Consider the following 115,343-nt stretch of genomic DNA (forward strand, 5'->3'; position numbering starts at 1 on the left):
TTGCTGGTTTAAAAGCGCTGCAAAGCCTAGATACCAATGATGAACAAGCAGTTGAAGAGTTTAAGTCAAAGTACTATCTGGACGATGCTGATATCGAGGCAATGCAAACCATCGATATGCCTAGCGAGCGTTCTATCCAAGATTATCGTTCTACTTACAACGATACCCGTGACTGGTTACGACGCGATAAAGAAGGCCAGGACAAAGATAAGTCAACGGTAGACTGGGACGATGTGGTATTTGAAATTGATTTGCTTAAATCTCAAGAAATCAACCTCGACTACATTCTAGAACTGATTTTTGACCACAATAAGAAGAACAAGAGCAAAGGTGGCTTGATTGAAGAAGTCCGCCGTATGATTCGCGGTAGCCTTGGAAATAGAGCTAAAGAGAGCTTAGTAGTTGATTTTATTAACCAGACAAACCTTGATGAGATCAATGACAAAGCCAGCATCATCGACGCCTTCTTCAAGTTTGCTCAGGCGGAGCAGAAGCGCGAAGCCGATACCATTATCGCCTCTGAAAAGCTAAATGAAGAAGCTGCCAAACGCTACATTGCCTCATCACTTAAGCGAGAGTATGCCTCTGAAAATGGCACTGCACTTAATGAAGCGCTACCAAAGCTTAGCCCATTGAATCCACAGTACCGAACCCAGAAGCAAACAGTTTTTCAGAAAATCGCCGCTTTTGTTGAGAAGTTTAAAGGTGTGGGTGGGCAGCTCTAGGGGTGTAGCGGAAATGTTTACAGGATTGCACAACATAAACCTGAGGTCGTAGTTAGGCCGCAGTGGTACTACTGAGGTTAAGATGATTACTTATCAAACAGGCAATATATTACATGATCAAGCTGATGCTATTATCAATACAGTTAACACTGTAGGGGTAATGGGTAAAGGGCTTGCTTTGCAGTTTAAAAAGGCCTTTCCTGATAACTTTAAGATATACAAAAAAGCCTGTGATGATAAAGAGCTAATAACAGGTGAGGTGTTAACAGTTGAGCTTAACTCTATTAATGCACCATTTTATATTATTAACTTCCCCACTAAAGCGCATTGGAAAGGTAGTTCTAAGCTTGAATATATAGAGCAAGGGCTTAACAGCTTAAAAGCTGAGGTAAAACGATTAGGTCTTAAATCAGTTGCTTTACCAGCACTGGGAAGTGGCTTAGGTGGCTTAGATTGGAATGCTGTCGATTCACTAATACAGCGTTCTTTAAATGAATTGCCAGACGTTGAGTGGCATGTATATCCACCACAAAATGCACCAACTGCCCAGGCGATGCCTAATAAAACTAAAAGACCCGATATGACACTCGGTAGAGCTGCCGTTTTAGGTTTGATAGAACGTTATACCTCTACAGGGTTTGGTTATCGCTTATCGCTACTAGAAGTGCAAAAGCTGGTTTATTTTTTAACAGCGGCGGGTGAGCCTTTAAATAAAGTGGTATTTCAAAAGCATCATTATGGTCCTAATGCTGATGTACTTCGCCATGTGTTAGATAAAATGGAAGGCCACTTTATTACCGGCTATGCAGATGGCATAAACAAGCCAGATACGCCAATTGAGCTTAAAGATGATGCGGCTATCGAAGCAATTAACTATTTGCAAGCATGCCCTGAAACAAAGCAACGATTTGATAAAGTCGCCAGGCTAATAGAAGGTTTTGAGTCGCAAAACGGTATGGAGTTACTTTCAACTGTGCATTGGGTTGCAACGAATGAGCTAGAGGGCAATAACATTACTGATGAAGAGCTTATTAATACAGTACATAGCTGGAATGCTAGAAAGTCGCAAATGAAGCCCACCCATATCCTTGCTGCTTGGAACAAGCTCAAACAAGAAGACTGGCTAAATTTAAAAGCACAAACAGCTTAAAACGAATCTAAAGGGAAGCTTGGGGTTTCCTTTTTATGCCGTATTTTTGCTTCAGGTAATCCTCGTTAATATAATTGTGATTAAAACGTTTACCTATCGCATCTACCTGCTTGTTTTTATAAAAGCCGATCACAATTAAATAAGTATAAAGCATTGTTTTCATAATAAAATCTAGTAATCCTATCCTATTTTGGTAAACTGAAATTCTACAAACATGGATGTATAAGTTGTTAATACTCCAAACTTAAAATTAATGGACTTAAAATGAACGAAGAAAATAATTCAGTAGTAGAATCAAATACAGTAGAACCTAAAGCGATTGACCCTAAAGAATCCCCGTTTAAATTTATTCAAGAGCACCCAGATCGCTTTTTGTGGGCATTATGTGTAGTTCCTATTTTAGGCCTAGTAATTGAGTTGGCCTTATCTATACCGTTAATGTATAGCTTTTTCATTTATTTAGGTCTCAATGTTGGTTTCTCTATTCTCGATGAAAAAGAATTAAAAAAGACTGACCGAATCGCCCCTGCACATTGGATGGTTCTAGTTGTGCCAATATATATTTGGCAGAGAGTTAAGCTCAACAAACAAGACAAGAAAGCATTTTTCGCTTGGGTTATTGCATTTATATTTTCAACATTTATAACAGAAATGATTAATGATAACGCAATAGAAGAGCAAGCCTGTCAGTTAGTGACCGAAATCTATCAAGAGCAGTTTTACCAAAAATCAAGCGAATGTATAGCTGTAACGCTAGATGAAGAAGTTAAAAGTGGCTTCTATAAAGGTACTGCTGTTATGAATAATGGAGTGGATGTGTATATTACAGTAGATATACGCAAGGATGATGAAATATATGTCCAGATACCAAACCAATAAATCCTATAAATAAGAAAGGCGCCACTAGGCGCCTTTCTTATTTATAGGGAATAATGTCATATTCCGTGCCTAATTTATTTTAAGAAGAATTAAAGTACCATTGTGTAGTAAACTTACTCTCATTACGAAAAGTACAAAAGCATAGTTTTACTTTTAGTACCCACATTAGTACCCATAGGCTGCGGTCTTTAATTAAAGGTCATATAAATCAAATGAGTAGAGCAGGAATACAGTGGTTCCCTGGGCACATGAATAAAGCCCGCAACGAAATTAAAGAAATAATGCCGCAAATGGATGTGATTATTGAGGTGCTTGATGCGCGCATTCCTTATAGTAGCGAAAACCCTATGGTGGCGACGCTGCGTGAAGGTAAACCGGTAATTAAAATTTTGAATAAAGCCGATTTAGCCGATCCAAAAATGACTCAAATATGGAAAGATTACTTTGAGCAAGAAAACGGCGTAAAAGCAATTGCTTTTGGTAATGATAAAGCGGCTGAAGTACACCGTATTAATGAGCTGTGTAAAAAGTTAGTGCCTCACAAGGTGGGTGCCGATAAGCAAATTAAAGCCATGATTATGGGTATTCCTAACGTGGGGAAATCTACGTTAATTAATGTGTTAGCTGGGCGTATAGTTGCTAAAACAGGTAACGAACCTGCGGTAACTAAAGCGCAGCAACGTATTAAGCTTGAAGACGGCATTATGCTTTACGATACGCCGGGTATGCTATGGCCAAAAGTTGAAAATGAAAACTCGGGTTACCGCTTAGGCGCAACTGGCGCAATACGCGATACAGCACTTGAGTATGAAGAAGTGGCGAGCTACACAGCTGAGTATTTAATAAAGGCGTACCCTGAGCTACTAAAAACACGCTACAAAATAGATGAACTACCAGAGAGTGACTGGGAGTTTGTTGAATTAGCGGGTAAAAAGCGTGGTTGTATTCGTGGTGGTAACCAAATAGACACTTACAAAATGTCGGAAATTTTAATTAACGAACTACGCGATGGCATTATTGGCCGCATTACTATGGAAACCCCACAAATGCGTGAGGAGGAAGAGATAATGGTTGCTGGTTTACGTGCGGCTGCGGCGGCTAAAAAGCAAGCCAAAGAAGACGAAAAGTTACAACGCCGAGCGCGAGCGCGTAAAAATCGTCGTTAATAATTAACCTGAATTTAGATAACTGAAAGTAATTTAATAGCTAAATTACAGACATAAAAAAAGCCCGTAAGGGCTTTTTTAGTTTCATATCTACCGTCACCGATATGAGCAATGTAGCAAGTAAAATAGTAGGGCGGTTACTCGTTATCAACATCAAGGGGCGTTGTGTTGAATTTACAAGTAACCATAGCAGTTAACGTGCGCTACACGTTGTTCCAGGGTCGAGAAACAAATCAGTTTATTTCGTAACAAGTTAGGATGTACTTCCTTCTTGTTGATAGTGATTATCAATTAGATTTAGGTGTGTGTCAACACTCAAATGCAAATAGTTCTTATTTATTTTTATCGAGTATGTTTTGAATTGTTAGCACTAAAGTGGGTGCTGCTTTTTTCTGCAAAAACACATATGCTAGTTAAATAATTATAAAAATAATTAAAAGAATAAAACTATGTTTTCTATTTGGTCGATTAGCTTAATTGCCGTGGTGTATTTAGGCATATTGTTTGCTGTTGCAGGGTGGGCCGATAAGCGTAAGGTTTTACCTTTTAAAGGCTTAACTTATGGTTTGTCGTTAGGGGTTTATTGTACCTCGTGGGCTTTTTTTGGCACTACCGCACAGGCTGCAAGTAATGGCTGGTGGCTCGCCCCTACTTATGCGGGCACTATTATATTATTTATTTTTGGTTGGCAGCTATATTGCCGCATTGCGCATATTTGTCGGCAACAAAAACTTACCTCAATGGCCGACTTTATAGCCACTCGGTATGGACAATCATCGAGTTTGTCGGGTTTGGTGTCGCTTATTTCGGTGATTGCAATTGTGCCGTATATTTCTTTGCAGCTTAGTGCTACGGCGCAAAGTATTAACTTGCTTACCGACCGAGCACCCACGCAAAGTAATGCAGTGTGGGCCGACAGTACTTTTTATATCACCTTGCTTTTAGCTTTATTTGCTATTTTATTTGGTGCTAGGCGGTTACGCCCAAGCGAGCATAACCCAGGGCTTATCGCCAGTATTGCGTTTGAGTCGGTGGTAAAGTTACTGGCATTTATTACAGTGGGTTTATATGTTTGCTTTGCACTATTTGATAACCCAGTCGCCTTATACGAAAAAGCCTATGAGCTTAAACTACCCACCCAAGTTACCGCTACGCAAAGCCCTGTTTATGTATATGTTGCGCACACCTTACTAGGGCTTTTAGCTACGTTATGTTTGCCGCGTCAGTTTCATATGAGCTTTATTGAAAACAATAACGACAATGAACTGGCCAAAGCGCGGTGGATATTTCCACTTTATTTGCTACTAATTAATTTATTTATTTTACCTATAGCTTACGCCGGCTTGGTTTACTTTAATGGCAATGATATTGGCCACGATTCTTTTGTATTAGCATTGCCTATGGCGGCAAACAATACCCTGGTAACGTTATTGGCATTTTTAGGTGGGTTTTCGGCAGCAACCAGCATGGTGATTGTATCGTCGATTGTATTATCGGTAATGATCACTAATGATTTTATTAATCAGTTTATTTTACGTCGCTCGCAGCTTACCTCAAGTAGCCGTGGGTTAGATAAAAACAACTTATTACATGCGCGCAAAATTGTTATTGTACTCATTTTACTACTTAGTTACTTTACTCACCGAGTACTTGGAGAAACCAGCACTTTAGCCACAGTGGGCTTAATGTCGTTTACTTTAGTGGCGCAGTTTGCACCTGCCATGATAATTGGTTTGTGGTGGCGACATGCCTCTTGCAGAGGCGCGCAACTGGGTATTTTAACCGGCTTTGTTATTTGGGGTTATACCTTACTATTACCAAACTTGGCCAGTGGCCTGGGGAGCCAAAGTAGTTGGCTAACAGAAGGGCCATGGCAAATAGCTTGGCTGGCGCCTACCGATTTATTGTCGCTTGGTTTGGAGAGTATTAGCCAAGCGTTATTGCTATCTTTAGGTGCAAATTGCTTAGTGTATTTATTAATGCCCTTTTTTAGCCAAGCCACTCTTGCTGAGCGATTACAAAGTAATAAATTTATTGCACAACCCCATGATTCGCGCCTAGACACTACATTGCATCCGTTGAGTTATCATGACCTGGGGGCTTTATTGCAGCGTTTTGCTGAAAAAGAGGCCAGCCAATCGTTAGTTAATCATTATTTTCCAGATGATAAAAGCCAATGGAAAAGCCCGGCTAAAGCCGAGTTAGAGTTATTGGTAGAGCGTGAAATGTCGGCAGTAATAGGCGGTGCATCGGCACGGCTTATTTTAGACGTAGCTAAAAATGAGCAACGCCAACCATTAGAGCAAGTGGCCGAATTTGTAGATGAGGCCAGCCAAGTACTTAAATTTAACCGCGATCTTTTACAATCTACAATTGAAAACATTCAACAAGGTATAAGTGTGGTAGATAGTGAATTGCGTTTAGTGGCGTGGAATAAAGGCTATAAACGTATGTTTACTTACCCAGACGATGCTTTATATATTGGCCGCCCAGTAGCCGATATTATTCGCTTTAATGCGCTGCGAGGGTTATTTAATAGCGGTAATATTGCCATTGAAATAGATAAGCGCTTAGCGTATTTAAAGCAAGGCAGTGCTTATAAGTTTCAGCGTTCGCACAGCGATGGCCGAGTGTTCGAAATGCAAGGCAACCCACTGCCCGGTGGTGGCTTTGTAACTACTTATACCGATATTACCGAGTTTGTAAAACAACAAAAAGCACTAACGCTAGCCAATGTAAGCCTAGAGGAAAAAGTAGCAACTCGTACCGCAGCATTAACGCAAGCTAACCAAGAGTTATCGCAGGCAAAACAAGTAGCCGAGCAAGCTACTGTGAGCAAAACCCGCTTTTTTGCGGCGGCCAGCCATGACTTATTGCAACCATTTAATGCCGCCAGCTTGTTTTGTTCTTTAATGAACGAAAAAGCACAAAGCTCTGAGCTAAAAGCGCTAGCACTCAATATTAAAAACTCATTAGGCAGTGCAGAAGAACTGCTTAGCAGTATTTTAGAATTAACCAAGTTAGATTCTGGCTCATTTAAAGTGCAGGCCAGCGAGTTTGATGTTAGTAGTTTAATTGAGCCGCTACGCAACGATTATTCGGCATTAGCAGCAGAAAAAGGCCTTAAATTTATTGTAAAGCAATGCGATGTACGCATACATACAGATAAAGCACTGTTGCGGCGGGTATTACGTAATTTACTTAGTAATGCCATACGCTATACCGAGCGCGGCGAGGTACGCTTAAAAGTGTTGCTTGAAGATGACAGCCATGTGTCGTTTGTTATTGAAGATACCGGTGTGGGGATTGCCGCAAGCGATCAGCAAAGTATTTATCAAGAGTTTAAGCAGCTGGGCGAAAAGCCCAATGCCGAAGGCCTAGGGTTAGGATTGTCGATCACTAAGCGTATTTGCGACTTACTGCAAATACCTTTGGTTATGGGTTCTGAGCTAGGTAAAGGAACGCAATTTACGCTCACCATGGCATGCACAGTAAGTAAAGCGGTACAACCTACTCAGCGGGTAATGCTTAACCCCGATACCGAACTAGGTCGCTTGCGTATTTGGCTGCTTGATAACGATAAAAATGTGCTTGATGCACTTAAGCAACTACTGCAAAACTGGGGCTGCGAAATAGCCACGGCAACTAATTTAGCTGAGCTTGAGCAATTAAAAGCAAGCGCTGCATTACCACAACTACTTATTATTGATTATCAGCTCGATGATGGTGTAACCGGGCTTGAGGTGCTTAATAAGGCGCTGCTTACTAACTTGCCGGTAATTGTAAATACAGCAAATCATGATGAAAGCATACGTGAGCAAGTGCTTGATGCAGGTTATCCGCTATTGTATAAACCGCTAAAAGCACCGGCATTAAAGCGTATGATTAAGCGACTAACCAAGTAAGTTAACGTGTAGTGTTTGTGGGCTAGTTTACTTCTAACTTACCGACTTGCGATAGCTGGTTAAATAAAATGCCAGCTTGGGTGCGGTTATAAACGTTGAGTTTGCGTAAAATAGCAGAAACATGCTGCTTAATAGTGGTTTCTTGAATCGACATTTCAAAAGCTATTTGCTTATTCAGTAAACCGTCGGCAATCATGGCAAGTACGCGGTATTGTTGCGGGGTAAGCTTTTCGAGATTTAGGGCAAAGCTGCTTTGCTCGTCATTAACAACTACGTCGGTTAAATCAATATCTGCGGGCAGCCAAGTGTCGCCATTGAGTACATGGCCAATAGCTTCGCCTATTATATCGAGCGATGATGATTTAGGAATATAACCTGCGGCACCTAAGCTCATAGCTTGTTTTATAATGCTGGGAGTTTCGTTGGCAGAAACCATAATTACTAAAATGTCGGGGTAATGATTACGTAGTTGCGATAGCGCTTGTAGGCCATTAGCACCGGGAATGGTTAAATCTAAAAATATAAGTTCTATTTCTGGGTGTATTTTGAGTAAGGCAAACAGTCCGTCTATGTCGCTGGTTTCTTGTATATGTTCTTCAGGAACGCAGGTTGCGGCTGCTTGGCGTAATGCACTTCTAAACAACGGGTGGTCGTCGGCAATTATGGTATTCACAGCAAAAGACATTCCAAATATTCTCCAATACATTTAGTTATAAGTGATTTTGCACAGTGAAACAAGGTTTGTCTGTTGGGGATAACACAGACAAACCTTTCACATAATAAAGACTAGAAGCGGTAGCCAACAGTTAACGACACAGTACGTGGGTCGCCAAAGTAGCCAATTAAGGTATTATCACCACCTAAACCAGGCTGGTATTTGCTTACATTCGTTGGATCACTCGGATCGGGTGCTACAAACTGGTAACCGCCAATCATGTATTCTTCATTGGTGAGGTTTTTACCATATACACCAGCGGTCCAATGGCCGTCGGCGCTGTACCAAGTAACGCCTAGATTAAGCAGTCCGTACGCGTCTTGAGTTAGTAGGCTGTCTTCTTCAAATAAGGCGTAATCACCACGGTGGTAGTAATTACCATTAACTACAAAGTCGCCCATATCTGTGTACATGCGGTACGTAGCGCCTAAGTTAAAGGTTAAGTCTGGCGTGTTTGATACGCTAAAGCGATCAGATTTATCAAAGGCTGCGCCGGTATTTGGGTCAAAATCAATTACGTTATCAAAGCTACTGTCTATATAACCAATTGAGGCATTAAAGCTTAGTGACTCAGTAGCAACATAGTTAAGCTCTATTTCTACGCCATCTGATGTTGATTCACCAATATTACCTAAACGTTGGTTTAGGTCAGATCCGCTGTCGCCTGGGAGTACCGAAATATACTGGCGGTCTTTATGATCAAGGGTAAACAAGGTTATGTTTGCGCGTAAGTTATTATTCCATTCGCTTTTCATACCAAATTCAAATGAATCAACAACTTCTGGCTTTGCTGCTGGTTCAGGCGTGGTGGCTCTTGGGTTAAATGTACCCGACTTAAAGCCTTGGGCGTAACTGGCAAAAAACATAATATCGTTACTGTATTGGTACTCAACGCCCGCTCTTGGGGTAAAGCGCGACCAATCTTCGCTATCATCTAGTACGGTAGGTACTAGTTGTCCTTCTGGGCGAACATAACCTGGGATCCAGCCCGACTCAGGGTAAACAGTGTCGAATATGAGGCCATTATTTACAATCGCTTCTTTGCTGTCTTTGGTATAACGCGCGCCTAGGGTCATTGACCATTTGTTATCAAAGTCGTAAGAGCCTTGAATATAAGCGGCTTTACTTGTTGAGTTACTACAACCACTTACTTCACGAGTTAAACCTGGTAAGTTTAAAGATTTACCAAATTCTTCGAGTATGGCTTCAAACTGGCCACACGACTCGCCATCGTAGTAATACAAGCCCGACACTAATTTATAGTTATCGCCTTGATGATTTAGTTGTATTTCGTGAGTGGTTTGCTCATCTTCATATATAGCGGGTACATCAAAAATACGCTTTGAGGTGTTATCAAAGTCGATATTGGTTGGCGAGTAACCATCTCGGCTGGCGCCAACATATTTAATGCTTGTGCTGTCACTCATATCCCAACGTGCGGTAAAACTATAACCTTCAAGCTCTACTTCGTTCCAGGTAGGTAAGCTGGTGTAAGAGTCGTATACGCTGTCGGGTACTGGAGCGTCAGTGAGTATACTAGGTAGTAAACGATAGCCGCCTTTTGAGTTTGAGGTGTCTTTGGTTTTATCCCAAGCAAGTTTAAAAAACAAGTCATCTGTTGGCGTGTATTCTAGGGTAACGCGGGCTGCGGTTACGTCTTTGTTGTAGTTTTCACGATCTTGATTGGTTAAATCTGAGGTTAAAAACTCACCAAAACCATCGCGGTTTAAAGTAGCAAAACCAAAGCCAACATAGAGCTTTTCATCAATAAGCGGTAGTTGCCCGGTAACTTTTAGATCTTTTTGACCATAACTACCTACCGTGCCTTTAATGTTAAGGGTTGCATCGCCATCCATTTCTTTGGTGACGTATTTAATTGCGCCGCCAATAGTGTTTTTACCATATAGCGTGCCTTGCGGGCCGCGTAGTACTTCAATTTGTTGCACGTCGAGCAGGTCAAGTACCGCGCCTTGTGGACGCGCTATGTATACGTCATCTATATAAATACCTACACCGGCTTCGTATCCCCATAGCGGATCTTGTTGGCCTACACCCCTAATAAATGCAGTAATAGTTGAGTTAGTACCACGGCTAGATTGCAGTGTAGTGTTAGGCGAAAATTGTTGTACTTCGGTCATTACACTAATACCGTTTTCAGCCAGCTCTTGTGCGCCAATAGAGGTTACTGCTACCGGTACTTCTTGTAAGTTTTCTACCGTTTTACGCGCCGTTACTTCAATGCGCTCTAGCTCGCCTTTGTTAACTTGGTTAGTTTGTTGTTCTGCTGCATAACTATTTGCACCGATCAGCGCCAATGACACAGCGAGTGTAACGGGTGCGACTTTTTTATTGAGCTTTATCATGTTGATTACCTTTTATTGTTGTGATTAATGCCAACGGAATAAATACCAGCTATTTATTTGCCTATACCTAAGTGCCGTTGTTTAAGCCTCGCCATCGCTAACGACTAAGATTGCTGCAGACCTTTACTCATTGCTCATGTCACCTGTTAACTACTTTAGAAGATTGTTACAAAAAATGAATTAGTACCATAGTGCTATACCTAGGTTAAACCCATATATAACAATGCCTGCAAGCCTAAATATAACTATGTAGTACCATAGTGCTATGTATTTAATTACAAATAAGCAACAATATAATTAACATTACTGCGATGTCACCTCATCTTTGTAATAACAATAACTTTAGGAAAGCTTATGCTGAGCATGATAGGGCTAGTAGGTGGTTTAATACTGCTGATTATTTTAACTTTGCGCGGGGTAAATTTATTTATAGCCGCACCGCTATGCGCGTTACTTGTAGCACTGAGTAGCGACATGGCAATTTTTCCTGTCACGGCCGATATTAATTTTATAAATGCTTATATGGATGGTTTTGCTAGTTTTTTAAGTGCATGGTTTTTTATGTTCTTGCTGGGATCACTATTTGGTAAGTTTATGGAAGACACCGGCGCTGCCGATAGTGTGGCCAGTTATATAGTTGGCAAATTAGGTATGAAACATGCTGTTTTAGCAATAGTGATAGCGTGTGCGGTATTAACCTATGGTGGTGTTAGTTTATTTGTGGTGGCTTTTTCGGTGTACCCGATGGCGCTTAGCTTATTTAAAGACGCAAACCTGCCACGGCGCTTTATTCCGGCCACGCTGGCTTTTGGTTCGGTTACTTTTACTATGACCTCGGCAGGATCGCCCGAAATTCAAAATTGGATCCCAATAAAATATTTAGGCACCTCCCCCTATGCCGCATGGGAAGTAAGCCTAGTGGTGGCTATTTTTATGGCGACATTTGGCTATTATTGGCTCAATAAAATGATAAAAAAAGCGCTTGCCAATGGTGAGCATTTTGAAGAGCGCGATGACGATCCAAGCGTGGTTGATCGTAAAAGGCCACACCCTATTACTGGGCTTATTCCGCTATTAGTGGTGCTGCTATTGTCATTCACTTTACATGATACATTACAACAAACCGCGCTTATTATTGCCCTACTAGGTGGCGTGCTGAGTATTATGGTAATTAACTTTAAGTACTTTCATGATCTGGCTGGCGCTGTAAATGTAGGAACAACCGGGGCATTAGTGGCAATAGGAAATACAGCCGCGGTGGTTGGGTTTGGTGCAGTTGCCAAAGTGTCACCAGCATTTACTGCCGCGGTTGAAGTAATGACCCATATGCCAGGTAATGAGCTAGTAGGCGCGGCCGTAGCGGTAAGTGTAATAGCGGGGCTAACGGGTTCTGCCTCAGGAGGGCAAGTTATTGCATTACCACTGGTTGCTCCAGGATATATAGATATGGGGGTTAACCCAGAGCAACTACACCGCGTGGTAGCTATTAGTTCAGGTGCGCTAGATACCTTGCCGCACAATGGTTATGTAGTTACTTTGATCCGCGCTATTTGTAAAGAAACACATCAGCGTGCTTATTGGTCTATGGCTGCGTTAACAACCGTAGTACCGCTAATTGGGGTTGCATTAGCAATTGGCTTATTTATTTTCTTTTAAGGGATAACAATGAAAACTAAATTAATAATGAGTGTACTGCTGTTAATAGTAAGCACAGTTGCTTATAGCAATGATAAAACAGCGCCTATGTTGGTTGAAAAACAACATTTTACCACTAAAAATTTTACTACTGTGTCGGGAGTTACGCTTAGCCAAGTAGACGTAGGCTGGGAGAGCTACGGTACTTTAAATAAAGCTAAAGATAATGTGGTACTAATTACGCATTATTTTTCGGGCACGTCGCATGCAGCTGGTAAATATAAAGCCGATGATGCCTTGGCGGGTTATTGGGATGCGTTAATTGGTCCAGGTAAAGCAATCGACACTAATAAATACTTTGTAATTAGCTCAGACACTTTAGTTAATGCCAATTGGCACGATCCTAATGTAATTACGACTGGCCCTGCATCAACTAATCCGGCAACAGGTAAACCGTATGGCCTTGATTTTCCGGTAGTGACCATTACTGATTTTGTTGAAGTGCAAAAACGCTTACTCGATAGTTTAGGTATTAACAAACTGCATGCCGTAATAGGTGCCTCAATGGGATCGTTTCAGGCACTGGAGTGGGCGGTACGTTATCCAGAGCAAGTAGAGCGCTTAGTACATGTAATTGGTGCGGCAACCATGGATGCATGGACTGTGTCGGCACTAGAAAAGTGGGCTATGCCAATTCGTTTAGATAAAAACTGGCAGCAAGGTAATTACTATAATAAAGAGCGCCCGCTTGCAGGGCTTACCGCTACGCTACTAAACATTACCCAAGATGCTATGCATCCGCTTATTTATAACGCTAGTTTCCCAAATTTTGAGGTGCTAGATGACGACGCACTGCAAGATATTCGTACTCTACCAAAAGTAAACCAGGTTTTAGAGGCTAGAGCATTAGCTAAAGCTAAGCTACAAGATGCAAACCATGTGTTGTACTTAGTGCGAGCATCGCAGTTATTTACCGCAGGTAGATCAGCCAATTTAACTGATGCCCTAAAAAAGGTGCAGGCAAAAACCTTATTGCTACCTGCCACTAACGATTTATTACTACGTCCCGAAAATGTCCGCAAAATGCACTCAATAATGGATGAACTAGGTAAGGAGGTTACTATTTCTGAAATTGCGGGAGGCTGGGGTCATTTAGATGGGCTATTTTCGATTACGCCTAAAGCGCAGCAAATTAGTGAGTTTTTAGCCAACTAGGAGGCCTGCATGAGCAAAACAATTTTAATAACCGGTGCAGCCAGCGGTATTGGCTTATATATAGCACAGCAATTAGCCGCAGCGGGTCATCATATTATAGTAACCGACCTAAATGCAGCGCACGCAAAAGAAGCGGCAGAAGATATTGTTACTAATGGCGGGAAAGCCCAAGGTTATGCATTAAATGTGGCCGACAGCGAGGCAATTACCGTTTTTTTTAAGCAGTTACCGCAAGCTGTTGATGTACTTATAAATAATGCCGGCATTCAGCACGTAGCAAAGCTTGAAGAATTTCCGGCTGATAAATGGCAATTTTTGCAGCAAGTAATGCTCGTTGGGCCCGCAATGATGACCCAAGCGGTATTGCCTAAAATGCGCGAACAAAATTTTGGCCGAATTATTAATATTGGCTCTATTCATGCCATGGTGGCCTCTAAATATAAGTCGGCCTATGTGGCCGCCAAACATGGCTTAATTGGCTTTAGTAAAACCATAGCGCTTGAAACAGGAGATGCCAATATAACCATTAATACCGTGTGCCCCGCGTATGTGAAAACTCCGCTAGTAGAGCAGCAAATTGCCGCACAAGCCAAAGAGCATGGTTTATCTGAGCAACAAGTTATCGATACTATTATGCTAGCACCCATGCCTAAAAAAGCCTTTATTGGTTTAGATGAAATACACCATACGGTAACCTTTTTAATGGCTGATGCGGCGCGAAACATTACCGCACAAGCTATAGCAATAGATGGCGGCTGGACCGCACAATAGGAGCTAACAATGGCAGGATTCGATAAAGTAGTAAGCAGTTACAGCGAAGCAATGGCAGGGCTTGAGGATGGCATGACAGTGATTGCCGGTGGTTTTGGCTTGTGCGGTATACCGGAGGGACTTATTGGCCAAATTAAACGCCAAGGTATTCGTAACTTAACTGTGGTGTCTAATAACTGTGGCGTAGATGGTTTTGGTTTAGGCGTGTTACTAGAGGATAAACAAATACGCAAAATGGTGGCCTCGTATGTGGGCGAAAATGCCTTATTTGAGCAGCAACTACTTAGTGGTGAGCTAGATGTAGAGCTTACTCCACAAGGTACACTGGCTGAAAAAATGCGCGCTGGTGGTGCAGGTATTCCTGCTTTTTATACCGCCACTGGAGTAGGCACGCCAGTGGCTGAGGGCAAAGAAACGCGCAATATTAATGGTCGAGACTACTTGTTAGAACACAGTATTACCGGTGACTTTGCCATTGTAAAAGCCTGGAAAGCGGATCGCTTTGGTAATTGTATTTATCGCCATACCGCGATGAACTTTAATCCTATGGCCGCCACCGCAGGTAAAATAACTGTACTCGAAGTAGAAGAAATTGTAGAGCCTGGGGAGTTAGAGCCAAGCCAAATACACACTCCCGGTATTTATATCGATCGGGTTATAAAAGGGGTGTTTGAAAAACGCATAGAAAAAGTGACCACCCAAGCAGCAAAGCAATAAGGAGTAAGCTAATGGCATTAACACGTGAACAAATCGCCAAGCGAGTCGCGATGGAATTACAAGATGGCTATTACGTTAATTTAGGCATTGGTATTCCTACCTTAGTAGCTAACTATGTCCCCGATAATATTGCAGTAATGCTGCAATCAGAAAATGGCCTACTGGGTATGGGGCAGTATCCTGCTGCCGATGCGCTCGATGCTGATATGATAAACGCCGGTAAAGAAACCGTTACTGCCGCCACTGGCGCAGCAATTTTTAACTCAGCCGAAAGCTTTGCGATGATCCGCGGCGGTCATGTTGACTTAACCGTATTGGGTGCCTTTGAGGTTGACCAAAACGGCAATATTGCTAGCTGGATGATCCCCAATAAGTTAATAAAAGGTATGGGCGGTGCGATGGATTTAGTAGCTGGTGCAAAAAACATTATTTGTACCATGACCCACGCTAACAAGCATGGTGAGTCAAAATTACTCAGTGAGTGCAGCTTACCGCTCACCGGTGTGGGGTGTATTAATAAAGTAATTACCGACTTGGCCTTACTGGAAATTAAAGATGGTGCATTTCATTTATTAGAGCGCGCCCCCGGAGTGAGCGTAGAAGAAATTCAAGCGAAAACACAGGGGCGTTTAATTATCCCTAAAAACACACCCGAAATGACATTTTAATAATAGCTTATTAATTAAGCCCGCATTGTTGCGGGTTTTTTTATAACTTAAAAAGCTACCAATTTGAATCCGCGTTATAAAACCACTTTAAATATAAAGGCACTATAAATCAAAGAGTAATGCGCGGCTAGTTTTGTCCTTTTTGCGCATGGTTTTTATGCACAAAAAGCGCGTAAAGATCATCAATGCACCTTACCGTCTAAATATTTAGTTAATTTCACGTTAACAATAAGCTGCGCTTTAGATAGCAGTTTGTAGTCGCTTATCTACCTGACAATAAATACACCAACACAGCGTGGAGACAACAATGAAAGCAAGTAACACACAACTCGCTTTGGCAGTAGCTGCCGCATTAGCGAGCACATCAGTTTTAGCCGATAACGATACCGATAAATTACAACAGCAATTAGATGCATTACAAAAAGAAGTCAGTGCATTAAAAAAATCGAGTGGTTTTAATTTAGAGTTTGGTGGACGCGTACAGCTTGACTACAACTATTTTGATGGCGCTTACAATGCAGATAATGGCGGCTCTGGCGGCAGTGATTTTTTTCCGCGACGTATTCGTACTTACGTTGCTAGCGAGCATGGTAATTGGGATCACAAGTTATTACTCGAATTTGGCGAAGGCACAGCTGAAATTGTTATGGCACGTGTACGTTATGCGTTTGATAACGGGCTTAAAATTAAAGCAGGTAAAATTCGCGAAGATATATCGCTTAATGCATTAACCAGCTCAAAACATATCAACACTATTGAGCGTAGTAGTTTAGCAAATACCTTCTCGCCATTTTTTCGTTGGGGTGCATCGGCTTACCAATACTTTAAAGATTCGGGATTTCGCTACGCAGTGGGTGTTTATAAAAATGATGCCTTTGGCGCAACGGGTAATGATGAAAACGACAGGCTAACTTTGGCTGCAACAGGGCGCGTAACGTGGTCAAGTGCTGCACCGGGTGATGTGATTCATTTAGGGGCGTGGCATTCATATCGTGATATGGGCGGCAATGAATTAGGTGCGCGTTTTGCTCGTGGAGAAGTTCGCGAAGCTAATACTAGGCTTGTTGATTATGCCGCTGGTGGCGTAACCGCAGCACTTGATAGCTTATCGCAAAGCGGACTTGAATTTGCTTACCAAGCAGATTCTTTAACCCTTGAAGCTGAATATGCAAGCCGCTCGTTAAACGCAGTTAATAGCGCAGACTTGCTAGATGGCGAGCGCTTTGATGGTTTTCATGTATCGGCAAGTTACTTTTTAGGTGGCGAGCAGCGCCAATACAAAGCAAGTTCAGCATTATTTGTACAACCTAAAAACATTAAAAATGCATGGGAGTTAGTTGCGCGTGTTTCACAAATGGATGCAACTAGCAGCTTACAAGGGACGCAAGCAACTACTTATACATTAGGCACATCTTATTACATCAGTAGCGATATTAAGTTTATGGGCAACCTTATTTACAGTGATGTGACAGGCCCTGGTACTACAGCTTTGGTAGGCGATGAAGACTCTGGTATGGGCTTTAGTGCGCGTATGCAGTATTTATTTTAAGGAATCATACAATGAAATTATTTAAGTCACTTAAATCACTAAAAACCACAGTACTTGCAGCATCGCTGGTACTTAGCAGCCCATTTGTAATGGCCGACATTCACTTTTTAGTACCTGGCGGCCCTGGTGGCGGTTGGGATACAACAGCACGTGGTGTAGGCGAAGGTTTAGTTAAGTCAGGTATTGAAGATAATGCGTCTTTTCAAAATATGTCGGGTGGCGGCGGCGGTCGTGCTATTGCTTACTTAATTGAGTCGGGCACTAAAAAGGGCGATATTTTAATGGTTAACTCAACACCTATCGTATTGCGTGCATTAACTGGTCGCATTCCTTATAGCTACCGCGATTTAACTCCTGTTGCCAGCATGATTGCCGATTATGGCGCATTTGTGGTGCGTAACGATTCGCCATTTAAAACGTGGCAAGATGTTGTTAAATCAATCAAAGAAGATCCAAGCTCAGTAAAGGTAGCGGGCGGTTCTGCGCGTGGCAGTATGGATCATTTAGTTGCAGCGCAAGCAGTTAAAGCGGCGGGTATTGATGGTCGACGTTTACGTTATATTCCTTACGACGCCGGTGGTAAAGCAAAAGCTGGATTACTATCAGGCGAAGTTAACTTACTTTCTACCGGCTTAAGTGAAGCACTAGAAGTAGCTAATGGTGGTCAAGCACGCATTTTAGCGGTTACCTCAGGTGGGCCGTTACCGGATTACCCAGAAATACCTACCCTTAAATCTCTTGGTTACGATATGGAATTTGTAAACTGGCGTGGTTTTTTTGCAGCGCCGAACTTACCTGCTGAAAAATTGGCAGAGTACACCAAAAAACTGCGCAAATTACAAAGTACTCCTGAGTGGGAAGTTGTCCGTGCACGTAACGGTTGGTTAAATTTATTCCAAGAAAAAGAGCAGTTTATTAAGTCATTAGAAGCGCAAGAAGCGCAGCTTAAAGTAGTGATGGAAGAGCTTGGCTTTATCCGTACATTGCAATAATCGAGGTTTAAAATGATGAATCGCGAATTACTAGGGCCAAGTTTATTCTTGGCGCTATTTACCCTGTACGCCGTTGTTGCATGGCAAATTCCACTTTTACCGTTTGAAGAATACGAAACGGTGACTTCTGCAACTCTACCTAAAGTATATGCCGCGTTTGGTATTGTGGTGTGTTTACTTGCTATTGCTACAACATTACTTAAACCAAGCGAAAAAGAAGCTACCGATGAAAACCTCGAAAAATCACATGTACTGCGTACTATTAGCTTATTAGTGCTAATGGTGATTTATAGCGCCATGTTAGAGCCGGTTGGGTTTTTAATTTCGACCAGTACATTTTTGTTAGCAGGCTTTTTTGTAATGGGTGAAAGGCGCAAAGGTATTTTATTATTTGCATCGATTCCGGTTGCTGTGGTGTTTTGGTTTTTAATGACTCAAGTGCTAGGTATTTACTTAGTTCCGGGCGATTTGTGGAGTTAAATTATGTTTGATGGAATTATGCTTGGTTTGTCGACCGTGCTCGACTTTAATAATTTAATGTATGTGATTGCTGGCTGCCTAGTGGGCACTTTTATTGGTATGTTACCGGGGTTAGGGCCAATTACTGCGATTGCATTAATGATCCCGATTACTTATAGCATAGGTGCCGACTCAGGCATGATTTTAATGGCAGGTGTTTATTATGGTGCCATTTTTGGTGGTTCTACTTCATCTATTTTAATTAACGCACCAGGGGTTGCGGGTACGGTGGCATCCTCCTTTGATGGCTACCCACTGGCAAAACAAGGCCATGCAGGTAAAGCATTGGCAATTGCTGCCTACTCCTCCTTTATAGGGGGCACTATCGGCGCTATATTGTTAATGGTTGCCGCACCTTTATTAGCTAAAGTATCGCTGAGTTTTCAATCACCAGATTATGTAGTGCTGATGTTTTTAGGCTTAACCGCAATTGCAGCGTTTTCTAATAAAGGACAATTTTTAAAAGCGATGATGATGACGGTATTTGGGCTAATGCTTGCTACTGTTGGCATCGATCCTTCATCGGGCACCGACCGATTTACTTTTGGCCAAGCGGACTTACTTGATGGTATTAGCTTTTTATTAGTGGCTATGGCAACCTTTGCATTAGCAGAAGCGTTAGTTAACGTAGTAAAACCAGAGAAAAAAGACGCCAAAAATATTAACGATTCAGATACGCCGCAAATAGGTTCAACTAAGTTAACTAAAAGCGAGATTAAAGAAATAGCGCCAGTGATTGGTCGCTCGTCTATTTTGGGCTTTATTGTCGGTGTGTTACCGGGCGCAGGCGCAACTATTGCAAGTTTTATGGCTTATGCAACCGAGCGCAACTTAGCACCGAAAGGCTTAAAAGAAAAATTTGGTAAAGGCTCATTACGTGGTTTAGCTGCACCCGAATCGGCTAATAATGCGGCATGTACTGGCTCATTTGTACCTTTGTTAACGCTAGGTATTCCGGGCTCAGGTACTACGGCTATTATGCTAGGGGCATTAATTGCCTATGGTATACAACCAGGGCCAATGCTTATGCAAGAAAACCCCAGTGTTTTTTGGTCTGTTATTGTTAGTATGTACTTTGGTAATATAGTGCTGCTTATTTTAAACTTACCGCTTATTCCTTACTTTGCAAAAGTATTAGCTATGCCCAAATCGGTACTCACAGTAATGATTTTGTTCTTTAGCTTAATTGGTGTGTATTTGGTGTCTTTTAATACCTTTGACTTATTTATGATGGTGGGATTTGCCTTAGTGGCGTTGGTATTACGATTATTAGCTTTTCCTATGGCACCTTTATTACTCGGTTTTATTTTGGGTGATATGATAGAACGTAATTTCCGTCGCTCTATGATGATTTCTGATGGTTCATTGAGCTTTTTATGGGATCGCCCACTTACATTGAGTATATTTGTTATTTCAATTTTAGTGCTTTTATTTCCGTTAAAAGATTACTTAATGCAGCGCCGTGCAGATAAAGCTGCGCTTCAAGAGCAGGCTTAACAGAGTCATAAAATGAAAAACACCAACCCGCTAAGCCCATTGCAACATATGGTTAAAAAACCTAAACGCCTAGAAACTCGGCTAATTATTTGGGTAACCGGTTTATGTGTATTACAAGCATTGTTGTTTGGCGCGTTGGTGTATCAGCTTACGGCGCAAAGCTTACATAGTCACATTGGCGACAAAGCATTGGCCGTTGCCAGCAGTATAGCCTCACGCGTTGATGTTATAAAAGCACTGCAAAATCCAAAAGATTTATTGGCTATTAACGAGGAAGTAGAAGAAATAAGGCAACTCACTGGAGCCGACTTTATTGTTATTGGCGATGAAAATGCATTGCGTATTGTGCATCCTGATGAAAAGAAAATTGGCAAGCGTATGGTGGGTGGCGATAGCCAAGCTGCATTAAAGGGTGAGCGCTATATTTCGCTTGCCCGTGGCAGTTTAGGAGAGTCAATTCGCGGTAAGGTGCCTGTTTATTCGAATAATAACCAAATAATAGGCTTGGTATCGGTCGGGTTTTTAGTGCAGTCAATTGACCCTCTTATACGTTCTCGCAGTATTGAGATTTTAATTTGGGGCTTAGTGGTGGTGGGCTTAAGTATTGTGGTGGCTATTTATATTGGTCAGCGGGTGCGAAATGCTATTTTTGGTTTACAGCCAGATGAGATTGCGCGGTTGTTTTCAGAACAAAATGCTATTTTAAATACGGTGCGTAACGGTATAATTGCGCTCGACCCCGAGGGGAATGTACGTAAGTTGAATCAACGTGCTTGCGAAATTTTAGATAAACCTCTTGCTTATACTCACCAACCCCTCACGCTTGCTGATTTACTTCCTGAGCATGCTGAATTTTTGCTGCGTAACCAGTCACGCGAAATAGTAGGGTTTGAACTATTTGCCGCCGATAAACGAATAATATTATCGCGCTTTGCTTTGCAGGTACAAGGCCAAGCCGATGGCATTTTACTTAGTATGCGCCCCTCTGATGAACTCGAATATTTAAGCCAACAACTTACTAAAGTGCAAGCGTTTGCGGAGCTGTTAAGAGTGCAAACTCATGACTATTCAAATAAGCTCAATTTAATTGGGGCGTTAGTGCAAATGGGCAAAAATGAGCAAGCGATTGAAATTATAGGTCAAGAAAGCCAAGGATCGCAGGCGCAAATACATAACTTGTTAGAGCGAATACAAGATCCTGTGCTTGCAGGTTTGTTAGTTGGTAAATACCATAAAGCAAGAGAGTTAAATGTGGTGTTAACGCTTAACCCTGATAGCTTGCTTGGTGAAATAACTCGCAAAGATATTTTAGAGCGGGTGGTATCTATTTTAGGTAACCTAATCGACAACGCGATTGATGCGGCCATTCGAGCATCAGATACTCGTGCTGCTAAAGTGCGGGTAACGGTTGATGAAACCAGCAAAACGCTACTTTTTGATGTAGAAGATAGCGGTTTTGGTTTAGGACCTGATCATAATGTGATATTTACCCCACAATACAGCTCTAAGTCGGGGGCGGAACATGGAATTGGTTTGTATTTAGTTAAAACTAATTTAGATTCGTGCGGTGGGAGTTTAGAAATAGGTGAATCAGATCTACTGGGTGCGCGCCTCAGTGTTTATATCCCCAAATAATAAGAGTAATAAAACATGACGTACTCAGTAGTGATAGTGGAAGATGAAGTAGAGGTTGCGCAGTTATTAGCACAATATTTACTGCTACCCAATGGTGTTGCAGGAAACAACACACCCAAGCAAAGTCTCAGGCAAGGGCAGTATCAGGTAGTGGGCATTGCCGGTAACTTAGCTACGGCAAAGGCTTTGTTGCAGGCAGTTAATCCAGATTTAGTGTTACTTGATATTCATTTGCCCGACGGTAACGGCTTAGACTTATTGAGTGATTTGCGCCGCTTAAACATAAAAAGCGAAGTGATGTTGCTCACAGCGGCAAAAGAAGTGGAAATACTCGAAAAAGCAATGCAGTTAGGCGCCAGTGACTTTTTAGTAAAACCACTCATGTTAAGTAGGTTAGATCAAGCTCTGGCACGTTTTGAAGCTCGGCAACAATGCTTTTCGGCTGCTGTTGAGGTGACGCAGTCTATGGTTGATACCCTATTTGGTTCAAAAGAGCGTGTTAGTACCACAACACGCTTACCCAAAGGAGTCGACTCGCTTACCTTAAAAAAAATAATAACTGCATTTAATGAACATAAAGAAACAGCATTTACAGCTCAGCAAATGGGTGATTTAGTGGGTGTAAGCCGATCGACTGCTCGCCGATATCTAGAATACATGCTTGAAGCAGAGCAGGTTAGAGCTGATCAAAGCTATGGTAGTATTGGTCGTCCAGAGCGTTGCTATAAAATATGCCAATAAAATAAAGAGTACAGAGTAAGGTAAGGCCTCATTAGGTAAATAGATCGCTCGCTCGCACTACAAAAAATAGCTATTTCAAAGGATGGATCATTTTTTTTATATAATTGGCTGCATTTTAAGCGACTTCTATGGTGATGTTCGCTTTAAGTGATGTTATACTCTGGCCGAATAATTTTTCGACTTTATTAAGAGTAAACTAATGGCAGATTTATCGAAGTACAGAAACATTGGTATTTTCGCGCACGTTGATGCGGGTAAAACTACCACCACTGAGCGTATACTAAAGCTTACTGGTCAAATCCACAAAAGTGGTGACACGCACGATGGCACATCAGTTACAGATTTCATGGATCAAGAGTCTGAGCGCGGTATTACTATTCAGTCTGCGGCTGTAAGCTGTTTCTGGAAAGATCACCGTTTTAACGTTATCGATACTCCTGGACACGTTGACTTCACTGTTGAAGTTTACCGTTCACTTAAAGTATTAGATGGCGGCATCGGTGTATTCTGTGGCTCTGGTGGTGTTGAACCACAATCAGAAACTAACTGGCGTTATGCGAATGAGTCAGGTGTAGCACGTGTTATTTTCGTAAACAAATTAGACCGTATGGGTGCTGATTTCTTCCGTGTAACTAATCAAGTACAAAAAGTACTTGGTGCAACTCCATTAATCATGACTTTACCAATCGGTAGAGAAGATGAGTTTGTTGGTGTTGTTGACGTTCTAACCAAGCAAGCATATGTTTGGGATGCGACTGGTCTTCCAGAGAACTACACTATTGAAGACGTTCCTGCAGACATGGTTGACCAAGTTGAGGAATACCATGAGTTACTTATCGAAACTGCTGTTGAGCAAGACGATGAGCTACTAGAAACGTACATGGAAGGTGTAATCCCTTCAATTGAAGATGTGAAGCGTTGTATTCGTAAAGGTACTCGTGACCTTGCTTTCTTCCCAACATACTGTGGCTCAGCATACAAAAACAAAGGTATGCAGCTTATTCTTGACGCAGTTGTTGATTACTTACCATCTCCTACAGAAGTTGATCCTCAACCTCTTATGGATGAAGAAGGTAATGAAAACGGCGAATTCGCTATCGTATCTACAGACCTACCATTTAAAGCGTTAGCATTCAAAATAATGGATGACCGTTTTGGTGCGTTAACATTCGTACGTATTTACTCAGGTAAACTAAACAAGGGTGACACTATCCTTAATGCGTTTACTGGTAAAACTGAGCGTGTTGGCCGTATGGTTGAGATGCAAGCAGATGACCGTAATGAATTAGCTAGCGCACAAGCTGGTGACATCATTGCTATCGTAGGCATGAAAAACGTGCAAACTGGTCACACATTATGTGATCCTAAGCACCCAGTAACACTTGAGCCAATGGTATTCCCAACTCCAGTAATCTCGATTGCTGTACAGCCTAAAGATAAAGGCGGTAATGAGAAAATGGGTGTTGCTATCGGTAAAATGGTTGCAGAAGATCCATCTTTCCAAGTTGAGACTGATGAAGATTCAGGCGAAACTATTCTTAAAGGAATGGGCGAGCTTCACTTAGATATCAAAGTAGATATCCTTAAGCGTACTTACGGTGTAGACCTTATTGTTGGTCAACCACAGGTTGCTTACCGTGAAACTATCACTAAAGAAATTGAAGATAGCTACACGCATAAGAAACAGTCTGGTGGTTCTGGTCAGTTCGGTAAAATTGATTACCGTATTAAGCCAGGCGAAGTTGCTTCTGGTTTCACGTTTAAATCATCTGTTGTTGGTGGTAACGTACCTAAAGAATTCTGGCCTGCAGTTGAGAAAGGCTTTAAGTCAATGATGGGCACTGGTGTTCTAGCTGGCTTCCCAGTACTTGACGTTGAAGTTGAGCTTTTTGATGGTGGCTTCCACGCAGTGGATTCATCAGCAATCGCGTTCGAAATCGCTGCTAAAGGTGCTTTCCGTCAATCTATCCCTAAAGCGGGTGCACAACTTCTTGAGCCAATCATGAAAGTTGACGTGTTCACGCCGGAAGATCATGTAGGTGACGTAATCGGTGACCTTAACCGTCGTCGTGGTATGATGAAAGACCAAGAGCCTGGTTTAACTGGCGTTCGCATTAAAGTAGACGTACCGTTATCAGAAATGTTCGGTTACATCGGTTCATTACGTACAATGACATCAGGTCGTGGTCAGTTCTCTATGGAGTTCTCACATTACGCACCATGTCCTAATAACGTTGCTGAAGCTGTAATCGCTGCAGAAAAAGAGAAAAAAGCTGCTAAGTAATTAGCACCTTAACTCTTTAAAAACCCGCACATGTTGCGGGTTTTTTATTGCCCATAATAAAATTGATATATTAGGGTGTGCTTATCTTTCGAGGTTAAATTTACAGCATTGCGTTTCCTTTTAAGGTTAGGTAATAACGGCGCATAAATGCCCAGCATGCGCTAATTTGGCGTTAAATATAACGGCTACAGTGAGCTAAATGAGTTGTTAACTTAGCTGTGCGTATGCAAGTGTGAGGAGTATTACGATGATGCGCTATACACCATGATATTATTGTTGAGTGGTATACCTTTGCCTATAAACGCTACTAATTTAATACAATTAATAAAAAAGGTGTAAACAGCTAATTGCCGATAATAAAAAAGGAGCTATTTGTAGCTCCTTTTTTATTTTAAAGTGTGGCGCTAGCTAAGCTTTTTAATTAGCTTTTCTTTTAGCGCTTTCATCTTTGGCGAGCGTGACTTATTAAAGCTTTGTATTGGCATGGTAACCAAGTGCTCTTTTGGCAATGCGGGTATAGTTAAAGGGTATTGCCCTGCGGTGGGTACCGAAATCTCTTTAAGGTGCACTTTAAGTGCCTCTAGCATGGTATCGTTATCTACTTCACTAGGGCAGATAAATATACCTAGCTTTCTGAGTTTAACCCCCAGTTTTATACTGCTTGAATAACGCACTATAGGTGCAGCTAGTACTAAACCTAGTAATATAGGTGATAGCCACAAAAAAAATACCGGCGTGAAGTAATACGCTGTGCTACCCCAAGCAATAGCGACCAAAGTAGAAAATAACGTATAACTAAACGCTTCTTTCCATGGCACCATACGGCCTTCTCGTGGTTGAGCATCCCACTTAACTTTTTTGCCTAAAAACACACAAACAACAAAATAAGCATGAAACACCATCATTAATGGAGCCATGACAATAGCAAAAACTGTTTCTATAATTGCGCCTAACGTAAGCTTAATAGCACCACCGAAGCGGTTTTTTCTGTGCACCAAGGTTACGATTATACCCATTAGTTTTGGTAGCAATAAAATAACAATAGTAAGATAGAGCAGAGCATCAATTAAATCGGTTTTAGCTATTTGCCAAGTAGGGAACAATTGATAAGCGCGGTTAAAATAAACGTCGCTATTTAAAGCACGTGTTACGGCATCAACCGTACTTAACGCGAGCATAAGTAACCATATTAATGACGAAATATAAGCGGTAGCGCCAAGTAAAAAGTGAAATTTGCTCATCAGCTTTAACTTTGGTGACGGGAGTAATCCAATGTGTTGAATATTACCCTGTACCCAACGTCTGTCGCGCACGGCATAATCTAAAATATTACTTGGGACTTCTTCATAGCTGCCTTCAATATCTGCAAGTAGTAATACTTCCCAATTTGCACTGTGTAGTAATGATGCTTCTACAAAGTCATGGCTGAGTATTTCACCACCAAAAGGAGCATTGCCTTTAAGTGTGGGTAAACCACAGCAGTCAATAAATGCGCTTACTCTAATTATGGCATTATGGCCCCAGTAGTTTGCTTTATCGGTTTGCCAAAATGCCGATCCTGTTGCCAGCATAGGGCTATAAAGTACCGAAGCAAACTGTAAAAAACGACCAAAAAAGGTATCTTGGCGTACCGGAATAGGAATGGTTTGAATAAGTCCTACTTGCGGGTTGTTAATCATGCTTGCCGTTAGCTCTAGCATGCATTTACCTGTCATAACGCTGTCGGCATCAAGGACAATCATATGATCGTACTGGCTTCCCCAGCGCTCACAAAAGTCGGTTAAATTACCTACTTTACGGTGTTTATTATCTTCGCGGCGACGATAAAACAACTGCTTTGATGTCTCGCCTAGGCGCTCACACAAAGCATGCCAAGCACTTAGTTCATTTTTAGCTATTGTTGGATCTTGTGTATCACTGAGTAAATAAAAATCAAAGTTGGCTAATTCCCCAGTCTCTTTTAATGACTGTAAGCTCACTTCAAAGCCTGCAATAACACGGTGTGTATCTTCGTTATAAATAGGCATTACTATGGCAGTTTTTTGCTGAGAAAATGCCTGACTATCAAGCTTTATAGGTTTTATGCGCCTAAGGGTAAGCGGATCAATACGCAGTAACTGCAGTACAAACCCTATAGTACCACTACAAAATGCGGTAACAATCCATGCAAAGGTAATTGAAAATAATGCCAGCAAAGCATATTCAAGTGGTGTCATACCATTTGAGTTTAAAATTTCAAACATAATAGAGATGCCATACGCAGATATACCAATTGCGGCAATGGCAAATAACCAAATACGAAGTGCCTTAAAGGGCATAGATATTTTGGTGGTTTGTTTACTTGATGTCATTTGGATACCAAACATAACTCCATACCTCGCTAATTTCTTTATCATGCAGCTTTAACGATAAGCGCATGTCTACAGGTTTGCCATTTTGTGGAGCTATTTTAAAAGCAACTCGCCAGCCTAATGAATCAGGTAATTTTTGCACAGTTACATCTCTAACCTCACCCGTTGTTAATTGGATGTCGGCATTTAAATTTAACTTTTCTGAAAGCTTATTTATATCAGGCCCAGCAAAATCAACCGTAAATTGGCGATGGCTTTTAGGTGGCGGATTATCTTCACCCGGTAATGCCGCGCTACCAATGCGAGTGCGAACTGCGCGTGCCTTATCATGCTGAGTTAAGTAAGCATTAAAGGTGGTCATTTTATAGCTTAGCTTTAACGAATCGCCTGCTTTAAATGGTTTTTCAGGTACCCAGTAGCTCACTATGTTGTCGTTTGTTTCTGTATCTGTCGGTATTTCTACCAGCTCTACTCGACCATTTCCCCAGTCACCTTCAGGCTCTATCCACAGGCTAGGGCGGTTGTGATAATGCGCTTCAATATCAAAGTAATTATTAAATTCACGATCACGTTGCGCTAAGCCAAATCCCTTAGGGTTCTCGTATGAAAAAGAGGTTACGCTAAGTTGCGACGGATTATTAAGCGGACGCCAAATCCAGTTGTTATCCTGAGATTGGGTTAACAGTCCGTCTGAGTCATGCACTTCTGGGCGGTAATCGTCAAAAAACTTAGTGCTGTTTTCGCCGTGATAAAACATGCTTGTTAGTGGTGCTACGCCTAATTTTTTCACGTCTTTACGGGCAAAAATTTGCATATCTACTTTAACGCTGGTGTTGGTGGTAGGGTCAATACTAAACTTATAAGCGCCGGCAACCGATGGGCTATCAAGCAGTGCAAAAATGATAATGTTAGTTTGTTCTGGCTGTGGTTTTACTAGCCAAAACTCTTTAAACACAGGAAACTCCTCACCAGACGCTTCAGCAGTATCAATTGCTAACCCTCGCGCCGATAGGCCATACACTTGATTAGGCCCAACAACTCTAAAATAAGAAGCACCTTGAAACACCATTACTTCATCTTTGTACTCAGTGGTATTAATTGGGTAATGCAGCCTAAATCCAGCATGGCCTAATTGTTTATTGGCAATACTCTTGGCTATTTCATCTTTTAAAGGTGCTGCAGTACCATCGTACTGATAAAAGTCAGTACTAAACGGCAAACGGCTAAGTTTAGAATCGCTATCAACTGTATTAATTGTTACTGGTGTTTTATATAAAAAGCCGGGGTGAAACAACTGTAGCTCGTAAAGACCTTCATCTTTCCACATTGACTTGTCTTGTTTAAAACGAATAGAGCGATAATCTTGATATTCAATATTATTTAGCGCATCTAGCTCGATGTTTTTAGGGGCAATATACTCCTCACTCGCTAATTTTTGAGCGCGGGCGCTGATCACATCAAATAAACTGTCTTGCGGGATGGCAACGTCAAGCGTAGCGGAAAATGCTTGCTGAGCTGAAAAAACAAGAAACAAGCTAAGTAATGGTACTGAGGCTTTTTTCCATGTTGATATTAGGTGAATTGGTGCTTTCATTTTCGTTCCTTTATAAAAACATGACTTATTTTTACAGTTAAGATTAATATCGATTTATTAATTTGTTTCATTGGTACTTTTAATAATAAACGTATAAAAAGGCTCAAGTATGCTTTGTTGTTTACAGGCTAAATACGAGAGTGAGTAGATTTAGTACGGATAGTACACAAAGTTTACTGAAGCTTGTCTGAATTACATTTGTATATATTAGGTTTTAATTGGTACAAAATTAATCCCAATTAAATAAAGCAAAGAGGAGGGCTAATACTGGTTATATAGGTAGCAGTTTTTGTTGAGTTATAGCAGCGTAAAAATGATGTAGCACTATTTAAGTTTGTAATTAAAAATAAAGTAAGGCGGGCTTGTTGCCCGCCTTGTAAGGCTTACTTTTTAGCTAAGTATTGTGCAGCTTGCTTAGCAAAATAGGTAAGAATACCGTCGGCGCCAGCACGTTTAAATGCCAGTAGCGACTCCATAATAGTGGCCTCTTCAGCTAACCAGCCGTTATCAATTGCAGCTTTGTGCATGGCGTATTCCCCACTTACTTGATAAGCGAAGGTTGGCACGCCAAACTCATCTTTAACTCGGCGTACAACATCCAAATATGGCATGCCAGGTTTAACCATTACCATGTCGGCGCCTTCTTGCAAATCAAGCGCGACCTCGCGAATGGCTTCGTCAGAATTAGCTGGATCCATTTGATAGGTTTTTTTATCTGCACCCTTTAAGTTACCGGCAGAGCCTACCGCGTCTCTAAATGGGCCATAATAGCTTGAGGCGTATTTAGCTGAGTAAGCCATAATGCGAGTGTGAATGTAGCCATCGGCTTCAAGTGCCTCGCGAATAGCGGCAATTCTGCCATCCATCATGTCCGAAGGGGCAATAACGTCAGCACCTGCTCGGGCGTGCGACAGTGCTTGCTTAACTAGTATGTCAGTTGTGATGTCGTTAATTACATAGCCACTTTCATCAATAATGCCGTCTTGTCCGTGGGTGGTAAACGGGTCTAGCGCGGCATCAGTAATTACACCTAACTCAGGGAATGCTTCTTTTAATGCACGTACTGTACGTTGTGCTAAACCATCATCGCTATACGCTTCTTCAGCATGTAATGACTTTTTGTCGGCCGGTGTTACCGGGAAAATAGCAATGGCGGGCACACCGAGCTCAACCAGTTCTTTGGCTTCTATAAGCAGTAAGTCAATTGATAAGCGCTCGATACCGGGCATTGATTCAATTGCTTCACGACGGTTTTTACCTTCGAGTACAAATACCGGATAAATAAGATCATTAACGCTAAGCTGGTTTTCAGCCATAAGACGGCGTGAAAAATCATCGCGGCGCATTCTGCGCATGCGAGTATATGGGAAAAGATCTAGACCAGATTGGGCCATATTTATACGCTCCTACTTTGGGATTGTGGGATTGGAAAATTAATCACTTGGTTACGACCATGCTGCTTGGCAAAATACAGTGCTTTGTCGGCACGTTCGGTAAAAATTTCAGGATTATTTATATCTTCAGCAACGCTAGTATACACTCCCGCGCTGATTGTAAATGAAATAGTAGTGCCAGCCACATGCACATTATTAGTAGCAATAGCGTGGCGAATTTTTTCAGCAATGGCTATCGCGCCATCATTTTGGGTGTTGGGCAATAGCACCACAAATTCTTCGCCGCCGTAACGTGCTACTTCATCAAGCGGGCGTTGTAATTGCTTTTTAATAGTATCAGCAGCAGTACGAATAACCTGATCGCCAGTTAGGTGGCCATAGGTATCGTTTATTACCTTAAATTTGTCTATATCAAGCATAATAACACTTAATGGTGTTTGTTCGCGACGCGAGCGGCGCAACTCCATCACTAATTTTTTATCAAAAAAGCGTCGGTTTTTAATACCAGTTAAGGGATCTTCCATGTTTAGCTGTTCAAGCTCACGGTTTTTTTCTTCTAGTTCTCTTAGTGTTACTTGTAACTCAAAAGTACGCTCATCTACTTGTGTTTCGAGCTCTTGACGCACGCTTTCTTGTAAAGATAGCCGCTCATGTAATAAGGCATCTTGGGCAGCACTTTTGGCTATTAAGGTTTGTTGAGTAGTTACTTGTTCATCGCGCTGTAAAATAAAGAGTTTCATCACCGCATATCCAAGGGAGAAAGCGCAGCTAAGAGAGCAAATAAACACAAAAGCCACTCTACTGTTTGTAAATATATAAAGCCCTGAAACAGTAATAATAAAATAAACAATTGCGGCTAAAAAGCTGCATAAAGCTAGCAAAAGTGCTTTTTGGGGTTCTGATGGGTTTTGGCGAATACAAAGTAAGGTTGTTACAACATAGTAGCCTAAAACAATGGGAGTGGTAATAAGGCAAAATAAGGTGACAACAAGTGTGGGAAAAAGCCAAATAAACGCAATAAGCAGTGCATATATAGCTATTATAATTTTTTGCACTTTAAACCATGTAACGGTTTTAGGCTGGCATACCTGTTGCTGTAGAGGTAAAAAAAGTACCGTTATCAGCATCACCAACATGGGGATCATAAGTTGTACTGTGCCCGCAGAACGTGTGTGGATGAAACTAAAGCCACAAATAAAATATAATAAGATGCTGAGCATTAATGTTATAGCGCCCGTATAAGCAAAGTATTGCTTACGCGAAAAAGCATATAAAATAAGACAGCTAATCGCTAAAGAAAAAACAAAGCCAATTAATAATCCGTAAAGCAAATTAAGCTTACTTTTATATGTAAAGAGCGCATCTGCCTGCCATAAGGTTAAAGGCACGCGTAATCCTGAGCTATTGCTCACTTTAACGATAACAGTGGTATTACTGTGAGCAGGAAGCGTTAATTTTACCAGCAAAGGTTCGTTTTTTATTTGTTGTTGTGGCAGTAAAGGAGGGGCATTAATATTTATTGAGGAGGATCGTCGCTTATCGAGTAAGTGATATACCTGTACTTCATTTAATAGCGGATTATCGATAGAGAGTATTGGCGTTACGCGTGTATTGAGCGTGTTTTTAATTGTAAATTGGATCCAAACAGGGCGTTGTTCAACGCCTAAATTAAGAGGTTTGTTGGTTAACGTTTGCCACTGTTTAAGATCGCTCTGCTGGGCGGTTGTTATAGATGTAGGCGCAAAAGAATAATAAATAGAGTTTATTTTTTCAGATGTAAACTGCTCATCTATCTCTATCGTATTAGCGGCTGCTAAACCAGCAAAAAGGATAGTTAATAGACTTAATAACACCCCAATAACTTTCATTACTTAGCTTTTAAATCAAAAATATTATAAAAATTTAGAGTCGTTTGCTGCGCTATTGCCTCAGGAGTAAGGTTATATAATTGGGCAATTGTTTCGCACACATAAGTTAATAAGGCAGGTTCATTACGGCGAGATTTAGGCTTTGGGTTAACGGTGCGCGGAATCAAAAAAGGCGCATCAGTTTCTATTAGCAGTTTATTAAGAGGGATACTGGGGATTAATTGTTGTAGTTCTTTTCCACGGCGTTCATCGCAAACCCAGCCGGTAATGCCTATATAAAGCCCTAACGCTAAGTAGCTTTTTAATGCCTGAGCGTTACCTGTAAAGCAATGTAATACGCCGCGTACATTAAATTCTTTTAAAATACTGAGCATGTCTTCGCTGGCATCACGTTCATGCAAATATACAGGTAAGTTTAGCTGTTCAGCTAGGGCAAGCTGGCGTCTAAGTACACTTCGTTGTACATCGCGAGGCGAAAAATCACGGTTATAATCAAGGCCGCACTCCCCAATGGCTATAACTTGTTTATGGCTTGCAAGTTGAGTGAGTTGCGTCTCAAGCTCATCAGAAGCCGATTTAGCATCGTGAGGATGTACGCCTGCTGTAGAAAATTGCTGATGCGCTATAGCCAGCTCAAGCGACTGCTCACTGGCTGCTACATCGCAGCCTATAATCAGCATATGCTTTACTCCCGCAGCATTAGCGCGGGCAATAATATCTTGATGCTGTTTATCAAACTGATGGTTAGTTAAATTAACCCCAGCATCAATTAAGCTGTATGGCATTATTGAGTACGTTTAACGCGTATAGAGCGGTTTTGACCTTCTTTTTTTAATAAAAAAGAATTAAATACACCACGACTAATAACCACGTTGTCATCTTCTTTTAGCGTTATGCCGTCAGATCCAATTTGGCGCCATTGTTGGCCGTTTTCTAGAGTAATAATTAACTCACCATAAGCTGCTTCTTTAATGGCTGATACAGTTGAGCTAATAGAGCTGTCATTTTCTTTCGCAATATTTTTATGCTCTAAACCAAACTCTTCTGCTTGTGTTACCGCTACAGCAACAGGTGCGGTGGCTTCTGTATTTGTTGGTGAGAGTGTTTTATTTACAGTAGGCTTGCTCAGCGGTTTACCGGCAACCGTATTATCGTAACAAAGCAGGCGGTTAAAGTCGTTTTCAATAAAGCTACATGCTTGCAGTGCTTGCTCGTTAATAGCTGTGGCTGCAAAAGTCGGTGCGCTTAACAAAACTAATAGTGAGAGTAGTTTTTTGTTCATGTTATTCCTCAGATTCTTGTTGTGGTTTAGCGGTATAAAATTTAGCTAAAATTAGGCCTAGCTCAAACAAAATAAGCATAGGTAGCGCTAATAAAGTTTGTGACAATACATCGGGCGGTGTTAAAAACATCGCTACTACAAAAACACCCACTACAATATAGGGACGTTTTTCTTTTAAGCTTTGCGTTGTTGTAGCGCCGCTCCAGCACAGCAGCATAATGGCTACTGGAATTTCGAAAGCGACACCAAAGGCAAAAAATAGTTTTAGTACAAACCCTAAGTAGCTACTAATATCCGGTGCTAAGGTGAGCATTGCAGGACCCGCACTGGTAAAAAAGCCTAAAATAATTGGCAGTACTACAAAGTAGCAAAAGGCAATACCACCATAAAACAAAAAGATGCTTGAGGCGAGTATTGGCATTAACATGCGTTTTTCGTGCTTATACAATCCCGGAGCTATAAAACCCCAAACCTGGTGTAATATCCACGGAATAGAGGCAAATAATGCGACAAATAACGTTAGTTTAAAAGGGGCAAAAAATGGCGCTGTGACATCAGTTGCTATCATGGTTGCAGTGCTTGGCAAATGTGAAATTAATGGCGCTGCAACAAATGTATAAATGTCGTTTGCAAAATACACTATTGCAATAAAAATAACTAAAATGCTTAATAGTGATTTAATCAGCCGATCGCGTAATTCAATTAAATGCGCGACAAACCCCGATTTTACTTCCTCAGCCATTATTTTTTATACCATTTAGTAAGTTGACCACAAAGTGAGAAATTAATTTCACTTTGTATCATCAATATTTTGCTTATTAGAGGGATCGATTTGAGTTTTTTTATAACTGTGGGTCACAGACTGAGCGGCCTGTTGTAGTTCAGTTAGTGAACTTTGTAGTTCAGGACTTAAATCGGTTAAGTTTTGTTGCTCCGCTTTTTTAAGGTTTTCGTGTAATTCGTGCACACGCAACTCTTCGCTCACTTCAGCTTTCACTGAGTTAGCAAGCGACTTTGCAGTTTTTATCCAGCGGCTTACCGTTCTAATTGCTACAGGTAAACGCTCTGGACCAAGCACCACTAAACCAACAATTAAAACAACAATTAGCTCCCACATCCCCATGCTAATTAAACCTTGTTATTGTCTTTATTTTTTTCAGTATCGGCAGAATCAAGCGGTGCACTTTCTTCTGATTTTTGAATCTGCTCTGGCTTTTCTTTATCTGTATTTTGTTCGTCAGACATTGCTTTTTTAAAGCCTTTAACTGCTCCACCTAAATCACCACCAATACCGCGTAATTTTTTAGTGCCAAACAAAAGTACAATAATTGCTAATACAATCAATAACTGCCAAAGACTAATACCGCCAAATCCCATGTTTATCTCCCGTTTTCATAATTATAAAGTGTATATTTTAAATACTAATTATACGCCTAAAAATGTAAATAGCACTTAGTTTATGTGCTACGCCATGCTGCTATAAAACCAATAATAGCGCTACTTATAGCGATACTTGCAGCAATTAAATCGTGCTGTAAATAAAATAATGCAGCAATAACCATAGCCGCACTGCTAAACAAACCTAAAACCAAAGGTTTATGAGATCTCTTCGGAGCCTGTACTTGAATTTGTGATGGGCGTTTTAAGCTTTGATAAATTAGATCGGGCAGCTCTGGCATTTTTTCGGCCCAAAAGGGTAATTGTGCATACATTTGCTTTATAACCGATAACGGACCAACTTGTTGCTTAACCCAGTCTTCTAAAAAGGGCTTAGCGGTTTTCCATAAATCTAATTGTGGATAAAGCTGGCGGCCTAAACCTTCAACATACAGTAAGGTTTTTTGCAGTAATACCAATTGTGGTTGTACCTGCATATTAAAGCGCCTTGCAGTATTAAATAAATTAACCAATACATGACCAAACGAAATTTCAGCTAAAGGCTTATTAAATATAGGTTCGCAGACAGTGCGAATAGCAAATTCAAACTCTTCAATACTGGTGTCGGGCGGTACCCAACCCGAGTCCACATGCAACTGCGCAACTTGGCGATAATCACGATTAAAAAAGGCTATAAAGTTTTCCGCTAAATAGCGTTTATCTTCTTTGTTTAAGGTGCCTACAATACCGCAATCTATACCAATATATTTAGGGTTTTCGGGGTGCTCACGAGAAACAAAAATATTACCTGGGTGCATGTCAGCATGAAAAAAGCTGTCTCTGAACACTTGGGTAAAAAACACTTCAACGCCACGCTCAGCCAGTAGTTTCATATTGGTGTTTTGCGCTAATAAAGCATCAGTATCTGATACCGCAATACCATAAATACGCTCCATTACTAATATATTATGGCGGCTGTAATCGCTATAAACGGTAGGGATGTAAAGCGAATCTGAGTCTTCAAAGTTACGTTTAAGTTGAATGCCGTTTGCACCTTCGCGCATTAAATCAAGTTCATCAAGTAGAGTCTTTTTGTACTCTTTTACTACTTCCACAGGACGCAGACGTTTTGACTCGTGGTGTACTTTTGCTAACACCTTAGCGAGCTTTTCCATTAAGGCTAAGTCGGCGTTAATTTGTTGATTAATGTTAGGGCGGATTACTTTAATAACTACATCTTGCTCTATACCATTTGTGTCAACTAACGTTGCGGTATGTACTTGTGCTATTGATGCCGACGCCAGTGGTGTTTGTGAAAACTCACTAAAACGCTCGCTTATGTCATTAATTTCGAGAGCTTTTTCTATTATTTTTTGTGCAAGTTCGCCGGGAAAAGGTTCAACCTGATCTTGCAAAAATGCCAGCTCTAATGCAATTTCGTGCGGCAGTAAGTCACGACGCGTAGAAAGCATTTGGCCAAACTTAACCCATACTGGGCCAAGCTGTTGTAGGGCTAAACGTAATCGCAGCCCTGCGGGCTTATCTTTATGCTGATTACGCAGCCAAAATAAACTACCTCGGGCTATTTTCGCAAACCAAGGGATTTTATGTTTTGGTACTAACTCATCTAATCCGTAGCTAAGCAGTGTTTTAGTGATGTAATACAGTCGTGCAGTTGACACAAAAAATCCTTAGCGGGTAGTCAAAGTGGTTAGTAAGGCATTAATACGTTGTTCTATAGCAGCAACTTGGCCTTTAAGCTCACGGTTTTGTTGTTTAAATTGTTTAAGCTCTAACGGATGAATGGTAATTGCCAATTCATCTTGGCATAAGCTTGTTAGGGTGCGGCTTAACTGCGCTTTTGCTTTATTGCCGTGTTGCTGGAGCGTTTTGAAGTGTAAATATAATTGCTGTGCGGGAGCATCACCAAGGTGCGATGAAAGCTGCTCAGGCCAATCTATATCTAGTGTTGAAAATGCATTGCTATAGGTTTGAGCTATGTTTAAATCGCCTTGTAAATCAAGTTTGTCTTGGCGAATTAGCTGGGTAAGCATGGCTGGGTTTTTTAGCGCAAGCAGGGTGTTAAGGTCGGCGCTAATCATGCAATCTGCGTCTGTATCACTGGTTGCGCTATATAAATGAAGTTGCTTGTCGCTAAACACTAGCAGCAGCTTTAGCTGAGAGCCCCTAACATCAACGACTAAGCGCTGATGCTTAACTGCTGCCAACTTTCCCGATAGGCTTGTATCGAGTTTAAGTGCTTGATTAAGTATTCGCTCCACGAGCGAAAGTACTAAGTTGGGTAACATAAAAAAATCAGTTGAGGGAGCCTCAGTAGAATTTTTTTCGGTTGCTTGCTCAAGCGCCATAATTATTTACCTTAGTACTTAAAGCCACGATGCAGCGCAACAATACCACCGGTTAAGTTTTGATAAGTGGTTTGCTCAAAGCCTGCATCAGACATCATGCTTTTAAGCGTGTCTTGATCTGGATGCATACGAATCGACTCAGCTAAATACTTGTACGATTCGCTGTCGTTTGCCACTAACTTACCCATAGTTGGTAATAAGTTAAATGAATAAAAGTCGTATGCTTTACTGAGTATTTCATGCTCTGGCTTTGAAAACTCTAATACCAGTAAGCGCCCGCCTGGTTTTAAAATGCGGTACATTGAACGTAATGCTTTGTCTTTGTCGGTTACATTACGTAAACCAAATGCAATAGTGATCAGATCAAAGCTATTATCTGGGAATGGTAAGGCTTCAGCGTTCATTTGCACGTAGTCAATATTGCCAACTAAGCCTAAATTATGGAGTTTTTCACGGCCCACTTTTAACATAGACGAGTTAATATCACCGAGTATAACCTGACCGGTTTCTCCGACTAGTTGGCTAAATTTTGCAGTTAAATCGCCCGTACCACCGGCTAAATCTAAAACATGGTGGCCTTTACGAACGCCAGAGCTGGCTATTGTTTGACGTTTCCATAAACGATGTACCCCAAAAGACATTAAGTCATTCATTACGTCATATTTTGCCGCAACTGAATGAAATACGTCTGCAACCATTGAGGCTTTATCGTTTTCGGCTACCGTTTTATAGCCAAAATGCGTGGTCTTTTGTGGTGTTTCGCTCATCATTAATCTCTATCGTGGTAATAAAGACTAGTGTACTTGATTGTGCCCTGAAGGTGCAATTTGAATATGATTTATCAGCTAATTAATGCTCCGCAGTAAAGCTATTTTGCCCTAAAGAGCGTGCTTTAAATGCCGCATTAGAAGCACTTTTAGTTAATTGCTCAAAGTCAGCTTGTTGTTGCTGCGCAATCCCCAAAGAGAGCTTAATTGCAGGTAATGCCAGCGCGTTTTTTGAGCTGATAAAGCGCAGCTTTGCAACACCAGCGCGTACTTTTTCTGCAATTAAATTGGTTGTTTCACAATCTACGTCGGTAAGTAGTACAGTAAATTGATCTTTTGCAGTACGCCCCGCTAGGCCGCTTTGAAACACATATTTTTGTACTTGTTTAGCCACTTTGCTTAAAATTGCTTCTGCGATTACATCGCCAAAGTTATCAATAAAGTGATCTAAATTGTCTATTTGAATAGCAATAGCACAAACCGGTTTATGTTGATTTGCCCATATTTGCACTTGCTTGGTTAAATAATGGCGTTTATACAAGCCAGTTTGACTATCAATAATATGTTGTTTACGCAGGGTGTTAAGCTGCTTTTTAGTTTTTTCGTGGAGTTGTTTAGCATTACTTAATTGTTGTTTAAACTGTTTGTGTTGCGTTAACAGTGTTGCTGTTTGCTGATCTAGCCTTGTAAGTGCGATCCGGCTATTTTTAATGTTATTTTCATCAAGCGAATGCATACACTCGCTAATATGGCCGGCAAAATTAATAAATTGTTTTTCAGTGTGTTGTGCGCTTTTAGACAGCGAGTTAATTACCCCATTAACATTCTCTATCATCGACACTTCAGTGGCATGGCCTTGATTTAAATGCTCAAAATAGAGTTGCTCGGTAAATAAACTGTCAATAAGAGTGTTACTTGCAATAGCGCGCTCAATGGCGCTATTAAGGTCGTTGTTTACTTGGCTAATATAAGTATAAACAACCTGATAATTAAGTGGTGTAGGTGGCAAAGCATGGCGCTCTAAAAATACACACACTTTTGTCATTTTATCTTGTGCTACAGTCATAGAGTCATGGAACATCATTTGCAAATACCAACTAAATACATATGCGTATTAATTTATAAACTCATCCAATGAAGCGTTTCGCATCCAAGCACTTGTACCATAATCATTATATCGGTTATTTAAAAGTAAAAACGACAGTTAGTTATCTAAATTGTAACTTTAGCAACATAATGGCTGCTTTTATCATCAATTACTTTTTGTTTCATTCAAAAGCATGTTTTATTACTGGTTATTAAATACCAACCTACTTATATCAGTCGTATTAGTTTTTGCGTGCTTGGTCGTATTTATCTTGCTATTTATTTAGCCTGCGATAGGTTTACAAAATCTATTTAATTGTGAAGCTATATAATAATGAATCAACTTTTATCTCGACCATTACGCCACTCGCTACTGGGAATTACTTTTTTATGCACCTTAAGTGCATGCCAAACAACCTCACTTAATGCCGATAAGCAATTTACTCAAGTTGCCGAAAACATTGTGCAAAATAGACAAGATGCTAGCCCCTACAGTAATAATCCTCAGGGTGTAGATGGCTACTTACTACCTAACTTAACTGCCGAGTATTTAGCGCAAGAATATAAAAAAAATACCCAGCTACTTGCCGATTTAGATACGGTAAACATTGATAAGTTAAGTGATGAAAATCGGATTAACTTTAGTATTTTGCGTGCTCAAGTGCAAAATAGCGTGGATGAGTATGTATTTAATGCCCACTATATGCCGCTTACATCTGAATATGGGTTTCATTCAAGCTTGTCGTTTATGGTTAAAAGTTCACAATATAAAACGTTACAAGATTATAAAAATTATTTAGCGCGATTAGCTCAGGTACCACGCTTTTTTGAGCAAAATATTTATTGGATGAAACAAGGTTTAGCTATAGGGTTAACGCAGCCTAAAGCTGTACTTAAAGGTTATGAAGATTCAATTAGTGTTTATATTGTTGATGATGTAACACAATCTGAATTTTATCAGCCATTTTTAACGAATACTGCAGGCTTAAGTAGCAGCGAATTTTATGAGCTGCAACTCCAAGCTAAAACAATAATTAAAGAACAAGTAATAGCAGCATATAAAGATTATCTCACCTTTTTTACTGAAGAGTATCAAGCAGGTGCTCGAGACAGTATTGGTATTTCGGCAACGCCTAATGGGGCTGCTTTTTATGCTAATCGCGCCAAGCATTACACCACTACAGATATGACCCCAAAAGAAATTCATGAGTTGGGCCTAAAAGAAGTGGCACGTATTCGTAGCGAAATGGAAGAGGTAATAAAAGAAGTTGGTTTTAAAGGCACGTTCGCTGAATTTATCCACTTTTTACGTACTGATCCGCAGTTCTACGCAACTACTCCAGAGCAGTTACTAAAAGAAGCTGCTTATATTGCTAAAAAAATGGATGCGCAACTGCCTAGATTATTTCATACCTTGCCGCGCAAACCTTATGGCGTAGTGGCTGTTCCCGCCAATATTGCTCCTAAATATACTACAGGGCGTTACTCGGGTTCGAACCGCGACGATCAAGCTGGTTATTACTGGGTAAACACTTATGCGCTAGATAAGCGACCTCTTTACGCGCTAGAGGCGTTAACGCTGCATGAAGCTGTACCAGGGCACCATTTACAAATATCACTTAATGCTGAGCTAGAAAATTTGCCGAGTTATCGTCGTGATGCTTATTTATCAGCATTTGGCGAGGGGTGGGGGCTTTATTCTGAGTACTTAGGAATAGAAGCTGGGTTTTATCAAGATCCATATAGCCGTTTCGGACGTTTAACCTATGAAATGTGGCGCGCTGCACGTTTAGTTGTTGATACGGGAATGCATATGTATGGCTGGAGCCGTGAACGCGCGATGAACTTTATGGGCGATAACACTGCTTTGTCGTTGCACAACGTTAAAACTGAAACAGATCGTTATATTTCATGGCCTGCGCAGGCGTTATCGTATAAAATTGGAGAATTAACTATTAAGCGCTTACGTAAAGAAGCGGAGCAGGCCCTTGGCCAAAAATTTGATGTGCGAGAGTTCCATCATCAAGTGCTACGCCATGGTTCAGTACCGTTATCTGTACTTGAGCAGCAAATTCGTTTGTATATTAAAAACGAACTAGCTAAACAGGATATTTAATTAATCCGCATCAATCGTAATGGCTTATATTAGGGTCTGTTTATCTTTCAAGGTTAAATTTGCAGCAGTGTGTTTGGTATTTAGGCAAGGCAGAGCCTATGTGGTGTGGTTACTCCCCATAAATAGGCGATAACGTAGCATCAATGCCAAACATGCGCTGCCCGAAGGGTTCTGCCTAGGGGCGATTGACTCTTTGTGGCTCGGTTTTTACTTAGCCCACTAGGTTACAAACCTCGCGCCGTGATTAAATCGCCCCTAGTTTGAACAAATTTCAATCCGCAAAGGTCAACAGACCCTAGGGTTATAAATTAATAAAATGCGCATATCATCTATAATAAGTGATATGCGCATTTGTCTATTGAAGCCATTTTCATTTATTGGCGAAAAAGTACTGCAGAGGGGTTTTGAGTGAACAATTTTATAGTTCTAAGTATTAATGTATTTGCGAGCCTTTTTATTGTTGTATTAGGGTTTATAGTTTTATCGGTTATTATTTTTTATTTTAGAGATATAACCCAAACAAAGCATGCAATTAGGCGCAACTATCCGGTAATTGGTCGGTTTCGATATTTTTTTGAGCGCCAAGGAGAATTTTTCCGCCAGTACTTTTTCGCACTTGATAGAGAAGAAATGCCGTTTAATCGTGCTGAACGTAGTTGGGTATATCGCGCTGCAAAAGATGTTGATCATACTGCTGCGTTTGGCTCGACTCAAAGCCTTGAAGTAACCGGTACAGTGATGTTTATGAACTGTGCATTTCCTACTTTAGATGAAGAAGCGCTCGATCCTAGTAATGTGACTTTAGGCCCTTACTGTAAAACACCTTACACCACTAATTCAATATTTAATATTTCAGGTATGAGTTTTGGTGCTTTGTCAAAACCTGCAGTACGTGCTTTATCTAAAGGAGCTAAGCTTGCTGGCTGTTGGTATAATACCGGTGAAGGCGGTTTAAGCCCGTATCATTTAGAAGGCGGGGGAGATATTGTATTTCAAATTGGTACTGCTAAATACGGTGTGCGCGACGATAATGGCAATTTAAGCACTGCTAAATTAAAAGAAATAGCAGCTCACGAACAAGTAAAAATGTTTGAAATAAAGCTAAGCCAAGGCGCTAAACCAGGTAAAGGCGGTATGTTACCAGGGCGAAAAGTTAACGCTGAAATTGCAAAAATACGCGGTATTCCCGAAGGGCAAGATTCAATTAGCCCTAATGGCCATCTTGAAATTAAAAAGCCGTCAGATATTCTTGATATGTTGGCAACCGTACGTAACGCAACCGGTAAACCAACCGGCTTTAAAGCGGTAATTGGTGAGTATACTTGGTTAGAAACTCTTTTCGCTGAAATAAATCATCGCGGTGTTGAGTCAGCGCCCGACTTTATTACTATTGATAGTGCAGACGGTGGCACAGGCGCCGCACCACAGTCATTATTAGATTCAGTGGGCTTACCACTGCGAGAAAGCTTGCCATTAGTAATTAACTTGTTAGAAAAACATGGGCTCAGAGAGCGAGTAAAGGTTATTGCCTCAGGTAAGTTAATCGTACCCTCTAAAGTTGCATGGGCATTAGCACTGGGGGCTGATTTTGTTGTATCTGCTCGCGGCCATATGTTTGCACTAGGGTGTATTCAAGCAATGCAATGTAATAAAGACACTTGCCCTACAGGGATCACCACGCACGACAAGCGCCTGCAACGTGGCTTAAATGTGGCAGACAAAGCACAGCGTGTGGCAAACTATAATAAGTATGTGCACTATGGAGCGGGCTTAATCGCGCACTCGTGCGGCGTATCTAGTGCGCGAGAGTTAAAACGTGAACATGTGCGTATAGTTCAAGAAAGTGGTCTTTCAGAGCCATTAGATAAAATTTACGAAAATTATAAATAACACAGTGAGCATTAAATATATGAGTGCTTAAGCGCACTAAACTAAGCTGCTTTTTTATGCACTCAATATTTATTAGGTCATTAATTATTTATTATTTGCTTGAATGCCGGTAATTTTTAAACGCTCTAATTCACAGCTAAATAAAAATTCCAGCACTTCTAAATGACGACGAACTTCATCAATATTTCGCCCTACAGCATATAAACCATGGCCACGTATAAGCACTCCGTGTTCAATAGGTGTGTGTAAATGATGGTCGCTTACCAATAAACTTAAATGATCTATGTCTTGGTCGTTATTAAAAATAGGAATGCTTAGGGTTTCTAAATGCGAGGTAAAACCGGTTAAAGCTTTTTGCATTTCGTAGCCAGTTAAATCGAGTTTATGACTTTTTGTTATTTGCGAAAGCACGGTAGCCGCAACAGAATGCGTGTGCAGTACACATTGCGCTTCGGGAATTAGCTGATACAAGCTCAAGTGCAGTTGTGTTTCGGCTGAGCGTTTTTTTGTTCCTGCCAAAGGCTTGCCTTGTAGATCTAGCTGTAAAAAGTGCTCATTGGTCAACTTGCCTTTATCTTGGCCACTAGCTGTTATTACAAAGCCCGACTCAGTTCTTGCTGAAAAATTCCCACCGGTTGCGGGTATCCACTCTTTTTGGCTAACCCACTTCCCAGCTTCAATAAGTTGCGAAATAGCGGTATTGTTGTTTTGCATATATTCCTCACAAACGAGCATCAGTTAATTGTATTTAGACGGCTAAACTTCTATATTAAGTGATGGTAGCACCGCTTTGCGTGCAAAACCACAATTAAGGATATAGAGTGTTAATAACTAAGCTATCAGCATAAGGTATGTTTTATCAAACTCTAATAACAATTAAGTTGGTTTAGCTAAAAACACTAAAAACTTAAAAGAGGGCGGCACAAAACTATGTCAACTTTAACACTTACATTATTGCAAAGCTCACTACACTGGCTCGATAAAGACGCTAATTTAGCTATGTTTAATAAGCAGCTAGATGCAGTGACTCAGCAGTCAGACTTGATTTTACTGCCCGAAACCTTTGCCACAGGCTTTGCAATAAACTTAGATTGCGCTGAGCCTGAAAACGGCAAAGTACTTACCTGGTTAAAGGCGCAAGCGCATAAACATAACGCAGTAATTGCAGGCTCAGTATTTGTTACGCAAGGCAGTAAAAAGGCCAATCGGTTTTATTGGGTGCAGCCCAATGGAGAAGTAGACTTTTACGATAAGCGTCATTTGTTTTGTTTAGGCAACGAAGGCGACTTTGTAGTAGCAGGACAAGCGCGCAAAGTGTTTACTATTAATGGCTTTAAGCTATTACCACAAGTGTGCTACGACCTACGCTTTCCGGTATTTCAGCGCAATAACAACGATTACGATGTAATGATTAATATTGCTAATTGGCCCGCAGTGCGACGCCATGTTTGGGATACATTATTAATGGCGCGAGCGATGGAAAATGTATGTTATGTGGTTGGGGTAAATCGCATTGGTGATGATGCCAATGGTGTTGCTCACAATGGTGGCACAGCGGTATATGACTTTAAAGGTGATGCTTTAGTAAAAGCTGCAGATAATAGCCAAGCGCTAATAACCACTACTTTACACAAAGCACCATTAAATGACTTTAAGGCTAAATTTCCGGCGCATTTAGATGCGGATGCTTTTAACTTAGTATAAAGCAGCTTAAATTAGCCAGCGGCTAATTAAGTGTTAAAATAGCCGCTGATATTTATTGGCGGCAGCACTATGAACAACTCTTTAATTACTCCAGTTATTTTAGCGGGCGGCATTGGCTCTCGTTTATGGCCGTTGTCGCGCCAAGCAATGCCAAAACAGTTTTTACCCTTACTCGATGCTGAACCTACTGGGCAGTCGTTATTACAAAATACCCTAACACGGGTAACCGGTAGGGTATTCAATCGAGCTATTTTAGTGTGTAACGAACAGCACCGATTTATTGCCGCTGAGCAAGCTGCTAGTGCAAATCCGCGCGTATTACTTTTAGAACCCACAGGTAAAAATACTGCCCCAGCAATTGCTTTAGCTGCGCATTATGCGCTACAAAATGGCATAACAGGGCCACTGTTAGTTATGCCAGCGGATCATCATATAAATAATTTTAACTTACTCACCGAGCAGTTACACGGCGCGACAATATTAGCTGAGCAAGGTAAATTAGTTACCTTTTCTATTACGCCTACCGAGCCACACACAGGTTACGGGTATATAAAACAAGGAAGCGCCATTACCGGTACTGACTGCTTTGAAGTAGCTGAATTTAAAGAAAAACCCAGCTTAACCACCGCAACAAGCTACCTGTTAGATGGAAGTTATAGTTGGAATAGCGGTATGTTTTTGTTTACTGCTGCAGCGTATTTACAAGAGTTGGCTCGCTTTGCACCTAAAATTGCCAATTGTGTGGCTAACGCCGCCAATTTTAGTCAGGACTTAGGCTTTACACGGCCCAGTGCAAAAACGCTCGAAGCTTGCCCGAGTGACTCCATAGATTATGCTATTTTAGAGCGCAGTGATAACGTAGTTGTCATGCCTGTTGCCTTAAACTGGAGTGACGTAGGTGGTTTTTCATCACTTGCTAAGTTGCTAAAAAAAGATCCGCAAGGCAATAACTTAAATACTAACTATGTAGCGCAAAACAGTAAAAACAATCTAATAATAAGCGAAACCGATCATACTATTGCCACGTTAGGGGTAAGTAATTTAGCTGTTATTCATACCCACGATGCCACGCTTATTGCGAATCAAAATGAGCTTGATGCACTGCCGTTATTACTCAAAAAAGTAGCGCTTACGCAAACTGACAAGTTAACCCACCACCAAGTTGTTTATCGGCCGTGGGGAAATTATCGTACCTTGGTAGAAAGCAGTGGATTTAAGGTTAAAAAAATAACCGTAAACAGCGGCGCTAAGCTCTCTACGCAGCGTCATCAATATCGTGCCGAGCATTGGGTAGTTGTATCTGGGGTTGCCGATGTATGCATTGATAAGCAAGCACTAACACTCAGTGCAGATCAGTCTTGTTATATTGCCGCTAAGCAAATTCATAGTTTGGCTAATAATAAAAATGCGCCGTTAATAGTAATTGAGGTACAAACAGGCACTATTTTAGATGAAAGCGACATTGAACGGTTTGATGATAAATATGGCAGAAACTAACAACGCTTTACTGCAGCCCTTTGCGTACACACCTTAAATACTCTTCTAAACTTTGCTGCCAAAGGTCGAGCGCTTCATTGATGGCGTTTTTTAGCGGCTTTTTATCAAGCATACGACGCTCTATTTTTTTCAGCGCTAAACCATAACGGTTAAAGCCCAGCTGTAGTGCGGTATTGGCTTGGCGATGTAATAATTTAATGCATTGCTCGGGCTGTTGTTCTACGAGCGCTTGGCAGTGATTTAGTTTACTGCGGGTAGAGAGCACAAACTCGTTATAAATAGACGACACTTCATCAATACTAAAAGAGCTGGTAAGCGTTTCGCTAGCGCTTGCGTCATATAAAGTATCAACCAAATCTACAGCTACAGTAGCCGTTTTAGTTGACTGTGAATCGCTTAGTGCTTGGCGCAATTTTTGGTGTTTAATAGGTTTACCTACAATGTCTTTTATACCCAGCGCTAAGTACTCTTTTACCTCACTAGGGCTTAAGCTTGCAGTAAAGGCTAGTACGGGAGTGCGCTGGTTTTTATGCTCAATTTTAGCCAATGTTTTAAGTACTTGTTGGCCGGTCAAATCAGGTAGGTTCATATCGAGCAGCACTACATCAAAATGATGCGCTTGCATTAACTCTATTGCAGTTTTACCGTCTTTTGCTAACTTAATTTTATGTTCGTCGTCGGCCATAAATTCTACGGCTATTTTTTGATTTAAATCTAAATCCTCTACTAACAACACCTTTAAACCGGTTAAATAATCTTTACTTTGATGACGTTGCGCTACTAGGCTGAGCTCGCCCAGCGCACACGTAATATCAAAGCTAAACGCGCTGCCACTCCCTAGGCTACTGGCTATTTCTAACTTGCTATGCAGTTTTTCGAGTAAGCGGCTGGTTATTGCTAAACCAAGGCCTGTACCGCCTTTTTCTTTTCCGGCGCTACTTTGCACATAGGGTTCGGTTAGGTAGGCTATTTCGTCATTCTCGATGCCGGGGCCTGAGTCTTTTACGCTTATTTTAATAGTGTGTTCAAGTTGTTTTTCAGTGATTAGATCAATTTGAATTTTAACGCTACCTTGGTCGGTAAATTTAATTGCGTTACCCACAAGGTTAATAATAATTTGTCTGAGTTTTTGCTGATCGCAGTAGTAACAGGCTTGATCGGGTATATTGCAAAGTAGCTCAAACTTTAGTTGCTTTTGCTCTGCCAGAGGGCTTAGTAATAAGCATAAATTTTGTATCCAAGTTTTAAACTCAATATCTTCTTCGTAAAGAGCTTCGTCGCTTTGATCAAGGCTGGCGTAGTCGAGTACTTTATCAACCAGTAAATTAAGGGATTCGGCAGAGTTAATAATTGCCTCGCAATAGGCTTTATTGCGAGCATCACTTGTTTGGTTCATAACTAACTGAGCACTGCCTAAAATGCCGTTTAAAGGGGTGCGAATTTCGTGGCTGATAGTTGATAAAAACAACCCACGTATTTCTAGGTCTTTACGGGCTTTTTTAGTGAGCTTATTAAGATGCTGCTCTCTGCGCTCATTACACAACAGTGCCATGCCAGCGGCATAAAACATAGGTGCTATAACCCCGTTTAAAAAAAGTAACGAGCTAAACCAAGGGCTTAATAGGGTGTCATGTTGCTCAATTTTTTGCATAAATATCGAGCGGGCAATAAAGCTTACGGCAACTAAAGTTAAAATTATAATATAAACAATGCTGCCGTTGGGATAGGGCTTACGTGCATACTTTATAAATATAAACAGTAAAAATGCAGCTTCAGCTATATGCTGTATATCAGATATAAACAGCCTATCTTGAATAGATAGCGAAAAAAAGCTGTAATAACCCAGCATTACGCTGCTAAAAGCAGTAAATGCACAAACAAGTTTAAAGCCAATACCGCGATAATCTAAAAACTGGCTAATAGCAAGGCAATGCACAATTGAGGCCGCAAACATCAATATATTGGCAATGCTAATGGCGACAAGTTCAGGGACTCGCCCGATCAGAGTAAAGCCAATAATAACGCCGAGCAATAAAACAGGATAAAAAATATAAAGCAGAGTGCCTGGAGTGTGTTTATTGGTGCGCCAGGTTAAAAAATTTAGCAGGGTCATTACAACCATAACGGCGATACTGGCAAAATAAAGAGTAAAAGAGTCGAGCATTGAGGCACCAATAGCGTGTTATTAGATTAAAAGTATAACAATAATTACTTAACCGAAAATAGCTCAATATATTGTTTAGCACATTGAGCTGTATTGAAATTAAAACGTATATTTTATTTGCTGGGGAGCGACTTATTATTTAAAGTTTGAGTTTGCTGATTAAGCTTGCCCAGATACAAAAACAGACACGTATGTGCCTGTTTTGTGTTTAAACTAAAGTTTAAATTAACGTATTTCGTCTGGAATATGCTGCTGTGCCCACGATAGTAGCTCAATACGGTTACGACATTTTGTTTTTCTAAATGCGCTGTATAAATGAGTTTTAACTGTGTGAGGGCTAATGCTTAGCTCTTCAGCAATTTCTTTATTTTTTGAGCCATTACTCATTAATGAAATTATGGCTTTTTCGCGCTTGGTAAGTTTAACTGGCTCAATATCGCCTTCGGTAAGCTTATGCAGTGCATCTTTATTAAACTGCAACATACGATTTAATGCATTACACATTATATCTCTGCGATACCAAAGTTGATCTTCAAGTAGTAAGCGAATACCTTTCATCAACACATCGGCGTTATCTGTGGTGTAAAATACACCACGAATTCCGCTAAGTAAGGCACGATTAGCAAGCTCTGGGTTTTCATCCAAATTAAATAATACGATATCGCATTTAATCCGTAAATTAACCAGTTGCTCTTTTAATTTTCCCCACGCATCTTTGCTCGATGTTTCGATAAACAAAAGTCGTGTTCCTACAGGCACATCTAAAATATTGGTGCCTGTGGTTACGCTAATACCTTGCGTTTTTAACAAAGGTTCTAAAACGTTAATACCAATAGTGTTAATGGGCTCTTCATCTAATAACAAAAAGGCTGAACTGCTCATATTATTTTTACTCTTTTATAAAGCTTATGATTAAGTTTACCACGACCTCCACACCTTTTGTATTAGAAAGTCGCGTTGTAACGCAAAAAACAAGTACGATATTGTGATTATTTAAACATAAAATGTTGCAAATAAGTAATTATTTATTGATTGCGATTACAAAATAAAACAACTTAAAAAGCTTATAACTAATTGTATAAAATAAATAGTTGTTTATAGCGCCACTTTTTTGGTGTTTTGATAAGGAGGCCAGCCCATCTCTTTACCTGCAAGCATATGTAAATGAATATGATATACGGTTTGGCCACCATGCTCATTGCAATTCATGACTACTCGGTAGCCATCATCGGCAAAATTTAGTTGCTTGGCTAATTTAGCCGCTACTACATATAAATTACCTACTAAATGCGAGTTTTCAGGTGTTACATCGTTAATAGTAGCAATTGCCTTTTTGGGGATAATAAGCGCGTGAAATGGCGCCTGAGGGTTTATATCTTTAAAGGCGAGAGTATGCTCATCTTCATAAATAATATCAGCTGGGATCTCACGATTAATTATTTTAGTAAAAATAGTCTCTTGGCTCATTATATGGCCCCTAATTAAGTATGATTAAAGTAAGCTCCACTAATGACAAACTTTACAAGCAGTGTCAAACTGAAATCAAATAAAGGAGAAAATATGCGTAAATCAATATTATTAGGTAGTGCCGCAGCGCTATTGTTTAGTGTGTCGAGCATGGCAGAAAATATTCACTTTCCAGAAGAGCTTGTACCTCTGCAAGTTGATGAGCGTATTATTGAAAGCTCTATATTTAGCCGCGTTGACGACATAGAGCTAGCACCGGGTAGTTATAAATTAAAGCTTAAATATACTGACTTGTATGACCTAGGTTACGACGATCACGAAGTGGTAGAGTCTGAATCATTTTGGGTAAATGTAACTATTGAAGCGGGTAAAGATTATGCTTTAGAGTTTAATCGTGCCAAAAATGCGGTTGCGGCTAAAGTATTTGCACAGTCGCCACAAGTAAGCTTAAAAGCAAAAGGGAGTGCACTGGCTGCGCCATTAAGTGTAATTTCTAATGCCCAGATCACAAACACTGTGCCAGTACAGCAAGTTAGTAATACAACTGCAATGGCAACAAGCGCAAGCGAAGTAAGTAAACCCGTTGCACCTATTAATGGTAAGGGCATGCCCAGCGCAGCAGCAATGCTCGACTTTTGGTGGCAACAAGCAACCCCAGCTCAGCAACAAGCCTTTTTAGAAAAAGTAACCAAGTAGCTTTTTATACAATTAAAAAAGGGCCGAATGTCGGCCCTTTTTGTATTTTAAATACTCGCTTATTATTAAGCTCGTTCTTATTTAAATAATTTATTCAAATAATGCGTCTATAGTGCCATGTGCTAGTGGGTGGTACCCCGGGCGAGCTTTTAAATACACGCTTTGTGCCCAGTCTTTTTTGCCGTTATCAATAAGTGACTTATAAAGCGGGACAATTAGCTTACGACGACCAATACTGGTTAAGTGCTTATCAAGCGCTGGGTAAATTGGCTGGTAGCCATTACCTACCGCTAGCATAAACCAAGCAAATGCACGCTCAGCGTTAGTTGATTGCGTTAAGTTATACGCAGTATCAAGCTCGCTCATATGTGTTTGGCTTAAATCGCGCGGTAAGTTATTTAAAAAGTGTAACCATTCATGCACCGACCAATTAGCTGTAGGTAATTGCGCTGCTGTGATATCGCCATTTAACCAAGTAGCTGTTGCTGTATCTACTTTATCAAAAGCATCTGATGTTGGATTAGGTGTATCGCTTGGTAAACCTGGCGCAAAAATCCATTCATTTACTTTATCCATGCTCACAATACCAGGGTACTTATCAATTAAGTTAGCTTTTAGGTAAGTAACAAATTGTGCAGTGGTTAAAGATTTAAAGGCAAATTCGTTAAAATAAGTTTTTACAAAGGCGTCAAACTTATCGCGGCCATATTTTTCTTCTAGGTAAATTAAGAATAATTGCCCTTTGGTATAAGGTACAGAGCTAAACGCATCATCAGGATCGCGGCCATTAAGCTTTAAGTTAAGGCGCGTGTCTGGCGCATCAAGCGTTTTAATTTGGGCGCGAATACCGGCAGCGTCAAGGGCTTGTTCCATTACTGCGCGGTCGCGACCAAATACTTCTTCCATAATGCGGTTTTCAACGTACGAGGTAAAACCTTCGTTTAACCATAAATCTTCCCAGGTTGCATTGGTAACTAAGTTACCAGACCAAGAATGAGCAAGCTCATGTGCAATTAGATTTACTAAGCTTTTATCGCCTGCAACCACGGTTGGGGTAATAAACGAAAGGCGTGGGTTTTCCATGCCACCAAACGGAAAACTTGGCGGTAGCATAAGTAAGTCGTAACGACCCCACGCATAATCGCCGTAAAGTGCGTTAGTTTTATCGATCATCGCTTGGGTGTCGTTAAATTCGGCAACTGAAGCATCTAAAATAGTTGGTTCAGCAAAAATACCGGTTTGATGCGACATGGCTTTAAATTCTAAATTACCTGCGCCAATAGCAATTAAGTAAGGCGAAATTGCTTGTGGCATATCAAAAATGTAGTCGCCATCTTTATAAAGAGCGTCTTTATTGTCGGCACTCATTACCGCACGTATATCTTTAGGCGTATGAATGCGCGCCGAGTACGTTACTCGCATTGCTGGCGTGTCTTGTACTGGGATCCAACTACGTGCATGAATTGCTTGCGATTGGCTGTACATAAACGGGTGTGTTTTGCTGGCTGTTTGCTCTGGTGTTAACCATTGTAGGCCAGACGCTTCAGGGCGGCTATTATAGTAAATACGTACTTTTGGCGCTTGGCTTTTAAAAGTAATTGTTAATTTTGAGCCTTTAACATCATCGCGTGTTGCTAAACTAAATTTAGCTTTATGCCATGTGCCGTTTTGCGTTTGATACATTACTTTATCAATATCTAAATCGCGAGTATCGAGCACTAGAGTTTTACTGTTGTTATTTTGCCATTCTAGGGTGTGCTCAACAAAACCTTCTAATTGCTTGTCGGCAAAGTCGACATCTAAATCAAGGTTTAAATGCGTAGTAATAACGTCATTAAGATTAGCATACGAGTTTTGATCAATAGCATTGGCCATTGCTTGTGAGCACATACCAGCCATAGCTAGGCTTAAAAAAAGAGGTGTGATTTTCATAATTACCCTAAACACAAATAAATAAGTGGTAGTTTTATATCATGATTGGCGAGGCGGGTTGAGCAATTTTTACATTCAGATGCGCTATTTGCGACAATGCGTTAAACTAACGCGATTAGTTACCGGTATATTTAGAGAGCTTTGTGGCGCACTCATTACAAACGTTACATACATTTGCATTAACCAGCGAATGCCAACAATTTGTTGAAATTAATAACCTAGAACAGCTTAAAGCGCAAAGCTTTAAGCCCCCATTTTGCCTTTTAGGCGAGGGCAGCAATACGGTATTTTTAAATGACTACACCGGTACTGTTATTAAAATGGCAACTCAAGGTGTACAAATAAAAGAGCGCGCAAACGATTACTTAATTAGCGTGGCCGCTGGCGAAAACTGGCATCAACTAGTCAGCGAGCTATTGGCTAAAAACATTCCTGGGCTTGAAAACCTGGCGCTTATTCCCGGTACTGTGGGTGCTGCGCCGGTGCAAAATATTGGTGCCTACGGGGTTGAATTGGCTAAATTTGTAGAGTCGGTTGAGTATTTTGATATAGCGAACAAAACCTTTAATACTTTAAGTAATGCACAATGTGAATTTGGCTATCGCGATTCTATTTTTAAACACGTGTTAAAAAATAAAGCGGTGATCACTACTGTGCATTTAGCCTTGCCTAAAGAGTGGCAGCCGGTATTGAGTTATGGACCGCTGCAGCAACTTGCAGCCGTTACGCCACAGGCGGTATTTGAGCAAGTAATAGCAACACGTAACAGCAAATTACCCAATCCTTATACCTTACCTAATGCAGGTAGTTTTTTTAAAAACCCCATTATTACTAATCAATGTTTAGCTACCTTATTAACTACCTTTGTAGATTTACCGCATTATAAACACGGTGCAAAGCACCATAAAGTGGCTGCGGGTTGGCTAATAGAGCAAGCGGGTTTAAAAGGCTACCGCATTGCAGGTATTGAGGTACATAAACAACAAGCCCTAGTGCTAGTAAATTACGGCCAAAGCCAAGGAAGCGATTTAATTGCAATGATTAAACATATTCAACACAGCGTATTTTCTTGTTACAACATTATGCTAGAGCACGAAGTACGCTTAATTAATAACAATAGTGAATGTCATATTGCAGCGGAGCTAACGCGATGAAAGCACCCGATGGAAATAAACTCGCCATTTTAAATGCCCTCAATCAAGGTGGTTTTATTTCTGGGCAGGTATTAGGCGAGCAACTGGGTATTAGCCGCGCTGCTATTAGTAAGCATATTAAAAGCTTACAAGAAATGGGCTTAGATATTTTTAAGGTAACCGGTAAAGGTTATAGCTTAAATAGCCAAGTAGGGCTGTTAAACCAAGCGCAAATACATCAATATTATCAAGCGTTAGGTGCAACTACCGCCAAAGTAGAAGTACACCCCATAATAGACTCCACTAATAGTGAGCTAATGCGCCGCATACAAGCAAAAAATGAGCTTGAGTCGGGCACTGTTATTGTGGCCGAAATGCAGCAGTTGGGGCGTGGGCGTCGGGGCCGGGTTTGGCAATCACCATTTGGAGCCAACTTATATTATAGTTACTTTTGGCGCTTAGATGATGGCATACAGGCCGCTATGGGCGTATCTATAGTGGTTGGCTTAGCTGTATATGATGCTATTAAAGCGCTATACAACATAGAAGTAGAGCTAAAGTGGCCTAACGATATATACCTCAATAAACAAAAGCTCGCGGGCGTATTAGTTGAGCTAGACGCGCAACCGCAAGGTCCTTGTCAGTTAGTTATAGGCATAGGTATTAACTTACAAATGCCAGAGAGTTTTAGTCAGCACATTGATCAAGCATGGACCGACTTAAGTCAACATACGCAGCAGCTTAATAAAAATCAGTTGGTTGCCTCGCTTACTTATCATTTAGAGCAGCGTTTAGAGCAATATAGTGAAAGCGGTTTACACACCATGCATCAGCAATGGAATGCTTTAAATGCATTTGCTGGTGAATGTGTAGAGTTAAATACCGGGCATCGTAGTTGGCGCGGAATATGTGAGGGAATAGACTCACAAGGCGGAATTCGGATTCGCCAAGATGGTGAAGTGAAAAGCTACTACGGCGGCGAAATTTCGCTCAGAAAGGCGCAACTATGAAATTACTCATTGATGTAGGCAATACCTCACTCAAAGCTAAGCTGTGGCAAAACGAGCAAGTTCAAACATGTGATTTAAATAATTTACCTTGGCATACAATTACACACGTTATTTATGCCTGCGTAGGGCGCAGTGAGCTACTTAACACTATTTTAGCGCAAGCCGCCTTTAATAGTATTAGCTGCTTTGAAGCTAAAGTAACTAAAACGCTAGGTGGGCTCACCTGTGCTTACGAGCATTTTAATAATTTAGGCATAGATAGATGGCTGGCACTTATTGCAAGCTTTACCTTGTATCCAAATAGGGCCTGCATAGTTGTTGATGCCGGTACGGCTACCACAATTGATGTACTCAATTGTGACGGGCAGCACTTAGGTGGCTGGATTTTACCTGGCCTTGATTTAATGACCCGCTCGTTAACGCAAAATACCCAGCGTGTTTTTGATGATGAAAATACGCCATTTACTAATCAACTGGGGAAAAACACCCCAAATGGTTTGAAAAATGGTGCCTTGGTTGCCACCATAGGAGCAATTAACCAAGCTAAACCTTATTTAAATGATAAAAATATGCAAATTATTTTTGCCGGTGGTCATGGTGCGTTATTACAACAGCAATTCAAAGCGAGTATTTTTGATCCTATGCTGGTTATTAAAGGCTTAAATTATTGGTATGAATTAGATGAAAACAGCAATAAATTATAAAAAAGCCGGTTTTTGCCTGAATTGTGAGCATTTAAACAATAAATTCTCATTTATTTTAATTTTATAGTTGCATCCCAATAAAGCTTACTCTAATATCTCGCCCCGTACTAAAGCAGTGCCGACTTAGCTCAGCTGGTAGAGCAACTGACTTGTAATCAGTAGGTCAACCGTTCGACTCGGTTAGTCGGCACCACTTTCCTTTTACCGAAAGTGCATTAGTAAAGAATTATCGTGGAGGGGTTCCCGAGCGGCCAAAGGGATCAGACTGTAAATCTGACGGCTCAGCCTTCGCTGGTTCGAATCCAGCTCCCTCCACCACTTTATTCTTGACGGTTAGAGGTATTTTAAGAACAGGTTCCTAACGCGGGCATCGTATAATGGCTATTACCTCAGCCTTCCAAGCTGATGATGCGGGTTCGATTCCCGCTGCCCGCTCCAGTTTATGGTGATGCTGATATAGCTCAGTTGGTAGAGCGCACCCTTGGTAAGGGTGAGGTCGGCAGTTCGACTCTGCCTATCAGCACCAGTTTTAAGAACCTCCTTAAGCGCTTCCTTTATCTGTCAGAAAAAAACTATTTGAAATTTGAAAAAATCAACTTAATCTACCTATGGTGGATTATTTTCATATGTAATATAGATACACAAAACTGATAGGTTCCGTCATGGCAAAAGCAAAGTTTGAACGCGTAAAACCGCATGTTAACGTAGGTACAATTGGCCACGTTGACCACGGTAAAACTACATTAACTGCAGCAATCACTAACGTACTTGCAAAAGTATACGGCGGTGTTGCTAAAGATTTCGCATCAATCGACAACGCTCCAGAAGAGCGCGAGCGCGGTATCACAATTTCAACGTCTCACGTTGAATACGATACGCCTACTCGTCACTACGCACACGTAGATTGTCCTGGTCACGCCGATTATGTTAAAAACATGATCACTGGTGCTGCTCAAATGGACGGTGCTATTTTAGTAGTAGCTGCGACTGATGGTCCTATGCCACAAACACGTGAGCACATCCTACTTTCTCGCCAAGTTGGCGTTCCTTACATCATCGTGTTCATGAACAAATGTGACATGGTTGATGACGAAGAGCTACTTGAGCTAGTAGAAATGGAAGTTCGTGAACTTCTTTCAGAATACGATTTCCCAGGTGATGACTTACCACTAATTCAAGGTTCAGCACTTAAAGCGCTTGAAGGCGAGAAAGAGTGGGAAGATAAGATTGTTGAGCTTGCAAACGCACTTGATTCTTACATTCCAGAGCCAGAGCGTGACATCGATAAAGCATTCATCATGCCTATCGAAGACGTTTTCTCAATCCAAGGCCGTGGTACTGTTGTAACTGGTCGTGTTGAAGCTGGTATTATCCGCATCAACGACGAGATTGAAATTGTTGGTATCCGTGATACAACTAAGTCAATCTGTACTGGTGTTGAAATGTTCCGTAAACTGCTTGACGAAGGTCGTGCTGGTGAGAACATTGGTGCGCTTTTACGTGGTACTAAGCGTGAAGACGTTGAACGTGGTCAAGTACTAGCTAAGCCTGGTTCAATCAAGCCACACACTACTTTTGAATCAGAGGTATACGTACTTTCAAAAGATGAAGGTGGTCGTCATACTCCATTCTTCAAAGGTTACCGTCCACAGTTCTACTTCCGTACAACTGACGTAACTGGTGACGTACAGTTACCAGAAGGCGTAGAAATGGTAATGCCTGGTGATAACGTTAAGATGACAGTAACTCTAATCGCGCCAATCGCGATGGATGAAGGTCTTCGTTTCGCTATCCGTGAAGGTGGTCGTACTGTAGGCGCTGGCGTTGTTGCAAACATCGTAGCGTAATAATTAACGTTTAAGTTAATTGTTAGAAAAAGGTCACTTAGGTGGCCTTTTTTAATGCCTGTAATAAAGTGCAGGTTGCAGGTATTAGGTTTTAGATATTAGGTACGAGGCTTCAGGTAGAGCAGAGCGGTGTTAACTTTATCGTCGTAGCGTGGGTTGAGGCTTACGAACCTCGAGGATAAAGCATGAGGGTGGCGTTGTTGGCTTAGACTTATGCAAGTTGAGGATAGAAACACGCGGCCATTGGCCGCGTTATATATTAAAGTTAGTGTTCGCTATGCTTTTCTAACCTGATACCTGATACCTGATACCTGATACCTGATACCTAGAGCCTTATGCTTTTTCGCATACGCTTCGGCTTGTTTCCAAACGCGTAGTGTGTTGCCGCTTAAAATCTTTTTAATATCGGTATCACTGTAGCCCCTGTCCATTAAACCTTGTACTAGATTAGGATAGCTAGATACGTCTTTTAAGCCAATTGGCAGCGAATCGCCAACACCATCATAATCAGAACCAATACCTACATAATCAATACCAATTAGCGCAACTACGTGATCAATATGATCAAGCACCTGCTCGAGGCTGGCAAATGGGTAGGGGTTTTTAGCGCGGTATGCAGCATCAAAATCATTACTTAATTTGGTGCCTTCTTTTTTTGCAGACTCTTTTGTACTTTTTAGCTGCTTGCCCCAACTACCTGCTTTAGCGGTAACAAAGCTTGAGCCAAAGTTAATTTGAATAACCCCGCCATTTTTTTTCAGCGCCAGTAGCATGTCGTCATTCATATTACGCTCAAAACCGGGTGTGTATTTGCGTAGCGATGAATGCGAAGCTATAACGGGTGTTTTAGAGAGTTCTATTACCTGATAAAACGCATCATCAGAAATGTGCGAAACGTCGATTAACATGCCAATGTTGTTCATTTCAGTAACTAGCTTTTTACCAAAAGGGCTTAAGCCTTTCCATTTACGGCGAATGTCGTATGACGAGTCAGAAATATGGTTGCTTTGCGAATGAGCAAGGGTAATATAACGCACACCACGGTCGAAAAAGTGTTGTAGATTTTTCATATCACCTTCAATAGGTGAGCCATTTTCCATGCCCATAGCAATCGAAAGCTTACCTTGCTTAAACTGCTCTTCTATATCGACAGTTGAGCTGGCAATTGCAAATTTGTCGGGTGCACGTTGTGCGATTGCTTCCATACTATCAATAAGTAAATTAGCAAGTTGATAGCTTTTACCTTTGCCTTCAAATTCTAAGTGAGCAGGAATGTAAATCGACATAAATGGGGCATTTAAACCGCCTTGTATAGCGCGAGGGTAGTCAAAGTCACCATCGTCGGTGGCTTTGGTAACGTCGGCCCATTTGTCGTGTAGACGGTAAGGTACATCAATATGGGTATCAATTAAAATTGTGTCTTTTGCCAGCTTAATTGCTTTATCTGATGCGGTTATTGTTGTTGCATTGGCTTGGCTACTTAATGCTAGTGATATGGCTACCACTAGAGTGCTGAGTTTTATCATTTTATGGCTCTTTGGGTAAAAAGCCATTGTGTACTTTCAATACAAAAGTTACAAGTGCTACAAAGTTAACTGTATCTAATCAAACGATTGTGCCTGATGCTCTTCACTTTGCAGCGCTTTAAATTCGCCTTTGGAAATGATAGTTACCGACTCATGTAGTTCTGAGAAAAATACCATAGCTTCACCACTTTTAAGCTGCAGCTTTACTTGGTTTACTTTCGATTCAATACTGGCTTCTACTTCGCCATAATCAGTGCCTTCGCGCAGTACATAGCTTTCTATTAGGTTGTATAAGGTGTCTTTATCAAGTTGCTCGTAAGGAATGATCATACTGACTCTTTGTTGGTTTTATTTAATACATATTGGCCAAAATAACTTGGCACCGCTTGCTCTAACCAAAATACCGGCTTAAATGGATTTTTACCGCTAATAAAGCCCACATGCCCGCCTTTTTCAGAGATGCGCAGCGTAACATGCTCACTCACATCTTGCCTACTTGGTACGGCCTTTATAGAGAGCATAGGATCGTCTTTGGCATGAATAATTAATGTTGGCACCGCTATATGTTTTAAATATGGCATAGCACTGGCTTGGCGGTAATAATCATGTGCATTTTCAAAGCCGTGTAAAGGCGCGGTAAGTTGATTATCAAACTCTAACAAGTCGTCAATTTCCATTAATTGATCGGTAGTTATCGATATTTGCTGCTTAATTTGTGGCAATTTACGCTGCATTGATTTTTTCATGCGATCGAGTAAATATTTTTGATAAATTTTACCTAAACTTTTGCGAATAACATCCGATGATGCCGATAAATCATAAGGTGCAGATACCAGTGCTGCTGCACTTAGCGGGCATTGTTGCTGTTGCTCGCCTAAATACTTAGCTAATACATTACCACCTAGCGAAAAGCCTACCGCAACTAAAGGTCGGTTTGGATATAGCTGCTTTAAGTGGTTTATAAAAAAGCTTAAGTCGGCGGTATCACCACTGTGATAAGCACGTGGTAAGCGATTTACTTCGGTGGAGCAGTTTCTAAAATGCATAAGCACCACTGCAAAACCTTGCTTTTTTAAGGCTTTCATCATGCCTTTGGCATAAAAGCTATTTATATTGCCTTCAAGTCCATGTAGTACCACAGCAAGAGGAGCCGTTTCGTTATGCGGTAGCGACCAAGCAAGCTCGATAAAGTCACCATCGGGAGTATCAAGTTGCTCCAATTGGTAGCGAGTATGATGAAATGGGCGGAAAAAACGCGGCATTATGGTCTGAACGTGACGATTGGTCATCCACCATGCGGGTTTGAACTTATGGATCATGTTTGTACTACACACTTTGCAATAAACGAGGCGCTAGTGTAGCAAATTTTTCGACTAGGAAAATAAAAAGCGCCTAATCAGTAAACTGATAGGCGCTTTGTGCGTCGTGCTTAATTTTGGTCAGGAATTTCTGCTTCTTGTACTTTCTTAATAAAGTAGTATACAAAGAAAAGGCACAAGCTAATAACGATCCCCAGAAAACCAAACGATAAGAACAGTACTGGGTCGGTAAAAAAATCTCTGAAGAATACGTCCATAACTTGCCTCCTAATGTCTATGGGTTAATCATAAGCTGGGTTTAGGGATACAGTTATGATCAAGATCAAGTTATTTACCTAAGTGAAATAATGAGCGATATGAAGTTGATTTGGATCATGTTTTGAGAAGAAGGTATTAGGTTTAACTGATGGGTAAAGGGAGCAGGTGAAAACAGCTTTGACCACTGAGAATATAAGGATTAAAGAGGTTTTAATTTTTCCCTATAAAAGCGCAGCGCCTTTTAACCTGTTTGTGAATAAGTCACTTAAAGATCTTTTGCACAAAGAGAAAAGAATGAGCAGTAAAAGAGGGTAGGACTCATAAGTATTGAAATATGCGCGAGCTGTTTTTTCTGGCGCTTTGTACCTAAAAGCTGGCCTTTAAATATAATTCAATATTATTTGGCTCGGTACACTCTACCAATTCACATTCATTTACTGCATTTATTAGCATTTGCTGTTGCTGCTTTTCAAGCTTGAGCTCAGCGCTAAGCAGCTCTTTGCGTATGTTTGCATAGTCAGTAATAGCTTGTTGGTGTACTTTTAAATAACTGCGTGCTGCGCGTAGTTGCTGCATCACGTTATTATCGAGCTCATTAACAACTTGTGTTAATACTCCAAGCTGCTGACTATTTACAACTAAGTTTAGTGAATCTAAATACAAGAGTAATAAACACAAATTAACGTTTTTACCTTGCTGGTTTTGTAACTCCAGCAAGGTTTGTTGTTGCACTGGCTTTGCGTACAAAGTGCAGGAAAATTGCCAAAAATGGTCGCTATTGAGCAAGTTCATCGGCGAACGCCTGCTCTTTTTGTTCCATTTCGTCTAGCGCCATAAGGAGCGCTTCTTCAATGTCGTTAAGCTTAGGTGTAAGTGTGGCTTGTTTGGCTAGTAACTCTTTTAGCTTGGCTTTATTGTCATCAGAATATAGCTCGTTATCACCTAATGCTACTTCAACCTCATTGAGCTCTGCAGCGTATTTGTCGAGTTGCTTTTCGAGCTTTTCAATTTGTTTTTTAAGCGGTTGCGTGGCTTTTCTAAATTCGGCCTCAAGGCGTTTTTGCTCTTTACGGTTAATACCTGAATTAGCTTTTACTTCGTCACTTTGCTCTGTTTTAGTCGCTTCTTTATTGGCGTTAAGCAGCCATTGGTAATACGCATCTAAGTCGTAACCAAATTGAGTTACTTTGCCGTCATCTACTAAGTAAAATTCATCGGCGGTGTTTTTAAGCATATGGCGGTCGTGCGATACAGTAACCATAGCGCCCTCAAAGCCTTGCAGTGCCATAACAAGTGCATGGCGCATTTCTAAATCAAGGTGGTTGGTTGGCTCATCGAGTAGTAATAAATTTGGCTTTTGATATACCAGCATGGCAAGTACTAAACGTGCTTTCTCGCCCCCCGAAAAGGGTGCTACTGGCTCAAGCGCTTTATCACCAATAAAGGCAAATCCGCCTAAAAAATCACGCAGTGATTGCTCAGTAGCCTTTGGGTTTAGTCGTTGTATATGTGTTATTGCATTGGCTTTTAAATCAAGAGATTCAAGTTGATGCTGCGCAAAATAACCAATATTTAGCCCATGGTGCTGAATAACTTCGCCAGCTTGAGGCTCTAAATCACCCGAAAGCAGTTTAATTAGCGTTGATTTACCCGCGCCATTTCGGCCAAGTAAAGCAATGCGGCTGCCTGGTACTAAGTTTAATTCTATATTATTTAAAATGGTGATATCACCATATCCCGCTTTGGCTTTATCTATTGTCATTAGTGGGTTTGGTAATGCTTTTGGCTCGGCAAACTCAAAGTTAAATGGCGAGTCGGCATGTGCTGGAGCTAATTTTTCCATACGCTCAAGTGCTTTCACGCGGCTTTGTGCTTGCTTAGCTTTACTGGCTTTTGCTTTAAAGCGAGTTATAAACTGTTCTAGATGAGCAATTTGCTCTTGTTGCTTATCAAACATGGCTTGCTGCTGTAGCATGCGCTCGGCCTTTTGACGCTCAAACTGCGAGTAGTTGCCTTTGTACACGTTGATAAGTTGTTTATCTATATGCCAAATTTGATCAACTACGGCATCTAAAAACTCACGGTCATGCGATATCAGCACTAAAGTGCCAGTATAAGCACGTAAAAAACGTTCAAGCCAATATACTGCGTCTAAATCAAGGTGGTTAGTGGGCTCATCAAGTAATAACAGGTCGGCATCGCGAATAAGCGCTTGGGCTAAATTTAAGCGCATACGCCAGCCACCCGAAAATGAACTTACCGGGTTTTCTATTAAGTTATTAGCAAAGCCTAAACCATGTAATAGCTCACCAGCGGTTGATTCAATGCTGTAGCCTTTAATGTTTTCAAGCTGAATATGTATTTTAGCTTGTGCGTCGCCATCGTTAGCTTGCTCGGCTTCACGCAGTGCAATACGCATGGCGTAATACTGCGGATGACCTTGTAGTACATAGTCTATTGCGCTTATTTCCAGTGCGGGAGTTTCTTGTTTTACTGACGCTATAGACCAGTCTTTAGGTATAGTAAAGTTACCGCCATCGAGCTGTAGCTCTGCTTTGAGGAGGCTAAATAGGGTTGATTTACCACAACCATTAGCGCCTACTAGGCCTACTTTATGCTCTGGAAATAACGTAGCAGATGCATTTTTTAATAAAGCTTTACCGCCACGAAGAAGTTCTATTTCTGAGATTTGGATCATAAATGCGTTACTTTACTGTGCCCTAATTGAATTGCCAATATGATAACACGGATCGTATTGGGCATATCAACCGTATCAACGCATCACGTAATACGATAAAATAACATTAGGTCAAACTGTGGGAAAAATCTCGTGAAACAAAAGAAGCGATTTATAGCTGGGGCAACATGTCCTGAATGTAAAGCCATGGATAGGTTAATGCTTTACAAAGAGCATGATGTAGAAAAAGTAGAATGTGTAGAGTGCGGCCATAAAATGGCACAGCCAGAACAGGCTGTGCAGGCGTCAACACGCCAGTTTGAACAAGTTATAGGCGTGTTTAAACCAGGAGATTAAATCCTTTGCTGCATAGCTGCATATTAATAATGTGGCGGCGGTGGCTCAGGTTCGTTTGACATCATCGATGATGATGACTGCGATTCTTTAATTTTTTCAGCCAGTAGCTCTGTTTGGCGTTTCATTTTTGCCAACAGCTGCTGGTGAACTTTTATTTCGTCATTTAAAATATCAATTGTTTCGTCTTGAAAAGCCACTTTGGCCTCAAGTTCCATTAAGCGATGTTCAATTGTGTTCATTATTCTCTCGTATAATAAATCGCTCTGCGATACCGCTGGAGCTTTCGGTTAATAACGACCTGCCGTTATCTGTAAATGTTACATCGAGCACCACGGCCGATTTAGGCTTACTGCCTTCGCGTGGTGTCACTTGCCAAGTTTGAATTTTTTCACCGCTCGATATTTGCCATAAATCAATGCGTTTATTAGGCGACCCAGTTGCTAGCAAATCACCTTGATCGTTAAAGCGTACCGCCGTAAAAATTTTCTGACGCGCAATATACTTCAGTTTACTTACAAGATCACCTGTAGTCAGCTTCCATACATTTGCTTGTGCCATACTGTCGGCCGTAAATGCATAGCGACCTTGTGGGTCAAGCGTAACTTGAGTAACACGAGTAGGGTGGTTAAAGCGATGAATCACTTGCCCTGTACGCGTATCCCAAAAGTAAGCAACGTAATCGTTTGAACCACTTAAAGCATAGCGCCCGTTAGGGGCAAGATCGACCGTGTTTACTTTTTCTTGGTGGCCTAAAAACTCAATACGGCGGCCAGTTTCAAGGTTAATAAACACCACTACGCCATCGCTGCGCCCGTATAGTACGCTACGGCCTTGGTTGCTTATAGCAATATCGCGAATACTGGATTTTTGTATTTTGTAGTAACCTTTATTTTCGCCGGTGGCAATATCCCATACCGCAAAGGTGGTTTTTTCGGCGGTAACAGCCACACTGTTGTCAAAAGCGATAGCAACGGCATAAACCAGGCTATCTTGGGCTTGTTGCTGAAACCATTGGTATTTAAGTGCTTGCTGTTGATTATCCCACAGCGCGACCCCATGGTTAATGGAGGAGACTAAGCTGTATCTACCATCATGCGATAGCGCCGATGAAAACGCGCCTTGTGCAGCATGTTCATAACTGGCAACAGCTTGTTGTTTTTCATCACTACAGGCGATGGCCGATAAACAGCAAAACACGATAAAAAAAGTACGAAATAACGGCATATTACAAGCATTTCCTCTTAACTCTTAGTGATTGAGAGGTTAGACTAGGTCTCGTTGAAGGCCTAGGTTGTTTGTCTAATCACTGGATATGTTTTTAGTTTAGCTAACAACGTAAATTTTAGTTATTAAACAAGCAGCCTATCATGTAGGTCGTTAATCTTTAACTAGTAATAATACAATAAATGGCAACTGCAAAGTGTGTCGGAGATTTAAAATGAAAAAGACGATTAAATTGTCATTGATTGCAGCGTCAGTTTTAGCGCTTACAGCATGTAATCAAGAAGCAAAAAAAGAGCAAGCTGAAGTTAAACTAGACACTGTAGCGCAGCAACAAGCATACGGTATTGGCGCATCGGTAGGTAACTTTTTAAATAAAGACTTAGCCGATAAAAAAGAAATTGGTATTGAACTAGACCAAGCGCTGTTAATTCGTGGTTTTGAAGATGCACTTGCTGGTAATGCAAAAATTGACGAAGAAAAAATTCGCGAAGTATTAACTGAGTTAGATACATCAGTGCGTACTAAGCAAGAAGCACAAGCAAAAGTAGAGTCTGAAAAAAGCAAAGAAGCGGGTGTAAAATACCTAGCTGATAACGCTAAAAAAGAAGGCGTTACTGTTACTGAGTCTGGCTTACAGTACGAAGTGATTACTCAAGGTGATGGCGAAAAACCAGCTGCAACTGATGTAGTTAAAGTACATTATAAAGGCACACTTTTAGATGGTACTGAATTTGATAGCTCATATTCACGTAACGAGCCAACAACTTTCCCTCTTAACCGTGTAATTACTGGTTGGACTGAAGGTTTACAACTTATGCCTGTTGGTTCTAAATATAAATTTACAATTCCTTCTGAGCTAGCTTATGGCGACCGTGATTTAGGTAAAATTCCTGCTAATTCAACACTTGTATTTGAAGTGGAATTATTAGAAATTCAAAGCGATGCAGATGCTGCAGCAGCAGAGTAAATAAGAGATAAGCTAAAAATAATTTAGCCTACATATACAAAAAGGGACTTTAAGTCCCTTTTTTAATGCGTATAAATAACGGTGCGCTTGTTAATCCGTATGATTAGCAAATAAGTTATCAATAAGCTCATCTTCTAGCGCAAAGCGCGCTTCAAGTGCTTCACCAAGAACAGATAAGTCATTGTCAAAGCCTACTAGTAAATCTTCTTTATCAACTTCAGCGTATTTATCGTTAAAATCTAGCGCAATGTCGGTGGTATCTGTTATTTTTGGGTAAATAGCATTTGCTAGCAATTGGCTTTCTGGGCCTTTACTTTCACAAGCCTTAGCAATGTCATCGTATATTTCAAAGTGACCGGCAGATAAGTAATCCATTAAAATTTGGCAAAACGTTTCAATTTGTTGTGGTTCAGGCAGGGCATGATCTTTTTTATCAGAAGGTGAAAACCCAGCTAGCTTACAATAAAGCACAATGAGGCGTTGTCGCTCGTTTAGCCATTTATCAATTACAGTATGGCTACCCCCCCACTTTTGTTGAGCATTTTCTACACGCGTCAGCATAATCGTTCTCCTAAGCTGGGTTGGTTTTTTAGTTAAAAGTAAAAATTGTTTATACCTCAAGATATAGTTAATTGATGTGTATATCAACTAGTAAAATAGATGATCTAGAAGCAGTTTATTTTATTTGTAGGGAATTGATAATTTATTGCAGGCAAGAAAAAACCACCTGTTACGGTGGCTTAATTTTTTTCTATGGCTTGTTATAACAAGCTTTCTTATTTTTATTAGAAGATTTTTGTTATTGTTATTTTAAAACTTTTATTTTTATTGTTTTAAGATTTTTATTATTGTTTTTGTTAACGCGGGATAAACAATACCAAGGATTTAAGTATGTTGCAAACATATTAATGAAAAGTTTTAATTGTTGCTACTGTTTGCTTGTTTAATAGTCAAAAACAGTTAAAAACTCAAAACATCTTGATCTACCTCCTGTTGCTGTCAATTTAATCGCTTAGCGATAGAGAGGTAATGAATATGGTGGTACAATCTTGCTCAATTTCTATAAGCATTAGGATTATTTTACGCTATGAGCGAATTAAAAAACGACCGTTATTTACGTGCACTTGCAAAACAACCTGTTGATGTAACTCCAGTATGGATGATGCGCCAAGCAGGACGCTATTTACCAGAATACCGTGCTACACGTGCACAAGCGGGCGATTTTATGAGCCTGTGTAGAAATGCTGAGCTTGCTTGCGAAGTAACACTACAACCATTACGCCGCTACCCGCTAGATGCCGCTATTTTATTTAGTGATATTTTAACCATTCCAGATGCTATGGGCTTAGGTCTGTACTTTGAAACGGGTGAAGGTCCAAAGTTCGAGCGTCCAATTTCATCGCTTGCCGATGTTAAAAAAATTCCTAAGCTAGATCCAAACGACGATCTTGGTTATGTAATGAATGCGGTTAGTACTATTCGTCGTGAACTAAAAGGCGAAGTACCATTAATTGGTTTTTCGGGGTCACCGTGGACGTTAGCGACTTATATGGTTGAAGGCGGCAGCAGCAAAGTATTTGGCAAAATTAAAAAAATGGCATTTGCAGAGCCGCAAACGCTACATTTATTACTCGATAAACTAGCTGATTCGGTTATCGATTACTTAAATGCGCAAATTAAAGCCGGTGCACAATCGTTAATGGTGTTTGACTCATGGGGCGGTGTATTAAGCCCGCGCGACTACAATGAGTTTTCATTGCAGTACATGCACAAAATTGTTGATGGTTTAATTCGTGAATACGATGGCCGTAGAGTACCAGTTACTTTGTTTACTAAAAATGGTGGCCAATGGATTGAAGCAATTGCAGCAACTGGTTGTGATGCTATCGGCCTTGATTGGACCATTAATATTAGCGATGCTAAGCGCCGTGTAGGCGACAAAGTAGCATTACAAGGTAATATGGACCCGTCAATGCTGCACGGTACGCCAGAGCGTATTCGTCAAGAAGTAGCGACTATTTTAGAAGACTTTGGCACAGGTAATGGCCACGTATTTAACCTTGGCCATGGTATTACACCAGATGTAGACCCTGAAAATGCAGGTGTGTTTATTAATGCCGTGCATGAGTTCAGTGCTAAATACCATAAGTAATAAATATCAAATAAAGTACTGAGTGTTTAGTGTGTTATTTTTCATAAATAAGTCTTAAATGTGTAAACACATTTAAGGACAAAACAGCTAAACAACAAAAAGCCCGCTTACTATTTTTAGTAAGCGGGCTTTTTAATAAGGCGTGTTTGGCACTTATGCGTCGTTATTGCCTATTTATCAAATAACCACATTACATAGGTTATTCCTAGCTTAAAAGCTTTACTTAAATAAGCGATTTAATCCATTTAACGCTGCAACTCGGTAGGCTTCAGCCATAGTTGGGTAGTTAAAAGTGGTATTTACAAAGTATTCAATATTATTGCCGCCATTTTTTTGCTCCATTATGGCTTGGCCAATGTGGACAATTTCTGAGGCGCGCTCACCAAAGCAATGTACACCCAGTACTTCTTTGGTTTCTGTATGAAATAATATTTTTAAAGTACCCACTTCAGTACCCGCAATTTGCGCACGCGCAAGGTGTTTAAATTGCGCACGACCTACTTCATACGGAACTTTAGCAGCAGTAAGTTGCTGCTCGGTTTTACCTACTGAGCTCATTTCAGGAATAGTATAAATACCCGCTGGAATATCAATAATCAGCTTTTCATCACAGTTGCCACAGGAAATTGCATCTGCTGCAATACGGCCTTGGTCAAATGCGGCACTCGCTAGGCTTGGGTAACCAATCACATCGCCTACAGCGTATACGTTGTCAATTTCGGTTTGATAGGTTTCGTTTACTTTTAACTGACCACGGCTATCAGGTTTTAAGCCAATTGCTTCAAGGTTAAGCTTGTCGGTATTACCGGTGCGGCCATTAGCAAACAAAATACAGTCAGCTTTTACGCGTTTACCCGATTTTAAATGCATAATTACACAGTCATCACGGGTTTCAATATGATCAAACTCTTCGTTATGACGAATTACAATACCGCTATTCCAAAAGTGATAACTCAGCGCGTCAGATATTTCTGTGTCCATAAAGGCAAGTAGGCGGTCGCGAGTGTTAACTAAATCAACTTTGGCACCTAAGCCTTTAAAAATAGAGGCATACTCACAACCAATTACACCCGCACCATAAATAAGTACGCGATGTGGATCGTGGGTTAACCCTAAAATAGTATCGCTGTCGTAAATACGAGAATGGGTAAAGTCTACTTCTGGCGGACGGTATGGGCGCGAACCTGTAGCAATAACAATAGTCTTGGCCGTTAAACGCTCAGTTGAACCATCTTGGCGAGTTACTTCAACTGTATGTTTATCAATAAAACGCGCGTCGCCTTGAAACATTTGAATACGGTTACGGTCGTAAAAACTGCTACGTAAATTAGACTGCTTAGAAATAACTGAGCTGGCATGGCGTAAAATGTCAGGAAAAGTGAGTCGAGCAAGTCGATCACCGGTATTAAATAAAGGGTTTGTTTTATATTCTATATAACGGCTAACCGAGTGACGTAGGGCTTTAGAGGGAATGGTTCCCCAATGTACACAGCCCCCACCTACGGCTTCGTGGCGTTCAATAACAGCCACTTTTTTGTTATTTTTTGAAAGGTTCATAGCGGTACCTTCACCGCCAGGACCCGTGCCAATAATTACTGCATCATATTGGTATGTCACGGGTGTTTTTTTCTTTTCTGGTTGTTTGGCCACAGCCACTCCTATATTAACTAAAAGAGGCTTTTAATAACCTCGCATTAAGTGCTAGCCATGCCTGTTTCTGATTTTCCCAGGCGGCTTCCAGCTCATGGTATTGTGCCATTAATGCTGAACGTTCACACTGCTTTGCCATGTTATTTTTTTTAACTTCTAACACTTGTTTTTGTAGTGAACAATAATTTTGCAGTTTTTTCAGCAGTAAATCATATTCTTGTTGTAATAATGTAAGCTTATCTTGTGCTAAAGGCAATTTTGCAAGACGAACTTGTGTTTTGCCCATTAAAGTTTCGGCCTTGGCTTTTTCAATGCGTTCAACCGGTGTGCGCTTTAGTTTACTGGCTAAACCAAGGGCAGCTAACGAGCGAATAACCCATTTAGTGGGGTCATAATGAAACCACCTAATGCCGTTACGGTAATCACTGGCAAAAATATGATGAAAGTTATGATACCCCTCGCCATATGTAAATAGGGCTAAAAAGCCGTTGTCGCGGGCGGTATTTTTTTCGGTGTACGGACGAGAGCCCCAAATATGGGCTACCGAATTAATAAAAAAGGTAAAGTGCTGACTAAGTACTAAGCGCAGTAAACCGGCAAGTAATAACATGCCCCATACATCGCCAACTAGTAATCCTAGCGTAAGAGGTAGGCCTACATTCATTAAAAGAGCTAACTTTAAATAATGTTTGTGTTGCCACATTACAATTTTATTGCGTTGTAAATCGCGACAGTTACTGTAATCGCCGTAGCTATCAGTTTGATAGTCACGTAACATCCAGCCAATATGGCTATACCAAAAACCATTGGTTGCGGCATAAGGGTCTTTTATTGGGTCGTCAACTTGGCCGTGATGCACACGGTGGTCGCTGCTCCAATGTAGTGCACTGTTTTGCAGTGCAAATGCACCGCCTAAGGCAAACACAAACTCAACCGCCGGATGGGCGTTATAGGTTTTATGTGCCCACAATCTGTGGTAACCGGCAGTAATTGATAAGCCTGCATAAAACATACAGCCGACAAAGGCAATCCAGTGGGCACTAGAAAATCCGTAGTTAATACCATACCAAGGCACAAGCGTTATCGCGGCCAAAAAAGTAAGGCTAAAAAATAGGACGTTGGTCCAAATAAGTGGTGGTTTGTTCATAATTCTCTATCTCAGCGTACAACTGTAAGCTAAAATAATATTTCAAACTCTTGGCGTCAAGTATTAGACTGAGTAATTAAACTATTTTAATCAAAATTTGCTATAAATTCATTCAGGGAGCTGTTGATGTCGGGTGTTAGAGCGCAACAGAAACAAAAAACACGACAAGCGTTAATTGAGGCGGCATTCAATCAGTTGAGTGCCGATCATAGCTTTTCAAACTTAAGTTTACGCGAAGTTGCGCGTGAAGCCGGTATTGCACCAACTTCTTTCTATCGACATTTTAAAGATATGAACGAACTGGGTTTAACCATGGTTGATGAAGCGGGTTTAACCCTGCGTCAACTTATGCGCCAAGCGCGCCGACGCATTGCCAGCGGTGGTAGCGTAATAAATACCTCGGTGGTGACCTTTATGGAGTTTATTGACAACTCGAGTAATCAATTTAGGTTATTACTGCGCGAACGATCTGGTACTTCAAAAGCGTTTAGAGCGGCGGTAGCACGCGAAGTTAAGCACTTTATTTTAGAGTTGGCGCACTACCTAGAAAGCGAAACAAAATGCGATGCCACCCATGCGTATATTCAATCTGAAGCCATGGTAACACTGGTATTTAATGCTGGAGCAGAAGCGCTTGATTTAGAGGGCTTACAACGCGATGAGTTAGTAGAGCGTGTTATTTGGCAATTGCGCTACATTACTCGTGGTGCAACGCATTATGTGCGAGAAACAAATAAAGAGATTTAACAGAGTAAAAAGTTAATCTAAGCACTGTGCTTTACAGTGCTTAGTAATTTAAGCACTTTTCGGTGCTTTATTGTTAAAAAACCTCACCAAACCTTGCTTTAGTGCATAATTATTTCTGTTTAAAGCGATGTTAAATACAAATATTAGAATTTTTATGCTTGCACCTTGTGCATGGTAATGTTAAAAATAAGCCTCACTCGACACAAATAAGAAAGCAAGATGCATATTATTCGTTTAATTACACTAAAACTGAACCTCTTACTGCTATGGCAAGTGAGCGGGGATTAGTGTGTTTGCATTGAGCTAAACATAAAAAAACCCCGCACTTGCGGGGTTTTTTTTATCTCGCGGTAGGATAAGTTAACAATAAATAGCATTGGAATGAGAGGCTGTTATGCAAGACCAAGATAAAGTATGGATTTTTGATACCACATTACGTGATGGTGAGCAGGCGCTTAAAGCAAGCCTTACCGAAGATGATAAAATTCAGCTAGCGCACACCATTAGTCGCTTAAATGTAGATGTAATGGAAGTGGGTTTTCCGGTATCGAGCCCAGCAGATTTTCGCTCCGTGCAGCGTATTGCTACCGAGGTTAAAGGGCCAATTATTTGTGGCCTAGCGCGCTCAGTTGCTAAAGACATTGAAGCATGTGGCGAAGCACTTCGTAACGCGCAGCAAAGTCGAATTCATACTTTTATTGCTACCAGCCCTTTGCACCTTGAGCACAAGTTACGCATGAGCTTGGACGATGCCACTGCTATGGCAGTTAAATCAATTAAATTAGCACGTAACTATACCGATGATGTGGAGTTTTCGTGTGAGGACGCCGGACGTACACCACATTGGGATTTATGCCGCATTGTAGAGCAGGCAATTAAAGCCGGTGCTTCTACTATTAATTTACCCGATACAGTTGGCTTTGTAACGCCGGACGAATACGCAGGCATGATCCGTCATTTAATGAACAATGTGCCAAATATTGATAAAGCACGCTTAAGTGTGCATTGCCATAACGATTTAGGCTTAGCTGTTGCCAACTCTATTGCTGCTGTGCAAGCGGGTGCTCGCCAAATTGAGTGTACTATTAACGGCATTGGTGAACGTGCGGGTAACTGCTCACTTGAAGAAGTGGCAATGATCATGAAAATGCGCAAAGACCACTTAAACGTGTATACCGATATTAAAAGTGAAGAAATTTATCGCGCATCTCGCCAAGTCGCTAAAATTTGTAATATGCCAGTACAGCCTAATAAAGCCATTGTGGGCGAGAACGCCTTTGCACACAGCTCAGGTATACATCAAGACGGCGTATTAAAAGCGCAAAACACCTACGAAATTATGTCGCCAGAAAGTGTGGGTGTACCGAGCAACCAATTAAATATGACTTCACGCTCTGGACGCCATGTTATTGAACATCGCTTAGAAGAATTAGGCTATCAAAAGTCTGATTATGATATGGATAGTCTATACGAAAGTTTTATAGCCTTGGCTGATCAAAAAGGTACTGTATACGATTACGACCTTGAAGCGATGATTTACTTTAATCAAATTAACGACAAAGACGAAAAGTACCAATTAGAGTTTGTTAACTCGGTATCTAACTCACAATCGGTAGCCAGCTCTACTATTGGCATGTTGATAGATGGCGAAGCTAAACAAGAAGCAGCAACGGGGAATGGCCCAGTTGAAGCCTCTTTTGCTGCTATTGAGCGCTTAACCGGAATGAGCGTAGAAATGATTGAGTATAACTTAGAAGCCACAGGCCAAGGTGCAAGTTCACTTGGGCAGGTAAACATTATTGCTAAATTTAACGGCCGCCCTTATCACGGTGCCGGCATAGCAGCAGATGTGGTGGAAGCGTCGGTACGCGCTATGGTTCGTGTTTATAATTTAATTTATCGCGCACAAAAAGTGTCTGATTTAAAACAACAAAGGAAAGCAGGATGAGTAAAACAAACTACAGTGTAGCCGTATTAGCGGGTGATGGTATTGGCCCAGAAATAATGGCAGCAGCAGAGCAAGTACTGGATGCAGTGAGCAATAAGTTTGGTTTTACTCTAAACCGCGAACACCATGCAATTGGTGGGGCAGCCATCGATAAGCATGGAAAAGCCTTACCACAAAGTACAGTTACAGCCTGTGAAAATGCCGATGCTATTTTATTTGGTGCTGTTGGTGGTCCAAAGTGGGAGCATTTACCGCCCGATGAGCAACCTGAGCGTGGATCACTGTTACCACTGCGCAAACACTTTGGCTTGTTTTGTAATTTACGCCCAGCACAATTATTACCAGCACTAAGCACCGCATCGCCACTACGCGCTGATATTAGCGAGCAAGGCTTTGACATTTTGTGTGTACGTGAGCTAACCGGTGGCATTTATTTTGGTGAAAAAGGGCGCAGCGGCGAAGGCGAAAATGAATCAGCATTCGATACGCAAAGATACTCACGTAAAGAAATAGAACGTATTGCACGTTTTGCCTTTGAAGCCGCAAAACTGCGTAGTAGCCATGTTACTTCGGTTGATAAAGCCAACGTTTTAGCATCAAGCGTACTATGGCGCGAAGTTGTTACCGAAGTAAGCAAAGACTATCCAGAAGTAAAACTTGATTATATTTACGTAGATAACGCAGCAATGCAGCTTGTAAAACAACCAAGCCAGTTTGATGTATTACTGTGCGATAACTTATTTGGCGATATTTTGTCTGATGAGTGCGCGATGATCACTGGCTCTATGGGGTTATTACCATCGGCTAGTTTGAACCAGTCGGGCTTTGGTTTATACGAGCCTGCCGGTGGCTCAGCCCCCGATATTGCAGGTAAAGGCGTGGCAAATCCGATTGCACAAATTTTAAGTGCCGCACTAATGCTGCGTTACTCATTGGGCCAAGACGAAGCTGCACGCACCATTGAAAAAGCAGTAGCTGAAGCCGTTGCAGCGGGCGTAGGTACGCCAGATATATTTCCAAACGCTGGCTACACTACCAATGATGTTGCTGCAGCGATTGTTGCACGCATTTAACTAAAAACACATTTTAATGCCGCAGCTCCGTTAGGCTGCGGCTCAAAACAGATTAGGGGATTAGCAAGTGGCCCAAACGTTATACGACAAAATTTGGCAAGCACATACAATTGCCAGTATCAACGAGCAAACCGATTTACTTTATATTGACCGTCATTTAGTACACGAAGTTACGTCACCACAAGCCTTTGCTGGTTTGCGTGAAAAAAACCGCACTGTACGCTGCCCAGAAAAAACCTTCGCTACTATGGATCATAATGTATCGACCAAAAGTCGCTCATTGGATGCTGCTAGCGAAGTGTCGAAAAATCAATTAATGGCACTAGATGCAAACTGTAAAGAGTTTGGCATTGTGCTTTACGATTTAAACTCAATTAATCAAGGCATAGTGCATGTTATGGGGCCAGAGCAGGGTATAACTTTGCCAGGCACGACCATAGTATGTGGTGACAGCCATACGTCGACTCATGGCGCATTTGGTGCGCTTGCCCACGGTATTGGCACCTCAGAGGTTGAACACGTATTAGCAACGCAAACATTGCAACAAAAAAAGGCTAAGTCGTTAAAAATTCAAATAAATGGCCGTTTGCGTCCCACCGTTACTGCAAAAGACTTAATTATGGCGGTTATTGGTAAGTTAGGTACAGCGGGTGGCACGGGCTACGTTGCAGAATTTTGCGGTGAAGGAATTGAAGCGTTGTCGATGGAAGCACGTATGACGTTGTGTAATATGAGTATAGAAATGGGTGCCAAGGCAGGTTTAATTGCTTCTGACCAAATCACTTATGATTACCTAAAAGGTCGCCCATTTGCTCCTAAAGGCGCTGATTTTGACGCAGCTGTTAAGTATTGGGAAACATTAAAAACAGATGATGGTGCGCAGTTTGATCATGTTGTTGAGCTGGAGGCCAGCAGCATTCAGCCACAAATTACTTGGGGCACTAGCCCAGAGCAAGTGATTGGCGTAGACGAGTGTATTCCTGATCCTGATAAAGAACCTGATCTAATTAAAGCTGATGCGATCCGCAGTGCATTAAAGTACATGGGCCTAAAAGCGGGCGAAAAGTTATCAAGTGCAAAAGTAGATACCGTGTTTATTGGCTCGTGCACCAATAGTCGTATTGAAGATTTACGTGCAGCAGCAAAAATAGTCGAAGGCAAAAAAGTAGTTGCCGGTATTGAAGCGTTAATTGTACCGGGTTCTGGTTTAGTTAAAAAACAAGCCGAAGACGAAGGCTTAGCAGATATTTTTAAAGCAGCTGGCTTTGAGTGGCGTGAACCGGGTTGTTCAATGTGTTTAGCAATGAACGACGACCGCTTAGGTGCAGGTAAACGCTGTGCATCCACCTCAAATCGTAACTTTGAAGGACGTCAAGGCCGTGGCGGGCGCACCCATTTGGTTAGCCCTGCAATGGCCGCTGCGGCAGCTATACATGGTCACTTTGTTGATATTAGAGGAGAAGCCTAATGAGCATTTATTTTAGTGGCTTAATGGCCCCATTGGATAAAAACAACGTGGACACGGATCAAATTATTCCAAAGCAGTTTTTAACCTCAACCAGCCGCGAAGGCTTTGATGCCGCATTATTTTATGATTGGCGCTATTTAGAAAATGACGAGCCAAACCCTGATTTTATTTTAAATCGTCCTTGCTACCAAGGCGCGCAAATATTACTAACGCGCGACAACTTTGGTTGTGGGTCATCACGCGAACACGCGCCATGGGCACTAAAGCAATATGGTTTTGAAGTGATTTTGGCTGAAAGCTTTGCCGATATTTTCTTCAATAACTGTGGCAATAATCAAATGTTAGCCATTGCACTGCCTGGCGATACGCTAGAGCAATTATTTGTGTTAAGTGAGCAACATGACGATATTCATATCGATATCGATCTTGAAAATCAAACACTGACTAGCACTAAATTTGCCCCCATTAGTTTTGATATTCGCAAAGACGTAAAAGAGCGTCTATTAAGCGGCCTAGACTTTATTGGCGTAACCGAAACGCTTAACCCACAAATAGACGCGTTTGAGCAGCAACTTGCTGCAGAGCGTCCTTGGCAGTAAGTTGTTAAAATAAATAAAAAGACGTATTTAGCGCAGCATAAGCTGCGCTTTTTTATTTTAGCGGCAACACATTAATTGTTTTATCAATTTGTTCAAAATAAAAATGCAGTAGCTAAACTAGCGGCGGAAATGGCTGCTATTATTAATAAGTTTATCCTTTTAAAGGTTTGAAAACGGGTTACTTTCGAGTCATCTATGGTCGCAAAAAAGCCATTTTTAAATGATTCAGCAAGGTTGGCATGTGCTGTTCCATCTAAAGAGTTTTGGGTAAGCTTTTGCCATTCATTTGGGTAGTGCTGAGCAAGGTATTTACATAGGGAAAGGTAATAACGATTTTGTAAAATCAATAATAATATGACTATTATTAAGCCTATATAATTTGTCATTTGGTTCTGCGCTCCATGCTAGTTATTAATTTTACAGTTGGCAGTATTTAATTATTATATTTTTTTTGCAACAATTTATATTTTAAAATTATCAGCGAGTTGCAAGTATCATTTGTTGGTTACTCCTGCACTTTGGTGGTTCATCGTGATTACTTCCTTTAAGTGAGTTAAAGGGCTATGGTACTAAAAACTATTATAAGGAATATGTGATGAAATTATTAACTGCAGCCACTTTATTATTGGCTTCATCAACTGTTGTAGCAAGCCCTGCGCCTTTGGTGTCTATTGCTAGCCACGATGCGTTTTTTAGTAATATTGCTGCACATTGCGGTAAAGCTTATGAAGGCAAGGTAAGTGTTGATAACGCCGCGGGACCAAGCTCGTTTGCGGGCAAAAAATTAGTAATGCATGTACGTAAATGTACCGACAGTGAGCTGCAAGTGCCATTTCATGTGGGTGATGATGCATCGCGCACTTGGATTATTACTAAAACGGGCAGTGGCTTAAGCTTAAAGCACGACCATCGCCATCAAAATGGTTCTAACGACATCTCAACTATGTATGGCGGGCATACAAATGATGCTGGCTTTGCACAAATGCAGTCGTTTCCTGCCGATCAATATTCAAAAGAATTATTTGTTGCACAAGGGATAGCACAGTCGGTAGGTAATACTTGGCAAATGTATATTTATCCTGAGGTATTTACTTATCGTTTAATTCGTCAAGGCCGCGAATTTAAAGTGGATTTTGATTTAACTAAACCCATCACTCCGCCAGCAGCCCCTTGGGGATACACAGACTAAAATTATTCATCTTCGCACTGTAGTAAAACACTTAATGCTGGTTGGTAAGCTCTAGGGTTAGTAGGCATACTTTCGTACTCTTGCACGCCATCCAGCACTTTAAGCATAAATGTTTTATTAAGGCACAAGCGATTAGCATGGCGTAGTAAAAATACACTCTGATTTGCAAAGTGTTTGTAATCGTCTGACTGGATCTCTATTTTATAGTTATCATCGTCGAGTTTTGTTTGGTAATAATGTACTTTATTATCAAAGTCGTAGAGTTTTTCTGTTTTTGCTTGTTCGGCAAAAGCTGTGCCTACGCTTGAACAAGCTAGCAAAGTACTGCCAATAACTAAGCTAATGTTTAATCCTTGCATAAATAATTCCTTTAATTTGCGAACTTTATACCCATTAATACTATCAGTATTAAGCGCTATTTATTTATATTAAGTTTAACACCCAATAAGGGAAAGTGTGATGTTCAAACAAATAAAACAACTTTTTTCTGTATTCGATGAGCAACAGCCAAGTATGCAAGAGCATGATTTAAAAACAGCGGTTGCTGCATTATTAATTGAGGTAATGCGCGCCGATGCTAAGTTAGATGATGATGAACAACATACTTTAACGACTACCTTAAAACGCTATTTTGCATTAAACGATGCAGACGTAAACGAGCTGCTAAATAATGCAAACAGTAGCGTGGATAGCGCGACAGATTATTTTCAGTTTTCAAAACAAATTAACCAACATTGTAGTGCTGCGCAGCGCATTGAAATAATAGAGTTATTATGGCGCTTAGCCTATGCCGATGGTGAGATTGATCCGCAAGAAGAGTACGTAATACGTAAAGTGGCAGGCTTGTTATATGTAACTCATGTAGATTTTATCGCCGCTAAAATTGCGGCGACAAAATAGAGCTTTAGCAGGTTAGCTAAGCTTGCTGGCAACAGTTACTAATTGTTGTGCTAATGCAGACACTTTTTCTGCTGTATTTGGGTTATTAATTTGGCCATTTTCATCGAGTAGAGTATGCACAGCCGGTACTGCTAGCTGATCGGCAAGTACTAATGAGCCAACACCACTTAAAATATCACGCACGTGGTTTAAGCCACGTAGACCACCTAATCCACCGGGCGATGCTGCAAATAACGCCACTACTTTATTGCGAAAAGCAGGTACTGCACCTTGCTCTGTGCGAGAAGCCCAGTCGATTGCATTTTTAAGCGCTGCAGTAATAGAGCCATTGTATTCAGGGCTGGCTAATAAAATACCATCTGCAGCACGTAACTTCTCTTTTAACAGCTGCACATCGGCAGGAGTACCTTGCGCTTCAATATCTTGATTAAAAAGTGGGATATTTAAATCGGCAAGTTTAATTATTTCTACTTCTGCACCACTTTCTAATGCAAAGCGTGCTGCTTCATTGATCAGTTGTTGATTAAAGCTGTCTTTACGTAAACTACCTGCTAAAGCAATAATTTTTGGTGCTGTCATGGTTTATCCTGCTAATGTGTTAGTAAATCACTTAACCAAAGTTCGGGCTAATGTAACCTGAGCTCCGGATAATAAACTTATCTCAAGCAGCTATTTTCAGCGCTAACTGCGTTGAATTTAATTGCAATAGGCCAGCTATTGACGCGTAAATTCGCCTTGTTTTCACTGAAAACCTCTGGCTAGAGAAAATAAAATTAAATATAACGATGATTCAATATGTTAGTAAATCTCTTAACCAGAGTTCAGGTTAATGTAGATAATATGGGGCTACTTTAACAAAAAATGACTTGAAGAAAACCCGAATAAACGCAACACTTATGTGCGTATATGCACATAAGTTTAAGGTGGCACAGTATGGCGGTTAAGTTTGAAGATTGGCAAGATGTTAAAGTGGCTTTTGAGGTTGCACGTTTAGGTACCTTAACTGCGGCGGCAGAGGCGCTTAATGTGCACCATAGTACAGTGCTTAGGCGAATTAATAATCTTGAAAAAAACTTAAACACACGTTTGTTTCATCGCCATGCTCGTGGCTATAAAGCAACAGAAACAGGCGCTAAGCTGTTTAGTACCGCACAAGTGATCGACAGCTCTCTTGAGCAGTTACATAATGATATTGCTGCGGCTGATAGCACACTGCGCGGCAGTTTACTGTTAACCACGGTTAGTGGCTTTATGGATGTGCTTGGCGATGTGTGCGAGCAATTTCAGGCGCTACATCCACAAGTGCAGCTTGAGATGATTTTAGAGCAAAAGCGTTTACGGCTCGATCACGGTCAGGCGCACATTGCCGTACGGGCAGGGCCAAGGCCCGATGAAGGCGACTATATTGCACAGCATTTGGCTCAGCTTAACTCGGGTTTATATGCTAATCGGCGATATATTAATAAATATGGTATGCCTAAATCGCTGAGTGATTTACAGCAACATAACTTTATTTCTGGCGTGGCGGGCTTTAATGCGCGGGTGCCGTATTTTGAATGGGTAGATCAGCATATTGCAGCGCCGCAAATAAAACTGCGTGTGTCAGAAACCTCAGAAGCTACGCGTGCTGTAATTAAAGGCTTAGGAATTGGTGGGTTACAGCACAATGTTGCGGCTCAATACGCTAATTTAGTACCCATTTTATCTAATGAATTAATCTGGTGTACTGATATATGGCTAGTAACGCATCATTTGGTGCATCGTACCGCAAAGGTACAGGCGTTTAGCCAATTGTTAAAAACCTATTTTCAAACCAATAAAGCAAGCTAATGTGGCATTATAAAAACTTAGGTGATGCTATGTTTGCAGATGCAGAGCTGGCTAAAATAAAACAGCTAGCAAAGGCTACCAACGCACCACTTTACGTTAAATATTACGCAAAAAGTGGACTGCATTGTGAAGTGTTACTGTATTTTTCGCCACACTATCAATCGCTTGCTGCTCTGCTGGGGGCTACTTGCTGTAAAGCCCCTAACTTAGATGAACTGACGGTTTTATAGCTATTTTATAGCGACTTTTTGACTGAAATACCTAAGCGTTTAGCCAAGCGAACTAAGTTTGCACGGTCTACTTTTAAGGTGCGTGCTGCACTTGCCCAGTTATAATTATGTTGCTCAAGCTGCTGACTAATTAAATGATGGGTAAAGGTATCGGTTGCTTGCTTAAGTGATAAATTTTGCTCTGCTATGTTAGTGCTACTGCCAGTGGTGGTGTTTGTGGTACTAGCAGGTAATGATAACTGTGTTGTATTACTCGCACTAAGGTTTAGCTCACAGTGCTCGGGCTTTATGGTAATAATGGCTTGTTGCCATTGGCTTTGTTTGGCCTTTAGTGCTGCGCGGCTAATTACATGTTCTAGCTCCCGTACGTTACCCGGCCACTGATATTGGGTTAACAATAATTGTGCATCGACACTTAACTTAAGTTGTTTTATTGCTAATTTTCGTGCGGTTTGCTCAACAAAAAAACCAGCTAATAAAACCACATCGTTTTCACGCTGGCGTAACGGCGCTACCGTTAGCGGGTAGACACTTAATCTATGGTATAAATCGGCTCTAAAGCGTCCTTCGGCTACTTCTTTTTTTAAATTACGATTAGTAGCAGCAATAACCCGCACATCAACATATTTCACTTCGTCTTCGCCTACTGTTTGTATTTCGCCACTTTGTAATACCCGTAGCAATTTACTTTGTAGTACCAGTGGTAGCTCGCCTATTTCGTCTAAAAATAAAGTACCACCGTGCGCTAGCTGAAACTTACCTTGGCGCGCATGATCCGCCCCAGTAAAAGCGCCTTTAGCATGGCCAAAAAACTCACTTTCGGCGAGATTTTCAGCAAGCGAAGCACAGTTTAAATGAATAAGTGGCTGCTCACTGCGTTTCGAGTGTAAATGAATATTACGTGCAACCAGCTCTTTGCCTACGCCGGTTTCGCCTAAAATTAACACACTAAAATTAGAGGCGGCGACAAGTTTTATATCATTTTTAAGTGCTTGTATTGCTGAGCTTTGACCAATAATTTCGCCGCCATCACGGGTGAGTGCTTCGCGGTTAAGCTCTTGCACTAAGGCGCTAGAATGCTGTGCATGTAATTTGTAATGAGCCAGCTGTAATGCCGTTTTAAAATGTGCGCTGCATAGCGTTTGTAAGGTGCTAAGCGTTTGCGCACTAATAGCGTTAAAGGCATTGGCATTTAGGCTGTCAAACGTAATTACACCTAATAACTGTTGTTGATAAAATAGGGGTAAACCTAAGCAAGCATGTACCGGAATGTCGCCAGTTTTTGCTAGTAGTAAGCCGTCGTACGGATCGGGCAATGGACAGTCATGGGCAAATTGCAGTGGTTGCTGAGTATTACAAATAGCTTCTAAGCGCGGATGCTCACTAAGCTTAAAACGCCGCCCCAGGCTATCTGGCATTAAGCCTTTAATTGCAAGTGGCTTGAGCTGCTCACCTTGTAGCTCAAGCAGTGCGCTGGCATCACTGGCAATCACTGTTTCAAGGACAGTAAGTAATTGCTCAAAACAGTTTTTATCTAATGTGCTTTGAGCCAGCTTTACCGCTACGGCAGTGAAGTTAATTGCGCTGCTCATGTCAAAATGACTCTTATGTGTTTTTTAGTTTGATTCATGGTAGGTCATAAAGACATAAAAAGCAAAGGTGGATAAGTTAGTTCATTGAAATATATATGTTTATTTTATTGGCACGATAAGTGTAATAGGTAGTTAAGTGCATTAGTTGTTGAGGCCGTTATGAACACCTTGGTTATACATAATCCAAGCTACAAAATTGAGACAGCTTGTTTACTGAAAAAACTACTGCTAGTGGCAAACTCATTATTAGCAGCTAGTTGTGCATTACTAATAACCAGTATTTTAATTAGCTACCCTTTTGCCGATTACTTTTCTATACCGGTGCAAATTTCGGCACATATTAGCACTATTATTATTGCTGCTATTTTAAAAATTAGCTATGTGCTGCGTTGTATCGCACTGCATGGCATGGGGAAGGAAGTTCGTTAATGCGACCTATTAATTTATCTCAGCCGGTACCGGCTAATATTCGCTTTTACCAAATAACGCAGTGGCCAGTATGGATGCTGCCATTTAGACCCTATTTTTTAGCCGCAGGCTTGTTGGCTTTTAGTTCAATAGGCTACTGGTTATTAATTTTAACGGGTAGTGCAACTTGGCAGTTAACAATCCCCGCTACATTATGGCATGCCCATGAAATGTTATTTGGTTTTGCAGGTGTTGTTGCAGTGGGTTTTTTACTTACCGCCGCGCAAACTTGGACTGGAGTACCTAGCATTAGTGGCAAAAAGTTAATGCTATTAACGCTGCTATGGCTTGGGGCGCGAGGCGCATTTTTTGTGTCTTTGCCTGCTTTTGCACAATTTAATTTATATGCGGTGTTAGTGTTACAGCTCGCATGGTGGCTAGGTGTTATTGCAGCATTAGCTAATATGTTATTAACCGCTAAAAGCAAAAATAACTATCAATTTTTAGTGCTATTAGCGGCGCTGTGTACGTTAAATATTGTTTACTTGGCCCTGCTGATTGAACAAAGCATGCAGCTTGCGCTCGCCATTGTTGATACAGCAGTATTACTGATGACCTTATTAATTGGCATAGTAGCAGGGCGTGTATTGCCATTTTTTACCAGTAAAGGCCTTGGTTTAACAGCACAGGTACGTACAGCTAACGTTGACTCAGTATTACTGTATATGAGCGTTTTTAGTATTGCGGTGTTTTTTCTTAGTCAGTTATTTTTTAATCAGCTAAACCCAGGCTGGGCACTTGCTGTTGTTGCTGTGCTGCATTTAATCCGTAGTTTTTATTGGTGGGATAAAAACGTACTTAAAGTTCCTTTGTTATGGTCTTTGCATTTTTCGTACTTGGCACTAGGTGTAGGTTTAATGCTGGTAGCCGTGAGTTTTTACAGCAGTGTTATTTTATTTAAAGATGCATTACACCTCATTACCATAAGTACCATAGGGATGATGATTTTAGCCATGATGACACGCGTATCTCATGGGCATACCGGGCGCTCTTTGACTATTCCACATTATATGGCGGTTGCTTTTGCTTTAGTGTTAGTGGCTGGGATTACTCGTTCTTTACTGCCTTTTGTTATTGGGCCACACCTAGCTTGGCAGCTAAGTGCTGGGCTGTGGCTAATTGCCTTTTTATTATTTTTAATTCACTGCACACCTATTTTAACACAGCGTCGTGTTGATGGGCGTCGTGGTTAACCTATACCTATTTTATTAATTGGGTATTATTCACACGTAGGAAAACCTAGATGTTATCTGATAAAACTATTGAAATTGTTAAAAGTACTGTTCCTTTATTAGCAGAGGCAGGTACGGTTGTTACTGATCATTTTTACAAGCGTTTATTTAGTCATAATCCTGAGCTTAAAAATATTTTTAATATGAGCAACCAAGATACCGGCCGTCAACAATTTGCATTATTTAACGCATTGGCTGCTTATGCACAAAACATTGATAATTTAGAGGTGTTAAAAGCGGCACTTGGGCGTATTAACCATAAACATACTAGTTTAAATATTTTGCCGGAGCACTACCCAATTGTTGGTGCACATTTAATTGGCACGCTGAAAGAGCTTATTCCTGAGCAGTTCACGCCAGATGTTGAATATGCTTGGCGTGAAGCGTATGGCGTACTTGCTGATATTTGTATAACTGAGGAAGCTGCTTTATACGAGCACAGCAAAAATAACTTAGGCGGTTGGGCAGGCACACGTCAGTTTGCAATAACTAATAAGCAGGCTGAGTCAGAGCTGGTAACTAGCTTTACGCTTACGCCAGTTGATGGCGAGGCAGTAATTGCCCATAAACCGGGTCAATATTTAGGTATTAAAGTTAAGCCAGAGGCTAGTGAATATGAAGAGATCCGCCAGTATTCTATTTCGCAAAAAAGTAATGGTAAAAACTACCGTATTAGCGTTAAAAAAGAGTTATTACCAACCCCTGGCATGGTGTCTAACCATTTACACTCACTAGAGCAAGGCGCAATAGTAGAGCTATATCCGCCTGCAGGGGATTTCTTTTTACGAAATAACACCAGCCCTGCTGTGCTTATTTCAGCGGGTGTTGGGCAAACGCCAATGGTAGCAATGTTAGAGACGCTATTAAGCGATACTGCTAATCAAAATATTATGTATTTGCATGCTTGCGAAAATACTCAGCAGCACTCATTTGCTAATTATTTAAATGAACTAAGCACTGTTTACCCGCGCTTACAAACCATGACTTGGTTTAATCAAGGCGATGCAGGAGCTGATTTTACCGGTTTTATGGATTTACACGCAGTACAAGCGCAATTGCCACTGAGCAACGGCGACTTTTACTTGTGTGGACCCGCTAATTTTATGGCCTTTGTGAAAAAACAACTGCTAGAATTAGGCGTTAATAACGGACACATTCATTACGAAATTTTTGGCCCGCATCAAGATCTATAATATTTATAGAATAAAACTCAATTAAAAAAGCGCGCTATTGGGCATTACTTCAATAGCGCGCTTTTTTGTGCCGTTAAATAACCTGAACTCCGGATAATAAACCTATCTCAAGCAGCTATTTTCAGCGCTAACTGCGTTGAATTCACTTGCAATAGGCCAGCTATTGACGCGTAAATTCGCCTTGTTTTCACTGGAAATCTCTGGCTAGAGAAAATAAAGCTAAATATAACTATGATTCAATACGTTAGTAAATCTCTTAACCAGAGTTCAGGTTAAATATTAAACTGGCTCCTAATACCTTTAAATTAAAGCTTTTTGGTATTGGTTTGCGCGGCATACGCTTGTTGTTGCCAAGCATTAAATAACTGCTGTTGTTTATTTGATATTTTTAAGCCGTAAGTTTTTTGCATATAGGCATAGGCGTCGGCTATTTGTTTACGGGCATAAAAAGGAGGCTCTATTACTCGTTGTTTAAAGTTAACTTTAACTTCACAGCGACCGTATTGGGTGGCGCTTTCACTAAGCATTCCAAATCGATAATTAGAACGATCTGCGTTAATTTCACCAATAGCAGGAGCTAAGTTGTTTATATCGGCTTCCATCTTTCTAAACTTAGCACTTACTTTACGGCAGTTTTTACGCCCGCCATCTTGCCAGCATTGTAATTGGTGGCCAAACTCCCAGGCAGGCACAATATGCTCCCATTCTATGCGTAAAGCGCGTGCATTTACGTTACCTGAGCGGGTATGTGTATTGCGTGGCACATAGCCACAGTTAGTGGGGTCGGGAACTAGTTTTTTACCCTGTTTTTTTATATCGCAGCCACAGTAAATACTTTTAGCATTACTAGGGAGGGTTTTAATTAGGTGTCTTTTAGCGGTTGAAAACCGAGTGAATTCTTCAGCCGATAGCGAAAAGCATACAAAAAAAGCCAACAAGGCTAAAATAAATCGAGTCATATCCATCACATACGTGAACTACAGGAGCGGCTAGTTTAATGACTTGAAGCTAAAAGATAAAGTTTACTTAAAGCCATATTTACCGTTCTTTAGTATTTAACCTTAGCTCTGGTTAAGAGATTTACTAACGTATTGAATCATAGTTATATTTAGTTTTATTATCCGGAGCTCAGGTTATCTACTTTAAATTGTTGTTTAAATAAACAAAAGTTGTTACTTAAAGAGTATGATGAAAGCTCATAAGTTTGTGATTTGGATTGCGAATGAAATTTGTAGATTATTATGCCGTGCTTGGAATATCGCCCGATGCAGACGATAAAGCGGTTAAAGTAGCTTATAAAAAGCTAGCTAGAAAATATCATCCAGATGTAAGTAAAGAACCTCAAGCCGAGGAAAAGTTTAAAGAGATAGGTGAAGCTTACGAAGTTATTCACAACAAAGAAGAGCGCGCTAAATACGATGTGTTACGTCGTAATCAACAAAACCGTGCTCAGCAGCAAGCAAATTATGGCGGTAGCTATGGCTCGTCACAAAACCATTATCAGCAAGGTGATCCCCAAGCCGATCAGGAGTTTTCTGATTTTGTAAATTCTATGTTTGGCGGCGCAGGTGGGTTTAACCATGGCGGGCAGGGCAGAACTGGTGGCGCTCGTGCGCAAAAAGGACAAGATGTGGAAATTGAATTCCCGGTATTTCTTGAAGAAACGTTAGTCGATACCGTTAAACCAATTGAGTTTATGCTGCCGCAGCGAGACAGTAGTGGCCGTGTATCTGAAGTTAAAAAATCGCTTAAAGTTAAAATTCCTGCCGGCTCGGTTAATGGCGAACGCATTCGCTTAAAAGGCCAAGGTGGATTAGGTTCGGCAAATGGCCCTAATGGCGATTTGTATTTGCAAATTCGCTTAGTGCCTCACCCATTATTTGACGTTGAGGGGCATAACCTAAACATAGTGGTACCTCTTGCACCATGGGAAGCTGCTTTGGGCACTAAAATAAATTTACCTACATTAGCCGGAAAAATCCAACTAACTATTCCAGCTAATAGTCAATCGGGTCAACGTTTACGCATTAAAGGTAAAGGGTTAATTAGTAAAAAAGCCAAAGGTGACTTATTTGCTGTGATTAAAATTGTTAATCCAGCATTGAGTGATGATGTTAGCAAAAAGCTTTGGCAAGAGCTGGCCGAAAAAGCCCATTTTGACCCCCGTAGCAATTGGAGCAAGTCATAATGAAAATTATCGAGGCACCACAAGGCAATTTACTCACTAGCCAAGAATTGTGTGTGAGTAGTGATATTAGCGAAGCCATATTATATGAATTGGTTGAGCACAGCATTGCTATTCCTATTGAGGGCGAGCGCGTTACAGAATGGCAATTTACGGTATCAACAGTGATCTTAGTTAAAAAGGCTGCGCGTATTCAGCATGACTTATCGTTAGATTGGTCTGCTATTGCTTTGGTTTTACAATTATTGGATGAACGGGATGAGTTGATTGCTGAAAACCAAATGTTAAAGCAGCACTTAAGTCGATTTAAACATTTAGAATAAAAAATAGTGGTTAAATTTTAAATGCGAGTAGCTAGCTATTTTTATGGAGCTAGCTCAGCACTTTTATAATAGTGAGCTTTTGGTGCTTAAATATTTTTTATTCGTGAAATAAGAGTAAGTAAAGCGTCAATAAATGCGTAAAAATAGCCGACTATTCAGATAAAAAAGGTGAATATTGCAGAGTTGATTTGGTATAAGCGTAAAACTGCGTTAAAGTTTACAGCGAACTAATTAGAGGATAAACAGCAGACAATGTCGGAAATTCAATTTTTAAATGTAGACCTAGAGCTTGAGTCAAAGCAAGATATTAGCGTGCTTGTAGCTGACCTAAAAAAAATCGCCACTATTTTACATTATGATAAAGACGAATACCGTCAGTTAGCGCGTATAGAAGTAACAGGCGAAATATCTTCACCGGATAAAGCAATTAACCACTTATGTGAGTTAGTAGAGTCATGCTCGCGGGCTGCACTTAAGCAATGGTTGAGTTGTTCGCGCCGTACCTTTGATATTGGTTTTGAATCGGGCACTTCGCCAAAGTGTTTTAACCAAGCGCTGCACGCCGATACATTATTACGTATATCGGCAATTGGTGCAGGCATGGAAATTACTATTTACCCGCTAGAAAAATAGCCTTAGCCTTTGCGCTCTACAACAGCTGCGGTCATTTTTGATACGCAGCAAAGCTCGCCGCGACTATTCGTTATTTTTATTTCCCATACTGAGCTACGCTTGCCAATATGAAACGCTTTTGCGGTGGCGGTTAAGGTGCCATTACGCGAGGCTTTTAAATGGCTGGCACTGATCTCTTGCCCTACACAATAAAATTTAGTGAAGTCGACCACAAAATTAGCCGCGTAGCTGGCAACACTTTCGGCTAAAACCACGTTTGCTCCGCCATGCACCATGCCTATAGGGTTATGGTGCGCAGGAATTGCTGGCATAGTGGCAACTAAGTAATCATCACCAATTTCAGTTATTTCAATCCCCATGGTTTTCATCAGTGTACCTTGGCCATTTATGCCTTGGTCTAACTGCTTACAAAACGCTAAAGTAATAGGTTGATGCCAAATACTCATTGTTACTCCTTTAAAGGTTGAAAACGATAACCGATAATACGATTTTTCATGGCGATATGATAGCCAAATTAGTGCAGCTACTGCATGGTAATACAGTGCTACTTTTTGCTTTCTACATAGTGCTTAATTTCATCGAGATCTTTTTTTAGCATTTTACGCATCGAACTTTTAAGAAAAAAACCTATCACTGCAGAGATCATTTTTACCCAAATAGACTCAGATCTATCAGAAAAAGTCATGGTTAAACAGGTGCTAGGTTCGGCGGCGGTAAGTGACAGCTTAGTGGTATAAACTGCCCCGCCATTTTCTGCGCGAGTGCAATAGTATTCATTAGTAACAGCTTCGGTGATCCACATGGTTTCTGAGGCTGCTTTACCAAAAATTTTTCGTGTTTCTAACCATTTTAGGCCCACTAGCCCTTGTGGTGGCTTCTCGATTATTTTTACATCAATAATGCCAGACAGCATATTGGCACTGTTTTCGATGTCAGTTATTGCCGCCCATACTTTACGTTTAGGACCGTTAATTATTACCGCTACAGTGATATTCATAACACTCTCCGTTAATTCACATTGATGAAGTTAAGGCCCATTACAAAAACGATAGCTAACTAATTTTTAATAACAGCAACAACTTAGTAGTTATGTAATTAATGTAACGTAAAACTAACACTATCGTGATCTGCGTAATTTTATCTGTAATTTACTTGGTAATTTTAAGCTTAGACCAATGCCACCTTTGGCAGCAAAGGCGAGGAGTAATTTAAATTTGCGATTTTCAGATAACTGTATATACTCACAGTTAAATGTACTGTATGGAAAACCAGTTGTATGCGACCATTAACTAACCGCCAAGCGCAAATACTCGAACTTATTAAAGTGTTTATTAAAGACACTGGTATGCCTCCTACACGCGCAGAAATTGCACAAACATTAGGCTTTAAAAGTGCTAATGCAGCAGAAGAGCATTTAAAAGCGCTGGCTAAAAAAGGCGCTATTAAAATGAAACCAGGCGCTAGCCGTGGTATTCAACTTATTGAAGAAGATGAACCAGAACAACTTGGTTTACCGTTAATAGGCCGTGTAGCTGCCGGCGAACCTATTTTGGCGCAACAACATGTTGAGAGCCATTGTAAAATTGACCCGTTAATGTTTAAACCCGCTGCCGATTTTTTATTGCGTGTAAATGGTATGAGCATGCGAGATATTGGTATTATGGATGGTGATTTACTGGCTGTTCATCGCACTCAAGTTGCCGAAAATGGCCAAGTTATTGTTGCCCGCGTTGATGACGATGTAACGGTAAAACGCTTAGAAAAAGCAGGCAAAAAAGTATTATTGCATGCTGAAAATAAAGAATTTTCGTCGATAGAAGTGGATCTTGAAAAGGAATCTTTTAATATTGAAGGCTTAGCTGTTGGGGTTATTCGTAATGCTGACTGGATGTGACAATTAAGCTGTTATAGCTATGTAAAATATCGGCATAATTTAATAGCTCAGATAATTAATGCGCACTTTTTAGTGCGCTTTTTTTTTGCCTTTTTTTTGTGAAAATTCCGCTGCAATGAAAAAATTATATTAAGTTTATGTTTTTTATCATTTAAGTATTTAATACTCGTTATCGCTGTCTTTTTATTTGTAACCCTTGCTGTTGCTCACTTCCTGCTTAGAACAAAATTAAATAAATCCCATATTTACGCTAATCCCCTAATATTATTTGATTATTTTTCAAACTAAAACTTGCTAGTTGTTCAATTATTAACTAATTGTTAATGGGCTGGACTAACAATAACTCACAGCTTTAGTTTTGAGAAAATATATTTATATATCCGGCAGCAATACAAAAATAAAAAATAACAAATTGGCATTTAAAGCTTATGTCTTTTTGTTTTGCACTCGCAACAGTATTAAAGGAGCTGTCACATGGGTAAATTGAGCTCTACCTTGTGGCTTATATTGTTTGTTTTTCCGCAGTTAGCATTGGCAAATAGCCAATATAATATGCGCAAAGGCGTAACCGATATAAGTAATAATGTTTATCAACTACACATGACCATATTTTTAATATGCTGTGTAATAGGCGTGATTGTATTTGCCGTTATGTTTTGGGCACTTATTCATCATCGTAAATCTAAAGGAGCAGTTGCTGCTCAATTTCACGAAAGTACCAAAGTAGAAATACTCTGGACAGCAATTCCATTTGTTATTTTAATAGCAATGGCAGTCCCCGCAACTAAAACATTAATAGCGATGGAAGATGCCAGTAAAGCGGATATCACTATTAAAGTAACTGGTTCACAATGGAAATGGCATTACGAATATATGGGGGAAGATGTTGAGTTTTACTCAATACTTGCCACACCGCAAAATGAAATTGCTAACCTAGCCGATAAAAACCCCAACTATTTACTTGAGGTAGATAAGCCTCTGGTATTACCGATCAATAAAAAAGTACGCTTTTTAATGACCTCCGACGATGTTATTCATTCTTGGTGGGTGCCCGATTTTGCTATTAAAAAAGATGCAAACCCGGGGTTTATTAACGAAACGTGGACCAACATAAACGAAGTCGGTATTTATCGCGGTCAGTGTGCTGAGCTATGCGGTAAAGATCATGGCTTTATGCCAGTGGTAGTAGAGGCTAAGTCAGAGGCCGATTTTAAAGTTTGGCTAGCAGATGCTAAACAAGCAAAGCAAAAAGCAGCAGCAGCAGATGCTGCATTACTTGACCAAACACTCCCTAAAGAAGAATTAATGACTTTGGGTGAGCAAGTGTATATGGCCAATTGTGCTGCATGTCATCAGCCCACAGGGTTAGGTTTGCCAGGCGTTTTTCCTGCACTTAAAGGCAGCCCGATAGTGCTTGGCGATATAAAAGACCACATTGATATTGTTATTCACGGAAGCCCCGGCACAGCCATGCAAGCCTTTGCTAAACAGCTCTCTATAAAGCAATTAGCAGCGGTAATTACTTATAAGCGTAATGCATGGGGTAATGATACCGGTGATGTAATTCAACCAAGTGAAATACAGGCAGCACTTGATGCCGATGGGGAGGCGAACTAATGAGTAGCATAGTAGAACAACCTGACATTAATGAAGCTCACCACGCTCATCATCCTGCTAAAGGCTTTAAGCGTTGGTTATATACCACTAATCATAAAGATATAGGTAGCTTGTACTTAATTTTTTCGCTAACTATGTTTTTTATTGGTGGTGCTATGGCTATGGTGATCCGCGCTGAGTTATTTCAGCCAGGATTGCAATTAGTCGATCCTCACTTTTTTAATCAAATGACCACGGTTCATGGGTTGATTATGGTATTTGGTGCCGTTATGCCGGCCTTTACTGGCTTAGCTAACTGGATGGTGCCATTAATGATTGGCGCGCCTGATATGGCCTTACCCCGAATGAATAACTGGAGTTTTTGGATTTTACCATTCGCGTTTTTAATTTTATTATCATCGCTATTAATGCCCGGTGGCGGTCCTGCGTTTGGTTGGACTTTTTATGCGCCGCTGTCCACAACCTACAGTAATGACAATACCGCCATGTTTGTATTTGCTGTGCATATTATGGGTATTAGCTCCATTATGGGGGCAATTAATGTAATTGTAACCATAGTTAACTTGCGTGCCCCAGGCATGACTTGGATGAAGGTCCCTATGTTTGTATGGACTTGGCTGATAACGGCATTTTTATTAATTGCGGTTATGCCGGTACTCGCAGGTGCAGTGACCATGGTGCTCACCGATAAATACTTTGCAACCAGCTTTTTTGATGCAGCTGGTGGCGGTGATCCGGTGATGTTTCAGCACATATTTTGGTTTTTTGGCCACCCCGAAGTATACATAATGATTTTGCCGGCTTTTGGCATTATTTCTACTATAGTTCCTACCTTTTCGCGTAAAAAACTTTTTGGTTATTCCTCCATGGTATATGCCACGGCGTCAATTGCGTTGTTGAGTTTTACAGTGTGGGCGCATCATATGTTTACTACCGGTATGCCGGTGGCTGGCGAGCTGTTTTTTATGTACGCGACTATGCTGATATCGGTGCCCACTGGAGTAAAAATATTTAATTGGGTAGCCACTATGTGGCGCGGTTCAATTACGTTTGAAGTCCCCATGCTGTTTAGTATTGCTTTTATTGTGTTGTTTACCTTAGGTGGTTTTTCGGGATTGATGCTGGCCATTACACCGGCTGATTTTCAGTACCATGATACCTACTTTGTAGTGGCACATTTTCATTATGTACTGGTAACGGGAGCGGTGTTTTCTATTATGGCAGGCGCGTATTATTGGCTGCCTAAATGGACTGGCAATATGTATAACATAGCGCTGGCTAAATGGCATTTTTGGTTATCGCTGGTAAGCGTAAATGTATTGTTTTTTCCTATGCACTTTGTAGGGCTTGCAGGCATGCCACGCCGTATACCCGACTATGCGCTACAGTTTGCTGACTTTAACGCCATTATTAGTATTGGCGGCTTTGCCTTTGGATTATCGCAGTTGTTGTTTGTAGCTGTAGTGATTAAATGCGCACGCGGCGGCGACAAGGTTCCTGCAAAAGTGTGGGAAGGCGCAGAAGGACTGGAGTGGGAGGTAGATTCACCTGCTCCGTACCATACATTTTCAACACCACCGGAAATTAAATAATGATACACGCACCGCTACTTAAGCGCTTAGTTGTTATTTGCTTAGCCATGTTCGCATTTGCATTTGCGTTAGTGCCTTTGTATGACGTGTTTTGTGATATTACCGGCATTAACGGTAAGCCATCATTAGAGCAAGCAAAGCAAAGCACGCAAGTAATACAAAATCGCGAAATAAGTGTGAGCTTTACCACGCATGCACAAAGCGGTGCACCCTTTGCTGTGAAGTCTAAAGAGTACAGTGTTGCGGTAAAGCCCGGTGCTATGCGTGAGGTAATGTTTAGCGCCAAAAATAATAGTGACCAAGATAAAGTAATGCAGGCAGTGCCTTCGGTATCACCCGGTAGAGCAGCAAAATACTTACATAAAATAGCGTGTTTTTGTTTTGATCAACAGCCATTAAAAGCAGGTGAAGAACTAGAGTTTACGTTGCTTTTTTATGTTGATACCGCACTACCAAGTGACATTGAAGAGTTAACTTTATCTTATACGGTATTTGATATTAGTGAGCGGCTAGCAGCCAATAACAACTAGCCTAACTAGTGACAACCAGGAGCAAATAAAATGAAGCAAGAATATGAGCATTATTATGTACCAGATCAAAGCCCATGGCCGATTGTTGGCGCAGTAGCATTATTTTTTATTGCAGTAGGTGCAGCTCTAACCGTAATGAGTGCCGGTAAAGAAGGTGGCAGTGGCATTTATATTTTGTACGCAGGTATAGCAGTACTGCTGTATATGTTGTTTAGCTGGTTTAAAAACGTGATTGATGAGGCCGGGAAAGGCTTATATTCGGCGCAAATGGATCGCTCTTTTCGACAAGGAATGAGTTGGTTTATTTTTTCTGAAGTAATGTTTTTTATGGCATTTTTTGGCGCACTTTTTTACGCCCGTATGCTTTCTGTGCCTTGGCTTGGTGGTGCCGATAACAATGCCATGACTAACGAAGTGCTTTGGCCTACATTTGAAGCTGTGTGGCCATTAATTACCACGCCAGGGGGCGACACTACCCAAGCTATGGGATGGCAAGGTCTACCGCTGATTAACACCTTAATTTTATTGACCTCATCAGTTACTTTGCATTTTGCCCATGTGGCGATAGAAAGTGATAAACGCGGCCAGTTAAAAGTGTTTTTAGGACTGACTATTTTATTGGGTGCAGTTTTTTTAGGCCTACAAGTAGAAGAATATATTCATGCGTATAACGATTTAAACTTAACATTAGATGCCGGTATTTATGGCAGCACGTTCTTTTTACTTACGGGTTTTCATGGCATGCATGTGACCTTAGGAACTATTATTTTATTGGTAGTATTTTTACGAATTTTAAAAGGACACTTTACTAAAGATAAGCACTTTGCTTTTCAAGCGGCGGCTTGGTACTGGCATTTTGTTGATGTAGTTTGGTTATGCTTATTTATATTTGTGTATGTGCTGTAGTTATTAAAGGGGCGTTATTGCCGCTAATAAAGCCAAGTTTTAGTGCGGCAATAACAACTATTAATACCACCACAGAAAATAATACGCGACGACCTAAAAAGTGAGACATAGGTCGTCCTTGGGTTTTTCCAGAGACCATAATAAATAAAGCGCGAAACAAGTTAAAAAGTATAAATAATAACAACAATACAATAAAAATTTTAATCATCACTAGGTTGACCCTTTATGCAGTTAATTAGATGGCGTGAACAAAAGTTTAGCTCAATAATCACCATTTGTATGGTGGTGATTGTAGTTTTGGTGTGTGTGCGTTTAGGTTTTTGGCAGTTAGAACGTGCGACACACAAACAACAGCAGTTAGCTTCTATTGCAACGCTGCAAACGCACGGTGTAATGAGCTGGCAGCAAATGCTTAAACTACCTAGTAACTGGAATAAAACAGGATTGTTAGTTGAGTTAACAGGGCATTTTATTAACGATGAATATTGGCTTTTAGACAACCAAGTTTATAACGGGCAGGTGGGTTATGACTTACTGGCACTGTTAAAGCCAAATAACGAAACACATGCCATTTTGGTTAATTTAGGCTGGATAAAAGCTCCCCTATCGCGCGATACATTACCTAAAGTAACCCTACCTAAACACGCTTTTACGCTTACTGCTCAAATAAAAGAAAATAACCTCACTGCTTTTAGCCTCGAGAGTAAAACCAATAACATTGATTTACCAAAGCGAGTGCAAACAATTGAATTAAATAAGTTGAGCGAACAAAGCCAGCAATTATTAGTTAATTTTATGGCGTATCGCCAAGGTAGCGGCGATGCAATAGGTATACCTCACTATACCGCGGTTGTTATGAGCCCACAAAAACACCACGCTTATGCGGTGCAATGGTTTTTAATTGCGCTGGCGTGCGTTTTAGTGGCTATTTTTGCAAGTAAAAAAAGGACACATAATGAAAAATAACCCCCTTTTACTGTTTGTCATTTGCTGCGCTATTCCGCTAATTTTAGCGTACAGCGCGCTTAAATTAGATTGGTTACCTACCGCCATTACTAACAATGGTGAGTTTTTACAGCAACAGGTTAAATATGAAAATTGGCCGCAAAACAATCATAAGCAATGGACTATTGCCCTAAATTACTCCAATGGATGTACTACGCCTTGTAGTGAGCAATTAGCCGCACTAAATAATTTATACATAGCGCTAGGCAAAAACCAGAATAAAGTAGATGTAGCCGTGATAGGCGAAGTAAAAGCTGCCAACTCCCCGTGGAAAAGTATAGATGCGCAACCAAACTTACAACCGGCTAGTTTGTATTTAATCGACCATATGGGGCTTGTAGTGCTTGAGTATCCATTTAAAACACAGCCACAGGAAAATAGATTAGTACAAAAAGGACTATTAAAAGATCTAAAAAAATTACTGAGTTATTCTCGTTCGAGCTAAGTAGGAAGATGCCATGTATAAAAATTATAAAAACTGGGTATTAGTAACGGGCTTATTGGCTTTGATAGTAGTGGCGCTGGGTGCTTATACTCGCTTAAGTGATGCCGGGTTGGGTTGCCCAGATTGGCCAGGATGTTATGGCTTTTTAACTGTACCCAAACATGAAGCCGATATAGCGCAAGCAGCACAAAGTTATCCCGATATGATGTTTGAAACCGCTAAAGCATGGAAAGAAATGATTCATCGCTACTTTGCCGGTACGCTAGGCTTGCTCATATTAGCCTTATTTGTATATGCTTTTTTAAAACGTCAATCGCCAACAACGCCAGTTAAATTACCATTACTACTGTTATTGTTAGTGATATTTCAGGCTGCATTAGGTATGTGGACGGTTACGATGAATTTACAGCCGTTAATAGTGATGGGCCACTTACTTGGTGGCTTTAGTATTTTAGCGCTGCTCACTTTATTATATTTACGATTAAACGCCAAGCCAATAATGGGGGGAGATGCAGGTGCAAGACGCTATTTTGGTTTAAGCTTAGTGGCGCTTAGCGTACTAATTATACAAATAGCGTTAGGAGGTTGGTTGGCTGCAAATTACGCTGCTCCGCATTGTAATGGCTTGCCTTTATGTAGTAATGCTCAGCCATTTTCGCTTAGTAGTGTGTTTCAGCTCCCGCTTGAGCATGGTAACTACGAGTTTGGCGTCCTGTCGCAGCAAGCACGTATGTCGATTCATTTATTACACCGTATTTGGGCATTAGTTACTTGCATAGTATTGGCATTAATTATGTGGCGAATATACAGCCGTGCCTACTCGCAAAAAATAAAAAGCTGCGCCGTTAGCGTGTTAGTTGTCTTATTTTGCCAAATTGCTTTAGGCCTCGCAGTGGTGCATTGGCATATTCCGTTAAGTATGGCACTGGCACATAACTTAATGGCTGCCATACTGTTATTAACTTTAATTAGATTATGCTATTACCTCAAAGCACAAACTTAAAAGCACGAACCTAAAATTACAAATAGAAAGGAGCGTTGTTATGGCACTTACAATAGATAAAAAAGCAATACAACCTATAAATACACTACCGCTAATTACACGTAGTTATAATTTATTACAAGATTATTTAGCCATTAGTAAATTTAAAGTAGTCGCTATGTTGGTACTGACCGCGTGGGTTGGTTTGGCGCTAGCACCCGATGTAGGCAGAGGCATGGGTGTACAGTTTATAAGCTTACTTGGCATAGGATTGCTTTCAGCAGCAGCAGCGGTAATTAACCATGTTGTTGATAGCGAAATAGACAGCAAAATGGCGCGTACTCGTCATCGCCCTGTAGCTAAAGGCCGCCTAAGTAAGGCACATGCACTGAGTTTTGCAGCAATAATAGGTGTGGCAGGTTTTATTATGCTAATGCTATGGGCAAATACCCTTACCGCCATATTAACCTTATTTGCGCTGGTGGGTTATGCCTTTGTATACACCTCTTTTTTAAAGCGTGCTACACCACAAAATATTGTTATTGGTGGCCTTGCTGGCGCTATGCCACCCTTATTGGGTTGGGTGTCTGAAACAGGGCAAATGGCAGCTGCACCTTGGCTACTAGTGATGATTATTTTTACGTGGACCCCTCCGCACTTTTGGGCCTTAGCTATAGCTCGTAAGAGCGATTACGCACGGGCTAAAATTCCTATGTTACCGGTTACGCATGGTATCGATTTTTCTAAAACCTGTGTGGTTGCTTACTCTGTGTTACTGGCAATTGTGTGTATATTTCCTTATTTGATAGGAATGTCGGGGTTAATTTATTTAATCGGCGCATCTGGATTAAATGCGGTCTTTATTTATAAAGCGATTAAATTAAAACTAGCCGCTAACGACGACACTGCTATGGATTTATTTCGCTTTTCAATTATTCATTTAATGGTACTCTTTATCATATTATTTATAGATAAATGGCTACTATTATGAAGCAATTATGGCTAGGGTTAGCTATTGTTTTAACACTGTTTTTATCGGCGTGCTCAGATGATAATGCACCGCCAGACGTTAATGCTTTAGTGTACGAGAATGCTAAACCTTTAGCCGACTTTAGTTTAGATGATCAACATGGCGAATTGGTTACTAAGCAGCAATTTTTAGGGCAATGGAATTTAGTGTTTTTAGGTTACACCAGCTGCCCCGATATTTGCCCGTTAACACTGGCTAAACTAAATGCGGTGTATAAAAATTTACGTAGTGATTACCCAGTGCAAATTTGGTTTGTATCGGTAGATCCCAAACGAGATACCCCAGCAAAACGCAAAGACTATATTGATTACTTTAATCCCGATTTTTTAGCGGTTTCGGGGGAGCACAAACAGCTTTTTCCTATGGTGAGAGGGTTAGGCTTAATTTACGCTATAAGTGATAGTAGCGAGTCAGAGTATGCAGTTGATCATAGTGCTTCAGTGGCTATGGTCGATGGCAATGGGGCGGTAAGAGCTATATTTAAACCTGAATTTAAACAAGGTAGCGTGCCGTTAATAAATTCCAAAGAGTTAACTCAAGAATTTAAAAAAATAGCTGATTATTATAAAAACTAGTTATTTAAACAGTAAATTAAAAAAGGAGCCCTAGGCTCCTTTTTTACTGCTGTAATTAAAACTATTCAATAACCCAAGGCTGCGAAAACCAAAAATAGCTACCAGCATTGTTAATTGCAGGGGCGGTACAATTAAAGCGCGAACGACCTTTAGTGAGCGCTTTAGGTGAGGTGACTTCTACTGTGTTTTTATTTATCCAGGTTAAATTAGCCTGGCCAACACTCGATACATAACAAGCAAACTGACTCTTATGAAAATCCCCCATAGTAAACTCAATAGTGAGTTTGGGTGGGTTTTGCGCCGTTACACTGTCTTCATAAGTGAGCGCGGTTATATTAAATGCGCGAGAATTCAATTTAGTGATCAGCGTATCTAATTTACTATAAAAGCCCGAAGCCGGAAAACGCGGTAAGCGACTAAAGTTAGAATCTTTATTTACAGCGCCAGAATGCTGACCTATACCAATAAAACCAAGCTCGGTTACTAGGGCTTGTAACTTATTGTTAAACTCGCCATACGGATAAGCTAAATATTTATAATCATGGCCAATTTCTGTTTTTATACGCTGCTGTGAATGTAGGATGTCTTGTTTAATGCGGGCTTGCCATTGTGCATCGCTTTCGTTTGCAAGCATATGGTGTAAGTAATCGTGTTGGCCACTATGATTGGCAATAAGTGCGCCTTTTTTTGCTAGCTCTTGGAGTTTATCCCAGCCCATTACATAGCCTTTACCTTCGTCTATTAGCTTAGGATTGACAAAAATTGTGTACGGATAGCCAAACTTTTCTAAAATTGGCGCTGCTTGCTCGTAATTATTGTTGTAACCATCATCGAAAGTAATAGCGACGGTTTTATCTGGTAAAGTGTGTTTTTGCTGCAACGCAGTTATCAGCTCATCTAAAGGAATAACATTAAAGTTATGCTCTTTTAAATAACTTAAGTGCTCAGTAAAAGTGCTCGCGCTAACGCTGGTTACCGCCGGAAGGGTTTCACTAACGTGATGATACTGTAAAATAACGGCTGCTTGAGCGCGCAGTGAAATACTAATAAGGATAAATAATACTAAATGAAACAATTTCTTATACATAATAAAGCACACCATAAAAGCTTGTTGTTGTTAGCGGGTCCGATGATATTATCAAATATTACCGTCCCACTGTTAGGAATTGTTGATACTGCAGTAATTGGCCACTTAGGGAGCGCTCATTATTTAGCCGGTATTGCGCTGGGATCTGCGGTTATATCAATATTATTTTGGCTCGCAGGCTTTTTAAGAATGAGCACCACAGGGTTAGTGGCACAAGCTTATGGGCAAAACGATTTAACCCAATTGGCGGCGTTATTAAAACGCAGCTTAGTGCTTTCTTGCTTTGTTGCCGTATTGCTTATCGCCTTATCGCCTTTAATAAAACACGCCATTGCATTTTTATCGGCGGCCAATAGCGACGTGCTTACGCAAGCGTATCAGTATTTTAGTATTCGTATTTTTAGTGCGCCTGCGGCCTTATGTAATTTAGTACTATTAGGTTGGATGCTAGGTATGCATTATGGCCGTGGGCCGTTTTATTTATTATTAGTGACTAATATTACCAATATAGTGCTCGACATATATTTTGTTGTATACCTAGATTGGGCAGTAGCAGGCGCTGCATGGGCGTCACTTATTGCCGATTACACCGCGTTAGTTTTTGCCGTGGTGTTAGTTATTAAATTAGCTAAAAAACGCGGCATAAAACTAAGCGTACCAGGTTGGTTTAGCATTACAAAAATGACAAACCTACTAAGCTTAAACCGTGATATTTTTATTCGCTCATTTATTTTACAGCTCTGCTTTAGCTTTATGACCTTTTACGGCGCACGAATTGGCGAAACCACGCTAGCAGCAAATGCAGTATTACTTAACTTTTTAATGTTGGTAAGCTTTGCACTCGACGGTATTGCTTATGCCAGTGAGGCAAAAGTAGGGCATGCTAAAGGTCAACAAAGTGTAAAAAATATTGAGCTTTGGGTAAGAATAAGTGTGTTTTGGGGCGCGCTATTTGCCTTAGCATACAGTTTGTTTTTTGCTATATTTGGCCGCTATATTATTACGCTATTAACTAATGTGCCGGAAGTGATCACCACGGCTACGCTGTACTTGCCTTGGATTATAGCCTTGCCATTATTGGCAATGAGTTGCTTTTTATTTGATGGTGTATTTGTTGGACTTACCCGGGCAAAGGCAATGCGAAATAGTATGTTGCTCTCAGCAAGTGTTGGTTTTTTTGGTGTATTTGCAGTGTTTCATCAGTGGGAGAATAATGGTTTATGGTTAGCAATGAGCTGCTTTATGCTAATGCGAGGAGTAACATTAATAGTGAAATACCAAAAGTTAAAGGCAAATAATCAGTTATTAGATTAAGGTAATTTGGTGGCTTATTTCCATAGGTCGGGGTCGTGGTTTTTAGGCTCAATATTTTTAAGTACTTGTGAAAAGCGATTAGCAAAAATACCGCTGTAGCCCCAAGCAGCAAAAAACAAAGCTGGCACTAAAATAACAACGCCAATAATTTGCAAGCTGTAGTGACTGTAATAGCCTAAAAAAATAAATATCACGGCTAGCACAAACAGTGCTACGCCGCGAAAAAAACGCTTTAAGCTAAGCTTAGGGTTGCTCCCTAAGCTATATATAAGCGACTTTAGCATTAAAAATGCTTATTAATAGTAAGAATGATCGCCCGCTTGGTGCTCAGTAATATCGGCAACACCAGTGATCTCTTCAAACTTTTCGATCATCTCTTTTTCAATGCCTTCTTTTAACGTGACATCGATCATAGAACAACCATTACAACCACCGCCAAACTGTAATACAGCAATACCTGCAGCGGTAATTTCCACTAAGCTTACTTGGCCACCGTGGTTAGCAAGTTGTGGATTTACTTCGGTTTCTAGCATGTGTTGTACGCGTTCGTTTAACGATGCATCACCGCTAATTTTACGCGCTTTAGCATTAGGTGCTTTTAGTGTTAACTGAGTACCCATTTTGTCGGTAACAAAATCAATTTCAGCGTCTTCTAAAAAGGGTGCACTTTCTGCATCTACAACGCCGTCAAAACCATTAAAGTTTAGGCGAATATCGCTGTCTTCTACAGCGTCTTCTGGACAATAAGAAACACCACATTCCGCTTGTGATGTACCAGGGTTTACAACAAAAACACGAATGTTGGTTTGTTGTGCTTGATCTGCTAATAGTTTAGCAAAATGCGCTTGTGCTGTTTCGGAAATTGAAATCATAAGACCGTCTATACTTGACTAAATTACTCGGATACTGCATATCATACCCCGCTCATCGTGTTGCGGCTAGTGTTGAGCGTAAAAAGTTGGCATCTATTTTAAGCAATGCTAGCGTGCAAACAACAAACATTTTATGAGTAAATTATATGCGTATAATAATAAAAATAACATTAATGATAATGGTGGCAATACTGAGTTTTTCAACTCAAGCTAAACCATTGTCTTACTACTTTGCAGAGGATGTTGAGTTTGATCCAAGTATACCCACTCCAGAGCAAGTGCTTGGTTATCAAGTAGGTGAGTGGCATGTAAGGCACGATCAGTTGGTGCGTTATATGGAAATACTAGCACAAAAAAGTGATCGAATTAATTTTGAAGTAATAGGGCGCACGCACGAACAGCGACCATTAGTGATGCTGACTATTACCGCCGCCAATAAATTAAAAAATATAGAGCAAATTCGCCAAGCCCATTTAGCGCGTTTAACGCCTAGCAACACGCAATCATCAGAGCAGCCTGGTGTTGTATGGATGGGGTACAGCGTACATGGCAATGAGTCGTCGGGCAGTAATTCTGCATTGCTGGTGGCGTATTACTTAGCCGCAGCGCAAGGTAATGAAATAAATGAGCTATTAAATAATACCGTTATTTTACTCGACCCTTCACTTAATCCCGATGGTTTAGCTCGTTTTGCTAATTGGGCTAATAGTAATCGTGGTATGAACTTATCGTCAGACCCCGTTACCCGGGAACACGTGGAAAGCTGGCCAAGTAGCCGTACTAATCATTACTGGTTTGACTTAAACCGCGACTGGTTATTACTACAACACCCAGAATCGCGTGCGCGTATTGCAAAGTTTCATCAGTGGAAACCAAATATTTTAACCGACTTTCATGAAATGGGGCCAAACAGCAGTTACTTTTTTCAGCCCGGTATTCCATCGCGCAAACACCCGATTACGCCTGATGAAAATGTCAGCTTAACTAAAGCAATTGCAAATTATCATGCTAAAACATTAGACGAAAATAATGCGCTATACTTCACCGAAGAAAGCTTTGATGACTTTTATTACGGTAAAGGCTCAACTTACCCAGACGTAAATGGTGGCGTAGGTATTTTATTTGAACAAGCCAGTTCGCGCGGGCATATTCAAGAAACCGTAAATGGGCCTCTCAGCTTTGCTTTTACTATTAAAAACCAGCTGCTTACTAGTTTATCAACATTTAAAGCCGCGATAGACAACCGCCAAGCCTTACTCGATTACCAAGCTAAGTTTTATAACCAGGCGATAGATTTAGCAGCCGATGAAAGCTTTCAAGGTTATGTAGTTGCAGGTGCAGCCGATAACACCCGAGTTAACGACTTTTTAAGCATACTGCAACAGCACCAAATTAACGCTTACCCTTTAACAAAAGAGCTAAAAGCAGGTGGTGAAACTTATTCTAGCAATAGCTATTTTGTGCCTTTAGCACAGCCACAATACCGTTTAGTTAAAGCTATTTTTAGCGAACAAAAAAACTTTGCCGATAACACTTTTTACGATGTATCTGGCTGGACACTAGCGCATGCATTTAATTTACCCTTTGCTAAAGTAACCAGTAGTTGGGGATTAAAAGTTGCTGATAACGCATGGCAACAAGCCGCCACACCGCGCTTTGCACAACTTAATGAAGGGTATGCATTTGGCTTTTCGTGGGATGATACCTTGGCGCCAAAAATGCTCAATAGTTTACTGCAGCAAGGGGTAAAAGCCCGTGTTGCATTAAATTCATTAACGGCTAAGTCAGTAAACAGCGAAGAAGTAAATTTTGCAGCGGGGAGTATTATTATTCCTGCAGGGTTACAAACAAATAGTGATTGGATAGCACAGCTTAATCAGGCGCAAAATGAGTTTGGCATTGCTATTAAGCCAATAACGTCAGGATTAACCAGTAAAGGTGCCGATTTAGGGTCACGCTCAATGGCGGTGCTTAGCGCTCCCAAAGTGCTGCTGTTAGGCGGTAAAGGGGTAAGCCAATATGAAGCTGGAGAAGTGTGGTACTACCTAGACCGTTTTGTGGGTGTTGCTCCAACCATTGTTGAGCTAGAGCGTTTGGGCTCAATTGAGCTAAGTAATTACAGCCATATTGTGCTGGCTCATGGTAACTACAGTGGTTTATCTGACGCTGATAAAGTGGCCATAAAAGGTTGGGTTAGAAAAGGCGGTGTTATTTGGGGTCACAAAGGCGGTGCTAAATTTTTAGCGGATCAGCAGCTATTAAAAGCCAGCTACTTGTCTCGCAAAGAAGTAGCCAGTGCGTTTAAAACCGACGGTTTAAACTATGCTGATAAAGAGCATTTAGCTGGGCGTCAGCGTATTGCAGGCGCTATTTTTAATACCCATGTAGATTTAACTCACCCACTTACCTTTTCATTACCACGTAATACGCTACCTGTATTTAAAAATAGCACTTGGTTGCTGGAGACCTCAGAGGCACCGTTTGTTAATGTGCTTACCTATACTGAGCAGCCATTACTTGCGGGCTTTACCGATGCTGTAAATGTTACTCAAGTTGCCGGCGCAGCAGGCTTAATTGCGCACTCTTACGGGCGTGGAGCAGTAATTGGTATGACCGACGATCCGGTGTTTAGAGGTTATTGGTACGGTACGAGTAGGTTACTTAGTAACGCATTGTTTTTTGGCCACACGTTTCGGGTAAGTGGCGACTAACTATTAAAATTTTAAATAGGCGTTAAGCAAGTGGTAAAAGCCCACACTTGTTTAGCGCCTGCCTGTTTTAAAGCCTGGGTGGCTGCATTAAGTGTAGCGCCTGTGGTCATAATATCATCAACAATTGCCACCGTTTTACCACTCATATCTGCAGTACATATAAATGCGTCTTTTAAATTTTTAACCCGCTTAGCTTTAGTTAGCTTAGATTGTGCGTGCGTTTTTTTATTACGTAACAGCGAATCACTAAGTAAATTAAAAGATGATAAACACGGTTGCCATACTTGTGTTACTTGATTAAAACCGCGCTGAAAAAATCGACTTTTATGCAGTGGTAATATAATAAAGGTATCGGGCAGTGGGTAATCAGGAGTAAAAAAAGTACTCAATTGTTTAGTAATAACTTGTTGTAATGCATTTTTATAATGTATTTGATTATTAAACTTAAGTTGCTTCAGCCATTGCTCAAAAGGGGGCTGGTAAAACGCACAGGAAAATAACTTATCAAATTCGCAGTTAGGAAACATTTCAATAATATCAGGGCGATATAGCAAGTTTTTTTGCTCGCTTAAATCAAATAATGGTAAATCTTCTAAGCAATACTCACACAAACCCAGCGCGGCTGGGACTGGGCCTTGGCAAAGTACGCAATGCGACTCAAACAGCCAATTTATAAATGCGTGCTTCATCGGATAAATATACTCATTACAATCGCCTAGTTAAACGCTATTATAAACTTCAGTTTGGTTAAGGTTTGGCAAATATGCAAAATGAATTAGTGTTACTACATGGTTGGGGTATGAACAAAGGTGTATGGCAATTAGTGCAGCCAGAGCTAGCATTTATTCATAATAACAACGTACGCAGTATTGATTTACCTGGCTACGGTAGTAGTAAAACATGCCCAAACCCTTATACCTTACACAGCGCTGCAGCACTTTTAAGTGAGCAGTTAAAACCTCACTCTATTTTAATGGGTTGGTCTTTAGGTGGGTTGTTTGCACTATATATTGCTAAACATTGGCCCGAAAAAGTAGCTAAAGTGATACTTGTTGCTGCTAGCCCCTTTTTTGCAGAGCAAGCGCCGTGGCCGGGTATAAAAGCACAGGTTTTAACGCAATTTAAAGAGCAGCTTGTTAATCATGGTGAAAAAACCATAGAGCGATTTTTAGCTATTCAGGCTATGGGCAGCGAATCGGCTCGTGATGACGTAAAACAACTTAAACAATTGCTAAATCAATATAAAGCCCCTGAAAATGAGGCTTTGACTGCGGGTTTAGATATTTTACAAAATGAAGATTTACGAGCGCTATTTACTCATTGCCCTGTGCCTATAAGCGCTATATTTGGTCGTTTAGATGCACTTGTTCCTTATAGAGCAATTGCCCAAATGGCAGCACTTAATACTGAGTTTGAGTATGAAGTATTAGATAAAGCGTCACATGCTCCTTTTATTTCTCATAAAAATGAATTTATATCTGCCGTTAAATCAATGCTTTAAAATAGAGCGACGAATAGCGCTGGTTAAAGCTTTATTTTGCGCATTAGTTGAGCGATAATTAAACAATATTTATTTTAATGGAGATTTAATATGCCAATAGGATCTGCATTTAATAGTGGCCTAGAAGGGTTTAACCGAGCTAGCCAAGGAATTGAAAGAGCCAGCGCAGAAATTAACCGTGCCAGTATTGAACAACAAGACGATGCGCAACTAGCACAGCAGCGCCAACTTACGGCTGCTCGCTCAGAAGAAGCGGTTACTGCGCCAGTAGCAAAACCTGCCCGTATTGATGAAGCTTTGGTAAACTTAAAAGTTGAAGAGTTTAACGCTAAAGCGAATACGCAATCGATTCAAACTGCCGATGATGTGCTCGGTACATTAATTGATATAAACGTTTAAATATTATGAATATTGTCACGCCATTCCCGTCTATTAATATAAACACCGCAAATGTTTATACCGAAACTGCACGGCGTGATAATCAGTTGCGAGAAGTTATTCCCCCGCCAGCATCAAGTACGGCTAGTAGCACCGAAAATAAAGCCCAAAGTGATGCCGAAAAAGCTAAATTACCGGGTAACAGTGACCCAGCTACTTACGACGCGAAAGGAAAGCTGATAGGTGAAAAGTCTGTTGAGGCACGTGACGAAAGTTCAGGCAATTCAGATAATGCTGAGCAAGAAAACGAGCAAGAAAAAAACCAAACAACAGAACAAGAAGCAGCAAAAGAAGAGCAGCAGTTAGCGCAACAAGCACTACAAATTAAAGAGCTTAAAGCGCGTGATACCGAAGTACGTGTGCACGAACAAGCGCATGCAGCAGTGGGTGGGCAACATGCGGGCTCGCCTAGTTATGAGTATCAGCGTGGCCCAGATGGCACTAATTACGCTGTGGGTGGCGAAGTGCAAATAGATGTGGGGGCTATAAGTGGCGATCCACAAGCAACCATAGAAAAAATGCAAACAGTACGTGCAGCAGCACTTGCCCCTGCTCAGCCATCGGGCGCAGATAGAGCAATTGCTGCCGATGCCACGCAAAAAATAGCCACCGCACAGGCTGAACTTGCAAGCCCAAAAAGTAATGAAGACGAAAAAACAACAAGTAAAGCAGCCGCTTCACTTTCAAGTAATGATAGCAGTGAAGAAAAAACAGCAAAAAGTGCAGAGCAAACGCGCGATACACAAGTTGAAGCACGCGCTGGGCGCATTGCTAATTTTTATCAAATGGCGACATCGCCCGCAAGCAACAGCGGTTTTTCAGCGCAAATATAGTTAACCTGAACTCTGGTTAAGAGATTTACTAACGTATTGAATTATAATTATATTTAACTTTATTTTCTCTAGCCAGAGATTTTCAGTGAAAATAAGGCGAGTTTACGCGTCAATAGCTGGCCTATTACAAGTAAATTCAACGCAGTTAGCGCTGAAAATAACTGCTTGAGATAGGTTTATTATCCGGAGATCAGGTTAGTTATGTAGCTTAAGCAATACTGAGCTTAAAGCTTTTATTAAAATACCCAAATAAAAAAACCGCTAACGCGGTTTTTTTATTTTTAGCTAGATTTATTCGGAGCTATATAAGTATTACTTTTTCAGTTTAGCGTTAGCAAATGCATCAGCAAACGCATTGCCCATTAGCGCATTACCATTATCACGCTTTGGCTTAGCAGCTCTTGGCTGTGAGTTGTTGTTAGTGCGTGGCTTTTGCGCAGCAGGAGCTGCTGGCTTATTACTGGTATCAATGTCGTCATCTAGGCGCATGGTAAAGCTAATGCGTTTACGTGCGGCATCAACTTCAACTACTTTAACTTTTACAATGTCACCGGCTTTAACAACTTCACGCGGATCAGAGATAAACTTATTAGTAATTGATGAAATATGTACTAAACCATCTTGATGTACACCTACATCAACAAAAGCACCAAAATTAGCAACGTTAGATACAACACCTTCTAAAATCATTCCTGGTTTTAGATCGCTTATTTTTTCTACGCCGGCTTTAAATTCAGCAGTTTTAAACTCAGGGCGAGGATCGCGCCCAGGCTTATCAAGCTCGCTAATAATATCGGTAACGGTAGGTAAACCAAATTTATCGTCAATGTAGTCGTTAGCGGCTAACTTATTTAAAAAGTCGCTGTTACCCATTAAGCTATTTACATCAATGCTATTGTGCTCACAAATACGCTTAACAACAGGGTAAGCCTCAGGGTGAACAGATGAGTTATCTAGCGGATCGCTGCCGTTGTTAATACGTAAAAACCCTGCGGCTTGTTCAAACGCTTTTGGCCCTAAACGCTCTACTTTTTTAAGCTCACTGCGTTTTGCAAACGAACCATTAGCATCGCGGTAGTTAACAATATTTTGCGCTAAGGTTTTGTTTAAACCAGAAACACGGGTTAGTAATGGCACCGAGGCCATATTTAAATCTACGCCTACAGAGTTTACACAGTCTTCTACTACTGAGATCAGGCTTTGCCCTAATTGGCTTTGCGATACATCGTGCTGATATTGACCTACACCTATGGCTTTAGGCTCAATTTTAACCAGCTCAGCAAGAGGGTCTTGTAAACGACGGGCAATAGAAACCGCGCCTCTTAGAGAAACGTCTAAATTAGGAAATTCATTAGCAGCAAGTTCTGAGGCAGAATAGACCGATGCACCCGCTTCGCTAACCATAATTTTATTAAGTTTAAGCTCGGCATTAGCTTTCATTAGTTCAGCAATTAACTTATCAGACTCGCGAGACGCGGTGCCATTACCAATCGCAATAAGCTCAACCTTATGTTGACGACAAAGCAGCTCTAAGGTGCGTACAGATTTTTCCCAGTGATTTTGTGGCGCATGTGGGAAAATAGTTTGTGTGGTTAAAAGTTTGCCAGTGCTATCTACAATCGCAATTTTACAACCGGTACGTAGACCAGGATCGAGCCCTAGAGTAGTACGCGGGCCAGCTGGTGCGGCCATGAGTAGGTCTTTTAAGTTTTTAGCAAATACATCAATTGCACCGGTTTCGGCTTTTTCGCGCATAGCCGCTAAAAATTCATTTTCTAAGTGTAAGCCTAGTTTAATTTTCCACGCCCACTGCACCACAGTTAATAGCCAGCTGCTAGCTGCTTGGTTTTTAATATCTAAGCGATAATGATCAGCTATCATTTGAGCACAAAGTTGCGCTGAATTTTCTGAGCTTGGTTCAGGATTAATATTAAGCTGTAAAATGCCTTCATTACGGGCTCTAAGCATAGCAAGCGCACGGTGCGAAGGTACTTTTTTAAGAGCCTCTTGATGCTCAAAGTAGTCACGATATTTAGCGCCAGCTTGTTCTTGGCCTTTAATTAAGCTGCTTTCAATAACCCCATTTTGACTAATGTAGCTTCTGAACTTCGCGAGTAACTTGGCGTCTTCGGCAAAACGCTCCATTAAAATAAACTTAGCACCTTCAAGGGCTGATTTTGTATCTGCTATGCCTTTATCGGCACTTACAAACTGCTCAGCTTGCTGCTCTGGATCTAGGTTGGCATCATTAAATAGTGCATTGGCAAGCGGCTCTAATCCCGCCTCTATTGCTATTTGCCCTTTGGTACGACGCTTTGCTTTATAAGGCAGGTATAAATCTTCAAGCTCAGTTTTACTTTGTGCAGCATTAATATCGGCGCTTAGCGCTGCAGTTAGTTTTTTTTGTGACTCTATAGTTGATAAAATAAAGCTACGGCGCTCTTCAAGCTCTCGTAAATACGACAACCTTTGCTCTAACAACCGCAGTTGCGTGTCGTCTAGTCCGCCGGTTACTTCTTTTCTGTAACGGGCAATAAAAGGAACCGTTGCGCCTTCATCAAGTAACTTTGTTGCTGCAACAACTTGTTGCTGTTGTGCGTTTAACTCACTGGCTAAACGTGCAGAGATATCGCTCATGCAAAAACCTTATAAAACAAAAATAAGACCAGTTAAATTAACTTAACTGGCGGGTCAATTGCTTGAATAATATCACAGGGGAGGGTAATAAAAAGGTCTTAAAGCAAGCTATTTTGCTTGCTTTAAGATGTAACAATCAAAGCGATAACTTTAATTGTTGTAAAGCGCTTTAATGGGGGTGATCTACGCTCTCTAGTACTTCACTAAATGAGTTAGCAATAGGGGTTATGTGCACAGGTATTTGCAGTGTTTTGGCAATTTCGCGAGCTGAAATTAAGCCACATATTTCATTATTAGCAGTAGTCACTAATAAAAACATAGCGCCACGGTGCTCCATTGTTTGTAGTGCATCGCCAATACATGCGTAGCTTAAGCTTTGCATGCTTACACCGAGTAAATTAGTTAACGGGGTCATTAAGTGGTGTAAGTTAACTTCGCTGCGCGGCAAGCCTATACGCTGGGCTATTATCATTGTTTTTGAGCTTTGTAAGTCTGCACTCGAAACAATGCCTATTAGCTTATGCTGCTCGTCGGTGACTAAAATAAAGTTTGAAGGTTGCACATTAAGTTGTTTTAGCGCTTGCTCAATGGTTGTATCGAATGATGCACGCACTGGTATTTTATTCGTAAAGTTATTAATCATTTTAATAGCAGGAGAGGTTAAATCAATAAGCGGTTGTTCAACAGCAAACGTGTTAGCAATAACGCCATGAGAAATATCTTGAATACGAAGTTCTTTAAAGTTAGACATATTAGTCACCTTATTTAGTTATAAAATTTAATAGTTTGAAAAGTAAGTTATTAAATTAAATAGCTAGGTGGGCCTCGCTGATGCGCGCAGCTAAAAGGTTTGTCTAAAATAGTACTCTGGTAATAAGAGTAGGGTGCTTTAGGGAGTGGTTGCAGTACCCTAAGGCTAATAACATAGGCATGAGAATCAAAGTCTATGTCGGGATTTGTTTGATCAGGAGTGTCACAAGCAATAAAGTGGGGAGTAACTATACTTGAGTCTAGTTGTGTGTTTTTAGGGCTAGCATGCAAGGTCAAACTTACACTCATGAAGAGTGCAAACAATACGGCATTACTTAATATGCGCGATACTATGTTTGACATAAATACGACCTTAATTAACGAGTCTCAAATTAAAATTGTGTAACTTGAGTTAAATCAGTTATAGCTCATTGCATTAAGTTACACAATAAAAAGTTAATATGATCTGAATCAAAGCAGCTTAACTATTTTTTTGATAGCTAATGCTATTTACGTACCACTGTTTTTTGCCTTGAGGGGTGATAACGTCAAACTCGTCATCTACTTGTTTTTTTAACAACGCTCGCGCCATTGGTGAATCAATCGAAATATAGTCTTTACGCTCGTAAATTTCATCGGGACCGACAATTTTAAACTTTTTAGTCTCGCCTTGCTCATTTTCAATTTCAACCCAAGCACCAAAAAACACTTTGCCATCTTGCACAGGCGAATAATCAATAATTTTTAAGTCGGGTATGCGCTTACGTAAGTAGCGCACACGGCGGTCTATTTGCCGTAGAAGCCGTTTATTATATTGATAATCTGCATTTTCAGATCTATCTCCTAGGCTGGCCGCCCAGCTTACTATTTTGGTGATTTCAGGGCGTTTTACATTCCATAAATGGGTATGTTCTTGTTGTAATTGTAAGTAGCCTTCGCGGGTAATTAAGTTTGTTTTCACGCCATGTTCTTTTTTAATACTCATACAGAGCAAGGTATTAAAATAACCCAAACTTGTCGAGTGTATTATTAATAAAACACGCGCACAAATGAGTTTGAAATGTTCAGTAACAATCTAAGCGGCTAATAAATTGTTGCTTACAGGTTTTTTCATTTATATTAATGGGTAATAGATTATAAAAATAAGAAACACAATGGGACACGAAACGACAAAAGTATTGGTTGTAGATGATGACATGCGTTTACGCAGCTTACTGGAGCGCTATTTAGTAGAGCAAGGCTTTATTGTAAGAACAGCGGGTAATTCAGAGCAAATGGATCGGCTTATCGAACGTGAAAACTTTCATTTAATGGTGCTCGATTTAATGCTGCCGGGTGAAGATGGTTTGTCTATTTGTCGTCGTTTACGCCAAAAAGAAAACGACATTCCAATTGTTATGCTTACCGCTAAAGGTGATGAGGTTGACCGTATTATTGGCCTTGAATTGGGAGCAGACGACTACATTCCAAAACCATTTAATCCACGAGAGCTGTTAGCGCGAATAAAAGCTATTTTACGACGCCGTGCCAAAGAAGTGCCGGGCGCACCTGCTGCAGAAGAAAACTTGATTGAATTTGGGCGATTTTCGCTTAATTTAGCCACTCGCGAAATGAGCGAAGGCGATAAAACAATTTCCTTAACCAGTGGCGAGTTTGCAGTGCTTAAAGCGCTGGTCTTGCATCCACGTGAGCCGCTGAGCCGTGATAAATTGATGAACCTAGCGCGCGGGCGAGATTACAGCGCACTGGAGCGCAGTATTGATGTGCAAGTGTCGCGACTTCGCCGCATGATTGAGTTAGATGCCGCCAGCCCACGTTATATTCAAACTGTTTGGGGCTTAGGATATGTATTTGTTCCCGATGGTGAAAAGTAATTTATATGGGACTATTTCCGCGTAGTGCATTTGGGCAAACCGTTTTTTTAGTGGCGGCTTTGCTGTTAATAAATCAAATAGTATCTTACGTAACGGTGAGCTTATACGTAGTAAAACCTACCATTGAGCAAGTTAATTTAATGCTGGCTAAGCAAATTAAAACCGTATTTATTGACTGGGAAGATGGTGTTGAAGTAACCAATGAAGTATCGGATAAGTTTTTTGAAATTACCGGTATTGAAGTCATGACTCAGCATGAAGCAATGCGCAGTGGTTTGGGGCAAAGTCGCGAATATTCGGTATTATCGCGTAGTATGTCTGAGCAGCTAAATGGTTCTGCGCGGGTGCGTATTAGCCAAACCGATCCACTCATATACTGGGTAGAAGCCCCGCAAGCATTAGGTTATTGGGTAAAAGTGCCGCTTAGTGGGTTTAAAGAAAATAACCTCGAGTTTTTAACCTTTTACTTATCAAGTATTGGTTTTTTAAGTGTATTAGGTGGTTGGTTATTTGCTAGGCACTTAAATAGGCCATTAAAAGCATTGCAACAAGCGGCGGTTAAGGTAGGTAAAGGCGATTTTAGTACTAAGTTAGCCGAACAAGGATCGAGTGAAGTTATTGCTGTAACACGGGCATTTAATCAAATGTCGCGGGGTATTGCTGCGCTTGAAAACGATCGTCGGCTGCTAATGGCAGGGGTATCTCATGATTTACGCACTCCACTAACCCGCATTCGTTTAGCCACCGAAATGATGGCAGATGAAGATGACTATTTGCGTGAAGGCATTATTTACGATATTGAAGACATGAACGGCATTATCGATCAGTTCATTGAATATTTACGCCATCACAAACGTGAAGAGCTAAGCTGTGAGGACATTAACGCGTTAGTGGCAGAGGTAGTGCACACTGAGCTTAAACACCAGCGAGTAATTACCTTTAAAGGTAATCCTAGTATTGGCAATATACCTATTAGTGCAGTGGCAATTAAGCGTGTAATAACCAATATGATTGAAAATGCGCTGCGTTACTCAGAAGGTGATATTGAAGTACTCTGCTATTTTAATAGCAATAAAAAGTATGTTGTTATTGCGGTAAACGATAGTGGCCCGGGTATACCAGAGGGCGAACTGGAGTCGGTATTTGAGCCGTTTAAGCAAGGCGATACAGCACGTGGTAGCGAGGGCAGCGGTTTAGGGCTGGCTATTATTAAACGCATTATAGATATGCATGACGGTAAAGTTAAATTATCTAACCGGCCTGAGGGCGGGTTAAGTGCACAAATTTACTTACCAATTAAAGTATAATACCAACCCACTTTACTGCAGCGGGTTGGTATTAAGTTGTGCTGGCCAAAATTATAAATACGCAGTAAGCGATTAAAGTGCTTTAAAACGAATAGCCGTACCGCCACTGGTGGCCAGCTTAAGCGTTAATTTATCGCTTGCAGTAACAAGGCGTTTTTCGATAGTTAAATCGTACGGATTATTTTTCCATTCGGCATTCTTACCATCTTTATAAATATGTGCCTCAAACTGTTTGCCGTTATCTAAAAAGTCTAAACTAATCTCAATAGTACGCGCTTGCTCGTCAGTCACTGCGCCTAAATACCAGTCGTTGCCGGTATATTTGTCGCGCTTTCGCTCTTTTCGCGCAAATACAATAAAGTCACCTACTGCACCATCAAGGGCAATGCTTTGTTGCCAGTCGGTCGGTACGTCTTGAATAAATTGAAATGCATCGGGTTTAGCTAAATAATTTTTAGGTAGGTCGGCCGCCATTTGAATCGGACTATACAATACAACATACAATGCTAGTTGTTTAGCCAGCGTAGTTTGCGGGCGATTAGTATTAGCGCCTAAACCGTTAAAACTTAAATCGAAAATACCAGGAGTAAAATCCATAGGCCCAGCAAGCATGCGGGTAAATGCCAGCATAGAAATGTGCTCGGGTGGATTAGGAGGAGTACCCCATGCGTTAAACTCTTGTCCGCGTGCGCCTTCTCGAGTGATCCAGTTTGGATAAGTACGGCGCAGTCCGGTATCTTTAATCGGCTCGTGGGTGTTAATACTTATTTTATGTTTAGCAGCTAGCTTAACGTTATGTAAGTACTCGTTAACCATAAATTGGCCGTCGTGCCACTCATGGCGAGCTATACCGTTTTTGTCAATGCGCTTAATGTTTCCGCCATCGGCTACGTAACCGGTTTTAACTTGGCTAACGTTAGATTTTTCATACAATGCAAAGGCATCTGCCATTTGCTTGCGATAGTTACTGACGTTGCCGGATGTTTCGTGATGGCCAATGAGTTGCACGCCTGTTTGCTTAGAATATTTTGTTAGCGCTGCTATATCAAAATCATCGTAGGGCTGAGTAAAGCTAAACACATCACCATTAAAAAACCAGTCGCCATCCCAGCCTGTGTTCCAGCCTTCAACTAATACGCCATCAAAACCATATTTGGCGGCAAAGTCCATGTAGTATTTGGT

The 115,343-nt window shown here is 40.8% G+C and carries 108 protein-coding genes and 4 tRNA genes (2 of these 112 cut by a window edge); 65 read left to right on the forward strand and 47 right to left on the reverse strand.

The annotated features are described in order from the left end of the window. From I6E78_RS07725 to I6E78_RS07745, 5 genes are all read left to right on the forward strand, one after another. Positions 1-725, forward strand: partial view of an HsdR family type I site-specific deoxyribonuclease gene (locus I6E78_RS07725; protein ID WP_197182246.1) — the 3' end only. The gene continues 2,389 nt to the left of window position 1, outside the view; the window shows 725 of its 3,114 coding nt (coding positions 2,390-3,114); its start codon lies off the left edge, out of view; it ends in the stop codon at positions 723-725. Between the two features lie 82 nt (positions 726-807). Then, on the forward strand, positions 808-1,875 hold the full coding sequence (darG, locus tag I6E78_RS07730) for a type II toxin-antitoxin system antitoxin DNA ADP-ribosyl glycohydrolase DarG (RefSeq protein WP_197182247.1): 1,068 nt from the start codon (positions 808-810) through the stop codon (positions 1,873-1,875). A 264-nt stretch (positions 1,876-2,139) separates the two neighbouring features. After that, complete coding sequence (locus tag I6E78_RS07735; protein WP_197182248.1) at positions 2,140-2,754, forward strand: hypothetical protein; 615 nt, start codon at positions 2,140-2,142, stop codon at positions 2,752-2,754. A 212-nt stretch (positions 2,755-2,966) separates the two neighbouring features. Beyond that, on the forward strand, positions 2,967-3,920 hold the full coding sequence (gene ylqF, locus I6E78_RS07740; RefSeq protein WP_011329575.1) for a ribosome biogenesis GTPase YlqF: 954 nt from the start codon (positions 2,967-2,969) through the stop codon (positions 3,918-3,920). Between the two features lie 449 nt (positions 3,921-4,369). Further along, positions 4,370-7,825, forward strand: coding sequence for a PAS domain-containing hybrid sensor histidine kinase/response regulator (locus I6E78_RS07745; RefSeq protein ID WP_011329574.1), 3,456 nt, complete (start codon positions 4,370-4,372; stop codon positions 7,823-7,825). Positions 7,826-7,847: 22 nt separating this feature from the next. On the opposite strand, the gene I6E78_RS07750 is transcribed toward I6E78_RS07745, so the two are convergent. After that, positions 7,848-8,510, reverse strand: a complete 663-nt coding sequence (locus tag I6E78_RS07750) for a response regulator transcription factor (protein WP_011329573.1) — start codon at positions 8,508-8,510, stop codon at positions 7,848-7,850. A 101-nt stretch (positions 8,511-8,611) separates the two neighbouring features. Beyond that, positions 8,612-10,903 carry a TonB-dependent receptor gene (locus I6E78_RS07755; RefSeq protein WP_058374420.1) on the reverse strand — a complete coding sequence of 764 codons (2,292 nt, stop codon included), beginning with the start codon at positions 10,901-10,903 and terminating at the stop codon, positions 8,612-8,614. Between the two features lie 354 nt (positions 10,904-11,257). Between I6E78_RS07755 and I6E78_RS07760 the strand changes: the two genes are divergently transcribed. The 12 genes from I6E78_RS07760 to fusA all read left to right on the forward strand — a co-directional run bounded on the left by I6E78_RS07760 (position 11,258) and on the right by fusA (position 25,126). Then, on the forward strand, positions 11,258-12,559 hold the full coding sequence (locus I6E78_RS07760; protein ID WP_011329571.1) for a GntP family permease: 1,302 nt from the start codon (positions 11,258-11,260) through the stop codon (positions 12,557-12,559). A 9-nt stretch (positions 12,560-12,568) separates the two neighbouring features. Further along, positions 12,569-13,753: an E22 family MetX-like putative esterase gene (locus tag I6E78_RS07765; protein WP_197182249.1), complete on the forward strand. Its 1,185-nt coding sequence runs from the start codon at positions 12,569-12,571 to the stop codon at positions 13,751-13,753. Between the two features lie 9 nt (positions 13,754-13,762). Continuing rightward, on the forward strand, positions 13,763-14,524 hold the full coding sequence (locus tag I6E78_RS07770) for a 3-hydroxybutyrate dehydrogenase (RefSeq protein ID WP_011329569.1): 762 nt from the start codon (positions 13,763-13,765) through the stop codon (positions 14,522-14,524). A 9-nt stretch (positions 14,525-14,533) separates the two neighbouring features. Then, positions 14,534-15,241: a CoA transferase subunit A gene (locus I6E78_RS07775; protein ID WP_011329568.1), complete on the forward strand. Its 708-nt coding sequence runs from the start codon at positions 14,534-14,536 to the stop codon at positions 15,239-15,241. An 11-nt stretch (positions 15,242-15,252) separates the two neighbouring features. Beyond that, positions 15,253-15,909, forward strand: coding sequence for a 3-oxoacid CoA-transferase subunit B (locus I6E78_RS07780; protein ID WP_011329567.1), 657 nt, complete (start codon positions 15,253-15,255; stop codon positions 15,907-15,909). Positions 15,910-16,216: 307 nt separating this feature from the next. Next, positions 16,217-17,458, forward strand: a complete 1,242-nt coding sequence (locus tag I6E78_RS07785; protein ID WP_089368890.1) for an OprO/OprP family phosphate-selective porin — start codon at positions 16,217-16,219, stop codon at positions 17,456-17,458. Between the two features lie 11 nt (positions 17,459-17,469). Continuing rightward, complete coding sequence (locus I6E78_RS07790; protein WP_089368889.1) at positions 17,470-18,450, forward strand: Bug family tripartite tricarboxylate transporter substrate binding protein; 981 nt, start codon at positions 17,470-17,472, stop codon at positions 18,448-18,450. A 12-nt stretch (positions 18,451-18,462) separates the two neighbouring features. Then, positions 18,463-18,930, forward strand: a complete 468-nt coding sequence (locus I6E78_RS07795; protein ID WP_089368888.1) for a tripartite tricarboxylate transporter TctB family protein — start codon at positions 18,463-18,465, stop codon at positions 18,928-18,930. Between the two features lie 3 nt (positions 18,931-18,933). Further along, positions 18,934-20,466, forward strand: coding sequence for a tripartite tricarboxylate transporter permease (locus I6E78_RS07800; protein WP_089368887.1), 1,533 nt, complete (start codon positions 18,934-18,936; stop codon positions 20,464-20,466). A 12-nt stretch (positions 20,467-20,478) separates the two neighbouring features. Continuing rightward, entirely contained in the window at positions 20,479-22,101 is a 1,623-nt protein-coding gene (locus I6E78_RS07805; RefSeq protein WP_089368886.1) for an ATP-binding protein, read from the forward strand. Between the two features lie 15 nt (positions 22,102-22,116). After that, a complete protein-coding gene (locus I6E78_RS07810) occupies positions 22,117-22,842 on the forward strand; it encodes a response regulator (protein ID WP_089368885.1) in 726 nt (241 codons plus the stop codon). Positions 22,843-23,041: 199 nt separating this feature from the next. Then, positions 23,042-25,126, forward strand: a complete 2,085-nt coding sequence (fusA, locus tag I6E78_RS07815; protein ID WP_011329565.1) for an elongation factor G — start codon at positions 23,042-23,044, stop codon at positions 25,124-25,126. Positions 25,127-25,530: 404 nt separating this feature from the next. Here the strand turns inward: fusA and mdoH are convergent, their stop codons facing one another. The 13 genes from mdoH to I6E78_RS07880 form a co-directional block, all read right to left on the reverse strand. After that, complete coding sequence (mdoH, locus tag I6E78_RS07820) at positions 25,531-27,492, reverse strand: glucans biosynthesis glucosyltransferase MdoH (protein ID WP_197182250.1); 1,962 nt, start codon at positions 27,490-27,492, stop codon at positions 25,531-25,533. Continuing rightward, complete coding sequence (locus I6E78_RS07825) at positions 27,464-29,071, reverse strand: glucan biosynthesis protein G (RefSeq protein WP_182678397.1); 1,608 nt, start codon at positions 29,069-29,071, stop codon at positions 27,464-27,466. The genes mdoH and I6E78_RS07825 overlap by 29 nt, the downstream gene beginning before the upstream one ends. Before the next feature lie 383 nt (positions 29,072-29,454). Next, entirely contained in the window at positions 29,455-30,465 is a 1,011-nt protein-coding gene (hemB, locus tag I6E78_RS07830; protein WP_011329560.1) for a porphobilinogen synthase, read from the reverse strand. Between the two features lie 2 nt (positions 30,466-30,467). After that, the gene (locus I6E78_RS07835) at positions 30,468-32,333 is read right to left on the reverse strand and encodes a sensor domain-containing diguanylate cyclase (protein WP_197182251.1); all 1,866 of its coding nucleotides are present in this window, start codon (positions 32,331-32,333) and stop codon (positions 30,468-30,470) included. Continuing rightward, the gene (locus I6E78_RS07840) at positions 32,333-33,118 is read right to left on the reverse strand and encodes a TatD family hydrolase (RefSeq protein ID WP_197182252.1); all 786 of its coding nucleotides are present in this window, start codon (positions 33,116-33,118) and stop codon (positions 32,333-32,335) included. The genes I6E78_RS07835 and I6E78_RS07840 overlap by 1 nt, the downstream gene beginning before the upstream one ends. Then, positions 33,118-33,615, reverse strand: a complete 498-nt coding sequence (locus tag I6E78_RS07845; RefSeq protein WP_011329557.1) for a hypothetical protein — start codon at positions 33,613-33,615, stop codon at positions 33,118-33,120. The genes I6E78_RS07840 and I6E78_RS07845 overlap by 1 nt, the downstream gene beginning before the upstream one ends. Position 33,616: 1 nt before the next feature. After that, a complete protein-coding gene (gene tatC, locus I6E78_RS07850) occupies positions 33,617-34,357 on the reverse strand; it encodes a twin-arginine translocase subunit TatC (protein WP_011329556.1) in 741 nt (246 codons plus the stop codon). Between the two features lie 48 nt (positions 34,358-34,405). Continuing rightward, entirely contained in the window at positions 34,406-34,738 is a 333-nt protein-coding gene (gene tatB, locus I6E78_RS07855) for a Sec-independent protein translocase protein TatB (protein ID WP_058374404.1), read from the reverse strand. A 5-nt stretch (positions 34,739-34,743) separates the two neighbouring features. Next, positions 34,744-34,992, reverse strand: a complete 249-nt coding sequence (gene tatA, locus I6E78_RS07860) for a Sec-independent protein translocase subunit TatA (protein ID WP_197182253.1) — start codon at positions 34,990-34,992, stop codon at positions 34,744-34,746. Between the two features lie 80 nt (positions 34,993-35,072). Continuing rightward, on the reverse strand, positions 35,073-36,674 hold the full coding sequence (gene ubiB, locus I6E78_RS07865) for a ubiquinone biosynthesis regulatory protein kinase UbiB (protein WP_197182254.1): 1,602 nt from the start codon (positions 36,672-36,674) through the stop codon (positions 35,073-35,075). 9 nt (positions 36,675-36,683) lie between these two features. Next, a complete protein-coding gene (locus I6E78_RS07870) occupies positions 36,684-37,361 on the reverse strand; it encodes a ubiquinone biosynthesis accessory factor UbiJ (RefSeq protein ID WP_197182255.1) in 678 nt (225 codons plus the stop codon). 11 nt (positions 37,362-37,372) lie between these two features. Then, the gene (gene ubiE / locus I6E78_RS07875) at positions 37,373-38,128 is read right to left on the reverse strand and encodes a bifunctional demethylmenaquinone methyltransferase/2-methoxy-6-polyprenyl-1,4-benzoquinol methylase UbiE (RefSeq protein ID WP_011329553.1); all 756 of its coding nucleotides are present in this window, start codon (positions 38,126-38,128) and stop codon (positions 37,373-37,375) included. Positions 38,129-38,210: 82 nt separating this feature from the next. Continuing rightward, the gene (locus I6E78_RS07880) at positions 38,211-39,194 is read right to left on the reverse strand and encodes a GGDEF domain-containing protein (protein ID WP_197182285.1); all 984 of its coding nucleotides are present in this window, start codon (positions 39,192-39,194) and stop codon (positions 38,211-38,213) included. A gap of 354 nt (positions 39,195-39,548) precedes the next feature. On the opposite strand from I6E78_RS07880, the gene I6E78_RS07885 reads away from it, so the two are divergent. Together I6E78_RS07885 and I6E78_RS07890 are read left to right on the forward strand one after the other, a co-directional pair. Further along, positions 39,549-41,330 (forward strand): DUF885 domain-containing protein, encoded by a 1,782-nt coding sequence (locus tag I6E78_RS07885; RefSeq protein WP_086994415.1) that lies wholly within the window; start codon positions 39,549-39,551, stop codon positions 41,328-41,330. A gap of 408 nt (positions 41,331-41,738) precedes the next feature. Beyond that, a complete protein-coding gene (locus I6E78_RS07890) occupies positions 41,739-43,220 on the forward strand; it encodes an FMN-binding glutamate synthase family protein (protein ID WP_182684156.1) in 1,482 nt (493 codons plus the stop codon). 84 nt (positions 43,221-43,304) lie between these two features. Here I6E78_RS07890 and I6E78_RS07895 read toward each other — a convergent pair whose 3' ends face one another. Continuing rightward, complete coding sequence (locus I6E78_RS07895; RefSeq protein WP_086994421.1) at positions 43,305-43,934, reverse strand: methylthioribulose 1-phosphate dehydratase; 630 nt, start codon at positions 43,932-43,934, stop codon at positions 43,305-43,307. 216 nt (positions 43,935-44,150) lie between these two features. Here I6E78_RS07895 and I6E78_RS07900 point away from each other — a divergent pair, with 216 nt between their 5' ends. Together I6E78_RS07900 and I6E78_RS07905 are read left to right on the forward strand one after the other, a co-directional pair. Beyond that, positions 44,151-44,924 carry an amidohydrolase gene (locus I6E78_RS07900; protein ID WP_197182256.1) on the forward strand — a complete coding sequence of 258 codons (774 nt, stop codon included), beginning with the start codon at positions 44,151-44,153 and terminating at the stop codon, positions 44,922-44,924. A gap of 69 nt (positions 44,925-44,993) precedes the next feature. Next, positions 44,994-46,421 (forward strand): mannose-1-phosphate guanylyltransferase/mannose-6-phosphate isomerase, encoded by a 1,428-nt coding sequence (locus I6E78_RS07905; protein ID WP_197182257.1) that lies wholly within the window; start codon positions 44,994-44,996, stop codon positions 46,419-46,421. A gap of 7 nt (positions 46,422-46,428) precedes the next feature. Here I6E78_RS07905 and I6E78_RS07910 read toward each other — a convergent pair whose 3' ends face one another. From I6E78_RS07910 to I6E78_RS07920, 3 genes are all read right to left on the reverse strand, one after another. Continuing rightward, complete coding sequence (locus tag I6E78_RS07910; protein ID WP_197182258.1) at positions 46,429-48,585, reverse strand: ATP-binding protein; 2,157 nt, start codon at positions 48,583-48,585, stop codon at positions 46,429-46,431. A gap of 225 nt (positions 48,586-48,810) precedes the next feature. Next, positions 48,811-49,467, reverse strand: a complete 657-nt coding sequence (locus I6E78_RS07915; protein ID WP_086994433.1) for a helix-turn-helix transcriptional regulator — start codon at positions 49,465-49,467, stop codon at positions 48,811-48,813. Positions 49,468-49,680: 213 nt separating this feature from the next. Further along, positions 49,681-50,052 carry a histidine triad nucleotide-binding protein gene (locus tag I6E78_RS07920; RefSeq protein ID WP_011329544.1) on the reverse strand — a complete coding sequence of 124 codons (372 nt, stop codon included), beginning with the start codon at positions 50,050-50,052 and terminating at the stop codon, positions 49,681-49,683. Positions 50,053-50,145: 93 nt separating this feature from the next. Between I6E78_RS07920 and I6E78_RS07925 the strand changes: the two genes are divergently transcribed. Further along, positions 50,146-50,748 (forward strand): DUF2057 family protein, encoded by a 603-nt coding sequence (locus I6E78_RS07925; protein WP_197182259.1) that lies wholly within the window; start codon positions 50,146-50,148, stop codon positions 50,746-50,748. Positions 50,749-50,838: 90 nt separating this feature from the next. On the opposite strand, the gene I6E78_RS07930 is transcribed toward I6E78_RS07925, so the two are convergent. After that, positions 50,839-52,680, reverse strand: coding sequence for a M1 family metallopeptidase (locus tag I6E78_RS07930; RefSeq protein WP_011329542.1), 1,842 nt, complete (start codon positions 52,678-52,680; stop codon positions 50,839-50,841). A gap of 143 nt (positions 52,681-52,823) precedes the next feature. On the opposite strand from I6E78_RS07930, the gene murB reads away from it, so the two are divergent. The 8 genes from murB (at position 52,824) to tuf (ending at position 57,374) form a co-directional block, all read left to right on the forward strand. Continuing rightward, complete coding sequence (gene murB / locus I6E78_RS07935; protein WP_197182260.1) at positions 52,824-53,834, forward strand: UDP-N-acetylmuramate dehydrogenase; 1,011 nt, start codon at positions 52,824-52,826, stop codon at positions 53,832-53,834. Beyond that, complete coding sequence (birA, locus tag I6E78_RS07940; RefSeq protein ID WP_197182261.1) at positions 53,831-54,823, forward strand: bifunctional biotin--[acetyl-CoA-carboxylase] ligase/biotin operon repressor BirA; 993 nt, start codon at positions 53,831-53,833, stop codon at positions 54,821-54,823. The genes murB and birA overlap by 4 nt, the downstream gene beginning before the upstream one ends. Continuing rightward, positions 54,820-55,527, forward strand: coding sequence for a pantothenate kinase (locus tag I6E78_RS07945; RefSeq protein ID WP_197182262.1), 708 nt, complete (start codon positions 54,820-54,822; stop codon positions 55,525-55,527). Before birA ends, I6E78_RS07945 begins: the two co-directional genes overlap by 4 nt. A 117-nt stretch (positions 55,528-55,644) precedes the next feature. Continuing rightward, positions 55,645-55,720: transfer RNA gene (locus I6E78_RS07950), tRNA-Thr, on the forward strand. Between the two features lie 40 nt (positions 55,721-55,760). Further along, positions 55,761-55,845, forward strand: a tRNA-Tyr gene (locus I6E78_RS07955). Between the two features lie 45 nt (positions 55,846-55,890). Beyond that, positions 55,891-55,965: transfer RNA gene (locus tag I6E78_RS07960), tRNA-Gly, on the forward strand. 12 nt (positions 55,966-55,977) lie between these two features. Further along, a tRNA-Thr gene (locus I6E78_RS07965) sits at positions 55,978-56,053 on the forward strand. A 136-nt stretch (positions 56,054-56,189) separates the two neighbouring features. Beyond that, positions 56,190-57,374, forward strand: a complete 1,185-nt coding sequence (tuf, locus tag I6E78_RS07970; RefSeq protein WP_011329538.1) for an elongation factor Tu — start codon at positions 56,190-56,192, stop codon at positions 57,372-57,374. Between the two features lie 275 nt (positions 57,375-57,649). On the opposite strand, the gene I6E78_RS07975 is transcribed toward tuf, so the two are convergent. From I6E78_RS07975 to I6E78_RS07995, 5 genes are all read right to left on the reverse strand, one after another. Beyond that, a complete protein-coding gene (locus tag I6E78_RS07975; protein ID WP_197182263.1) occupies positions 57,650-58,900 on the reverse strand; it encodes a dipeptidase in 1,251 nt (416 codons plus the stop codon). Between the two features lie 75 nt (positions 58,901-58,975). Further along, the gene (locus tag I6E78_RS07980) at positions 58,976-59,230 is read right to left on the reverse strand and encodes a YheU family protein (protein WP_011329536.1); all 255 of its coding nucleotides are present in this window, start codon (positions 59,228-59,230) and stop codon (positions 58,976-58,978) included. After that, positions 59,227-60,219, reverse strand: a complete 993-nt coding sequence (locus I6E78_RS07985; protein ID WP_011329535.1) for a hydrolase — start codon at positions 60,217-60,219, stop codon at positions 59,227-59,229. Before I6E78_RS07985 ends, I6E78_RS07980 begins: the two co-directional genes overlap by 4 nt. A 624-nt stretch (positions 60,220-60,843) precedes the next feature. Further along, positions 60,844-61,269 (reverse strand): TIGR02444 family protein, encoded by a 426-nt coding sequence (locus I6E78_RS07990; protein WP_089368873.1) that lies wholly within the window; start codon positions 61,267-61,269, stop codon positions 60,844-60,846. Next, on the reverse strand, positions 61,253-63,175 hold the full coding sequence (locus tag I6E78_RS07995) for an ATP-binding cassette domain-containing protein (protein ID WP_011329532.1): 1,923 nt from the start codon (positions 63,173-63,175) through the stop codon (positions 61,253-61,255). The genes I6E78_RS07990 and I6E78_RS07995 overlap by 17 nt, the downstream gene beginning before the upstream one ends. Before the next feature lie 132 nt (positions 63,176-63,307). Here I6E78_RS07995 and I6E78_RS08000 point away from each other — a divergent pair, with 132 nt between their 5' ends. Then, on the forward strand, positions 63,308-63,511 hold the full coding sequence (locus tag I6E78_RS08000; protein ID WP_041454614.1) for a YheV family putative zinc ribbon protein: 204 nt from the start codon (positions 63,308-63,310) through the stop codon (positions 63,509-63,511). A 23-nt stretch (positions 63,512-63,534) separates the two neighbouring features. Here I6E78_RS08000 and I6E78_RS08005 read toward each other — a convergent pair whose 3' ends face one another. Together I6E78_RS08005 and I6E78_RS08010 are read right to left on the reverse strand one after the other, a co-directional pair. Then, complete coding sequence (locus I6E78_RS08005) at positions 63,535-63,750, reverse strand: SlyX family protein (protein WP_011329530.1); 216 nt, start codon at positions 63,748-63,750, stop codon at positions 63,535-63,537. Beyond that, positions 63,737-64,735 carry a WD40 repeat domain-containing protein gene (locus I6E78_RS08010; RefSeq protein WP_182684544.1) on the reverse strand — a complete coding sequence of 333 codons (999 nt, stop codon included), beginning with the start codon at positions 64,733-64,735 and terminating at the stop codon, positions 63,737-63,739. Before I6E78_RS08010 ends, I6E78_RS08005 begins: the two co-directional genes overlap by 14 nt. Before the next feature lie 214 nt (positions 64,736-64,949). Here I6E78_RS08010 and fkpA point away from each other — a divergent pair, with 214 nt between their 5' ends. Further along, on the forward strand, positions 64,950-65,702 hold the full coding sequence (gene fkpA, locus I6E78_RS08015) for an FKBP-type peptidyl-prolyl cis-trans isomerase (RefSeq protein WP_011329528.1): 753 nt from the start codon (positions 64,950-64,952) through the stop codon (positions 65,700-65,702). Positions 65,703-65,792: 90 nt separating this feature from the next. On the opposite strand, the gene I6E78_RS08020 is transcribed toward fkpA, so the two are convergent. Then, positions 65,793-66,263: an Rsd/AlgQ family anti-sigma factor gene (locus I6E78_RS08020; RefSeq protein WP_011329527.1), complete on the reverse strand. Its 471-nt coding sequence runs from the start codon at positions 66,261-66,263 to the stop codon at positions 65,793-65,795. Between the two features lie 526 nt (positions 66,264-66,789). On the opposite strand from I6E78_RS08020, the gene hemE reads away from it, so the two are divergent. Continuing rightward, positions 66,790-67,854 carry a uroporphyrinogen decarboxylase gene (hemE, locus tag I6E78_RS08025; protein WP_058374381.1) on the forward strand — a complete coding sequence of 355 codons (1,065 nt, stop codon included), beginning with the start codon at positions 66,790-66,792 and terminating at the stop codon, positions 67,852-67,854. Between the two features lie 219 nt (positions 67,855-68,073). Here the strand turns inward: hemE and sthA are convergent, their stop codons facing one another. Together sthA and I6E78_RS08035 are read right to left on the reverse strand one after the other, a co-directional pair. After that, on the reverse strand, positions 68,074-69,504 hold the full coding sequence (sthA, locus tag I6E78_RS08030; protein ID WP_172459241.1) for a Si-specific NAD(P)(+) transhydrogenase: 1,431 nt from the start codon (positions 69,502-69,504) through the stop codon (positions 68,074-68,076). Positions 69,505-69,517: 13 nt separating this feature from the next. Beyond that, positions 69,518-70,651 carry an acyl-CoA desaturase gene (locus I6E78_RS08035; protein ID WP_197182264.1) on the reverse strand — a complete coding sequence of 378 codons (1,134 nt, stop codon included), beginning with the start codon at positions 70,649-70,651 and terminating at the stop codon, positions 69,518-69,520. Positions 70,652-70,777: 126 nt separating this feature from the next. Between I6E78_RS08035 and fabR the strand changes: the two genes are divergently transcribed. From fabR to leuD, 5 genes are all read left to right on the forward strand, one after another. Beyond that, positions 70,778-71,398 carry an HTH-type transcriptional repressor FabR gene (gene fabR / locus I6E78_RS08040; RefSeq protein ID WP_011329523.1) on the forward strand — a complete coding sequence of 207 codons (621 nt, stop codon included), beginning with the start codon at positions 70,778-70,780 and terminating at the stop codon, positions 71,396-71,398. A gap of 394 nt (positions 71,399-71,792) precedes the next feature. Beyond that, entirely contained in the window at positions 71,793-73,346 is a 1,554-nt protein-coding gene (leuA, locus tag I6E78_RS08045; RefSeq protein WP_011329522.1) for a 2-isopropylmalate synthase, read from the forward strand. Beyond that, complete coding sequence (leuB, locus tag I6E78_RS08050) at positions 73,343-74,419, forward strand: 3-isopropylmalate dehydrogenase (RefSeq protein WP_011329521.1); 1,077 nt, start codon at positions 73,343-73,345, stop codon at positions 74,417-74,419. Before leuA ends, leuB begins: the two co-directional genes overlap by 4 nt. A gap of 67 nt (positions 74,420-74,486) precedes the next feature. Continuing rightward, the gene (gene leuC, locus I6E78_RS08055; protein WP_011329520.1) at positions 74,487-75,887 is read left to right on the forward strand and encodes a 3-isopropylmalate dehydratase large subunit; all 1,401 of its coding nucleotides are present in this window, start codon (positions 74,487-74,489) and stop codon (positions 75,885-75,887) included. Next, on the forward strand, positions 75,887-76,486 hold the full coding sequence (gene leuD / locus I6E78_RS08060; protein WP_011329519.1) for a 3-isopropylmalate dehydratase small subunit: 600 nt from the start codon (positions 75,887-75,889) through the stop codon (positions 76,484-76,486). Before leuC ends, leuD begins: the two co-directional genes overlap by 1 nt. A gap of 92 nt (positions 76,487-76,578) precedes the next feature. Here the strand turns inward: leuD and I6E78_RS08065 are convergent, their stop codons facing one another. Beyond that, positions 76,579-76,872 carry a hypothetical protein gene (locus tag I6E78_RS08065; RefSeq protein WP_197182265.1) on the reverse strand — a complete coding sequence of 98 codons (294 nt, stop codon included), beginning with the start codon at positions 76,870-76,872 and terminating at the stop codon, positions 76,579-76,581. Positions 76,873-77,081: 209 nt separating this feature from the next. Here I6E78_RS08065 and I6E78_RS08070 point away from each other — a divergent pair, with 209 nt between their 5' ends. Continuing rightward, on the forward strand, positions 77,082-77,675 hold the full coding sequence (locus I6E78_RS08070) for a hypothetical protein (RefSeq protein WP_197108883.1): 594 nt from the start codon (positions 77,082-77,084) through the stop codon (positions 77,673-77,675). Positions 77,676-77,677: 2 nt separating this feature from the next. Here I6E78_RS08070 and I6E78_RS08075 read toward each other — a convergent pair whose 3' ends face one another. Further along, positions 77,678-78,034 carry a hypothetical protein gene (locus tag I6E78_RS08075; RefSeq protein WP_182677780.1) on the reverse strand — a complete coding sequence of 119 codons (357 nt, stop codon included), beginning with the start codon at positions 78,032-78,034 and terminating at the stop codon, positions 77,678-77,680. A 100-nt stretch (positions 78,035-78,134) separates the two neighbouring features. Here I6E78_RS08075 and I6E78_RS08080 point away from each other — a divergent pair, with 100 nt between their 5' ends. Continuing rightward, positions 78,135-78,575, forward strand: coding sequence for a tellurite resistance TerB family protein (locus I6E78_RS08080; protein ID WP_011329515.1), 441 nt, complete (start codon positions 78,135-78,137; stop codon positions 78,573-78,575). A gap of 12 nt (positions 78,576-78,587) precedes the next feature. On the opposite strand, the gene I6E78_RS08085 is transcribed toward I6E78_RS08080, so the two are convergent. Next, on the reverse strand, positions 78,588-79,154 hold the full coding sequence (locus I6E78_RS08085; protein WP_197182266.1) for an NADPH-dependent FMN reductase: 567 nt from the start codon (positions 79,152-79,154) through the stop codon (positions 78,588-78,590). A gap of 354 nt (positions 79,155-79,508) precedes the next feature. On the opposite strand from I6E78_RS08085, the gene I6E78_RS08090 reads away from it, so the two are divergent. Then, positions 79,509-80,405, forward strand: coding sequence for a LysR family transcriptional regulator (locus tag I6E78_RS08090; protein WP_089368868.1), 897 nt, complete (start codon positions 79,509-79,511; stop codon positions 80,403-80,405). After that, entirely contained in the window at positions 80,405-80,635 is a 231-nt protein-coding gene (locus I6E78_RS08095) for a hypothetical protein (RefSeq protein ID WP_089368867.1), read from the forward strand. The genes I6E78_RS08090 and I6E78_RS08095 overlap by 1 nt, the downstream gene beginning before the upstream one ends. A gap of 5 nt (positions 80,636-80,640) precedes the next feature. Here the strand turns inward: I6E78_RS08095 and norR are convergent, their stop codons facing one another. Next, a complete protein-coding gene (norR, locus tag I6E78_RS08100; protein WP_089368866.1) occupies positions 80,641-82,227 on the reverse strand; it encodes a nitric oxide reductase transcriptional regulator NorR in 1,587 nt (528 codons plus the stop codon). Between the two features lie 159 nt (positions 82,228-82,386). On the opposite strand from norR, the gene I6E78_RS08105 reads away from it, so the two are divergent. The 3 genes from I6E78_RS08105 to hmpA are packed head-to-tail and all read left to right on the forward strand — an operon-like array spanning position 82,387 to position 85,120. After that, positions 82,387-82,656: a hypothetical protein gene (locus I6E78_RS08105; protein WP_197182267.1), complete on the forward strand. Its 270-nt coding sequence runs from the start codon at positions 82,387-82,389 to the stop codon at positions 82,654-82,656. Further along, positions 82,656-83,888 carry an NnrS family protein gene (locus I6E78_RS08110; RefSeq protein WP_011329509.1) on the forward strand — a complete coding sequence of 411 codons (1,233 nt, stop codon included), beginning with the start codon at positions 82,656-82,658 and terminating at the stop codon, positions 83,886-83,888. Before I6E78_RS08105 ends, I6E78_RS08110 begins: the two co-directional genes overlap by 1 nt. Before the next feature lie 50 nt (positions 83,889-83,938). Next, positions 83,939-85,120 (forward strand): NO-inducible flavohemoprotein, encoded by a 1,182-nt coding sequence (gene hmpA, locus I6E78_RS08115; RefSeq protein WP_197182268.1) that lies wholly within the window; start codon positions 83,939-83,941, stop codon positions 85,118-85,120. A gap of 305 nt (positions 85,121-85,425) precedes the next feature. On the opposite strand, the gene I6E78_RS08120 is transcribed toward hmpA, so the two are convergent. Continuing rightward, positions 85,426-86,079, reverse strand: coding sequence for an endonuclease (locus tag I6E78_RS08120; protein WP_011329507.1), 654 nt, complete (start codon positions 86,077-86,079; stop codon positions 85,426-85,428). Between the two features lie 263 nt (positions 86,080-86,342). Here I6E78_RS08120 and I6E78_RS08125 point away from each other — a divergent pair, with 263 nt between their 5' ends. The 3 genes from I6E78_RS08125 to I6E78_RS08135 all read left to right on the forward strand — a co-directional run bounded on the left by I6E78_RS08125 (position 86,343) and on the right by I6E78_RS08135 (position 88,261). Next, positions 86,343-87,308, forward strand: coding sequence for a DnaJ C-terminal domain-containing protein (locus I6E78_RS08125; RefSeq protein ID WP_182677801.1), 966 nt, complete (start codon positions 86,343-86,345; stop codon positions 87,306-87,308). Beyond that, positions 87,308-87,628 (forward strand): chaperone modulator CbpM, encoded by a 321-nt coding sequence (locus tag I6E78_RS08130; protein ID WP_011329505.1) that lies wholly within the window; start codon positions 87,308-87,310, stop codon positions 87,626-87,628. Before I6E78_RS08125 ends, I6E78_RS08130 begins: the two co-directional genes overlap by 1 nt. A gap of 252 nt (positions 87,629-87,880) precedes the next feature. Then, positions 87,881-88,261, forward strand: coding sequence for a hypothetical protein (locus tag I6E78_RS08135; RefSeq protein ID WP_011329504.1), 381 nt, complete (start codon positions 87,881-87,883; stop codon positions 88,259-88,261). 2 nt (positions 88,262-88,263) lie between these two features. On the opposite strand, the gene I6E78_RS08140 is transcribed toward I6E78_RS08135, so the two are convergent. Together I6E78_RS08140 and I6E78_RS08145 are read right to left on the reverse strand one after the other, a co-directional pair. Next, complete coding sequence (locus I6E78_RS08140) at positions 88,264-88,707, reverse strand: PaaI family thioesterase (RefSeq protein ID WP_011329503.1); 444 nt, start codon at positions 88,705-88,707, stop codon at positions 88,264-88,266. A gap of 98 nt (positions 88,708-88,805) precedes the next feature. Beyond that, positions 88,806-89,258 (reverse strand): SRPBCC family protein, encoded by a 453-nt coding sequence (locus I6E78_RS08145; RefSeq protein ID WP_179807956.1) that lies wholly within the window; start codon positions 89,256-89,258, stop codon positions 88,806-88,808. A gap of 279 nt (positions 89,259-89,537) precedes the next feature. Here I6E78_RS08145 and lexA point away from each other — a divergent pair, with 279 nt between their 5' ends. From lexA to I6E78_RS08170, 5 genes are all read left to right on the forward strand, one after another. Then, entirely contained in the window at positions 89,538-90,155 is a 618-nt protein-coding gene (lexA, locus tag I6E78_RS08150; protein ID WP_086997127.1) for a transcriptional repressor LexA, read from the forward strand. A gap of 474 nt (positions 90,156-90,629) precedes the next feature. Next, entirely contained in the window at positions 90,630-91,772 is a 1,143-nt protein-coding gene (gene coxB, locus I6E78_RS08155) for a cytochrome c oxidase subunit II (RefSeq protein ID WP_011329500.1), read from the forward strand. Beyond that, the gene (gene ctaD, locus I6E78_RS08160) at positions 91,772-93,364 is read left to right on the forward strand and encodes a cytochrome c oxidase subunit I (protein ID WP_011329499.1); all 1,593 of its coding nucleotides are present in this window, start codon (positions 91,772-91,774) and stop codon (positions 93,362-93,364) included. The genes coxB and ctaD overlap by 1 nt, the downstream gene beginning before the upstream one ends. Further along, positions 93,364-93,894, forward strand: coding sequence for a cytochrome c oxidase assembly protein (locus tag I6E78_RS08165; RefSeq protein ID WP_086997121.1), 531 nt, complete (start codon positions 93,364-93,366; stop codon positions 93,892-93,894). Before ctaD ends, I6E78_RS08165 begins: the two co-directional genes overlap by 1 nt. 30 nt (positions 93,895-93,924) lie before the next feature. After that, positions 93,925-94,800 (forward strand): cytochrome c oxidase subunit 3, encoded by an 876-nt coding sequence (locus I6E78_RS08170; protein WP_086997118.1) that lies wholly within the window; start codon positions 93,925-93,927, stop codon positions 94,798-94,800. On the opposite strand, the gene I6E78_RS08175 is transcribed toward I6E78_RS08170, so the two are convergent. After that, a complete protein-coding gene (locus I6E78_RS08175) occupies positions 94,778-95,008 on the reverse strand; it encodes a DUF2909 family protein (protein ID WP_050754475.1) in 231 nt (76 codons plus the stop codon). The genes I6E78_RS08170 and I6E78_RS08175 overlap by 23 nt on opposite strands. 17 nt (positions 95,009-95,025) lie before the next feature. Here I6E78_RS08175 and I6E78_RS08180 point away from each other — a divergent pair, with 17 nt between their 5' ends. Genes I6E78_RS08180 through I6E78_RS08200 form a run of 5 tightly spaced genes read left to right on the forward strand, consistent with a single transcriptional unit; the run spans position 95,026 to position 98,837 of the window. Next, positions 95,026-95,766 carry an SURF1 family protein gene (locus tag I6E78_RS08180; RefSeq protein WP_182677805.1) on the forward strand — a complete coding sequence of 247 codons (741 nt, stop codon included), beginning with the start codon at positions 95,026-95,028 and terminating at the stop codon, positions 95,764-95,766. Then, a complete protein-coding gene (locus I6E78_RS08185; protein WP_086997112.1) occupies positions 95,756-96,250 on the forward strand; it encodes a transmembrane cytochrome oxidase associated protein in 495 nt (164 codons plus the stop codon). The genes I6E78_RS08180 and I6E78_RS08185 overlap by 11 nt, the downstream gene beginning before the upstream one ends. 13 nt (positions 96,251-96,263) lie before the next feature. After that, the gene (locus I6E78_RS08190; protein WP_197182269.1) at positions 96,264-97,253 is read left to right on the forward strand and encodes a COX15/CtaA family protein; all 990 of its coding nucleotides are present in this window, start codon (positions 96,264-96,266) and stop codon (positions 97,251-97,253) included. Between the two features lie 40 nt (positions 97,254-97,293). Further along, positions 97,294-98,223: a heme o synthase gene (gene cyoE, locus I6E78_RS08195; protein ID WP_011329493.1), complete on the forward strand. Its 930-nt coding sequence runs from the start codon at positions 97,294-97,296 to the stop codon at positions 98,221-98,223. Continuing rightward, positions 98,220-98,837: an SCO family protein gene (locus I6E78_RS08200; protein WP_086997191.1), complete on the forward strand. Its 618-nt coding sequence runs from the start codon at positions 98,220-98,222 to the stop codon at positions 98,835-98,837. The genes cyoE and I6E78_RS08200 overlap by 4 nt, the downstream gene beginning before the upstream one ends. 61 nt (positions 98,838-98,898) lie before the next feature. Here I6E78_RS08200 and I6E78_RS08205 read toward each other — a convergent pair whose 3' ends face one another. Next, positions 98,899-99,924 (reverse strand): polysaccharide deacetylase family protein, encoded by a 1,026-nt coding sequence (locus tag I6E78_RS08205; RefSeq protein ID WP_197182270.1) that lies wholly within the window; start codon positions 99,922-99,924, stop codon positions 98,899-98,901. A gap of 42 nt (positions 99,925-99,966) precedes the next feature. On the opposite strand from I6E78_RS08205, the gene I6E78_RS08210 reads away from it, so the two are divergent. Continuing rightward, positions 99,967-101,238: an MATE family efflux transporter gene (locus tag I6E78_RS08210; protein WP_089368991.1), complete on the forward strand. Its 1,272-nt coding sequence runs from the start codon at positions 99,967-99,969 to the stop codon at positions 101,236-101,238. Between the two features lie 14 nt (positions 101,239-101,252). On the opposite strand, the gene I6E78_RS08215 is transcribed toward I6E78_RS08210, so the two are convergent. Both I6E78_RS08215 and nfuA read right to left on the reverse strand, forming a co-directional pair. Next, positions 101,253-101,522: a hypothetical protein gene (locus tag I6E78_RS08215; protein ID WP_011329489.1), complete on the reverse strand. Its 270-nt coding sequence runs from the start codon at positions 101,520-101,522 to the stop codon at positions 101,253-101,255. Between the two features lie 12 nt (positions 101,523-101,534). After that, positions 101,535-102,110: a Fe-S biogenesis protein NfuA gene (nfuA, locus tag I6E78_RS08220; protein WP_011329488.1), complete on the reverse strand. Its 576-nt coding sequence runs from the start codon at positions 102,108-102,110 to the stop codon at positions 101,535-101,537. Between the two features lie 179 nt (positions 102,111-102,289). On the opposite strand from nfuA, the gene I6E78_RS08225 reads away from it, so the two are divergent. Then, positions 102,290-104,821 (forward strand): M14 metallopeptidase family protein, encoded by a 2,532-nt coding sequence (locus I6E78_RS08225; protein WP_179807497.1) that lies wholly within the window; start codon positions 102,290-102,292, stop codon positions 104,819-104,821. A gap of 11 nt (positions 104,822-104,832) precedes the next feature. Here I6E78_RS08225 and I6E78_RS08230 read toward each other — a convergent pair whose 3' ends face one another. Beyond that, a complete protein-coding gene (locus tag I6E78_RS08230) occupies positions 104,833-105,510 on the reverse strand; it encodes a ComF family protein (protein WP_011329486.1) in 678 nt (225 codons plus the stop codon). A gap of 74 nt (positions 105,511-105,584) precedes the next feature. Here I6E78_RS08230 and bioH point away from each other — a divergent pair, with 74 nt between their 5' ends. The 3 genes from bioH (at position 105,585) to I6E78_RS08245 (ending at position 107,593) form a co-directional block, all read left to right on the forward strand. Continuing rightward, positions 105,585-106,322: a pimeloyl-ACP methyl ester esterase BioH gene (bioH, locus tag I6E78_RS08235; RefSeq protein WP_011329485.1), complete on the forward strand. Its 738-nt coding sequence runs from the start codon at positions 105,585-105,587 to the stop codon at positions 106,320-106,322. A 90-nt stretch (positions 106,323-106,412) separates the two neighbouring features. Beyond that, positions 106,413-106,721 carry a hypothetical protein gene (locus I6E78_RS08240; RefSeq protein ID WP_011329484.1) on the forward strand — a complete coding sequence of 103 codons (309 nt, stop codon included), beginning with the start codon at positions 106,413-106,415 and terminating at the stop codon, positions 106,719-106,721. Positions 106,722-106,726: 5 nt separating this feature from the next. Beyond that, positions 106,727-107,593, forward strand: coding sequence for a putative metalloprotease CJM1_0395 family protein (locus I6E78_RS08245; RefSeq protein WP_179807477.1), 867 nt, complete (start codon positions 106,727-106,729; stop codon positions 107,591-107,593). 312 nt (positions 107,594-107,905) lie between these two features. Here I6E78_RS08245 and I6E78_RS08250 read toward each other — a convergent pair whose 3' ends face one another. From I6E78_RS08250 to greB, 4 genes are all read right to left on the reverse strand, one after another. After that, entirely contained in the window at positions 107,906-110,230 is a 2,325-nt protein-coding gene (locus I6E78_RS08250) for a Tex family protein (RefSeq protein ID WP_197182271.1), read from the reverse strand. A gap of 169 nt (positions 110,231-110,399) precedes the next feature. After that, positions 110,400-110,981 carry a CBS domain-containing protein gene (locus tag I6E78_RS08255; protein WP_011329481.1) on the reverse strand — a complete coding sequence of 194 codons (582 nt, stop codon included), beginning with the start codon at positions 110,979-110,981 and terminating at the stop codon, positions 110,400-110,402. 50 nt (positions 110,982-111,031) lie between these two features. Further along, positions 111,032-111,343: a hypothetical protein gene (locus tag I6E78_RS08260; RefSeq protein ID WP_011329480.1), complete on the reverse strand. Its 312-nt coding sequence runs from the start codon at positions 111,341-111,343 to the stop codon at positions 111,032-111,034. Between the two features lie 118 nt (positions 111,344-111,461). Further along, complete coding sequence (gene greB / locus I6E78_RS08265; protein WP_011329479.1) at positions 111,462-111,941, reverse strand: transcription elongation factor GreB; 480 nt, start codon at positions 111,939-111,941, stop codon at positions 111,462-111,464. A gap of 193 nt (positions 111,942-112,134) precedes the next feature. Between greB and ompR the strand changes: the two genes are divergently transcribed. Both ompR and envZ read left to right on the forward strand, forming a co-directional pair. After that, entirely contained in the window at positions 112,135-112,854 is a 720-nt protein-coding gene (ompR, locus tag I6E78_RS08270) for an osmolarity response regulator transcription factor OmpR (RefSeq protein ID WP_011329478.1), read from the forward strand. A 5-nt stretch (positions 112,855-112,859) separates the two neighbouring features. Then, entirely contained in the window at positions 112,860-114,161 is a 1,302-nt protein-coding gene (gene envZ / locus I6E78_RS08275) for a two-component system sensor histidine kinase EnvZ (protein ID WP_086998926.1), read from the forward strand. A gap of 72 nt (positions 114,162-114,233) precedes the next feature. Here the strand turns inward: envZ and I6E78_RS08280 are convergent, their stop codons facing one another. Continuing rightward, a protein-coding gene (locus tag I6E78_RS08280; protein ID WP_197182272.1) for a glycoside hydrolase family 97 protein crosses the window boundary here: on the reverse strand, positions 114,234-115,343 show its 3' portion. 933 nt of this gene lie beyond the right edge of the window; 1,110 of the gene's 2,043 nt are visible here — the last part of the coding sequence; its start codon lies off the right edge, out of view — the gene reads right to left on this strand; it ends in the stop codon at positions 114,234-114,236.

Origin of the sequence: Pseudoalteromonas sp. NZS127 (assembly GCF_015864805.1) — a bacterium.
Classification (GTDB): Bacteria; Pseudomonadota; Gammaproteobacteria; order Enterobacterales; family Alteromonadaceae; genus Pseudoalteromonas; species Pseudoalteromonas nigrifaciens.

Coding starts and splice junctions, on each gene's coding strand:
- darG (WP_197182247.1), top strand. CDS start 808: ATGATTACTTATCAAACAGGCAATATATTACATGATCAAGCTGATGCT.
- I6E78_RS07735 (WP_197182248.1), top strand. CDS start 2,140: ATGAACGAAGAAAATAATTCAGTAGTAGAATCAAATACAGTAGAACCT.
- ylqF (WP_011329575.1), top strand. CDS start 2,967: ATGAGTAGAGCAGGAATACAGTGGTTCCCTGGGCACATGAATAAAGCC.
- I6E78_RS07745 (WP_011329574.1), top strand. CDS start 4,370: ATGTTTTCTATTTGGTCGATTAGCTTAATTGCCGTGGTGTATTTAGGC.
- I6E78_RS07750 (WP_011329573.1), bottom strand. CDS start 8,510: ATGTCTTTTGCTGTGAATACCATAATTGCCGACGACCACCCGTTGTTT.
- I6E78_RS07755 (WP_058374420.1), bottom strand. CDS start 10,903: ATGATAAAGCTCAATAAAAAAGTCGCACCCGTTACACTCGCTGTGTCA.
- I6E78_RS07760 (WP_011329571.1), top strand. CDS start 11,258: ATGCTGAGCATGATAGGGCTAGTAGGTGGTTTAATACTGCTGATTATT.
- I6E78_RS07765 (WP_197182249.1), top strand. CDS start 12,569: ATGAAAACTAAATTAATAATGAGTGTACTGCTGTTAATAGTAAGCACA.
- I6E78_RS07770 (WP_011329569.1), top strand. CDS start 13,763: ATGAGCAAAACAATTTTAATAACCGGTGCAGCCAGCGGTATTGGCTTA.
- I6E78_RS07775 (WP_011329568.1), top strand. CDS start 14,534: ATGGCAGGATTCGATAAAGTAGTAAGCAGTTACAGCGAAGCAATGGCA.
- I6E78_RS07780 (WP_011329567.1), top strand. CDS start 15,253: ATGGCATTAACACGTGAACAAATCGCCAAGCGAGTCGCGATGGAATTA.
- I6E78_RS07785 (WP_089368890.1), top strand. CDS start 16,217: ATGAAAGCAAGTAACACACAACTCGCTTTGGCAGTAGCTGCCGCATTA.
- I6E78_RS07790 (WP_089368889.1), top strand. CDS start 17,470: ATGAAATTATTTAAGTCACTTAAATCACTAAAAACCACAGTACTTGCA.
- I6E78_RS07795 (WP_089368888.1), top strand. CDS start 18,463: ATGATGAATCGCGAATTACTAGGGCCAAGTTTATTCTTGGCGCTATTT.
- I6E78_RS07800 (WP_089368887.1), top strand. CDS start 18,934: ATGTTTGATGGAATTATGCTTGGTTTGTCGACCGTGCTCGACTTTAAT.
- I6E78_RS07805 (WP_089368886.1), top strand. CDS start 20,479: ATGAAAAACACCAACCCGCTAAGCCCATTGCAACATATGGTTAAAAAA.
- I6E78_RS07810 (WP_089368885.1), top strand. CDS start 22,117: ATGACGTACTCAGTAGTGATAGTGGAAGATGAAGTAGAGGTTGCGCAG.
- fusA (WP_011329565.1), top strand. CDS start 23,042: ATGGCAGATTTATCGAAGTACAGAAACATTGGTATTTTCGCGCACGTT.
- mdoH (WP_197182250.1), bottom strand. CDS start 27,492: ATGTTTGGTATCCAAATGACATCAAGTAAACAAACCACCAAAATATCT.
- I6E78_RS07825 (WP_182678397.1), bottom strand. CDS start 29,071: ATGAAAGCACCAATTCACCTAATATCAACATGGAAAAAAGCCTCAGTA.
- hemB (WP_011329560.1), bottom strand. CDS start 30,465: ATGGCCCAATCTGGTCTAGATCTTTTCCCATATACTCGCATGCGCAGA.
- I6E78_RS07835 (WP_197182251.1), bottom strand. CDS start 32,333: ATGAAAGTTATTGGGGTGTTATTAAGTCTATTAACTATCCTTTTTGCT.
- I6E78_RS07840 (WP_197182252.1), bottom strand. CDS start 33,118: ATGCCATACAGCTTAATTGATGCTGGGGTTAATTTAACTAACCATCAG.
- I6E78_RS07845 (WP_011329557.1), bottom strand. CDS start 33,615: ATGAACAAAAAACTACTCTCACTATTAGTTTTGTTAAGCGCACCGACT.
- tatC (WP_011329556.1), bottom strand. CDS start 34,357: ATGGCTGAGGAAGTAAAATCGGGGTTTGTCGCGCATTTAATTGAATTA.
- tatB (WP_058374404.1), bottom strand. CDS start 34,738: ATGGGGATGTGGGAGCTAATTGTTGTTTTAATTGTTGGTTTAGTGGTG.
- tatA (WP_197182253.1), bottom strand. CDS start 34,992: ATGGGATTTGGCGGTATTAGTCTTTGGCAGTTATTGATTGTATTAGCA.
- I6E78_RS07870 (WP_197182255.1), bottom strand. CDS start 37,361: ATGGCGCTTGAGCAAGCAACCGAAAAAAATTCTACTGAGGCTCCCTCA.
- ubiE (WP_011329553.1), bottom strand. CDS start 38,128: ATGAGCGAAACACCACAAAAGACCACGCATTTTGGCTATAAAACGGTA.
- I6E78_RS07880 (WP_197182285.1), bottom strand. CDS start 39,194: ATGACTGTAGCACAAGATAAAATGACAAAAGTGTGTGTATTTTTAGAG.
- I6E78_RS07885 (WP_086994415.1), top strand. CDS start 39,549: ATGAATCAACTTTTATCTCGACCATTACGCCACTCGCTACTGGGAATT.
- I6E78_RS07895 (WP_086994421.1), bottom strand. CDS start 43,934: ATGCAAAACAACAATACCGCTATTTCGCAACTTATTGAAGCTGGGAAG.
- I6E78_RS07900 (WP_197182256.1), top strand. CDS start 44,151: ATGTCAACTTTAACACTTACATTATTGCAAAGCTCACTACACTGGCTC.
- I6E78_RS07905 (WP_197182257.1), top strand. CDS start 44,994: ATGAACAACTCTTTAATTACTCCAGTTATTTTAGCGGGCGGCATTGGC.
- I6E78_RS07910 (WP_197182258.1), bottom strand. CDS start 48,585: ATGCTCGACTCTTTTACTCTTTATTTTGCCAGTATCGCCGTTATGGTT.
- I6E78_RS07915 (WP_086994433.1), bottom strand. CDS start 49,467: ATGAGCAGTTCAGCCTTTTTGTTATTAGATGAAGAGCCCATTAACACT.
- I6E78_RS07920 (WP_011329544.1), bottom strand. CDS start 50,052: ATGAGCCAAGAGACTATTTTTACTAAAATAATTAATCGTGAGATCCCA.
- I6E78_RS07925 (WP_197182259.1), top strand. CDS start 50,146: ATGCGTAAATCAATATTATTAGGTAGTGCCGCAGCGCTATTGTTTAGT.
- I6E78_RS07930 (WP_011329542.1), bottom strand. CDS start 52,680: ATGAAAATCACACCTCTTTTTTTAAGCCTAGCTATGGCTGGTATGTGC.
- birA (WP_197182261.1), top strand. CDS start 53,831: ATGAAAGCACCCGATGGAAATAAACTCGCCATTTTAAATGCCCTCAAT.
- I6E78_RS07945 (WP_197182262.1), top strand. CDS start 54,820: ATGAAATTACTCATTGATGTAGGCAATACCTCACTCAAAGCTAAGCTG.
- tuf (WP_011329538.1), top strand. CDS start 56,190: ATGGCAAAAGCAAAGTTTGAACGCGTAAAACCGCATGTTAACGTAGGT.
- I6E78_RS07975 (WP_197182263.1), bottom strand. CDS start 58,900: ATGATAAAACTCAGCACTCTAGTGGTAGCCATATCACTAGCATTAAGT.
- I6E78_RS07980 (WP_011329536.1), bottom strand. CDS start 59,230: ATGATCATTCCTTACGAGCAACTTGATAAAGACACCTTATACAACCTA.
- I6E78_RS07985 (WP_011329535.1), bottom strand. CDS start 60,219: ATGATCCATAAGTTCAAACCCGCATGGTGGATGACCAATCGTCACGTT.
- I6E78_RS07990 (WP_089368873.1), bottom strand. CDS start 61,269: ATGAACTTGCTCAATAGCGACCATTTTTGGCAATTTTCCTGCACTTTG.
- I6E78_RS07995 (WP_011329532.1), bottom strand. CDS start 63,175: ATGATCCAAATCTCAGAAATAGAACTTCTTCGTGGCGGTAAAGCTTTA.
- I6E78_RS08005 (WP_011329530.1), bottom strand. CDS start 63,750: ATGAACACAATTGAACATCGCTTAATGGAACTTGAGGCCAAAGTGGCT.
- I6E78_RS08010 (WP_182684544.1), bottom strand. CDS start 64,735: ATGCCGTTATTTCGTACTTTTTTTATCGTGTTTTGCTGTTTATCGGCC.
- fkpA (WP_011329528.1), top strand. CDS start 64,950: ATGAAAAAGACGATTAAATTGTCATTGATTGCAGCGTCAGTTTTAGCG.
- I6E78_RS08020 (WP_011329527.1), bottom strand. CDS start 66,263: ATGCTGACGCGTGTAGAAAATGCTCAACAAAAGTGGGGGGGTAGCCAT.
- hemE (WP_058374381.1), top strand. CDS start 66,790: ATGAGCGAATTAAAAAACGACCGTTATTTACGTGCACTTGCAAAACAA.
- I6E78_RS08035 (WP_197182264.1), bottom strand. CDS start 70,651: ATGAACAAACCACCACTTATTTGGACCAACGTCCTATTTTTTAGCCTT.
- fabR (WP_011329523.1), top strand. CDS start 70,778: ATGTCGGGTGTTAGAGCGCAACAGAAACAAAAAACACGACAAGCGTTA.
- leuA (WP_011329522.1), top strand. CDS start 71,793: ATGCAAGACCAAGATAAAGTATGGATTTTTGATACCACATTACGTGAT.
- leuB (WP_011329521.1), top strand. CDS start 73,343: ATGAGTAAAACAAACTACAGTGTAGCCGTATTAGCGGGTGATGGTATT.
- leuD (WP_011329519.1), top strand. CDS start 75,887: ATGAGCATTTATTTTAGTGGCTTAATGGCCCCATTGGATAAAAACAAC.
- I6E78_RS08065 (WP_197182265.1), bottom strand. CDS start 76,872: ATGACAAATTATATAGGCTTAATAATAGTCATATTATTATTGATTTTA.
- I6E78_RS08070 (WP_197108883.1), top strand. CDS start 77,082: ATGAAATTATTAACTGCAGCCACTTTATTATTGGCTTCATCAACTGTT.
- I6E78_RS08075 (WP_182677780.1), bottom strand. CDS start 78,034: ATGCAAGGATTAAACATTAGCTTAGTTATTGGCAGTACTTTGCTAGCT.
- I6E78_RS08080 (WP_011329515.1), top strand. CDS start 78,135: ATGTTCAAACAAATAAAACAACTTTTTTCTGTATTCGATGAGCAACAG.
- I6E78_RS08085 (WP_197182266.1), bottom strand. CDS start 79,154: ATGACAGCACCAAAAATTATTGCTTTAGCAGGTAGTTTACGTAAAGAC.
- I6E78_RS08090 (WP_089368868.1), top strand. CDS start 79,509: ATGGCGGTTAAGTTTGAAGATTGGCAAGATGTTAAAGTGGCTTTTGAG.
- I6E78_RS08095 (WP_089368867.1), top strand. CDS start 80,405: ATGTGGCATTATAAAAACTTAGGTGATGCTATGTTTGCAGATGCAGAG.
- norR (WP_089368866.1), bottom strand. CDS start 82,227: ATGAGCAGCGCAATTAACTTCACTGCCGTAGCGGTAAAGCTGGCTCAA.
- I6E78_RS08105 (WP_197182267.1), top strand. CDS start 82,387: ATGAACACCTTGGTTATACATAATCCAAGCTACAAAATTGAGACAGCT.
- I6E78_RS08110 (WP_011329509.1), top strand. CDS start 82,656: ATGCGACCTATTAATTTATCTCAGCCGGTACCGGCTAATATTCGCTTT.
- hmpA (WP_197182268.1), top strand. CDS start 83,939: ATGTTATCTGATAAAACTATTGAAATTGTTAAAAGTACTGTTCCTTTA.
- I6E78_RS08120 (WP_011329507.1), bottom strand. CDS start 86,079: ATGACTCGATTTATTTTAGCCTTGTTGGCTTTTTTTGTATGCTTTTCG.
- I6E78_RS08125 (WP_182677801.1), top strand. CDS start 86,343: ATGAAATTTGTAGATTATTATGCCGTGCTTGGAATATCGCCCGATGCA.
- I6E78_RS08130 (WP_011329505.1), top strand. CDS start 87,308: ATGAAAATTATCGAGGCACCACAAGGCAATTTACTCACTAGCCAAGAA.
- I6E78_RS08135 (WP_011329504.1), top strand. CDS start 87,881: ATGTCGGAAATTCAATTTTTAAATGTAGACCTAGAGCTTGAGTCAAAG.
- I6E78_RS08140 (WP_011329503.1), bottom strand. CDS start 88,707: ATGAGTATTTGGCATCAACCTATTACTTTAGCGTTTTGTAAGCAGTTA.
- I6E78_RS08145 (WP_179807956.1), bottom strand. CDS start 89,258: ATGAATATCACTGTAGCGGTAATAATTAACGGTCCTAAACGTAAAGTA.
- lexA (WP_086997127.1), top strand. CDS start 89,538: ATGCGACCATTAACTAACCGCCAAGCGCAAATACTCGAACTTATTAAA.
- coxB (WP_011329500.1), top strand. CDS start 90,630: ATGGGTAAATTGAGCTCTACCTTGTGGCTTATATTGTTTGTTTTTCCG.
- ctaD (WP_011329499.1), top strand. CDS start 91,772: ATGAGTAGCATAGTAGAACAACCTGACATTAATGAAGCTCACCACGCT.
- I6E78_RS08165 (WP_086997121.1), top strand. CDS start 93,364: ATGATACACGCACCGCTACTTAAGCGCTTAGTTGTTATTTGCTTAGCC.
- I6E78_RS08170 (WP_086997118.1), top strand. CDS start 93,925: ATGAAGCAAGAATATGAGCATTATTATGTACCAGATCAAAGCCCATGG.
- I6E78_RS08175 (WP_050754475.1), bottom strand. CDS start 95,008: ATGATTAAAATTTTTATTGTATTGTTGTTATTATTTATACTTTTTAAC.
- I6E78_RS08180 (WP_182677805.1), top strand. CDS start 95,026: ATGCAGTTAATTAGATGGCGTGAACAAAAGTTTAGCTCAATAATCACC.
- I6E78_RS08185 (WP_086997112.1), top strand. CDS start 95,756: ATGAAAAATAACCCCCTTTTACTGTTTGTCATTTGCTGCGCTATTCCG.
- I6E78_RS08190 (WP_197182269.1), top strand. CDS start 96,264: ATGTATAAAAATTATAAAAACTGGGTATTAGTAACGGGCTTATTGGCT.
- cyoE (WP_011329493.1), top strand. CDS start 97,294: ATGGCACTTACAATAGATAAAAAAGCAATACAACCTATAAATACACTA.
- I6E78_RS08200 (WP_086997191.1), top strand. CDS start 98,220: ATGAAGCAATTATGGCTAGGGTTAGCTATTGTTTTAACACTGTTTTTA.
- I6E78_RS08205 (WP_197182270.1), bottom strand. CDS start 99,924: ATGTATAAGAAATTGTTTCATTTAGTATTATTTATCCTTATTAGTATT.
- I6E78_RS08210 (WP_089368991.1), top strand. CDS start 99,967: ATGATATTATCAAATATTACCGTCCCACTGTTAGGAATTGTTGATACT.
- I6E78_RS08215 (WP_011329489.1), bottom strand. CDS start 101,522: ATGCTAAAGTCGCTTATATATAGCTTAGGGAGCAACCCTAAGCTTAGC.
- nfuA (WP_011329488.1), bottom strand. CDS start 102,110: ATGATTTCAATTTCCGAAACAGCACAAGCGCATTTTGCTAAACTATTA.
- I6E78_RS08225 (WP_179807497.1), top strand. CDS start 102,290: ATGGTGGCAATACTGAGTTTTTCAACTCAAGCTAAACCATTGTCTTAC.
- I6E78_RS08230 (WP_011329486.1), bottom strand. CDS start 105,510: ATGAAGCACGCATTTATAAATTGGCTGTTTGAGTCGCATTGCGTACTT.
- bioH (WP_011329485.1), top strand. CDS start 105,585: ATGCAAAATGAATTAGTGTTACTACATGGTTGGGGTATGAACAAAGGT.
- I6E78_RS08240 (WP_011329484.1), top strand. CDS start 106,413: ATGCCAATAGGATCTGCATTTAATAGTGGCCTAGAAGGGTTTAACCGA.
- I6E78_RS08245 (WP_179807477.1), top strand. CDS start 106,727: ATGAATATTGTCACGCCATTCCCGTCTATTAATATAAACACCGCAAAT.
- I6E78_RS08250 (WP_197182271.1), bottom strand. CDS start 110,230: ATGAGCGATATCTCTGCACGTTTAGCCAGTGAGTTAAACGCACAACAG.
- I6E78_RS08255 (WP_011329481.1), bottom strand. CDS start 110,981: ATGTCTAACTTTAAAGAACTTCGTATTCAAGATATTTCTCATGGCGTT.
- I6E78_RS08260 (WP_011329480.1), bottom strand. CDS start 111,343: ATGTCAAACATAGTATCGCGCATATTAAGTAATGCCGTATTGTTTGCA.
- ompR (WP_011329478.1), top strand. CDS start 112,135: ATGGGACACGAAACGACAAAAGTATTGGTTGTAGATGATGACATGCGT.
- envZ (WP_086998926.1), top strand. CDS start 112,860: ATGGGACTATTTCCGCGTAGTGCATTTGGGCAAACCGTTTTTTTAGTG.